The 114,888-nt window shown below is 65.4% G+C and carries 101 protein-coding genes, 2 tRNA genes and 2 pseudogenes (2 of these 105 cut by a window edge); 64 read left to right on the top strand and 41 right to left on the bottom strand.

Features of this window, described 5'->3' with window-relative positions; all coding sequences use genetic code 11:
- From ACFPTO_RS11290 to ACFPTO_RS11280, 3 genes are all read left to right on the top strand, one after another.
- A protein-coding gene (locus ACFPTO_RS11290; RefSeq protein WP_377711442.1) for an MBL fold metallo-hydrolase crosses the window boundary here: on the top strand, positions 1–45 show its 3' portion. 600 nt of this gene lie to the left of the window's left edge; only the last 45 of its 645 coding nucleotides appear in the window; the start codon falls outside the window, past its left edge; the stop codon is at positions 43–45.
- Positions 42–686 carry a 3'-5' exonuclease family protein gene (locus ACFPTO_RS11285; RefSeq protein WP_377711441.1) on the top strand — a complete coding sequence of 215 codons (645 nt, stop codon included), beginning with the start codon at positions 42–44 and terminating at the stop codon, positions 684–686. The genes ACFPTO_RS11290 and ACFPTO_RS11285 overlap by 4 nt, the downstream gene beginning before the upstream one ends.
- 90 nt (positions 687–776) lie before the next feature.
- Complete coding sequence (locus tag ACFPTO_RS11280; RefSeq protein WP_293040590.1) at positions 777–1,235, top strand: Lrp/AsnC family transcriptional regulator; 459 nt, start codon at positions 777–779, stop codon at positions 1,233–1,235.
- 60 nt (positions 1,236–1,295) lie between these two features.
- Here the strand turns inward: ACFPTO_RS11280 and ACFPTO_RS11275 are convergent, their stop codons facing one another.
- From ACFPTO_RS11275 to ACFPTO_RS11265, 3 genes are all read right to left on the bottom strand, one after another.
- The gene (locus ACFPTO_RS11275) at positions 1,296–2,492 is read right to left on the bottom strand and encodes a cation diffusion facilitator family transporter (RefSeq protein WP_377711440.1); all 1,197 of its coding nucleotides are present in this window, start codon (positions 2,490–2,492) and stop codon (positions 1,296–1,298) included.
- A 301-nt stretch (positions 2,493–2,793) separates the two neighbouring features.
- On the bottom strand, positions 2,794–3,099 hold the full coding sequence (locus ACFPTO_RS11270) for an H-NS histone family protein (RefSeq protein ID WP_377711439.1): 306 nt from the start codon (positions 3,097–3,099) through the stop codon (positions 2,794–2,796).
- 479 nt (positions 3,100–3,578) lie between these two features.
- Complete coding sequence (locus ACFPTO_RS11265; RefSeq protein WP_377711438.1) at positions 3,579–4,247, bottom strand: HugZ family pyridoxamine 5'-phosphate oxidase; 669 nt, start codon at positions 4,245–4,247, stop codon at positions 3,579–3,581.
- Between the two features lie 182 nt (positions 4,248–4,429).
- Between ACFPTO_RS11265 and ACFPTO_RS11260 the strand changes: the two genes are divergently transcribed.
- On the top strand, positions 4,430–5,650 hold the full coding sequence (locus ACFPTO_RS11260; protein WP_377711437.1) for an MFS transporter: 1,221 nt from the start codon (positions 4,430–4,432) through the stop codon (positions 5,648–5,650).
- Positions 5,651–5,749: 99 nt separating this feature from the next.
- Here ACFPTO_RS11260 and ACFPTO_RS11255 read toward each other — a convergent pair whose 3' ends face one another.
- On the bottom strand, positions 5,750–6,895 hold the full coding sequence (locus ACFPTO_RS11255; RefSeq protein WP_377711436.1) for a branched-chain amino acid ABC transporter substrate-binding protein: 1,146 nt from the start codon (positions 6,893–6,895) through the stop codon (positions 5,750–5,752).
- A 690-nt stretch (positions 6,896–7,585) separates the two neighbouring features.
- Between ACFPTO_RS11255 and ACFPTO_RS11250 the strand changes: the two genes are divergently transcribed.
- Together ACFPTO_RS11250 and ACFPTO_RS11245 are read left to right on the top strand one after the other, a co-directional pair.
- Positions 7,586–8,299, top strand: coding sequence for a dienelactone hydrolase family protein (locus tag ACFPTO_RS11250; protein WP_377711435.1), 714 nt, complete (start codon positions 7,586–7,588; stop codon positions 8,297–8,299).
- Positions 8,300–8,450: 151 nt separating this feature from the next.
- Positions 8,451–9,992, top strand: a complete 1,542-nt coding sequence (locus tag ACFPTO_RS11245; protein WP_377711434.1) for an amidase — start codon at positions 8,451–8,453, stop codon at positions 9,990–9,992.
- Positions 9,993–10,045: 53 nt separating this feature from the next.
- Here the strand turns inward: ACFPTO_RS11245 and ACFPTO_RS11240 are convergent, their stop codons facing one another.
- A complete protein-coding gene (locus ACFPTO_RS11240) occupies positions 10,046–10,360 on the bottom strand; it encodes a high-potential iron-sulfur protein (protein WP_377711433.1) in 315 nt (104 codons plus the stop codon).
- Between the two features lie 887 nt (positions 10,361–11,247).
- On the opposite strand from ACFPTO_RS11240, the pseudogene ACFPTO_RS25175 reads away from it, so the two are divergent.
- Together ACFPTO_RS25175 and ACFPTO_RS11230 are read left to right on the top strand one after the other, a co-directional pair.
- Positions 11,248–11,358 (top strand): annotated as a pseudogene (locus tag ACFPTO_RS25175) (ESPR domain-containing protein); the annotation flags it as partial.
- Positions 11,359–11,613: 255 nt separating this feature from the next.
- A pseudogene (locus ACFPTO_RS11230) lies at positions 11,614–13,854 on the top strand (YadA family autotransporter adhesin); the annotation flags it as partial.
- A gap of 86 nt (positions 13,855–13,940) precedes the next feature.
- Here the strand turns inward: ACFPTO_RS11230 and ACFPTO_RS11225 are convergent.
- Positions 13,941–15,047 carry an NAD(P)/FAD-dependent oxidoreductase gene (locus ACFPTO_RS11225; RefSeq protein ID WP_377711432.1) on the bottom strand — a complete coding sequence of 369 codons (1,107 nt, stop codon included), beginning with the start codon at positions 15,045–15,047 and terminating at the stop codon, positions 13,941–13,943.
- A gap of 486 nt (positions 15,048–15,533) precedes the next feature.
- On the opposite strand from ACFPTO_RS11225, the gene ACFPTO_RS11220 reads away from it, so the two are divergent.
- The 14 genes from ACFPTO_RS11220 to ACFPTO_RS11155 all read left to right on the top strand — a co-directional run bounded on the left by ACFPTO_RS11220 (position 15,534) and on the right by ACFPTO_RS11155 (position 30,984).
- On the top strand, positions 15,534–16,028 hold the full coding sequence (locus tag ACFPTO_RS11220; RefSeq protein WP_377711722.1) for a hypothetical protein: 495 nt from the start codon (positions 15,534–15,536) through the stop codon (positions 16,026–16,028).
- Between the two features lie 31 nt (positions 16,029–16,059).
- Positions 16,060–16,857 (top strand): endonuclease/exonuclease/phosphatase family protein, encoded by a 798-nt coding sequence (locus tag ACFPTO_RS11215; protein WP_377711431.1) that lies wholly within the window; start codon positions 16,060–16,062, stop codon positions 16,855–16,857.
- A 147-nt stretch (positions 16,858–17,004) separates the two neighbouring features.
- The gene (locus tag ACFPTO_RS11210) at positions 17,005–17,649 is read left to right on the top strand and encodes a LysE family translocator (protein WP_377711430.1); all 645 of its coding nucleotides are present in this window, start codon (positions 17,005–17,007) and stop codon (positions 17,647–17,649) included.
- A gap of 671 nt (positions 17,650–18,320) precedes the next feature.
- Positions 18,321–19,091 (top strand): ferredoxin--NADP reductase, encoded by a 771-nt coding sequence (locus ACFPTO_RS11205; protein ID WP_377711429.1) that lies wholly within the window; start codon positions 18,321–18,323, stop codon positions 19,089–19,091.
- 487 nt (positions 19,092–19,578) lie between these two features.
- Positions 19,579–20,484 (top strand): sensor histidine kinase, encoded by a 906-nt coding sequence (locus tag ACFPTO_RS11200; protein ID WP_377711428.1) that lies wholly within the window; start codon positions 19,579–19,581, stop codon positions 20,482–20,484.
- A complete protein-coding gene (rqpR, locus tag ACFPTO_RS11195) occupies positions 20,481–21,137 on the top strand; it encodes a response regulator transcription factor RqpR (RefSeq protein WP_377711427.1) in 657 nt (218 codons plus the stop codon). Before ACFPTO_RS11200 ends, rqpR begins: the two co-directional genes overlap by 4 nt.
- A 312-nt stretch (positions 21,138–21,449) precedes the next feature.
- Positions 21,450–22,859, top strand: coding sequence for an amino acid permease (locus ACFPTO_RS11190; protein ID WP_377711426.1), 1,410 nt, complete (start codon positions 21,450–21,452; stop codon positions 22,857–22,859).
- A 541-nt stretch (positions 22,860–23,400) separates the two neighbouring features.
- Positions 23,401–23,898 carry a (2Fe-2S)-binding protein gene (locus ACFPTO_RS11185; RefSeq protein ID WP_293040632.1) on the top strand — a complete coding sequence of 166 codons (498 nt, stop codon included), beginning with the start codon at positions 23,401–23,403 and terminating at the stop codon, positions 23,896–23,898.
- A gap of 13 nt (positions 23,899–23,911) precedes the next feature.
- Positions 23,912–26,320 carry a xanthine dehydrogenase family protein molybdopterin-binding subunit gene (locus tag ACFPTO_RS11180; protein WP_377711425.1) on the top strand — a complete coding sequence of 803 codons (2,409 nt, stop codon included), beginning with the start codon at positions 23,912–23,914 and terminating at the stop codon, positions 26,318–26,320.
- Positions 26,321–26,333: 13 nt separating this feature from the next.
- Positions 26,334–27,131, top strand: coding sequence for an FAD binding domain-containing protein (locus ACFPTO_RS11175; RefSeq protein WP_377711424.1), 798 nt, complete (start codon positions 26,334–26,336; stop codon positions 27,129–27,131).
- 113 nt (positions 27,132–27,244) lie between these two features.
- Positions 27,245–28,132 carry an AAA family ATPase gene (locus tag ACFPTO_RS11170; RefSeq protein ID WP_377711423.1) on the top strand — a complete coding sequence of 296 codons (888 nt, stop codon included), beginning with the start codon at positions 27,245–27,247 and terminating at the stop codon, positions 28,130–28,132.
- 4 nt (positions 28,133–28,136) lie between these two features.
- Positions 28,137–29,408: a vWA domain-containing protein gene (locus ACFPTO_RS11165; RefSeq protein WP_377711422.1), complete on the top strand. Its 1,272-nt coding sequence runs from the start codon at positions 28,137–28,139 to the stop codon at positions 29,406–29,408.
- A complete protein-coding gene (locus ACFPTO_RS11160) occupies positions 29,399–29,989 on the top strand; it encodes a CoxG family protein (RefSeq protein ID WP_377711421.1) in 591 nt (196 codons plus the stop codon). Before ACFPTO_RS11165 ends, ACFPTO_RS11160 begins: the two co-directional genes overlap by 10 nt.
- Positions 29,962–30,984, top strand: coding sequence for an XdhC family protein (locus tag ACFPTO_RS11155; RefSeq protein ID WP_377711420.1), 1,023 nt, complete (start codon positions 29,962–29,964; stop codon positions 30,982–30,984). Before ACFPTO_RS11160 ends, ACFPTO_RS11155 begins: the two co-directional genes overlap by 28 nt.
- 118 nt (positions 30,985–31,102) lie before the next feature.
- Here the strand turns inward: ACFPTO_RS11155 and ACFPTO_RS11150 are convergent, their stop codons facing one another.
- Positions 31,103–32,155, bottom strand: coding sequence for a serine/threonine protein kinase (locus ACFPTO_RS11150; RefSeq protein WP_377711419.1), 1,053 nt, complete (start codon positions 32,153–32,155; stop codon positions 31,103–31,105).
- A 141-nt stretch (positions 32,156–32,296) separates the two neighbouring features.
- Entirely contained in the window at positions 32,297–32,509 is a 213-nt protein-coding gene (locus ACFPTO_RS11145) for a hypothetical protein (protein ID WP_377711418.1), read from the bottom strand.
- Between the two features lie 530 nt (positions 32,510–33,039).
- Between ACFPTO_RS11145 and ACFPTO_RS11140 the strand changes: the two genes are divergently transcribed.
- From ACFPTO_RS11140 to ACFPTO_RS11120, 5 genes are all read left to right on the top strand, one after another.
- Positions 33,040–36,222, top strand: a complete 3,183-nt coding sequence (locus tag ACFPTO_RS11140; protein ID WP_377711417.1) for an efflux RND transporter permease subunit — start codon at positions 33,040–33,042, stop codon at positions 36,220–36,222.
- A 33-nt stretch (positions 36,223–36,255) separates the two neighbouring features.
- A complete protein-coding gene (locus ACFPTO_RS11135) occupies positions 36,256–37,467 on the top strand; it encodes an efflux RND transporter periplasmic adaptor subunit (RefSeq protein WP_377711416.1) in 1,212 nt (403 codons plus the stop codon).
- On the top strand, positions 37,464–39,005 hold the full coding sequence (locus ACFPTO_RS11130; RefSeq protein WP_377711415.1) for an efflux transporter outer membrane subunit: 1,542 nt from the start codon (positions 37,464–37,466) through the stop codon (positions 39,003–39,005). The genes ACFPTO_RS11135 and ACFPTO_RS11130 overlap by 4 nt, the downstream gene beginning before the upstream one ends.
- Positions 39,006–39,087: 82 nt before the next feature.
- Entirely contained in the window at positions 39,088–40,338 is a 1,251-nt protein-coding gene (locus tag ACFPTO_RS11125) for an MFS transporter (RefSeq protein ID WP_377711414.1), read from the top strand.
- Positions 40,339–40,647: 309 nt separating this feature from the next.
- Positions 40,648–40,833: a hypothetical protein gene (locus tag ACFPTO_RS11120; RefSeq protein ID WP_377711413.1), complete on the top strand. Its 186-nt coding sequence runs from the start codon at positions 40,648–40,650 to the stop codon at positions 40,831–40,833.
- Positions 40,834–40,890: 57 nt separating this feature from the next.
- On the opposite strand, the gene ACFPTO_RS11115 is transcribed toward ACFPTO_RS11120, so the two are convergent.
- Positions 40,891–41,937: a fatty acid desaturase family protein gene (locus tag ACFPTO_RS11115; protein WP_377711412.1), complete on the bottom strand. Its 1,047-nt coding sequence runs from the start codon at positions 41,935–41,937 to the stop codon at positions 40,891–40,893.
- A gap of 171 nt (positions 41,938–42,108) precedes the next feature.
- Positions 42,109–43,152: an L-glyceraldehyde 3-phosphate reductase gene (gene mgrA / locus ACFPTO_RS11110; protein ID WP_377711411.1), complete on the bottom strand. Its 1,044-nt coding sequence runs from the start codon at positions 43,150–43,152 to the stop codon at positions 42,109–42,111.
- 211 nt (positions 43,153–43,363) lie between these two features.
- Here mgrA and ACFPTO_RS11105 point away from each other — a divergent pair, with 211 nt between their 5' ends.
- Positions 43,364–43,570 carry a DUF3185 family protein gene (locus ACFPTO_RS11105; RefSeq protein ID WP_377711721.1) on the top strand — a complete coding sequence of 69 codons (207 nt, stop codon included), beginning with the start codon at positions 43,364–43,366 and terminating at the stop codon, positions 43,568–43,570.
- Positions 43,571–43,687: 117 nt separating this feature from the next.
- On the opposite strand, the gene ACFPTO_RS11100 is transcribed toward ACFPTO_RS11105, so the two are convergent.
- Entirely contained in the window at positions 43,688–44,449 is a 762-nt protein-coding gene (locus tag ACFPTO_RS11100) for a phytanoyl-CoA dioxygenase family protein (RefSeq protein ID WP_377711410.1), read from the bottom strand.
- A gap of 496 nt (positions 44,450–44,945) precedes the next feature.
- Between ACFPTO_RS11100 and ACFPTO_RS11095 the strand changes: the two genes are divergently transcribed.
- The gene (locus ACFPTO_RS11095; protein WP_377711409.1) at positions 44,946–45,350 is read left to right on the top strand and encodes a hypothetical protein; all 405 of its coding nucleotides are present in this window, start codon (positions 44,946–44,948) and stop codon (positions 45,348–45,350) included.
- A 138-nt stretch (positions 45,351–45,488) separates the two neighbouring features.
- Here ACFPTO_RS11095 and metK read toward each other — a convergent pair whose 3' ends face one another.
- A complete protein-coding gene (gene metK, locus ACFPTO_RS11090; protein WP_293035629.1) occupies positions 45,489–46,676 on the bottom strand; it encodes a methionine adenosyltransferase in 1,188 nt (395 codons plus the stop codon).
- A gap of 343 nt (positions 46,677–47,019) precedes the next feature.
- Here metK and ACFPTO_RS11085 point away from each other — a divergent pair, with 343 nt between their 5' ends.
- The 9 genes from ACFPTO_RS11085 (at position 47,020) to hslU (ending at position 56,759) form a co-directional block, all read left to right on the top strand.
- Positions 47,020–47,904, top strand: a complete 885-nt coding sequence (locus tag ACFPTO_RS11085) for a lipid A biosynthesis lauroyl acyltransferase (protein WP_377711408.1) — start codon at positions 47,020–47,022, stop codon at positions 47,902–47,904.
- An 84-nt stretch (positions 47,905–47,988) separates the two neighbouring features.
- Positions 47,989–48,855: a diaminopimelate epimerase gene (gene dapF / locus ACFPTO_RS11080; protein WP_377711407.1), complete on the top strand. Its 867-nt coding sequence runs from the start codon at positions 47,989–47,991 to the stop codon at positions 48,853–48,855.
- Positions 48,856–49,030: 175 nt separating this feature from the next.
- Positions 49,031–49,714 carry a DUF484 family protein gene (locus tag ACFPTO_RS11075; protein ID WP_377711406.1) on the top strand — a complete coding sequence of 228 codons (684 nt, stop codon included), beginning with the start codon at positions 49,031–49,033 and terminating at the stop codon, positions 49,712–49,714.
- A gap of 52 nt (positions 49,715–49,766) precedes the next feature.
- The gene (xerC, locus tag ACFPTO_RS11070) at positions 49,767–50,705 is read left to right on the top strand and encodes a tyrosine recombinase XerC (RefSeq protein ID WP_377711405.1); all 939 of its coding nucleotides are present in this window, start codon (positions 49,767–49,769) and stop codon (positions 50,703–50,705) included.
- A gap of 80 nt (positions 50,706–50,785) precedes the next feature.
- Positions 50,786–51,988 (top strand): class I SAM-dependent rRNA methyltransferase, encoded by a 1,203-nt coding sequence (locus tag ACFPTO_RS11065; protein WP_377711404.1) that lies wholly within the window; start codon positions 50,786–50,788, stop codon positions 51,986–51,988.
- A gap of 287 nt (positions 51,989–52,275) precedes the next feature.
- The gene (locus tag ACFPTO_RS11060; protein ID WP_377711403.1) at positions 52,276–53,358 is read left to right on the top strand and encodes a CobW family GTP-binding protein; all 1,083 of its coding nucleotides are present in this window, start codon (positions 52,276–52,278) and stop codon (positions 53,356–53,358) included.
- 718 nt (positions 53,359–54,076) lie between these two features.
- Complete coding sequence (dksA, locus tag ACFPTO_RS11055) at positions 54,077–54,496, top strand: RNA polymerase-binding protein DksA (RefSeq protein WP_085228454.1); 420 nt, start codon at positions 54,077–54,079, stop codon at positions 54,494–54,496.
- Between the two features lie 339 nt (positions 54,497–54,835).
- Positions 54,836–55,372: an ATP-dependent protease subunit HslV gene (hslV, locus tag ACFPTO_RS11050; RefSeq protein WP_293034912.1), complete on the top strand. Its 537-nt coding sequence runs from the start codon at positions 54,836–54,838 to the stop codon at positions 55,370–55,372.
- Positions 55,373–55,409: 37 nt separating this feature from the next.
- On the top strand, positions 55,410–56,759 hold the full coding sequence (gene hslU / locus ACFPTO_RS11045) for an ATP-dependent protease ATPase subunit HslU (RefSeq protein WP_377711402.1): 1,350 nt from the start codon (positions 55,410–55,412) through the stop codon (positions 56,757–56,759).
- A gap of 114 nt (positions 56,760–56,873) precedes the next feature.
- On the opposite strand, the gene ACFPTO_RS11040 is transcribed toward hslU, so the two are convergent.
- Both ACFPTO_RS11040 and ACFPTO_RS11035 read right to left on the bottom strand, forming a co-directional pair.
- Positions 56,874–57,416, bottom strand: coding sequence for a response regulator transcription factor (locus ACFPTO_RS11040; protein WP_377711401.1), 543 nt, complete (start codon positions 57,414–57,416; stop codon positions 56,874–56,876).
- Positions 57,413–58,846: an ATP-binding protein gene (locus tag ACFPTO_RS11035; protein ID WP_377711400.1), complete on the bottom strand. Its 1,434-nt coding sequence runs from the start codon at positions 58,844–58,846 to the stop codon at positions 57,413–57,415. The genes ACFPTO_RS11040 and ACFPTO_RS11035 overlap by 4 nt, the downstream gene beginning before the upstream one ends.
- Positions 58,847–58,963: 117 nt before the next feature.
- Between ACFPTO_RS11035 and ACFPTO_RS11030 the strand changes: the two genes are divergently transcribed.
- On the top strand, positions 58,964–60,631 hold the full coding sequence (locus tag ACFPTO_RS11030; RefSeq protein ID WP_377711399.1) for a hypothetical protein: 1,668 nt from the start codon (positions 58,964–58,966) through the stop codon (positions 60,629–60,631).
- A 111-nt stretch (positions 60,632–60,742) separates the two neighbouring features.
- On the opposite strand, the gene ACFPTO_RS11025 is transcribed toward ACFPTO_RS11030, so the two are convergent.
- On the bottom strand, positions 60,743–60,988 hold the full coding sequence (locus ACFPTO_RS11025; RefSeq protein WP_377711398.1) for a cysteine-rich CWC family protein: 246 nt from the start codon (positions 60,986–60,988) through the stop codon (positions 60,743–60,745).
- Between the two features lie 278 nt (positions 60,989–61,266).
- Here ACFPTO_RS11025 and argB point away from each other — a divergent pair, with 278 nt between their 5' ends.
- The 8 genes from argB (at position 61,267) to ACFPTO_RS10985 (ending at position 68,942) form a co-directional block, all read left to right on the top strand.
- Positions 61,267–62,166: an acetylglutamate kinase gene (gene argB / locus ACFPTO_RS11020; protein WP_293034901.1), complete on the top strand. Its 900-nt coding sequence runs from the start codon at positions 61,267–61,269 to the stop codon at positions 62,164–62,166.
- A 43-nt stretch (positions 62,167–62,209) separates the two neighbouring features.
- Entirely contained in the window at positions 62,210–62,968 is a 759-nt protein-coding gene (locus ACFPTO_RS11015) for a pyrimidine 5'-nucleotidase (protein WP_377711397.1), read from the top strand.
- Positions 62,969–63,019: 51 nt separating this feature from the next.
- On the top strand, positions 63,020–63,709 hold the full coding sequence (gene slmA, locus ACFPTO_RS11010) for a nucleoid occlusion factor SlmA (protein WP_377711396.1): 690 nt from the start codon (positions 63,020–63,022) through the stop codon (positions 63,707–63,709).
- Between the two features lie 114 nt (positions 63,710–63,823).
- Positions 63,824–64,405 carry an HdeD family acid-resistance protein gene (locus tag ACFPTO_RS11005; RefSeq protein ID WP_377711395.1) on the top strand — a complete coding sequence of 194 codons (582 nt, stop codon included), beginning with the start codon at positions 63,824–63,826 and terminating at the stop codon, positions 64,403–64,405.
- A gap of 273 nt (positions 64,406–64,678) precedes the next feature.
- Positions 64,679–65,824 carry a homoserine O-succinyltransferase MetX gene (metX, locus tag ACFPTO_RS11000; RefSeq protein WP_377711394.1) on the top strand — a complete coding sequence of 382 codons (1,146 nt, stop codon included), beginning with the start codon at positions 64,679–64,681 and terminating at the stop codon, positions 65,822–65,824.
- Positions 65,821–66,429, top strand: a complete 609-nt coding sequence (gene metW / locus ACFPTO_RS10995; RefSeq protein ID WP_377711393.1) for a methionine biosynthesis protein MetW — start codon at positions 65,821–65,823, stop codon at positions 66,427–66,429. The genes metX and metW overlap by 4 nt, the downstream gene beginning before the upstream one ends.
- A 69-nt stretch (positions 66,430–66,498) precedes the next feature.
- Positions 66,499–67,905 (top strand): AmpG family muropeptide MFS transporter, encoded by a 1,407-nt coding sequence (locus ACFPTO_RS10990; RefSeq protein ID WP_377711392.1) that lies wholly within the window; start codon positions 66,499–66,501, stop codon positions 67,903–67,905.
- Positions 67,902–68,942: a M48 family metallopeptidase gene (locus ACFPTO_RS10985; RefSeq protein WP_377711391.1), complete on the top strand. Its 1,041-nt coding sequence runs from the start codon at positions 67,902–67,904 to the stop codon at positions 68,940–68,942. The genes ACFPTO_RS10990 and ACFPTO_RS10985 overlap by 4 nt, the downstream gene beginning before the upstream one ends.
- 62 nt (positions 68,943–69,004) lie before the next feature.
- Here the strand turns inward: ACFPTO_RS10985 and ACFPTO_RS10980 are convergent, their stop codons facing one another.
- From ACFPTO_RS10980 to gatC, 5 genes are all read right to left on the bottom strand, one after another.
- The gene (locus ACFPTO_RS10980) at positions 69,005–69,784 is read right to left on the bottom strand and encodes an exodeoxyribonuclease III (protein WP_377711390.1); all 780 of its coding nucleotides are present in this window, start codon (positions 69,782–69,784) and stop codon (positions 69,005–69,007) included.
- 66 nt (positions 69,785–69,850) lie between these two features.
- The gene (locus ACFPTO_RS10975; RefSeq protein WP_377711389.1) at positions 69,851–70,687 is read right to left on the bottom strand and encodes a PPK2 family polyphosphate kinase; all 837 of its coding nucleotides are present in this window, start codon (positions 70,685–70,687) and stop codon (positions 69,851–69,853) included.
- Positions 70,688–70,819: 132 nt separating this feature from the next.
- The gene (gatB, locus tag ACFPTO_RS10970; RefSeq protein WP_377711388.1) at positions 70,820–72,295 is read right to left on the bottom strand and encodes an Asp-tRNA(Asn)/Glu-tRNA(Gln) amidotransferase subunit GatB; all 1,476 of its coding nucleotides are present in this window, start codon (positions 72,293–72,295) and stop codon (positions 70,820–70,822) included.
- Positions 72,296–72,297: 2 nt separating this feature from the next.
- Positions 72,298–73,788, bottom strand: a complete 1,491-nt coding sequence (gene gatA / locus ACFPTO_RS10965) for an Asp-tRNA(Asn)/Glu-tRNA(Gln) amidotransferase subunit GatA (protein ID WP_377711387.1) — start codon at positions 73,786–73,788, stop codon at positions 72,298–72,300.
- Between the two features lie 152 nt (positions 73,789–73,940).
- Positions 73,941–74,240 carry an Asp-tRNA(Asn)/Glu-tRNA(Gln) amidotransferase subunit GatC gene (gatC, locus tag ACFPTO_RS10960; protein WP_293037765.1) on the bottom strand — a complete coding sequence of 100 codons (300 nt, stop codon included), beginning with the start codon at positions 74,238–74,240 and terminating at the stop codon, positions 73,941–73,943.
- A gap of 578 nt (positions 74,241–74,818) precedes the next feature.
- Between gatC and ACFPTO_RS10955 the strand changes: the two genes are divergently transcribed.
- The 5 genes from ACFPTO_RS10955 (at position 74,819) to rodA (ending at position 81,101) form a co-directional block, all read left to right on the top strand.
- Entirely contained in the window at positions 74,819–75,862 is a 1,044-nt protein-coding gene (locus ACFPTO_RS10955; protein ID WP_124152902.1) for a rod shape-determining protein, read from the top strand.
- Between the two features lie 160 nt (positions 75,863–76,022).
- Positions 76,023–77,099: a rod shape-determining protein MreC gene (mreC, locus tag ACFPTO_RS10950; protein WP_377711386.1), complete on the top strand. Its 1,077-nt coding sequence runs from the start codon at positions 76,023–76,025 to the stop codon at positions 77,097–77,099.
- Complete coding sequence (gene mreD / locus ACFPTO_RS10945) at positions 77,099–77,611, top strand: rod shape-determining protein MreD (protein WP_377711385.1); 513 nt, start codon at positions 77,099–77,101, stop codon at positions 77,609–77,611. Before mreC ends, mreD begins: the two co-directional genes overlap by 1 nt.
- A 27-nt stretch (positions 77,612–77,638) precedes the next feature.
- Positions 77,639–79,924 carry a penicillin-binding protein 2 gene (mrdA, locus tag ACFPTO_RS10940; RefSeq protein ID WP_377711384.1) on the top strand — a complete coding sequence of 762 codons (2,286 nt, stop codon included), beginning with the start codon at positions 77,639–77,641 and terminating at the stop codon, positions 79,922–79,924.
- 16 nt (positions 79,925–79,940) lie between these two features.
- Positions 79,941–81,101 (top strand): rod shape-determining protein RodA, encoded by a 1,161-nt coding sequence (gene rodA, locus ACFPTO_RS10935; RefSeq protein ID WP_377711720.1) that lies wholly within the window; start codon positions 79,941–79,943, stop codon positions 81,099–81,101.
- An 85-nt stretch (positions 81,102–81,186) separates the two neighbouring features.
- On the opposite strand, the gene ACFPTO_RS10930 is transcribed toward rodA, so the two are convergent.
- From ACFPTO_RS10930 to def, 14 genes are all read right to left on the bottom strand, one after another.
- The gene (locus tag ACFPTO_RS10930; protein ID WP_377711383.1) at positions 81,187–81,978 is read right to left on the bottom strand and encodes a tetratricopeptide repeat protein; all 792 of its coding nucleotides are present in this window, start codon (positions 81,976–81,978) and stop codon (positions 81,187–81,189) included.
- Positions 81,975–82,757: an HpcH/HpaI aldolase family protein gene (locus ACFPTO_RS10925; protein ID WP_377711382.1), complete on the bottom strand. Its 783-nt coding sequence runs from the start codon at positions 82,755–82,757 to the stop codon at positions 81,975–81,977. Before ACFPTO_RS10925 ends, ACFPTO_RS10930 begins: the two co-directional genes overlap by 4 nt.
- Positions 82,758–83,070: 313 nt before the next feature.
- Positions 83,071–83,514 (bottom strand): 6-carboxytetrahydropterin synthase QueD, encoded by a 444-nt coding sequence (gene queD / locus ACFPTO_RS10920; protein ID WP_377711719.1) that lies wholly within the window; start codon positions 83,512–83,514, stop codon positions 83,071–83,073.
- Positions 83,515–83,523: 9 nt separating this feature from the next.
- On the bottom strand, positions 83,524–84,156 hold the full coding sequence (queE, locus tag ACFPTO_RS10915; RefSeq protein WP_377711381.1) for a 7-carboxy-7-deazaguanine synthase: 633 nt from the start codon (positions 84,154–84,156) through the stop codon (positions 83,524–83,526).
- Positions 84,157–84,233: 77 nt separating this feature from the next.
- Complete coding sequence (queC, locus tag ACFPTO_RS10910; RefSeq protein ID WP_377711380.1) at positions 84,234–84,968, bottom strand: 7-cyano-7-deazaguanine synthase QueC; 735 nt, start codon at positions 84,966–84,968, stop codon at positions 84,234–84,236.
- A 245-nt stretch (positions 84,969–85,213) separates the two neighbouring features.
- Positions 85,214–85,289, bottom strand: a tRNA-Phe gene (locus tag ACFPTO_RS10905).
- 70 nt (positions 85,290–85,359) lie between these two features.
- Positions 85,360–86,046 carry a response regulator transcription factor EsaR gene (esaR, locus tag ACFPTO_RS10900; protein WP_377711379.1) on the bottom strand — a complete coding sequence of 229 codons (687 nt, stop codon included), beginning with the start codon at positions 86,044–86,046 and terminating at the stop codon, positions 85,360–85,362.
- Positions 86,047–88,473, bottom strand: coding sequence for a sensor histidine kinase (locus ACFPTO_RS10895; RefSeq protein WP_377711378.1), 2,427 nt, complete (start codon positions 88,471–88,473; stop codon positions 86,047–86,049).
- Entirely contained in the window at positions 88,463–89,053 is a 591-nt protein-coding gene (locus ACFPTO_RS10890; RefSeq protein WP_377711377.1) for a DUF4390 domain-containing protein, read from the bottom strand. Before ACFPTO_RS10890 ends, ACFPTO_RS10895 begins: the two co-directional genes overlap by 11 nt.
- Positions 89,050–90,585 carry a 16S rRNA (cytosine(967)-C(5))-methyltransferase RsmB gene (gene rsmB, locus ACFPTO_RS10885; RefSeq protein WP_377711376.1) on the bottom strand — a complete coding sequence of 512 codons (1,536 nt, stop codon included), beginning with the start codon at positions 90,583–90,585 and terminating at the stop codon, positions 89,050–89,052. The genes ACFPTO_RS10890 and rsmB overlap by 4 nt, the downstream gene beginning before the upstream one ends.
- A gap of 190 nt (positions 90,586–90,775) precedes the next feature.
- Positions 90,776–91,627, bottom strand: coding sequence for a zinc metalloprotease HtpX (gene htpX, locus ACFPTO_RS10880; RefSeq protein ID WP_377711375.1), 852 nt, complete (start codon positions 91,625–91,627; stop codon positions 90,776–90,778).
- A 114-nt stretch (positions 91,628–91,741) separates the two neighbouring features.
- Positions 91,742–92,386 carry a LysE family translocator gene (locus ACFPTO_RS10875; protein ID WP_377711374.1) on the bottom strand — a complete coding sequence of 215 codons (645 nt, stop codon included), beginning with the start codon at positions 92,384–92,386 and terminating at the stop codon, positions 91,742–91,744.
- Positions 92,387–92,490: 104 nt separating this feature from the next.
- Complete coding sequence (fmt, locus tag ACFPTO_RS10870; RefSeq protein ID WP_377711373.1) at positions 92,491–93,516, bottom strand: methionyl-tRNA formyltransferase; 1,026 nt, start codon at positions 93,514–93,516, stop codon at positions 92,491–92,493.
- A gap of 87 nt (positions 93,517–93,603) precedes the next feature.
- Entirely contained in the window at positions 93,604–94,107 is a 504-nt protein-coding gene (def, locus tag ACFPTO_RS10865) for a peptide deformylase (RefSeq protein ID WP_377711372.1), read from the bottom strand.
- Positions 94,108–94,364: 257 nt separating this feature from the next.
- Between def and dprA the strand changes: the two genes are divergently transcribed.
- The 3 genes from dprA to ACFPTO_RS10850 all read left to right on the top strand — a co-directional run bounded on the left by dprA (position 94,365) and on the right by ACFPTO_RS10850 (position 99,026).
- The gene (dprA, locus tag ACFPTO_RS10860) at positions 94,365–95,597 is read left to right on the top strand and encodes a DNA-processing protein DprA (RefSeq protein ID WP_377711371.1); all 1,233 of its coding nucleotides are present in this window, start codon (positions 94,365–94,367) and stop codon (positions 95,595–95,597) included.
- Positions 95,598–95,673: 76 nt separating this feature from the next.
- Positions 95,674–96,051, top strand: a complete 378-nt coding sequence (locus ACFPTO_RS10855) for a thioredoxin domain-containing protein (protein WP_377711370.1) — start codon at positions 95,674–95,676, stop codon at positions 96,049–96,051.
- Between the two features lie 320 nt (positions 96,052–96,371).
- Positions 96,372–99,026 carry a DNA topoisomerase III gene (locus ACFPTO_RS10850; RefSeq protein ID WP_377711369.1) on the top strand — a complete coding sequence of 885 codons (2,655 nt, stop codon included), beginning with the start codon at positions 96,372–96,374 and terminating at the stop codon, positions 99,024–99,026.
- Between the two features lie 122 nt (positions 99,027–99,148).
- Here ACFPTO_RS10850 and ACFPTO_RS10845 read toward each other — a convergent pair whose 3' ends face one another.
- Together ACFPTO_RS10845 and ACFPTO_RS10840 are read right to left on the bottom strand one after the other, a co-directional pair.
- Positions 99,149–100,246 (bottom strand): LysR family transcriptional regulator, encoded by a 1,098-nt coding sequence (locus tag ACFPTO_RS10845; protein ID WP_377711368.1) that lies wholly within the window; start codon positions 100,244–100,246, stop codon positions 99,149–99,151.
- A gap of 314 nt (positions 100,247–100,560) precedes the next feature.
- On the bottom strand, positions 100,561–102,417 hold the full coding sequence (locus ACFPTO_RS10840; RefSeq protein WP_377711367.1) for a phosphoenolpyruvate carboxykinase (GTP): 1,857 nt from the start codon (positions 102,415–102,417) through the stop codon (positions 100,561–100,563).
- Positions 102,418–102,863: 446 nt separating this feature from the next.
- Between ACFPTO_RS10840 and ACFPTO_RS10835 the strand changes: the two genes are divergently transcribed.
- Positions 102,864–103,877 (top strand): D-2-hydroxyacid dehydrogenase family protein, encoded by a 1,014-nt coding sequence (locus ACFPTO_RS10835; protein ID WP_377711366.1) that lies wholly within the window; start codon positions 102,864–102,866, stop codon positions 103,875–103,877.
- Between the two features lie 99 nt (positions 103,878–103,976).
- Here the strand turns inward: ACFPTO_RS10835 and ACFPTO_RS10830 are convergent, their stop codons facing one another.
- On the bottom strand, positions 103,977–104,843 hold the full coding sequence (locus ACFPTO_RS10830; RefSeq protein ID WP_377711365.1) for a patatin-like phospholipase family protein: 867 nt from the start codon (positions 104,841–104,843) through the stop codon (positions 103,977–103,979).
- A gap of 348 nt (positions 104,844–105,191) precedes the next feature.
- On the opposite strand from ACFPTO_RS10830, the gene ACFPTO_RS10825 reads away from it, so the two are divergent.
- From ACFPTO_RS10825 to ACFPTO_RS10805, 5 genes are all read left to right on the top strand, one after another.
- Positions 105,192–105,267, top strand: a tRNA-Lys gene (locus ACFPTO_RS10825).
- 98 nt (positions 105,268–105,365) lie between these two features.
- Positions 105,366–105,644 (top strand): hypothetical protein, encoded by a 279-nt coding sequence (locus tag ACFPTO_RS10820; RefSeq protein WP_377711364.1) that lies wholly within the window; start codon positions 105,366–105,368, stop codon positions 105,642–105,644.
- 372 nt (positions 105,645–106,016) lie between these two features.
- Positions 106,017–106,982, top strand: a complete 966-nt coding sequence (locus ACFPTO_RS10815; RefSeq protein ID WP_377711718.1) for a glycosyltransferase family 2 protein — start codon at positions 106,017–106,019, stop codon at positions 106,980–106,982.
- Between the two features lie 11 nt (positions 106,983–106,993).
- Positions 106,994–107,371 carry a GtrA family protein gene (locus tag ACFPTO_RS10810; RefSeq protein ID WP_377711363.1) on the top strand — a complete coding sequence of 126 codons (378 nt, stop codon included), beginning with the start codon at positions 106,994–106,996 and terminating at the stop codon, positions 107,369–107,371.
- Between the two features lie 40 nt (positions 107,372–107,411).
- Positions 107,412–108,941 (top strand): glycosyltransferase family 39 protein, encoded by a 1,530-nt coding sequence (locus tag ACFPTO_RS10805; RefSeq protein ID WP_377711362.1) that lies wholly within the window; start codon positions 107,412–107,414, stop codon positions 108,939–108,941.
- Positions 108,942–109,326: 385 nt separating this feature from the next.
- Here the strand turns inward: ACFPTO_RS10805 and ACFPTO_RS10800 are convergent, their stop codons facing one another.
- From ACFPTO_RS10800 to ACFPTO_RS10785, 4 genes are all read right to left on the bottom strand, one after another.
- A complete protein-coding gene (locus ACFPTO_RS10800; protein ID WP_377711361.1) occupies positions 109,327–109,992 on the bottom strand; it encodes a DUF799 domain-containing protein in 666 nt (221 codons plus the stop codon).
- A 10-nt stretch (positions 109,993–110,002) separates the two neighbouring features.
- Entirely contained in the window at positions 110,003–110,368 is a 366-nt protein-coding gene (locus ACFPTO_RS10795; RefSeq protein ID WP_377711360.1) for a DUF4810 domain-containing protein, read from the bottom strand.
- Between the two features lie 71 nt (positions 110,369–110,439).
- Entirely contained in the window at positions 110,440–111,114 is a 675-nt protein-coding gene (locus ACFPTO_RS10790; RefSeq protein WP_377711359.1) for a CsgG/HfaB family protein, read from the bottom strand.
- A gap of 120 nt (positions 111,115–111,234) precedes the next feature.
- Positions 111,235–111,531 (bottom strand): hypothetical protein, encoded by a 297-nt coding sequence (locus ACFPTO_RS10785; RefSeq protein ID WP_377711358.1) that lies wholly within the window; start codon positions 111,529–111,531, stop codon positions 111,235–111,237.
- 645 nt (positions 111,532–112,176) lie between these two features.
- Between ACFPTO_RS10785 and ACFPTO_RS10780 the strand changes: the two genes are divergently transcribed.
- From ACFPTO_RS10780 to glpK, 3 genes are all read left to right on the top strand, one after another.
- On the top strand, positions 112,177–112,968 hold the full coding sequence (locus ACFPTO_RS10780) for a DeoR/GlpR family DNA-binding transcription regulator (RefSeq protein ID WP_377711357.1): 792 nt from the start codon (positions 112,177–112,179) through the stop codon (positions 112,966–112,968).
- A 209-nt stretch (positions 112,969–113,177) separates the two neighbouring features.
- Positions 113,178–114,725: a glycerol-3-phosphate dehydrogenase gene (gene glpD, locus ACFPTO_RS10775; protein ID WP_377711356.1), complete on the top strand. Its 1,548-nt coding sequence runs from the start codon at positions 113,178–113,180 to the stop codon at positions 114,723–114,725.
- 100 nt (positions 114,726–114,825) lie between these two features.
- Positions 114,826–114,888, top strand: partial view of a glycerol kinase GlpK gene (gene glpK, locus ACFPTO_RS10770; protein WP_377711355.1) — the start only. Its footprint extends 1,440 nt past the window's final position; 63 of the gene's 1,503 nt are visible here — the first part of the coding sequence; the start codon lies at positions 114,826–114,828; its stop codon lies off the right edge, out of view.

Here is a 114,888-nt window from a genome sequence, read left to right as displayed (position 1 = left end):
GAGCGCCGCTCCAACCCCTACGTAGCAGACGGCGTACCCGGATGATGAATAACGTCGCCATCGAAGAGATTTACGTCAGCACCGACGTCGAGGCCGACGGCCCGATCCCCGGCCCGCATTCGATGCTGAGTTTCGCGTCGGCGGCCTATACCGCCGACAAGCGTCTGATCGCCACCTTCTCCGCCAATCTCGCCACGCTCGAAGGCGCGGCGGCGCATCCGGTGCAGGCCGCCTGGTGGCAAACGCAGCCCGAGGCGTGGGCTGCCTGCCGCAAGGATCTGCAGGATCCGGCGGCGGCGCTGGTCGCTTACGTGGAGTGGGTCGAGGCGTTGCCGGGCAAGCCCGTGTTCGTCGCGATGCCCGCGGGTTTCGATTTCACGTTCATGTTCTGGTACATGATGCGTTTCGCGGGGCGCTGCCCGTTTTCGTGGTCGGCGCTCGACATCAAGACGCTCGCGTTCGCCATGACCGGGCTGCCCTATCGCAAGTGCATCAAGCCGCGCTTGCCGAAGCACTGGTTCGACGAGCATCCGCACACGCACGTCGCGCTCGACGACGCCATCGAGCAAGGCGCGCTTTTCTGCAACATGCTCGCCGAGCTGCGCGCGCGGGAGGCCGCGCGCGAGGCCATCGACCGTGAAAGGGACGCCTCAGGGCAAAACGCCGCGCGGAACCCGGCAAATTAGGCAATCCGCCTCATCAATGGCTGCGTGCATTGCGTTTCGTTTTCCTGGCCTCTAACATTCAGGAATACACCGACACCAACGGAGGCGCAGTTGACACTCGATTCGTTCTCTCAAAAGATCCTGCGCCTGCTGCAACTCGATGCGCGCCGGTCGGTGCAGGAAATCTCCGATCAGGTGGGGTTGTCCAGCACGCCGTGCTGGCGCCGCATCAAGGACATGGAACAATCGGGCGTGATCCAGCGTTACACGGCGCTGCTCGATCGGGAAAAGCTCGGGCTGCACGTCTGCGCGCTCGCGCATATCCATCTGACGCGTCACACCGAAGGCGGCGTCGAGCAGTTCGAGCGCGAGATCGCCACCTGCCCCGAAGTCACCGAGTGCTACAGCACGACCGGGGAATCCGACTACATCCTCAAGATCGTCGCGCCGGACATCAAGTCGTACGACACGTTCCTGCACGAGCGCATCTTCCGCATCCCCGCTGTCGCACAGGTGCGCACGAGCGTCGTGCTGCGCGAAATCAAGTTCGATACGCAATTGCCGCTCTGAAGCGGCGCACCCCGCCCCGCCCGACGGCGCCGCTGCGCCGCTGCGTTCAACCCGCTGCGTTCAACCCGCCGCGGGCGGCGCGCTGGCGTGGTCGCGCGGCACCGGCTCCGCACCGGCCGCATGCTCGACGACATGCACGACGTCGAGCCGGCTCACGCCGATGCGCTTCTTGATCGCTTCGAGATCGACGCCGGCAACGCGCGCGATGTCGTCCCCGGCAGCCAGCGCAACCTGCACGGTCAGCCCGCCGCTCAGATAGTGCAGCGTCACCGATTCGACATGTACGCCACGCTCGGCGAACACGTCGCGCAAGGTTTCGATCAGCGCCTCGCGCGGCGGCAGGTTCGCCACCGAACGCACGTGCATGTCGTCCTCGGGGTCGACGTGAATGAGCGCATCGAGCACGCGCGAATCGGTGAGCACGCGCTTGCGCGCAGTCTCCGCGATGTAGTGGCCTTCGGAGACCGAAATGTACGGATCGACGAGGATGTGCGCGTCCACCAGCGCGAGGTCGCCGGTCTTGCGCGTGCGCATTTCGTGGACGTCGAGCACGCCCGGCGTCGAGAGCAGCAGCGCGCGCAGGTTGGCCGTGGCCGTTTCGTCGAGTGCGCGGTCGGAGAGGTCCTGTAGCGCGTCCCAGCCGAACACCCAGCCCATGCGCGCCACCATGAAGCCGACGATCGCCGCCGCAATCGGGTCGAGCAGCCGCACGCCCGCGAGGCTGCCGACAATGCCAATCGCCACGACGAGCGAGGACGCCGCGTCCGAGCGCGCATGCCAGGCGTTGGCGATCAGCATTTGCGAGCGCACGCGCTGCGCCTCGCGCAGCATGTAGCGAAAGAGCCCTTCCTTCGAGGCGAGCACGAGAACGGCGACCACGAGCGCGCTGATATGCACGGGCGGAATGTCGCCGAGATTCGCGATACGCGTGCCCGCGCGCCACAGCATGCCCATGCCGACGGCGATCAGCAACGCGCCGAGAAAGAGCGAAGCGACGGTTTCGTAGCGGCTATGGCCGTAGTTGTGATCGGCATCCGGTTTCGCGCCGCTGTGCCGGTTCGCGAGCAGCACGACGAAATCGGAGACAAGATCGGCAAGCGAGTGAATACCGTCGGCGACGAGTGCCTGCGAATGCGCAATCACACCCACCGTGATTTGCAGCACGACGAGTACCGAATTGACGGCGACGCTCACGAGCGTGGTTATACGCGCGACCCGGTGTTTATCTGATAACGACGCGACAGCTGGAGTGGGCATACGAGGAGAAAAGGGCGAATGCAGGAATATCCACGATTGTAATCGCGGCGCCCTCATTAATTCGAGACTACTGCGAAAATTCCTTTTAAATCATATATCTACAGAAACGCGAAGCATTCGCATCGAGGCCGCCCGACAGCCGGATCGCAGACAGCAAAAAAGCCGCGCGTCATGACGACTTGCGCGGCTTTCGACCAGGCTGGCCCTTGGGATTAGCCTTCTTCAAGACTAGCCCCTGGTACTGCCCCTTAAGACTGAACCTCGGGACTGACCAGGACCCGCCCGATGACTGACGCCGGTATTACTTCTCGATCAGAAACTTTTCACGGTCTTGACCAGCAATCCAGCGGGGCGGCTTGCCGCGGCCGGACCACGTGGCACCGCTTTCGGGATCGCGATATTTGGGGGCTACGCTGGCCCGCGAGCGGCTCGCCTTGGCGTTCTTGCCGCCGGCGCGGCCACCGCCGAGCTCGGCAAGCGTAATGCCGTAATCGGCCATTTTCTGCTTGATTTCATCAAGAACTTCGGCGTATTCACGTGCCTTCGCCTCTTCAATCTGCTTCTCCAGCTTTTCACGCTGGGCGAGTAGTTCCTTGTAGGAAGACATAGTTACCTTTGTGGTTTTGGCATTTACGGCCACCGGTCTTGTGCCGGTATGCCGAATGACGGTTCTGTGCCCCGGAAAGTGGAGGCGAGATTAGCACAAAATTGAATATCCGTAAAAGTGTAAGGAATAAAAATTATTATAAGCCCGGAGTCAGAATAGCCCGGCCGCAACGTGGCATCCGACGCTACTCGCCCGTTTCTCGCCCGTTTCTCGTCCGCTTCTCGCCCGTTTCTCGTCCGCGGCTTACCCGTTTTTCATCTTTTTCTTATCCGGTACAAATCAACACTTGTGCTTAATGGAGCGTTTGACGGATTATTCCCACCCCACTTAATTATCAATTTATGGAAATGTTCTGGTTCGGAAACGTCGAACATTTCATTTCATGCGAACTTTTGCGAATACCGTCGCTGCATCATCCGATGCAGGATGATGAAATTCAATTTTCGCGTGTCAGCGCTTGCACAACGTCAAAAAATAATTCAGATCCGATGGCGCTCGATGCAATCCGCCAACCCCGCGTACAAGGACGGGAGGTCCAGTTGCGGAGCGTCAAAGATAAAGCGGGTGCGCACGCCGTCGATCCGCAGATCGGCGCCGTAGCGGTCGACGCCCACCAGTTCGAGCCCCGGCCGCCGCGCAGCATGCGCTTCGAAGAATGCGACCAGCGTCGTCTCGTCCTGTGCTGACAGCGGATCGAGCGTGTCGAGATCCGCGCCGTCCAGCCAGCCCATCGCGCCGAACCCGGCGATATAGCGCAAGCGCTCGACGTGCAGCACCCAGAACGCGAAATCGCCGAGATCGAGATAGCGCTGCGCGTCGGGGTGATAGCGCAGGTAGCGGCGCGCGACGTCTGCCTCGTCATCGGCATCGACCGGCGCGAAGACACCGAGCAACGTCTCGCGCGGCGCGTTGAGCACGTCGCCGTCCGGCACATGCGCGACGAGAAAGCCCGCGCGCGGATCGCCCTGCAGATTGCGGGTGTGCTCGGCAAGCCGGCTTACGAGAATCACCGGCCGGTGCAACGCATCCGGCGCGAACGGCAAGACGCTCGGATACGGAAAACCATGCGGCTCGCGCGCATGCGTCGCGAGCGTACCGACCGGAACCTGATGCAGCAAATGGAGCGGAGCTTGAGCGGGTACCTTCATGGGTGGGTCCTCTGTCCTGGCGTTTTGGCCGTGCAATGACGGCGGCGCTGCACCGGCGGCATACCGGGCGCGTAATCATATTAGTGCAGCACACTTGTCGCAGTGCGGCAAGGCGCCGCGACCTTCGTTAGAATCGGCACTTGCTTTCAGACACCTTCCTTCTTTCTTCTCCGGAACTTCCTGTGTCCGATCGAACCGCAGAATCCGCCGTCGGCGGGCCCTCGCCCGCTGCCGCGCACCGCGCCCTGCCCGAGGCGACGCGTCAGCGCGCGCGGCTTGCCACGATGGCGCTCTTCTTCATCGCCGGAATGATGTATGCGTCCTGGGGCGTGCACGTTCCGACCGTGCGCGACCGCTTTCATTTAAGTCCCGCACTGCTGTCGTGCGCGCTGTTCGCCGTCGCAGGCGGCTCGATCGTCGCGATGACGACGATCGGCGGCTGGATCGCGCGCGTCGGCACGCGCCGCGCGTGTCTCGCGGGCGGCCTCACGATGTCCGTGTGCGGCGCGCTGATCCTCGTCGTACCCGCGTTCTGGATGCTGCTCGTCGTGCTGGCGATGTTCGGCGTCGGCATGGCGACGCTCGACGTCGCGATGAACGCCGAAGCGAGCGCCGTGGAAGAGTCGCTCGGCCGTCCGATCATGTCGGCGCTGCACGGCATGTTCAGCCTCGGCGGCATGGCGGGCGCGGCGATCGGCGGCGCGCTGCTCGCGCACGGGATGGCGCCCGCGGTCCATCTCGCGCTCGCCTCCGCGCTCGCGACGCTCGTGCTGCTCGCGTCGTGCCCGGTCGTGCTGCCGCACGTGCCGCATCCCACCCACGGCGAGCACGCGCGCACCGGCAACCGCTGGCGCACGCCCGCGCTCTGGGCGCTCGGCGGCATCGCGCTGATCGCCCTGATCGCCGAAGGCGCGATGTACGACTGGGCGACGGTCTATATGCGCGACGTGGTCGTCGCGACGCCCGCGCTTGCAAGCGCCGCATATGCCGCGTTCTCGGGCGGCATGGCCGCCGCACGTTTCGCGGGCGACGCCGTGCGCAAGCGCTTCGGCGCACCGCAGCTCGTCATGGCGAGCGCGTCGCTCGCGTGCGCTGGAATGGTCGGCGTACTCGTGCTGCCGTATGCGTTCACCGCGCTCACGGGCTTCACGCTGATGGGCCTCGGTCTCGCCAACATGATGCCGGTTCTGTTCGCCGCCGCCGCCCGCGTGAAGGGCATTCACGCCGCCGAAGGGCTCGCGCATGTCGCGGGCATTGCGTATTTCGGCCTGCTGTTCGGGCCGGTCGTGATCGGCGCCATCGCCCAGGTGACCAATCTCACGACCGGGCTGGCCGTCGTGGCGCTGTGTGCCGCGCTCATCGCGTGGGCCGCGCCGAAGGTGCTCGTGCGGCTCGGGATCTGAAGCCCCGTAAAACCCCGCATCACGGGCGAAAAAAAACACGCGGACTTTCGTCCGCGTGTTTTTTCGTACTGCTCTCATGCCGCTTGCGCGGCAGTCGAATTACATCTTGACGACGTCGAGCAGCGTCTTCTTGCCAGACTTGTAGTTGTACAGCGAGATCACGCCGTGCTTGAGGTCGCCCTTCGAGTCGAAGGTCGTCTCGCCGATCACGCCCTTGTAGTCGGTCGTCGGCATCGCAGCGAGGATCTTCGCCGGTTCGGTCGAATTCGCGCGCTTCATCGCGTCGACGATGATGTACACGGCGTCATACGTGAACGGTGCGTAGATCTGGATCGGCTGGCCGAAGCGCTTCTCGAACTTCGCTTCGAACTCCTTGCCTTGCGGCATCTTTTCGAGCGCCATGCCCGCTTCCGAGCACACGATGTTGTCGGTTGCGTCGCCGGCCAGATCGGACAGCTTGTCGGTACAGACGCCGTCACCCGCGAGCACCTTCGCGCGCAGGCCCAGTTGCTTCGCCTGCTTGGCGAACGGGCCGCCGGTGGCGTCCATGCCGCCGTACATGATCGCGTCGGGGTTTTCGCCCTTGATCTTCGTGAGAATCGCGCGGAAGTCCACGGCCTTGTCGTTCGTCGCGTCATGCGACAGCACCTTCATGCCGAGCGACTTGGCGGTCTTCTCGAACTCGTTTGCGAGGCCCTGGCCGTAAGCGGTCGAGTCGTCGACGATCGCGACGCTCTTCAGGTTCAGGGTCTTGGCAGCGTAGTTGGCGAGCGCCGGGCCTTGCTGCGCATCGGTCGCGACGACGCGGTAGGTCGTCTTGAAGCCTTGCTGCGTGTAAGCCGGGTTGGTTGCCGACGGCGAGATCTGCACGATGCCCGCATCGCTATAGATCTTCGAAGCCGGGATCGACGTGCCCGAGTTCAGGTGGCCCACCACGGCGACGACCTTGTCGTCGACGAGCTTCTGCGCAACTTGCGTGGCCGTGCGCGGGTCGGCTGCGTCGTCCTGCGCATCGAGTTGCAGCGTAACCTTCTGGCCGCCGATCACGAGGCCCTTCGCGTTGATTTCTTCGACCGCGAGACGCGCGCCGTCTTCGTTGTCCTTGCCGAGGTGAGCGATGCCGCCCGTCAGCGGGGCGACGTGGCCAATCTTGACCACTACGTCTGCGCTAGCTGCCGTGGAAATCGCAGCGAACAGCATGGCTGCGGCGGTGATCGGCAACAGCTTTTGAAGCTTGATAGTCATATAAGTCTCCAGTTTCGAACCCAAAAGCAACGTAATCGTCCCGTGCTCCCCTGCACCGAACGTGTCGCTCCCCGTGCGGACGACCGCGCAGGATGCATCGTCGATGCACCTGGCGAGCATGCCGGCGAGCCCGTTCATTGCGGACCGCCCGGTCATACTTGCGCGCAAGTGTAGGCGATCAAATTAAATGGGGGGATTTTTTTCAGATATTGGTATGAGTACCAATAGGCTTTCTACCCCCATCTTTCCGGCCCCTTAAAGATACGCTTTTACGCCTTAAATGCAGGGGCTTTCAATAGAGGCCGCCGCCGATTAGAAAGCTTTCCGGAAGCTTCGGGTGCCTGAATTCGAGATATCAGGCTGATCGTGCGGCGGCGCGTCGCGAAGAACGGCATTTTTGTCGAGCGAAGTTACGAGGCTTGTTACCGGGCTTGTTACCTGGCTAGTCCGGGTTTGTCGTTCGTTCAATTAAACATTCTATTAATTATGGAAACACGCGGAGGCGCGCGCGTGCATTGACTGTACGGCGCGACGCTGTGGCGAAAGCCCGTTCGAAATTGAATAATCGGAATCGTCTGGATCCTCGCGTCAGAACGTAGAACGCGCTTCAAGCGCGGCAAGCCATCGCCGGGGTGTGGCAAACTGTCCCGCATTTCGCGGACATGCAACCCGAACAGCAAGGAGAGCAACGTGAGCGTATCGACTCGATGGATCGACATTCCGGCCGGTAACGACAGCTTCTGCGGTTATCTCGCACTGCCGAAAGGCGGCAAGGGCCCGGGCATCGTCATCGTGCAGGAAATCTTCGGCGTCAACGGCCATATTCGCGACGTCGTCGAGCAGTACGCGCTCGACGGCTACGTCGCCATCGCGCCGGATATCTTCTGGCGTACGCAGCCGCGCGTCGAACTGGAATATGTGGGCGCCGACCGCGACAAGGGCATCGAATTGCTGCAAAAGACCAATGCGGCACTCGCCGCGCAGGACATCGGCGCGACGGCCAAGGTGCTGCGCCAGATGCGCGAGTGCACCGGGAAGGTCGCGGCCATCGGCTACTGCTTCGGCGGCCGCCTCGCCTATCTGGCGGCGGCGAACGGCACGCTCGATGCGGCGGTCGCCTACTACGGCGGCGGCATCCAGAACGCACTCGACGTCGCCGACAAGGTGACCGTGCCGATCCAGTTCCACTACGCCGAACTCGACCACGCCATTCCGCCCGACGCGGTGGGCCAGGTGAAGGAGCGCTTCGCGGGCCGCGACAACGCCGAATTTCACCTGTACCCGAACGCCGAGCACGGCTTCAACTGCTCGGCGCGCGCGTCGTACAACCAGCACGCTTCGGCGCTCGCGCATGGCCGCACGCTGACGTTCCTCGCCGGGCATCTGCACGCCCACGGCGGCTGACCGGCTTCGCTGGCGCTGGGCGACGGCTTCGGCTTCGGTTTCGCCGTCACGCTCACCGACACAATCACCGACGCAATTACAGTTAGCCAGGCGCTCACGCATCGCCCGATCGCCAGTAACGCCAGTAACGCCAGTCACAGGAGGCCGCATCTTGCAGTCCGACTATCTGGAATATGACGCCATCGGCCTCGCCGAACTCGTCAAGCGCGGCGAGGTGAGCGCGCGCGAACTGCTCGATACGGCGATCGCGCACGCGGAAGCGGCCAATCCCGCGATCAATGCGATCGTGCTCAAGGACTACGATGCGGCCCGCCGCCGTGCAGCGCGGATCGAGGCGGGCGCCAACGGCACCGATGCCCTCGCCGACGGTCCGCTCGCCGGCGTGCCGTTCCTCGTGAAGGATCTCGGCGCGGCGGTGGCGGGACTGCGCATGACGTTCGGCAGCCGTCATTACCGCCACTACGTGCCCGCCGAGGACGCCCCGGTCGTCACACGCTTTCGCGCGGCGGGCCTCAATATCTTCGGCAAGACGAGCGCCTCGGAACTGGGCCAGATGCCGTACACGGAGCCCGAACTCTTCGGCGCATGCCGCAATCCGTGGAGCCTCGATCACACACCCGGCGGTTCGAGCGGCGGCGCGGGAGCAGCGGTCGCCGCGGGCATTGTCCCGCTCGCGCACGCATCGGACGGCGGCGGCTCGATCCGCATTCCCGCATCGTGCTGCGGCCTGTTCGGTCTCAAACCGTCGCGCTCGCGCCAGCCTGCTTCGAACCTCGCTCCGCCGCCGGGTGCGCTGGGCGTCGATCTGGCCGTCTCGCGCAGCGTGCGCGACAGCGCGCTGACGCTCGACCTCATCGCGGGCGACCCTGCGCTCGCACCCGGCGCGCCGGGCACGTTCCTCGCGGCGGTTCGCGAGCCGTTCGACCACGCCGAGCGACGCAACTTCGCGCTCAACGTCGCGCTCATCACCGACCCGATGTTCGCCTTTTCGCTCACGCCCGAGGTGCTCGCCGCCGTCGACGATGCGGCCGCGCTCGTCGCCTCGCTCGGCCATCGGGTGGAGCCGGTTGCGCTGCCGGTCGATTTCGCCGCCGCGCGCGACGCGTTTCTGATGCTGTGGTCGATCGTGGCGGAGCAGTCCGTGCTCAAGGCCGACGACATCACCGGCACGACGCCGCGCCGCCAGGACTTCGAAGTGGCGACATGGGCGATGGCGCATATCGGCCGCAAGTTCGGCGAGCGCAATCTGTCCAGCGCACTCGACGTGCAGCAGCGCATCACGGCGCAACTGGCCGATCTCATGACGCGCTACGACGTGATCCTCTGCGCGACGCTCGCGGCGGCGCCGGTCAAGATCGGCGAACTCAAGCCGTCACCGACCGAGCGCCTGCAGATGCGCGCGGTCACGGCCATGCCGATGGAAGCGTTGATGCGAAAGTTGCTGATGGAGGCGTCGAACAAGGCGTTCGCCTGGGCGGGCTGTACGGAGTTGTTCAACCTGACGGGCCAGCCGTCGATGTCGGTGCCGCTGATGTGGAATGCACGCGGACTGCCGATAGGCGTGCAGTTCGCCGCGCGCGACGGCGACGATGCATTGCTGCTGCGCCTTGCGGCGCAGCTCGAGGCGGCGCGGCCATGGTTTGGCCGGCGTCCGCCTTTACTGCAGGCGCGTGGACCGATGCCCCGCGTCTGATTGACGCATCCGCGCAAAATTTGCGGGAGAGGTCGACCTACAACAAACGGCGCTTAAGCCTTCTTGTTGTAGCCGTTGCACCAGCCCTTACCCGAAACCTGCTTGCCGCCGAACATCGGGCACGGTGCGAATGCGTCGGTGGCCTTGCCTTGAAACAGCGCGCAGTTATGGCAGTTCTCGCCAGCGACGTACTTGGCGAACTTCGCCTTGTCGACCTTGGTCGCGTCGTTCTTGTAGCCAAGCGTCACGGCCATGGCGTCGGATTCGCTAACCTTCGTTGCGTCGGCAGCGAAAGCTTGCTTCGACAGCGCGACGGTCGTTGCAACACCAATGCTCGTGATCAGGAAGCTGCGGCGGGACGATTTCATGAAAGATTCACTCCAATATCCAATATGTGGGGCAATACGCGGTTCTATGACAGCGCGGCGCAAGCATAACAACGAAGTTTCGTATCGGATATAGAGGCGCTCTCCCGAGACAAGCAAATTGCGTGGACCTGGACCTGGACCCGGACCGACAGGCACGCAGTTCCGTCCTGACTGTCATACCAATCTCAGATCTTCCAGACAACTTCGTGCTTTGCCATTCGACAAAGCCGTTCCTGATGGCCGTAAGGGCCATATCGCAGCAATTTTCAGATAAATCCCAACCAATTCACCGCGGATCGCGGCTTTTCCGCTTGCACAAAAAACGCGCAAACGATTACACTCCGAAAGCTTTTTGAAAGGCGAGTGGCTGCCCAGAGGATGGCCAGGGCGCGCCGATGCGAAACGGCCACGCTGAAAGAGGATGGCGGCCTTTCCCCGACAGAGGCGAACTCACGAACGGGTGATGGATACGGCGCAATAACAAGACGACGGTGTCATGAATGACACCGCAAAGCGCACACGCCGAAGTTCAAACGTATCGCCAGTGACTGGCGAACACTCGCACCGCGTACGGCAATGACTCCGGGGTTAGCAAGGGAGTCGTAGCGGCGGCGCACGGACCGATCACGTATCGGCGGTATCGGAGGCATCAGGTAACGCAGACAGGCATCACGACACCATTAATCAGTACTTCGAATGACTTATTCAGCTAGCGACCGCGCAAGCGCCACGCCGGAACGGCACTTGAGCGAATACGGGGCGGCTATTCGGGAACAAGAGTTTTAAATGCGGTTAACAAAAAATCTCGGATTCCATAGCTTTCCCCAAAATTTTAATTCGTTTATCGATTTTCCCTCATACCACCAACACGATCTCGCAATACAGAAATGAACAGGATTTACCACTCGATATTTAGTGAAGCATTGGGTTCCTGGATTGCTGTCCCGGAAAATGCTCGCGCCCGCGGCAAGAAAGCTGCCTCTTCCGTCATCGTTCCGATCATTCTCGGCTTGTGTTGTTCAGGCGGAGCACTGGCTGGCGCCCTGGACGGCGGCAGTATTCCTTCTGGTCTAACGTGCGACACCCCGTTGGCCTATGGACCGGGTGCAATCGCAGGAAATGGGGCAGGCGCAGCCATATGCGGGAATAACGCAGACCCCATCGCCATCGGATCAAATGCGGCGGCGGCGGCCAATTACGACACGGCAGTTGGCACCGGCGCAATTGCAGGCGCGCCTGGAATGAACGATCAAGCGAATACTGCCGTTGGCACGCGAGCGAATGCGACGGGTGGAAGTCTCGCCCTGGGCGCGCGAGCAACTGCATCTGGAGCTGGCAGCGTGGTGCTCGGAAACGGTTCATCCGATGACGGGGCAGCCAATGTCGTCTCGGTCGGATCGAGTACGAACCAACGCAAAATCGTCAATGTTGCCGCCGGTACGCAAGCTACCGATGCCGTCAATGTGGAGCAATTGAATTCGTTGTCGACGTCGACTTTGGACAGTCTCACGTCGGCCAACAGCTCGATCGGTGTGCTGTCCTCCAGCCTGAGTTCGACCGATAGTTCGCTCGCGGCGCTTTCGACGTCGACCCTGGACAGCCTCTCGACGGCCACCAGCTCGATCGGTGTGCTGTCCTCCAGCCTGAGTTCGACCGATAGTTCGCTCGCTGCGCTTTCGACGTCGACCCTGGACGGCCTCACGACGGCCAACAGCTCGATCGGTTTGCTGTCCTCCAGTTTGAGTTCGACCGATAGTTCGCTCGCTGCGCTTTCGACGTCGACCGTGGACGGCCTTTCGACGACCAACAGCTCGATCGGCTTGCTGTCTTCCAGCTTGAGCTCGACCGACAGCTCCCTCACGTCGCTGTCGACCTCGACCGCGACCGGCATGGTTTCGCTGTCCACGGGCCTCAGCACGACCACCGACCTGATCCTGTCGCTGTCCTCGTCGACCACGAAGGCCATCGAAGATGCGCAGACGCGCTATCACAGCGTGAACGACAACGGCACGCAGCAGGGCAACCACGACGGCAGCGGTGCAACGGGCATCAACTCTCTCGCAGTAGGCGTCAACGCCAAATCGGCAGGCACGAGCAGCGTCGCGGTCGGCGACGGCTCGAACGCCGAGTCGGATGGCGCGGTTGCCATCGGCCAGAACGCATCGGCGTCGGGCGGCCAGGCCGTGTCGCTCGGCGCCGGTAACACGGCAAGCGGCAACGGCGCAGTCGCGATCGGCGACCCGAACGTCGCGACAGGCACCGGCGCGGTAGCGATGGGCGCGGACAACACGGCGACGGGCACCGGCGCACTGGCGATCGGCAACGCGAACCAGGCGACCCAGGACGACGCGATCGCGCTCGGCAACCAGGCCGTCGCCAGCGCCATCGGCGCACAGGCCTACGGCGCAAGCGCCAGTGCCACGGCGACCGACGCGCTCGCCTTCGGCACGAACGCGCAGGCCAACGTCGCGAACTCGATTGCGATGGGTGCAAACTCGACCACGGGCAATGCAGTCGCAGTGCCGGTCATCACGGTCGGCGGCGCCTCGTATGCGGTCTCCGGCGCCGCGCCGGTGGGCGTCTTCAGCGTCGGCGCGGCAGGGCTGGAACGTCAGATCACGAACGTCGCAGCCGGCCGTGTCTCGGCCACCAGCACGGACGCGATCAACGGCAGCCAGCTCAACGCGACGAACCAGGCCCTCAACAGCCTGTCGACATCGCTTGCGTCGAACATGTCGTCGCTGTCGACCAGTCTGAGCGATACGAAGGACAACGTCGCCTCACTGTCGACCGGCCTGAACTCGACGAACAGCAACCTCGACACGCTGTCGACGACAAGCTCGGCAGGCCTCAGCTCGCTGTCCACTGGCCTGAGCGCGACGAACGACAACGTGGCGTCGCTGTCGACGGGCGTGGCGAACATGAACAACACGCTGAACTCGCTGTCGACGACCATCAACAACACGACGGTCGTCAACGCCAACGGCATCGCGTCCGACATGAACGGCACCACCAACGACAAGCCGGCCGTCACGGCCGGTTCGAACTCGGTGGCGCTCGGCGCAAACTCCAACGACGGCGGCCGCTCGAACGTGGTGTCCGTCGGCAGCGCAGATCAGCAGCGTCAGATCGTCAATGTCGCGGACGGCACGGAGGCGACGGACGCAGTCAACGTACGCCAGCTCACGACAGCAACCGAAACGGTGAACCGGTATACCGACCAGCGGCTGGATTCCATGCAGCAAGGCGTGAATCACCTCGCGCGTACCGCCTACTCCGGCATTGCAATCGCCGGTGCGCTCGCGGGGATGCCACAGGTCGATCCGGGCAAGGTCGTGTCGGCCAGTGTCGGCTTCGGAAACTACGGCGGCTATACGGCGGTTGCAATCGGCGGCAGCGTGCGGATTGCCCAAAACACCGTCGTCAAACTGGGCGCTGGCACGGTGAACGGCTCGCGCCTGATGATCAACGGCGGCCTCGGGCATTCGTGGTAAGCACCGCGCGGTAAATACCGCGCACTAAACCCGGCGCACTCAACATGGCGCACGCAACCCCGCGAGTTCAACCTCGCGGGGTCCGCTCAGCGTGCGTCGGCCAGTTCGCACACGCGCTGGGCAATCGCCAGCGACGCCGTGAGCCCCGGCGACTCGATCCCGAACAGGTTCACGAGCCCGCGCACGCCGTGCGCGGCGGCGCCCTGGATCATGAAATCGGCGGCGGCTTCGCCCGGGCCCGATAGCTTTGGCCGGATGCCGGCATAGGCCGGCTGCAGCGCGCCGTCCGGCAACGCGGGCCAGTAGTGACGGATTTGCGCGTAGAACGTGTTGGCGCGTTGCGGATTGACGTCGTAGTCGATGGCATCGATCCACTCGACGTCCGGACCAAAGCGCGCCTGGCCACCCATGTCGAGCGTGAGGTGAACGCCCAGCCCGGCCTCGTTCGGCATCGGATAGATGAGGCGCGAAAACGGCACGCGCCCCGATACGCCGAAGTAGTTGCCGCGCGCGAGATAGAGCGGCGGGATGTGGCGCGCGTCGAGGCCGCGAATGCGCCGCGCCAGGGCGGTCGCCTGCAGGCCCGCGCTGTTGATGACGCAGGCCGCGCGCACTTCGGTCGGCGACTCGCCGCCGACCCGGACGACGAAGCCGTTCGGCGCCGCATCGATCGACTCGACCGGCGACTGGAGCGCGATCACCGCGCCGTCGCGTTCGGCGTCGCCCTGTAACGCGAGCATGAGCTGATGGCTGTCGACGATACCGGTCTGCGGCGAATAGACGGCCGCGATGCATTCGAGCGCCGGTTCGAGTGCGAGCGCCTCGCTGCCGCTGATGCGCGTGAGGTCGAACACGCCGTTTTCCTTGCCGCGCGCCAGAATCGCTTCAAGCTGCGGGATCTGGTTGGGCGCCGTGGCGACGAGCAGCTTGCCGCAGCGGGCGTGCTCGACGTGGTGCGCCGCACAGTACTCGTAGAGCATCTCGCGGCCACGCACGCAGAGCGTGGCCTTCAGCGAGCCGCGCGGGTAGTAGAGCCCGGCGTGAATGACCTCGCTGTTGCGCGAGCTGATGCCGGTGCCGATGGCGCCGGCCGCTTCAAGCACAATCACCTCGCGCCCGCGCGCCGCGAGCGCGCGCGCCACGGCCAGCCCGACGACGCCTGCGCCGATCACTACACAGTCGATCTGATCCATGTCTCCACATCCGTCCCTGCGGCACTGGCCGGGACTTCGGCCTGACGTCCGCGATCTGCTGAGTCCGGGTGACGGCGCGAGTCGCGCCGCCGCTATGCAGAAAATTGTACGCCGTGCCGCGGTGCAGCATCCGCCAGGCCGTACGGCTGTCCGGCGAGCAATGCGCGGCAACGCACAGACGCGCGTTTTAGGCGCGTTATTCGTTGCGGCGGGTGCGGAAGCGACTTTGTTGCATATCACGCAACAACGAGCAACATCGCGCCCCGAATTTATCCAATGATGATGCATTCGTTGCTACGGCAACATCAATGTGCGTAAATGCCGCGGTTGAACCTCCGACATACATCCCCATCTCATATTGAACTGCGACGGTCCGGCATTTGCGAACCGGGTATAGGATCGAATGTCATGACCATCCAGCCACGCAGCCAGGGTCACGCCGTCGCCGCCCGGACGGCGCGCGTGCATGGAGTCAACGATATGACGTTGTGGAAACACTGCCTCACCGCCACGCTGTTCGCCACGGCCGCCTTGAGCGCGCATGCGCAGGATGCGGCGCAGCCCGTCGTCAAATGGACGCTGCAGGTGTTGCAGGACGGTCAGCAGGTCGACGCGTTCGAGGGCACGACCACGGTCGGACAGGCGCGCACGGATACCCACCATCATGTCGTCACCCACAACGTCGGCTGCAAGGACCACCCGGACGCCAGCATCGACCTCCAGCGCACGCTGACCGTCTCTCCGCTGCAGGCGAATGCGAGCGAGACGATCCTCGCAATCGATGCCCAGGAAACGCTCGAATCCGCCAACCCGTCGCAAACGCCCGAAGGCTGCGCGCTGCCGCCGCAGCCGCGCCGGGTTGCCGCCAGCCATCCGGGGCTGCGCGTGCCCGCGGGCGAAGCGGTGAACTGGCAGATCGTCGACCAGAATCCAGCGCTTGCGTACCGGATCAGCGCAAGCCTCGCGCCGCCGCCGCTCTGAGCCCCGCGGCGCATCACAGAACTACCCTCGTATGCGAAATCCCGAAGAACCGCTGATAGACAACGCAAACAACCTCGACTTCGTCGCGGTGAGCTGGAACCTGCACAAGGGCCGCTCGCCGCTCGGCTTCGAAGCCTGGCATGCCATGCGGCGCTGGGTGCAGTCCACCCACGCCGATGCCTGGTTCCTCCAGGAAGCCATGGCACGGCGCCTGCCGCAGCCGGTGCTCGCTTCCAAGTTCGGCGCGCCGCTCGGCGATCCGCTCGAAGACGTCTGGCATTGCCAGGCCACCGAGATCGCCCACTCGCTCGAACTCCAGATCGCGCTGGGCACCAACGTGTTCAAGCCGTCCTGGCGGCACGGCAACGCCATTCTTTCGCCGCATCCGCTCGACCTCGGCGGACGTTGGGACATCTCCGCGCACCGGTTCGAGCGGCGCGGGCTGCTCGTGGCGCGGGCGAGCGTCGGCTCGCGCTCGGTCACGCTGCTGTGCGCTCACCTTGCGCTCACGCGCAGCGCGCGCCTGCGGCAAATGAACTGGATCGCGCACTGGATCGCGAAGGAGGCGCCGCAGGGACCGCTCGTGCTCGCGGGCGACTTCAACGACTGGCGCAACGACTCCGTGCCGATCTTCGCCGAACACGGCATGCACGAAGTGGCGACGCTGCTCGGCGAACCCGCGCGCACGTTTCCGGCGTTTTCACCGACGCTCGCGCTCGACAAGATGTTCGTGCGCGGCCTGCAGCCCGTCGAGCTGATCCGGCCCGCGCAGGAAACCGCGTGGCTTTCCGATCACCTGCCGTATATGGCGCGGCTGCGCCTGGAGTGACGGCATCCACGACGCCAGCCGGTGCCGCTGGCGTCGCTTAACGCTGGCGTCTCACCCACATCTCGCCCCGCATTTCGTCCCGCAGTTTGCCCGCCTCGCGCTAACATGGCGCGTTGCGCGCCGCGCGTCCTGCTGCCCATCCGAGTCATGCACTACATCACCACGCTGCTCCAGATCGCCGCGGTCTATTCGCTCGCGCTGATCAGCCCCGGCCCGAACTTCTTCATGGTCACGCAACTTTCGCTTGCCGGACGGCGCGGACTCGGCGTCGCATCGGCATTCGGTGTGGGCGTCGGCTCGACGCTCTGGGCCGCGCTCGCGATGCTCGGCCTGGCCACCGTGCTTCAACGTATCGACTGGGTCTACAACGGCGTGCGCGTGGCAGGCGCGCTGTATCTCGTCTGGTTCGGCTTCAAGCTGTTGCGCTCCGGCGTGCGGCGCGGCGCCGCACCCGAAGTCAAAGCCGTCACCGAGCCGCTGCCGCCCGCCGGACGCCGCGAGTACTTCCGCACCTGGCGCGCCGGGTTCTTCACCTGCCTCACGAACCCGAAGTCGTGCGTGTTCTGGACGAGCGTGTTCGCCGCGATGTTTCCCTCGCACCCGCCGCTGTGGTTCTACGGCGTGGCGCTTGCGACCGTGGCGGCGATGTCGTTCGGCTGGCATTGCAGCATCGCGTTCCTGTTCGCCGACGATCGCACGCAGCGCGGCTACCGCCGCGTGCGCCGCCCGATCGATGCGTTCTGCGGCGCGGCGCTCGTCGGCCTCGGCCTGAAGCTCGCGGCCGACCGCTAGACGCCCCGCGCAAGCCGGGTGAGCGGTGCTCCGTTCCGCCCTCCGGCGCTCCGGCTGCGGTCCAACTTCGACCCAACTGAGCCTCGACTTCAACCCAACTTCGACCCAATTTCGGCCCAACTGCGACCGGAAGCCGCACCGTACCTGTTCTGTCGGAAGGGGCAATATGCTGCGGTCCGACAGGGCTTCCGGTATCATCTTGCCGAACATTCGCTTGCGTGCGCTCTTTGCGAGACACCCCACCCGGGCCATCCCGACCGGGCGCCGCAGGTGGCGCCCCGGCTGGCGGCACACAGTCCGCTCCCGCGGGACCCGGCCCAAAACCGGCCGATGCGCCGCCACCATGTCCATGCCTGCCTTGCCCGTTACGTTCGCGTGCGGGCGCCGGCATCCCGCCGCGCACAACGTGGATCAGCCGTCGGAGTGACCACCGGCGTTGTGACATGAAGCGCGGGCCATTCCTCCCTCCAGCGCATCGCCGTCGAGACGATGCGGTCACGGTAAAATGGCCGTTTGCGCTTCGTTCGCAACAGGGTTGACCGGCGAGCGCCGGCATCGTCGCGCCGCGCCGCCGTAAGCGATCGGCAGCCCGCGGGTTGGCCAGAATTGGCCAGGAATGAGCCAAGACCTGGCCGGGGTCTGACGGCCCTTGTTTCGCATCTTCAGGAACCATGAGCAAAATCACCACCGAAACCGTTCTGAGCGTCCACCACTGGACCGATACGCTTTTCAGCTTCACCTGCACGCGCGACCCCGCCCTGCGTTTCGAGAACGGCCAGTTCACCATGGTCGGCCTCGAAGTGGACGGCAAGCCGCTGATGCGCGCCTACTCGATGGCGAGCGCCAACTACGAAGAACATCTGGAATTCCTGAGCATCAAGGTGCAGGACGGCCCGCTCACGTCGCGTCTCCAGCATCTGAAGGTCGGCGACAAGGTGCTGATCGGCAAAAAGCCCACCGGCACGCTGATGGCCGATAACCTGCTGCCGGGCAAGGTGCTGTGGCTGCTCTCGACGGGCACGGGCCTCGCGCCGTTCATGTCGGTCATCAAGGACCCGGACGTCTATGACCGCTACGACAAGGTCGTCCTCACGCACACCTGCCGTTTCGTCGACGAACTCGCGTACAAGGAGTTCATCAGCGAAGAACTGCGCAACCACGAGTATCTCGGCGACATCGTCCGCGAAAAGCTGATCTACTTCCCGACCGTCACGCGCGAAACCTTCGCCAACCGTGGCCGCATCACCGACCTCATCGAGTCGAAGAAGCTGTTTGAAGACCTCGATCTGCCGTCGTTTACCCCCGAACGCGACCGCATCATGCTCTGCGGCAGCCCGCACATGCTGCGCGACACGCGCGAACTGCTCGAGGGGCTCGGCTTCAAGGAAGGCAGCAACAACGAACCGGGCCACTACGTGATCGAGAAGGCATTCGTCGGCTAAGCCGCGCGCCTTATCGACCCGCTGCTCAGCAGCAACGAAAACCGGAGCCTGGCGCTCCGGTTTTTTTTCGTCGGCGCTTCGGCAGCGCTTCTTCCACGGTTCTTCCACATTTCGCCCACGCGCTTTCAACGACCTTCCCCCCCCTCCTTCAGCGGCGCTCCTACAACAGCGTCCCAGTGACGCAGTTACAAATGTCACAAAATGTCGTTAGCTTCCATGTCAGCATTTTTCTGACACGAGAATCTTGACAAAACCTCACTTAATTTCTCAACTATTGGCCGCTAAAGCACATCCAGATTGCTGCCTTCTTTTTTTTTGCGATACCATCGCGGCGCAGAATCGGCATTCCGGGACGCCCAAAAGGGTTAAACCAGACCGTTACAGGATGTAAATATCGTTACGCTGCGCCGTACCGTTATCCGGCACCGGGACTTTGACTACCCTGGCTGCAGACGGTGTGACGTGCCGGTTTCGGAACAGGGGATAAATGGACACGTCGAAGATCGTTGCGGTCGCTACGTGCGCTCAGGGCGAGGAGGCGCCGCGCCGCGCTGCTGCGCGCGCACGAGGAGCGCATGGCGCCGACGCGCCCAGCCGGGTCGCCCGTGTGCGGCGCCCGAACGTCAACACGGTCACCATGGCAACCATGGCCGCCGCCGCAACCATCGCCCCCATCGCGACGGCTCAAGCGGCCCGCATCGACGCCGACGAAACCGCGCGCCGGCGTCTCGCCCGCGAGCTGCACGATAGCGTCGGCGCGGAACTCGCCGCCACGCACTTCGCCCTTGCCAACGTCAACGCCTCGCTGCCCGCCGACGCGCCGCCGCAGTTTGCCGAAGCGCTCGCGCTCGTCGCGCGCTCGTTGAACGCGGCGGCCGAGGCGGTGCGCCATGTGCTCGACGGACTCAGCGCGCCACAGCTCGACGCGGGCCTCGTTGCGGCGCTCGACGAATGGACGCGCGGCTTCGGCGCGCGAACCGGCCTTGCCGTAATTTTCGTCTGCGAGGCCGATGAACGCGTCGTGCGCCTCTGCCCCGACGCCACGCTCGCCGTCTTCCGCGTGGCGCAGGAAGCGCTCGCCAACGTCGCGCGCCATGCCTGCGCGGCGCGCGCCGATGTGCGGCTCGAATGCTCGGCGCGCCATCTCACGCTCACCATCGCCGACGACGGCATCGGCCTGCCGCGCGGCGCAAGCCGCACGGATGCGCACCGCAACCGCTACGGCGTCGCCGGCATGCGCGAGCGTTGCGCCGCCTTCGGCGGCACGCTGCGCGCCGGCACGCGCGGCGCGCACGCCGGAACGGTCGTGCGCGCGCGCTTCGCCTGGGACGCGCTCTTTGCCGCCTCGGCCTCCCCTCTCGCCACGCCCGCCGTGAAAGGCGCTCATTCATGACCCATCGCATCCTGCTCGTCGATGACCACGCCATCGTCCGTCAGGGCGTGCGCCAGTTGCTCCTGGACCGCGGCGTCGCGAGCGAAGTCATCGAAGCCCAGACGGGCGCCGAAGCGCTCGCGGCCATGGGCAAGCATATGTGCGACGTGGTGCTGCTCGACATCTCGCTGCCCGACATGAACGGCGTCGAGGTGCTCAGGCGCGCCAAGCGCAAGGCGCCGCGCCTGCCGGTGCTGATGTTCTCGATGTATCGCGAGGATCAATACGCGGTGCGCGCGCTGAAGGCGGGCGCGGCGGGTTACCTCTCGAAAACCGTGGATGCCGCGCAGATGATCACGGCCATCCAGCAGGTCGCGGCCGGGCGTAAATACGTGAGCCCGGCGATGGCGGAAGCGCTCGCCGACTACGTGCTCGTCGAAGAAGAGCAACTGCCGCACGAAAAGCTGTCGGACCGCGAATACCAGACGCTGTGCATGCTCGCCACGGGCCAGCGCCTCACCGATATCGCGCGCGTGCTCTCGCTCTCGGTAAAGACGGTGAGCGTCTACCGCACACGTCTGCTCGAAAAGATGAAGCTCAACAACAACGCCGAGCTGACGTTCTACGTGATGAGCAACCGGCTCGTCGATCTCGCGCCTGCCCCGGGCAACTAGGGCAACCAGGCCTCGGGCGGGACGCAAGGGCATTCGCGGCGGGTACGACACCAGGAGGCGGGCTTCTCACCATAACCCCGCAATCGGGAAATGGATCGCGCCGATCCCCGCCGCACAGGCAAGGATCGCGCGCCGTCACGCCCGTTTGCGGCAAAAAAGCACGCACCCGGATCGACTTCCCAGTCGGTTCTGGCCAGGGCGGTGGGCGATATCCGTTAAAATCCAAGGTTTTCCCGATTTATACGGCGCGCGGCCACTGAGCATTCCGAACGAGCCCTGTTCCCCGCGCACGAACCTGGAGTTCCCCGCCAAATGTCCCTCTTTCGCAAGAAGAACGTCGAGCACATGTTGAAGGCGAGCGCCGAAAGCGCCGGCCTCAAGAAAGCACTCGGCGCTCTGGACCTCACGTTTCTCGGCATCGGCGCAATCATCGGCACCGGCATTTTCGTGCTGACCGGCACCGGCGCCGTGCAAGCCGGCCCGGCGCTGATGATCGCGTTCCTCATTGCCGCCGTGGCCTGCTGCTTCGCCGCGCTCGCCTATGCCGAATTCGCCTCGACCATTCCCGTCGCGGGCTCGATCTACACTTACTCGTATGCCACGCTCGGCGAGCTGGCCGCGTGGGTGATCGGCTGGGACCTGATGCTCGAATACGGGCTCGCCACCTCAGCGGTGTCGGTGGGCTGGTCGGGTTATCTGCAGTCGCTGCTCGCGGGCTTCGGCATCAGCCTGCCCGCCGCACTCTCGGCCGCGCCGGGCGCGTTGCCGGGCGTCACCACGTATTTCAACCTGCCCGCGTTCCTCGTGATGATGGCGATCACGGCGCTCCTCTCCTTCGGCGTGCGCGAATCCACCCGCATCAACAACATCATGGTTGCCATCAAGGTGACGGTCGTGCTGCTCGTGATCGCGGTCGGCGCGTTCCACGTCACGCCTGCCAACTGGCATCCGTTCATGCCCAACGGCTGGAACGGCGTGTTCGGCGCGGCAGCCGTGATGTTCTTCGCGTTCATCGGCTTCGATTCGGTGTCGTCCGCTGCGGAAGAAGTGAAAAATCCGAAGCGCGACCTGCCGATCGGCATCATCGCTTCGCTCGCGGTGTGCGGGGTGCTCTACGTCGCCGTCGCGGCCGTGGTCACCGGCATCGTGCCGTCCGCGCAGTTCGCGAACATCGCCCACCCGGTTTCGTTCGCTCTCCAGATGGCGGGCGAAAAGTGGGTCGCAGGCTTCATCGACCTCGGCGCCGTGCTCGGCATGCTGACCGTGATCCTCGTGATGAGCTACGGCCAGACCCGCATCATCTTCGCGATGTCGCGTGACGGCCTGCTGCCTGCCGCGCTCTCGCGCCTGCATCCGCGCTTCGCGACGCCGTTCCTCACGACCTGGCTCGTCGGCCTGTTCTTCGGCCTGATCGGCGCGCTCGTGCCGCTCAACGTGCTCGCCGAACTGATCAACATCGGCACGCTCGCAGCGTTCTCGATGGTGTCGATCGCCGTGCTCATCCTGCGCAAGACGCACCCGCATCTGCCGCGCGCGTTCCGCTGCCCCGGCGTGCCGGTCGTGCCGATCCTCGCGGTCGCCTCATGCCTGTTCCTGATGGCGAACCTTCAACCGATCACCTGGATCGCGTTCGTCATCTGGCTCGTGATCGGCATGTTCATTTATTTCGGCTACTCGCGCCGCCATTCGCGCCTCGCGCACGCACCGCACGACGTGCACTAGAAAGCCGCGCTTCCAGGCCCGCCTCAGCGCCCGCTTCCAGGCCCGCCTCAGCGCCCGCTTCCAGGCCCACTTCAGCGCACACGAAACAACGCGCTAAAGGCACCGTACGAGCGGGCGCACGAAGCCCGCACAAACCGCGCTACGCCGCACAAACGGCCCGTCCCACCAGTTGGGACGGGCCGTTTTTTATCTGCTCCGACCGTAAAAACCCCGTGCAGCGCAAACGGGCGATTTGTGCTTTACTGTCCTGGCAACACCCCTTGGCATCACTGAAAAGCTAAGCACCAGCCGGACCCTCGCCCCCCACTCCATCCAGGCTGCGCGCCTCGCGCGGCAGCCGTGCGTTTCGCGCGCGACGGATGGCAGTCCAGCAGACGGCAATTCGGGGCATCTTCGTGTATGCGGGCCCAGGCCGGTCTCTTTCCCATAACGTTGCATGGGACCAGTGCAAGACGTAACGCCGGAACAAGCGCCGGAACAAGCGCCGGAACATGAGCATGCTCCGGCCGGCACGCGTGCCCTGGTCGACAGGAGACAGTCTATGGCGATCAGTATCCGCCTCACGGTCAACGGCGAGCCCGTGACCGCCGAAGTCGAACCCCACACGCTTCTGGTCCAGTTCCTGCGCGAACAGCTACGCCTCACGGGCACGCATGTTGGCTGCGACACCGCGCAGTGCGGCGCCTGCACCGTCCATCTGAACGGCCGCGCGATCAAGTCGTGCAACCGGCTCGCCGTGCAGTGCGACGGCATGGACGTCACCACGATCGAAGGGCTGGCGAAGAACGGCGAACTGCATCCGATGCAGGCCGCGTTCCGCGAATGCCACGGCCTGCAGTGCGGCTTCTGCACGCCCGGCATGGTCATGAGCGCGACCGCACTGGCGGCGGCTCACCCGGATCTCACCGAAGCCGACGTGCGCGCGAACCTCGAAGGCAACCTGTGCCGCTGCACGGGTTATCACAACATCGTGAAGGCCGTGGTCGCGGGCGCTGCAGGCATGCGCGCAGGCGCGCCGGCCGCCGCGACGGCAGCTTGACCGGGAGGCCGCCATGAACGCACCCGAACCCAAGCGCATGATCGGCGCGCCGGTAAAGCGCAAGGAAGACTATCGCTTCCTCACCGGCGCCGGCCAGTACACCGACGACGTCGTCCTACCGGCCCAGACCTGGGCCGTGTTCGTACGCTCGCCGTACGCGCACGCGCGCATCAAAAGCATCGATACCGCCGCGGCGAAAGCCGCGCCCGGCGTCGTCGCCGTCTTCACGGGCGCCGACATTGCCGCCGAAAACGTGGGCGGCCTGCCGTGCGGCTGGCTGATCCACAGCATCGACGGCACGCCGATGCACGAGCCGCCGCATCCCGTGATCGCACACAAGAAGGCGTGCCACGTGGGCGACCAGGTGGCGCTCGTCATCGCCGAATCGCTGAAAGAAGCGAAAGACGCCGCCGAGCGCGTCGAAGTCGATTACGAGGCGTTGCCCGCCGTCGCCGATACGGCGCACGCCGCCGACGCAGGCCAGCCGCTCGTTCACGACGATGTGCAGAACAACACCTGCTACACGTGGGGCCACGGCGACAAGGCCGCGACCGACGCCGCCTTCGCCCAGGCCGCGCACGTCACGACGCTCGACATCGTGAACAACCGGCTCGTGCCGAACGCGATCGAGCCGCGCGCCGTGAACGCGAGCTACTCGTTGCACGACGACAGCTACACGGTCTATGTCGCGAACCAGAACCCGCATGTCGAGCGTCTGCTGATGGCCGCGTTCGTGCTTTCGCTGCCTGAAACGAAGCTGCGCATCGTAGCTCCTGACGTGGGCGGCGGCTTCGGCTCGAAGATCTTCCTTTACGCGGAAGACGTAGCGCTCACGTGGGCCTCGAAGAAGATTCGCCGCCCGGTGAAGTGGACGGCCGAGCGCAGCGAGTCGTTCGTCTCGGACGCCCATGGCCGCGACCACGTGACGAAAGCCGAACTCGCGATGGACAAGGACGGCACCTTCCTCGCGATGCGCGTGCACACGATTGCGAACATGGGTGCGTATCTCTCGACGTTCGCGTCCGCCGTGCCGACGATCCTCTACGCCACGCTGCTCGCAGGCCAGTACAAGACGCCCGCGATCTACGCCGAGGTGAAGGCCGTATTCACGAACACGGTGCCCGTCGATGCCTATCGCGGCGCGGGCCGCCCCGAAGCGACCTACGTCATCGAGCGTCTCGTGGAAACCGCGGCGCGCGAGATGAATATCGACCCGGCCGAAATCCGCCGTCGCAACTTCATCACGTCGTTCCCGTACGCGACGCCGGTGGGCCTCACCTACGACATCGGCGACTACGAGGCGTGCCTGTCGCGCGCACTCGAACTCGCCGACGTAAAGGGCTTTGCTGCGCGCCGCGACGCCTCGAAGGCGCGCGGCATGCTGCGCGGCCTCGGGCACTCGTGCTACATCGAGGCGTGCGGCCTCGCGCCGTCGAACATCGCGGGCGCGCTCGGCGCGCGCGCGGGGCTCTTCGAAGCGGGCGAAGTGCGCGTGAACCCGACCGGCTCGGTCACGGTATTCACGGGCTCGCACAGTCATGGCCAGGGCCACGAGACGACCTTCGCGCAGGTCGTGTCCGACCGCCTCGGCGTGCCGATCGAGCAGATCGAAATCGTGCACGGCGACACGGGCCGCGTGCCGTTCGGCATGGGCACGTACGGCTCGCGCTCGATTGCCGTGGGCGGCACGGCGATCATGAAGGCGCTCGACAAGATCGAGTCGAAGGCGAAGAAGATCGCGGCGCATCTGCTCGAAGCAGGCGTGGAGGACATCGAGTTCGCCAACGGCGTGTTCCGCGTCGCGGGCACCGACCGCACCAAAGCCTTCGCCGAAATCGCGCTCGCGGCCTACGTCCCGCACAACTATCCGCTCGAAACGCTCGAACCGGGCCTCGACGAAAGCGCGTTCTACGATCCGACCAACTTCACCTACCCGGCGGGCGCATACGTGTGCGAAGTCGAAGTCGATCCCGATACGGGCGAGACACGCGTCGAGCGCTTCACCGCCGTCGACGACTTCGGCAACGTCATCAATCCGATGATCGTCGAGGGCCAGGTGCACGGCGGGATCGGCCAGGGCATCGGCCAGGCGTTGCTCGAACGCTGTGTCTACGACGCCGAAAGCGGCCAGTTGCTCTCCGGCTCGTACATGGATTACGCGATGCCGCGCGCCTCGGACCTGCCGAGCTTCGACGTCGAGACCGCGAAGGGCACGCCCTGCACGCACAATCCGCTCGGCGTGAAGGGCTGCGGCGAGGCAGGCGCCATCGGCTCGCCGCCCGCGGTCATCAACGCGATCCTCGACGCGCTCGCGCCGCTCGGTGTGAAAGACCTGCAGATGCCGGCTTCGCCGCATCGCGTGTGGTCCGCGATTCAGGCGGCCGGGACCTCCAGCCCGTCCAACCCGTCGTCACATCCTTGAGCGGAGGCGAACCATGTATTCATTCGATTACCAGCGCGCCACCGACACGCAAAGCGCCGTGAAAACGCTCGCGAACGCGCCGGACGCGAAATTTCTCGCGGGCGGCCAGAGCCTGCTCGCAGCGATGAAGCTGCGGCTCGCACAGCCTTCGACGCTCGTGGACGTCACGCGCATTCCCGACCTCCAGACAGTCATGGTGGACAGCAAAATCGTGAAGTTGGGCGCCGCCGTGTGCCATGCGGACGTCGCCGAAAACGCGCAGATCCAGAACGTGCTGCCGGCGCTCGCACAGCTCGCCGCGCAGATCGGCGACCGCCAGGTGCGTGCGCTCGGCACGCTTGGCGGCTCGCTCGCCAACAACGATCCGGCTGCCGACTATCCCGCTGCCGTGCTCGCGCTGAACGCGACGGTCGTCACCGACCGCCGAACCATCGCGGCCGACGCGTTCTTCCTCGGCATGTACGAGACCGCGCTCGCACCCGACGAGCTGATCGTGGCGGTCGAGTTTCCGGTGCCCGAGCGCGCGGCGTACGAAAAGTTCGCGAACCCGGCGTCGCGCTTTGCGCTGACCGGCGTCTTCGTCGCGAAGTTCGCGGACGGCGTGCGCGTGGCGGTGACGGGCGCGGCGGCTTCGGTGTTCCGCTCGGCGCCGCTGGAGCAGGCGCTCACGGCGAGCTTCACGCCCGCCGCCGCGCGTGCGGTGACGATTGCCGCCGACGACCTCAACACCGATCTGCACGCCAGCGCCGCGTATCGCGCGCACCTGATTCCGGTGCTCGCGGCGCGTGCGGTCACGCGGGCGAACGGTTAGGTCCGACGCCGGGTGGTTTCTCGCGCAACCGTTTTTCGGGCGCGCGAGCGACCGCCCGGTGCATTTGCATTCACATTCGCTTTTGTGTTCGCGTTTGCGTATTCAGGCACGCCATGCAACCGGCCTCGATCGACGACACCCTCGCACAACTTCAATCGCGCGGCTATTTCGCGAGCCGCGAACTCGCGACCGCGCTCTTTCTCGCGCTGCGCATGCAGCGGCCGCTCTTTCTCGAAGGCGAGCCCGGCGTCGGCAAGACCGAACTCGCGAAAGCCGCCGCCGCGATGCTCGGCACCGCGCTCCTGCGGCTGCAATGCTACGAGGGGCTCGATACTGCGAGCGCACTCTACGAATGGGATTACCCGCGCCAGATCATGGCGCTGCGCCTTGCCGAAGCAGCCGGAGAGAAGCCAGGCGGCGACACGCTCTATCGCGACGAATTCTTGCTCAAGCGCCCCTTGCTGCAGGCGTTGCAGCCCGATCCGCAGAATCCGGCCGCACGCCGCGTGCTCCTGATCGACGAAATCGACCGCGCCGACGAACCGTTCGAAGCGTTCCTGCTGGAGCTTCTTTCGGATTTCCAGGTATCCATACCCGAGTACGGCACGGTGCGCGCCGACGAACCGCCGCTCGTTGTGATCACATCGAACCGCACGCGCGAAGTGCACGATGCGCTCAAGCGCCGCTGTCTCTATCAGTGGCTCGGCTACCCCGGCCGCGAACGCGAACTTGCAATCGTCGCGGCGCGCGCGCCCGAAAGCTCGGCGGCGTTGCAGCGCCGCGCCGTCGCCTTCGTGCACCAGCTTCGCACGATGGATCTCTTCAAGGCGCCGGGCATCGCCGAAACCATCGACTGGTGCCGAGCGCTCGCCGCGCTCGCAGTGACCGAACTCGATCCGCAATCGGTGCAGGACACGCTCGGCGTGCTGCTCAAGTATCAGGACGATCTTGCGCAGCTCGACACGCAGCGGATCGCCGACACGCTCGCGCTCGCGGAGTGAGCCGATGAACGCCGCGCCGCCGTCCGTCGCCGCAACAACGGAAACACACGAAGCGCCGCCGATGCTCGCGCGCAATGTCGTGCATTTCATCCGCGTGCTGCGCGGCGCGGGTTTGCCGATGTCGCCCGCGCAGGCCGTCGACGCGCTCGACGCGCTGTGCCTCGTCGATCTCGCCCGCCGCGACGACGTTGGCGCGGCGCTGGCCGCGCTGCTCACGTCGGCGCCCGACGAACGCGACATCTTCTACGCCGCATTCGACCTCTTCTGGCGCGATCCCGACTGGGAAGGCAAGCTGCGCGCGCTGCTGCTGCCGAAGGTGCAAGGCGGCTTGCCGCCGCCGCGCCGCAACAACCGGCTCGCCGATGCGCTCGCCGCACGCGCGGATGTGCAGCGCGGCACGCAACCGCCTGCGCCGCGCGAAGAGTACGAGTTTCGCGCACATGCAACGTTCAGCGCGGAAGAGCGCCTTCGCCACCGCGACTTCGACACGCTCAGCGCCGACGAATGGCGCACGCTGCGCCACCTGATCCGCGCGCGGCGCCTGCCGCTCGCGACCGAGCGCACGCGCAGACTCAAGGCCGCATCGCACGGCACCCACGCCGACCTGCGCGCGAGCGCACGCCACGCGGTGCACGCAGGCGGCGACTGGACCGTGTGGAAATATCGCGCGCCCGTCGAGCGCAAGCCGCCCGTCGTGCTGCTGCTCGACATCTCCGGATCCATGAGCAGCTACTCGCGCGCGGTGCTCTATTACTGCCACGCGCTGCTGCAATCGCGTGAGCGGTTACAGGTCTTTCTCTTCGGCACGCGCCTCACGCACGCAACGCGCGCACTGCGTGAGCGCGATCCCGATATCGCGCTCGCACAGCTTTGCACGCAGGTCGCGGACTGGTCGGGCGGCACACGCATCGGCGCGACGCTCGGCGAATTCAACCGCCGCTGGGCACGCCGCATGCTGAGCGGTCGTGCAACCATGCTGCTCGTCACCGATGGACTCGATCAGGAAGCCACGGCCACGCTCGCAGCTGAAATGGCGCGCCTGCACCGCTTTGCGCACCGCGTCGTGTGGCTCAATCCGCTGCTGCGCTACCGCGACTTCACACCGAAGGCGCGCGGCGTGCAAGCCATGCTGCCGCATGTGGACGCCCACTTTCCCGTCCATAACCTCGAAAGTCTCGAGGCGTTCGGGCACAGCCTGAGCGTGACGCCGCTTGTCGCGCGCGCAAGCCGCGCACCACTGCGCACATCACTACAAGAGGGAGCACGATGGAGCTAACCGAAAGCCGCTCGCTGCCGGTGCCGCAACAGCAGGCCTGGGAAGCGCTCAATGACGCAACCGTCCTGAAAGCCTGCATTCCCGGCTGCGAGAGCATCGAAGCCGACGGCGAGCATGCATGGGCTGTTGCGCTCACCGCAGCGGTCGGCCCGGTGAAAGCGCGCTTTCGGGGCCGCCTCGCACTCACCGACATCGACGCGCCCAGCCGCTACACGATCCAGTTCGAAGGCCAGGGCGGCGTGGCGGGCTTCGGCAAGGGCAACGCGCGAGTGCGGCTCGAACCCGCGCTGGACGACACCACGACGCTCAGCTACACGGCGAGCGCGCAAATCGGCGGCAAGCTCGCGCAGATCGGCTCGCGGCTGATCGACGGCGCGGCACGCAAGATCGCGGAAGAGTTTTTCAGGCGCTTTAACGCGCAACTGGGCGTCCTGGACAGCGCGGACGAAGACGCAGAAGTCGACGCCAACGCCGACGCTGGAACGGCACCAGCCCAGACCAGCGACGTCACCGGCGAAGACTCCGGCAGCGACGTCCAGACAAGGAAACGATCATGGACAGCGTGGATATCGAGGTCCTGAAATCCAGCGTGCGCTGGCTCGACGAAGGCCACCGCATCCTGCTGGTGACGGTGGTGAAGACGTGGGGCTCGTCGCCGCGTCCTGAAGGCGCCATGCTCGTCGTGCGCGACGATGGCCTGGTCGCGGGCTCCGTGTCGGGCGGCTGCATCGAGGACGATCTGATCGACCGCGTGCGCCGCGACGGCATCGGCATCGACAAGCCCGAGACCGTGAAGTACGGCATCACGGCTGAAGAGGCGCATCGCTTCGGCCTGCCGTGCGGCGGCACGATCCAGCTCGTGCTCGAACCGCTCGCGAAGGCCGGCGGAATTCGCGCGCTGCTCGAGGCCGTGGAGCGCGGAGAACTCGTTGCGCGCACACTCGACATGGCGAGCGGCGAGGCCACGCTCGGACCCGCGAGCGCCACCGACGGCGTCTTTTTCGACGGCGCGCGTCTGCTCACGATCCACGGACCGCGCTATCGCATGCTCGTGATCGGCGCCGGACAGCTTTCGCGCTATCTGTGCCAGATTGCGGTGGGGCTCGATTATCAGGTGACGGTGTGCGATCCGCGCGAGGAATACACCGATACATGGGACGTGCCCGGCACGACGCTCGTGCGCACCATGCCCGACGACACCGTACTCGACATGAAACTCGACGAACGGTGCGCGGTGATCGCGCTCACGCACGATCCGAAGCTCGACGATCTCGCGCTGATGGAAGCGCTCAAAACCCACGCGTTTTACGTGGGCGCGCTCGGCTCGCGGCGCAATAACGCGGCGCGGCGCGAGCGGCTCAAGGAGTTCGATCTGAACGAGACGGAACTCGCACGGCTGCACGGACCGGTCGGGATTTACATCGGCAGCCGCACGCCGCCCGAAATCGCGGTGTCGATCCTCGCCGAAGTGACCGCCGCGAAAAACGGCGTCTCGCTACCGACCCTGCTTCAGGTCGAAGGCGCCAAAGCCGCACGCGAAATCGCGGCGGGCGCGGGTTCGGATTGCCACGTGTAACACGCTTGATCCGCTCGATGCGCTCGATGCGCTCGATGCGCTCGACGCGCCGCGTGTGCGGCGCTCGCAATATCGCGCCTCAAACGTGCAACAAACGCGCACGCTGCAAGTGCGCAACTCACACGGGCCAGAGCGGCCCTTCCTGCATCGCGCCGATCTGCTCGCGCAGTTCGAGGATGCGGTCTTCCCAGTAGCGCTGCGTGTTGAACCACGGAAACGCAGCCGGAAACGCGGGATCGTTCCAGCGCCGCGCGAGCCACGCGCAGTAGTGAATGAGGCGCAGCGTGCGCAGCGCTTCGATCAGATGCAGTTCGCGCGGCTCGAACTCGCAGAAATCCTCATAGCCCGCGAGCAGATCGCCGAGCGCACGCACCGCATCCGCCCGGTCGCCCGGCAACAGCAGCCAAAGATCCTGGATGGCGGGAGCCATGCGGCTGTCGTCGAAATCGACGTAATGCGGCCCCGCGTCGGTCCACAGCAGGTTGCTCGAGTGGCAGTCGCCGTGGGTGCGCAGCGTACGCACGTCGCCCGCGCGCTCAAACGCGGCTTCGACACCTTCCAGTGCGAGATCCACTACCGTTTCCCACGCGTCGCGCACGTCGGCGGGCACAAAATCGTGCTCGATCAGATACTCGCGCGGCTCGTAGCCGAACGTCTGGATGTCGAGCGTGGGACGCGCGCGATACGGCTCCATCGCGCCCACGGCATGAATGCGGCCGATGAAGCGGCCGATCCATTCGAGCGTGTCGCTGCGGTCGAGATCGGGCGCGCGCCCGCCGCGCCGCTCGAACACGGCAAAGCGGAAACCGTCGAAGCTGTGCAGCGTGCGGTGCTCGAACGCGAGCGCGGGCACGGCGGGAATCTCGCGCTCGGCGAGTTCGGCGACGAACGCATGCTCTTCGAGGATCGCTTCGTCGGACCAGCGTTCGGGCCGGTAGAACTTCGCGACGAGCGGCGCGCCGTCCTCGACACCCACCTGATAGACGCGGTTTTCGTAGCTGTTGAGCGCGAGCATGCGGCCATCGGTGCGGCGGCCGGCGGGAATCAGCACGCTGTCGAGCGCGTCGAGCACGCACTCGGGCGTGAGGCGCGCGTAGGGCGCCTCGGACGAGGCGTCGTCCGGGAAGTCGGACGGCGGGAACGGGGTGCCCTGAGGGATGTCGTGAGTCATACCCGCAATTGTGCCTCTTGCGGGCTGCGGGGGCGAGTTAAGGGGCAAATTCGGCGGCGGGCGCAGCGCGCCGCCCCGGCCAGGCGCCGGATGCGCGAACGCGGCGTGTGGCGCTCCGTGCGCGCCGCGCCGCCGCGTAACTCAATGGACGAGCGAGCCGACCGGACGAACCTGCTCACCCGTATCGATCAGATCTTCCAGAAAAAAGGGCTCGGTATTGAGCTGTTTCGATGCGCCAGGCTCGCCGTCGTACCACGTCACCATGGCCATGTCGCCGAGAATGCGCATCACGATGCCACGCGCGCCTTGCGGCACGGCGATATGCACGGAGCGAACGATAGAACCGACTTGCATAGGATTTCCCCGTTATCGATGCCGGCTTCCTTGTGTGAAGCGCCGGTCAGTGAGCTGATCGAAGCCGCGCGCACCAACGGTTGTGCGTGCATCCATACCTGCTTGATACGTTGCTTGAAACCTGCTTGCAACCTTCTTCCCGGCGAACCCGCCTTATTCGCGCACCATGCGCGAAAAATGCCCACCGGTTTCTGCATTGTTGCGTGTTTGGGCCTGTACGCAAAGTGAAATATTAGGGGGGTGAACCGGCCTCCCGGCCTGGGTTTGCGTCCGAGCAGTCAATAAAAGCAACCGCGCCCGACGCTTACGGAAAGCTGACGGTAATGGACTGTAATCTTTACGACGCCGCCGCATGTGCCTGCGCACCCGGAAAAAGTACGCTGACATCCGGCGACTGGCGCTATAGTCGTCACGCACCCGTACGCGCGGGCTCGCTGCCTCGCGCGGTGACCGATGCAGAAAATGCCCGCCGCCAGCGGCCAGACCAGCCGGGAGCGCGGCACACCACCAGCGAAGGAACCGGCCGTTCCATGTGGATTGTCCGACTGGCGCTCCGGCGCCCGTACACGTTCATCGTGCTCGCGTTGCTGCTGCTGATCGTCGGACCGCTGACGATCCTGCGCACGCCTACGGACATCTTCCCGAATATCGACATCCCCGTGCTCTCGGTGATCTGGACGTACACCGGGCTGCCCGCCGACGAGATGGAAAAGCGCATCGTGCTCAATTACGAGCGCGGGCTTTCGGTGGCCGTCAACGACATCGAACACACGGAGTCCACCTCGCTCAACGGCATTGCGGTCGTGAAGATCTTCTTCCAGCCGCATGCGAACGTGCAGGAAGCGCTCGCGGAAGTCACGTCGCTCTCGCAGGCGCAACTGCGCTCGCTGCCGCCCGGCATCTCGCCGCCGTTCATCCTGCGCTACAACGCCTCGACGGTGCCGATCCTGCGCCTGTCGCTCTCGTCGGCGCAGCTCACCGAGCAGGAGCTGTACGACTACGGCAACAACTTCCTCAAGACGCAGCTCGCGACCGTGCCCGGCGCCTCCGCGCCGCTGCCCTACGGCGGCAAGCAGCGGCAGATCATGGTCGACATCGACCAGCGCGCGCTGCAGCAGCACAACCTGTCGCCGATGGACGTCGTCGATGCCATCAGCGCGCAAAATCTGATCCTGCCCTCGGGCACCGCGAAGATCGGCTCCACCGAATACTCGGTGCTGCTGAACGCGAGTCCCAACTCGCTCGCGGGCCTCAATGACATTCCGGTAAGAACCACGGCGAGCGGCACGATCTATATCCGCGACGTCGCGCACGTGCGCGACGGCTTCCAGCCGCAGACCAACATCGTGCGCGTGGACGGCCAGCGCGCGTCGCTGCTCACGATCAACAAGAGCGGCAACACGTCGACGCTCGAAATCGTCGACCGCATCAAGCAGATGATGCCGGCGCTGCTCAATCTCGTGCCGTCGACGCTGCACATCGATCCCGTCGCCGACCAGTCGCTGTTCGTGCGCGCATCGGTCGAGGGCGTGCTGCGCGAGGCGCTCATCGCGGCTGCGCTCACGGCGCTCATGATCCTGCTCTTTCTCGGCAACTGGCGCGCGACGCTCATCATCGCGGTGTCGATTCCGCTGTCGATGCTCACGTCGATCATCGCGCTCGCGGCGCTCGGCGAAACCATCAACATCATGACGCTCGGCGGGCTCGCGCTCGCGGTCGGCATTCTCGTTGACGACGCAACGGTCGCGATCGAAAACATCAGCCAGCAGCTCGAACAGGGCAAGACGCTCGAACAGGCGATTCTCGACGGCGCGCACCAGATCGCGATCCCGACGCTCGTCTCCACGCTTTCCATCTGCATCGTGTTCGTGCCGATGTTCCTGCTCACGGGCGTCGCGCATTTCCTGTTCATTCCGCTCGCCGAAGCCGTGGTGTTCGCGATGCTCGCCTCGTACTTCTTCTCGCGCACGCTCGTGCCGACGCTCGCGAAGTACCTGATGCGCCATCATCACAAGCCCGCCGATCTGCACCACATGCGCGGCGCGACGCGCAATCCGTTCATGCGCGTGCATTTCGCGTTCGAACGCGGCTTCGAGAATCTGCGCGTGCGCTACCGCGACTTTCTCGCGACGCGCGTCAAGCATCCGGTGGGATTCATCGTTTTGTTTCTCGCGTGTTGCGGCGCTTCGCTGCTGCTGATGCCGTTTCTGGGCCGCGACTTCTTTCCGCGCGTCGATGCGGGCACGATCGCGCTGCACGTGCGCGCAAAAACCGGCATGCGCGTCGAAGAAACCGCCGTGATCACCGACCGCATCGACAAGCGCATCCGCACGCTGATTCCCGCGGGCGAACTGCATTCGATCATCGACAATATCGGCCTGCCGGTTTCGGGCATCAATCTTTCGTACAGCAACACGGGCACGATCGGCACCTCGGACGCCGACGTGCTGATTTCGCTGAACCCCGGCCATCATTCGACCGCGGCTTACGTGCGCCTCTTGCGCCGCACGCTCAACGACGAATTCCCCGGCGTGCAGTTCGCGTTCCTGCCCGCCGACATCGTGAGCCAGACGCTGAATTTCGGCATGCCCGCGCCTGTCGACGTGCAGATCGTCGGCCGCGACGTCGCGGGCAATCGCGCGTTCGCGGCGAATCTACTCGCGCGGCTGCGCGGCGTGCCCGGTTTCGCGGACGCGCGCATCCAGCAGCCCGGCGACCTGCCGCGCATCTTCATCGACGTCGATCGCACGCGCGCGCAGCAGGCGGGCTACACGCAGCGCGACGTGGCGAGCAATCTGCTCATCACGCTCTCGGGTAGCCAGCAGACAACGCCGACGTTCTGGCTCAATCCGCTGAACGGCGTGAGCTACAGCGTCATCACCGAAGCGCCGCAATACACGATCGATTCGCTGCAATCGCTCGCGAACATCCCGCTCACGGCGAACGGGCGCAGCAACATCCTCGGCTCGCTCGCGAGCATGCAGCGCATCTCGGGCAACGCGGTCGTCACGCACTACAACGCGCAGACCACCATCGACATCTTCGGCACGGCCGATGGCCGCGACCTCGGCGCGGTCTCGGACGACGTCAACAGGATCATCCGCGAGGCAAAGGCGCAATTGCCCGCGGGCTCGACCATCGTCGTGCGCGGCCAGGTGCAGACGATGAACGATTCGTTCGCGGGCTTGTTCGGCGGGCTCGTGTTCGCCATCGTGCTCGTGTATTTGCTGATCGTCGTGAATTTCCAGTCGTGGCTCGATCCGTTCATCATCATCACGGCGCTGCCGGGCGCGCTCGCGGGCATCGTCTGGATCCTGTTCCTCACGCACACCACGCTCTCCATTCCCTCGCTCACGGGGGCAATCATGTGTATCGGCATCGCGACGGCAAACTCCATTCTCGTCGTCAGCTTCGCGCGCGAGCAGTTGCTCGAACACGGCGACGCCGCGCGCGCCGCAGTGGATGCGGGCTTCACGCGCTTTCGCCCGGTGCTGATGACCGCGCTCGCAATGGTGATCGGCATGGTGCCGATGGCCATCGGCCTCGGCGAAGGCGGCGAACAGAATGCGCCGCTCGGCCGTGCGGTGATCGGCGGGCTCGCCGTCGGCACGCTCGCGACACTGATCTTCGTGCCGGTGGTGTTCTCGCTCGTGTATCGCAAGCTCGGCGAACACCGCCAGCGCGCCATCGAAGACGTGGTGCCGAAATCATGACGACGCGTTTCTCTCTCCCGACGCGGAGGCGCCATGCCGCAGCAGCACGCTGACGCCCGTCCACCGCATAAGCCGCGCAAGCCGCACAAGCGTCACGGCTGGCTCATCGTGATCGCGGCGCTCGTCGTGATCGGGCTCGCCGCGCAGGGCATCTGGTCGCGCTACAACGCGCAGGCGGCGCTCGAACGCGACGCGAAAGCCGCGAGCACGCTCTCCGTGCAGGTGGTGAGCCCGCAGCGCTCGACGCGCACGCTCGATCTCGTGCTGCCCGGCAACGTGCAGGCCTTTCTCGACACGCCCATCTTCGCGCGCACGAACGGCTATCTGCGCAAGTGGTACGCGGATATCGGCGCGCATGTGAAGGCCGGTCAATTGCTCGCCGAAATCGACGCGCCCGAAGTCGATGACCAGTTGCGCGCCGCGCGCGCCGACCTCGCGAACGCCCAGGCGAACTTTGCGCTCGCGAAAACCACTGCTGCGCGCTGGACCGGGATGCTGCAAAACCGTTCGGTGTCGAAGCAGGACGCCGACGAGAAAGTCGCCGACATGCTCGCGAAGCAAGGCACGCTCGACGCGGCGCGCTACAACGTCTCGCGGCTCACGCAACTGCAGTCGTACCAGAAGGTGCTCGCGCCGTTCGACGGCATCGTGACCGCGCGTAACGTCGATGTCGGCGCGCTGATCGACGCGGGCAGTTCGGGCGGTCAGCAAAAGGAGATGTTCCATCTCGCGCAGGCCGACCGGCTGCGCGTGTACGTGAACGTGCCGCAGGCTTACGTGCAGCAGATCCGTGCGAGAGATGCCGCGTACCTCACGCTCAACGAAACGCAGGGCAAGCGCTATCCGGGCGTGATCGCGCGCGCCGCCGGTGCGGTCGACCCGACGCAGCGCACGATGCTCGTGGAAGTCGACGTCGACAACCGCAACGGCGAACTGTTGCCGGGCGCCTACGCGCAGGTGCACTTCGCGCTTGGCGCCAACGCGGCGCCGCTCACGCTGCCCGGCAACGCGTTCCTGTTCCGCCCGGACGGCGTGAAAGTCGCGACGGTCGATCAGAACAACCGCGTGAAGCTCGTGAAGGTGACGCTCGGCACCGACTTTGGCACGCGCGTCGCGATTGCTTCGGGACTCGACGGCCACGAGCGCGTGATCGTCAACCCGCAGGATTCGATCGTCGACGCCACGCCGGTGCGGATCGTCGCGCCGCACGTGTCGGCGCCCAACAACGCCGGTTCACACCCATGACGCGCGCACGCCTTGCCTTCCTGCTGGGCGCGGCCGCCGCGCTTGCGGGCTGCACGGTCGGCCCCGACTACGTGCGGCCGACGCTGCCGGTCGCCGCGAACTTCAAGGAGTCCGCCGGAACCGGCTGGAAGTCGGCGCAACCCGCCGACACCGCGCCGCGCGGCGCATGGTGGGACATCTACGGCGACGCGCAACTGAACGCGCTCGAAACGCAGGTGGCGAGCGCGAACCAGAACGTCGCCGCGGCACAGGCGCGCTTTCGCGCGGCGCGCGCGAACGTCGCCCAGCAGCGTTCGAGCCTGTTCCCGCTCGTGACGGCGAACGGCGACTACAACCGCACGCGCACGTCGCAGAACATCGAGTTCAAGTCGACGGCTGGCCGTGCGATCAACGACTACCTCGTGGGCATCGACGCCTCGTGGGAACCCGACGTGTGGGGCCGCGTGGCGCGCAGCGTCGAGAGCGCGAAGGCGGGCGCGCAGGCGAGCGCCGCCGACGCGCAGTCGATCCTGCTCTCGATGCAGGCCGAACTCGCGACCGACTACTTCGAACTGCGCGGCATCGACCGCGAGCGCCAGTTGCTCGACGACACGATCAAGGCGTACCAGGAATCGCTGGCTCTCACGCAGCATCGCTACAACGGCGGCATCGCCACGGATGCCGATGTCGGCCAGGCGCAGACGCAGCTCGAAACCACCAGGGCGCAGGCCATCGACCTCGGCGTGGAGCGCGCGCAACTCGAGCACGCCATCGCGATTCTCACGGGGCAATCGCCTTCGACGTTCGCGCTGCCCGTGCTGCCCGTGCTGCCCGGTGCGCCGCTCGCGGCGCAGCCCGTGGTCGCGCCGCCCGGGGTGCCCTCGGCGCTGCTCGAACGCCGCCCCGATATCGCCTCCGCCGAGCGGCTCGTCGCCGCCGCGAACGCGCAGGTCGGCGTGGCGACGGCGGCGTTCTTCCCGAACCTCATCCTCGCGGTGACGGGCGGCCTCGAAGCGACGAACTACAGCCAGTGGCTCGTTGCGCCCGCAAGGTTCTGGTCGCTCGGGCCGCAGCTCGCGGGCACGCTGCTCGATTTCGGCGGACGCGCGGCCGTGCGCGACGAGGCGCGCGCGCAGTACGACGAAAGCGTCGCGCAGTACCGGCAAACGGTGCTCGACGCGTTCGGCCAGGTCGAGGACAACCTCGCGACGCTGCGCGTGCTCGAAGAAGAGGCGCTCGCGCAGGATCGTGCGGTGGCGGCGGCGCAGCGCACGCTCGCAATTGTGGAGAACCGCTACCGCAGCGGCGCGATCACCTATCTCGATGTCGTGGTCGCGCAAACCACGGCGCTCACGAACGAGCGCCAGGCGGTGGTGATCGCACGCCGCCGCATGGCCGCGAGCGTCGCGCTCGTGAAGGCGCTGGGCGGCGGCTGGAGCACGGCGGAACTGCCCGGCGACGATCAGCTCGTGCATCCCGGCCGGGTAGTTGGTGGCGCGGCTGGTGCGGTGAACACTCCGGCAATTGCGCCCGGCGCGAGCGCCGGACACGGAGGATGAGCCGCTTTCCTTGCGGACTCGGCGACCCGATTCGCACAACCGAGGTATCGTTGCGGCTCTGTCATCCGCAGGAGAAGGTGTCGTGACCGTTTCATCGGGCGCCGATAGCAACACCGCGGCGTCTTCGCCGTCGAGCCAGACCTGGCTCGAACGCGGCTCGCGCGCCTACTGGCACGCGTGTCTTGCGCTGCTGTTCGCGGGCTACGCGACATTTTCGCTGCTCTACTGCGTGCAGCCGATCCTACCTGCGTTTTCGCAGGCGTTCGGCGTGAGCCCCGCGCAGAGCAGCCTCTCGCTCTCGCTGACGACCGCCGCGCTCGCAATCGCGATCTTCGTCGCGGGCTTCGTCTCCGAAGGCTGGAGCCGCCGCACGATGATGACCGCGTCGCTCAGCGTCTCGTCGCTGCTCACGCTCGCCACCGCGTTCGTTCCGCACTGGCACCAGTTGCTGGTGCTGCGCACGCTCCAGGGGCTCGCGCTCGGCGGCGTGCCCGCCGTCGCCATGGCCTGGCTCGCCGAGGAAATGCACCCGGACGGCCTCGGCCTCGCGATGGGGCTCTATGTCGGCGGCACAGCCATCGGCGGCATGTCGGGGCGCGTCATCGCGGGCGTGCTCGCCGATCTGTTCGGCTGGCGCGTGGCGGTGGGCGTCATCGGCGTGCACGGTATCGGCTCGATGCTGGCCTTTCGTGCACTCCTGCCGCCCTCGCGCCGTTTCGTGCCGAAAAAGGGACTTGGCTTCGCCCATCACCGCGCCGCGCTCCTGAGTCACTTCGCACGGCCCGGCCTCGCCGCGCTGTTCGCGATGGGCTTCGTGCTGATGGGCAGCTTCGTCACGCTCTACAACTACATCGGCTACCGGCTCATCGCACCGCCGTACAACATGAGTCAATCGGCCATCAGCGTGATCTTCATCGTCTATCTGACCGGCGTGATCGCCTCGCCGTGGTCGGGCCGCATGGCCGACACCTTCGGCCGCGGACGCGTCCTCATCGCCGGTCTCGCGACGATGCTCGCGGGCGTCGTGCTCACGCTGTTCCCGTCGCTCGGCATGATCGCCGCGGGCATCTGCTGCCTGACGATCGGCTTCTTCACGGGCCACTCCGTCGCCAGCGGCTGGGTTGGCCGGCTCGCGCGCGAAGCCAAGGGTCAGGCCGCGGCACTCTACCTGCTCGCGTATTACCTCGGGTCGAGCATCATGGGCTCCCTTGGCGGGCACTTCTGGGTGGTCGGCGGCTGGGGCGGCGTCGCGGCGCTCGTCGGCGCGCTGCTGATCGCCGGGCTCGCGCTCGCCGCCACGCTGCGTGCGAAAGAGCGCGCCGGGGCGGCCTGACGCGCGCGCTTTTGCCCGCTTTTGCCCGCCTCTACCCGCCTGTACGCGCTCGCGCCGCCAAGCGTCGGCAATCTGTAATAACCGGGATCTGCGCGCGCATGCCGCGCCGCACTTGCCGCACCGCCGCAAAGCAGCGCCGGGCATGCCCCTGCCGCACGGCGGGCGCGCACGTACGGCGCGCAAAGCGCACGCCGCGTTTTCGGCCCTCACCTATACTCGGAAAAGGCCGGAAGCCGTCGCGCCATGACAAGTACAACAACCAGCACAACAGCCGTCCGTTTCCGCCGCCGACACGATAAGGAGACGAGCATGGAAGGTTATTTCACGGTTAGCGATTTCGTGATGATCATCCCGATGGCCCTCGCCGGCGCGCTTTGTCTGGGTGCGTTTCCGTGCGCGACCGAATTCCGGCACAACACGTTGCGCGTGGTCGGCGCGCTAATCGGCGCGATGCTCGCCGTGGCGCTCGTCGAAACCCTGCCGACGCTGATGTAGCCAGGCTGCTGGAAACCGCGCCGCCGTAGCGCGAGGCGGCGGCGCGAAAGCCTCGCTTCAATGCACCCGGTTGCCGGGCTGCAATCCTCTTAGCTGCGCAAGCGCCGCGCGAAAATACGCGGGGCGCGGGCGTTGCGCGTCTTCTCCCTTTGCTTGCCCGCGCATGGCTTCCTCGCGTGCGAGCGCTGGCAAGGCAGTCCACGGCAGCGTCGGATGCAGATGATGCTGCCGGTGCAGGTGATGATTCATCAGCATCACGCCGATGGCGCGCGGCACGCGCAGGTCGCGCGAGCGGCCAGGTTCATCGAGCGCGACGCCGTAGTGAGGCAGGTTGTCGGCCATCGACAGCCACAGGCCGCGCAGCAGTATCGCGGCCAGCAGAACCGGCCAGGCCGGTCCGTAAAGCGAAAACGAAAGGGCATAGAGCACGCACGAAGCGAGCCAGTCGCGGCGCGCACGGCGGCGGTTTTGCGCATCGCCCGCGTGATTCGCGAAGAGCCGCTGCACCTGCGCGCCTTCGGGGCCGAGCGCGCCGACGCCGCGCGCAATCAGCACGCGTGCCATGCGTACGGGCAAAAAGGCGATGAGCGGCAGCAGCAGTTCGGCGACGTAGAGCCCGCCCAGGAGCCGCGCGTAGTACGCGAGGCGCCTGCGCCAGCGCGGCCCGGTTGCGTCGTCGACATCGGGCCGGTCGAACGGCTCGCGCGTGAAGCGGTGATGCATCAGGTGTCCGAAGCGCACGGCGTCGAACGGCATGGCAAGGCCGACCGCGAGCAGCCGCGCGAGCCGCCCGTTGGCGCGCCGGCTGGAGAGCAACTGGCCGTGGATGCCCTCGTGGATCAAGCCCCAGTGGATCGGCGTGGCGAGCACGACGGGCACGAGTGTCGCCAACAGCGCGAGCGTCGGCCCGCCCGCCGCGCGCACCACGAGCGGCAGCCCGATAAGCTGCCAGGCCAGCGCTACACCGGCGAGCGCGAGCATCGCGGCGTTCGCGCTCGCGTCGGGTGCAGGCAACGGGATTTTGTACTCGGACCGGGTGCCAGGACGGTCGGCGATTCGGTCGGCGACTGCGGGCTCAATCGTGGGCTCGACTGTAGACTCCATCGGCGCTCCTCGCGGCAAAGACAGCCGCGAAGTTAGCAGCGGCGTGTGACAGGGCAACGAAGAACAACGGACGCCGCGGCCCGCGGTCCGCCGACGAGAAGAGACGAAAAAAACGTCTCGCTTTGTTGCGAGGCGTTCCGGCACGGCCGCGCCGCGATGCGAATCAGACGATCAGATGTGCTGATCCGTGGATGGCTTTTCCCACAGGTTGACGCCGCCTTCGGTGGCATAGCGGTCGATTTCGGCGAGTTCTTCCGCCGAGAATTCGAGGTTCTTCAGCGCGGCGACGTTTTCGCGCACCTGTTGCGCGCGGCTCGCGCCGATCAGCGCCGAAGTCACGCGCCCGCCGCGCAGCGTCCATGCAATCGCCATCTGCGCGAGGCTCTGGCCGCGGCGCTTCGCGATCTCATCGAGCTTGCGCACGTGCTCGATGTTCTCCGCGCTCAGGTGCCCGGCGAGAAGCGAGCCGCCGCCCGGACGGTTCACACGCGCGTCTTCGGGCACGCCGTTCAGATACTTGCCGGTCAAGAGGCCTTGAGCGAGCGGCGTGAACGCGATGCTGCCCACGCCCAGATCGTCGAGCGTATCGAGCAGGCCGCGCTCGATCCAGCGGTTGAGCATGTTGTACGACGGCTGATGGATCAGCAGCGGCACCTTGTATCCGGCGAGCAGCCTTGCCATTTCGAGCGTCTTCTCGGGCGAATACGACGAGATGCCGACATAGAGCGCCTTGCCCTGCTGCACGGCGCTCGCGAGCGCGCCCGCGGTCTCTTCGAGCGGCGTTTCCACGTCGAAGCGGTGTGAATAGAAGATGTCGACATAGTCGAGCCCCATGCGCTGCAGGCTCTGGTCGAGGCTCGCGAGCACGTATTTGCGCGAGCCGCCGCCCTGGCCGTAGGGACCGGGCCACATGTCCCAGCCGGCCTTCGACGAAATCAGCAGTTCGTCGCGGTACGGGCGGAAGTCGTCCTTGAAGATGCGGCCGAAGTTGGTTTCGGCGCTGCCGTACGGCGGCCCGTAGTTGTTGGCCAGATCGAAGTGCGTGATGCCGAGGTCGAAAGCGGTGCGCAGAATCTCGCGCTGCGTCGAGATCGGCGTGGTGTCGCCGAAGTTGTGCCACAGGCCGAGCGACAGCGCGGGCAGCTTGAGCCCCGACTTGCCGCAAAAGCGAAATTGCATCTCCGAATAGCGTTCAGAAGCGGCTTCGTAGGCCATGGAATCGTCCTCGATGAAAGCGGGAAAAAGCGAAAAAGCGGGGGAAAGCGGAAAAAGCGGGCGGCGGCGCGCAGCAGAGGCTGACATGGTAGCGAATCCGCCTGCTTTGCGCAGAGGCCCATTCTTCGGGATTGCGTCGGCGGCGGCGCAATGGACGCGAGCATCGCCGCTCGCCTACACTGCAACGTTCGTCTTACCCGAGAGGATTTCCATGGTCAAAGCGATTTCGTTTGCCCTGATTGCCTGCGGCATAGTGCTGCTGTATTTCGCCGGCGAGTCGTTCCATTCGTTTTCGAATGATATGTCGCGGCTTTTCACGGGCGCGCCGACCAATCGCACGATCCTGCTGATCGTGGGCGGCGTGGCGGCAACCATCGCCGGGCTCACGGGGCTCGCGGCTTCAGGGCGGCGGCGCTGACGACGCCGGGGCGCACAAGGCACCGATCAACACGCCGCACCGCACCGGACAGCGCACCGAGCAACGCACCGGACAACGCACCAGCGCACGCCGCAAGCGCCCTGCCCGCCGCGTCGCTCAGAGCCGCACTTCCGGCATACCCGCCGAGCGCGTGCCCGGCAGCGGCACGTTGCTCGCGCCGTGATACGTGAACACGAGCGAGAACTTCACCTGATCGCTCTGGTTCTGCCCCGCCGAATGCAGCGTGTTGCAGTGAAAGAACACGGCGTCGCCGGTTTGCAGCGGCGGCGACACCGCTCGCTCGATCCACGCGCGGTTCTCGGGCACATCGGCGCGGAAGAATTTAGCGGCGTCGAACCGGTCCGACGTGAACGCCTGCTCGTGCGAACCCGGCACGAACCACAGCCCGCCGTTCTCGACCGTCTCGGGCCCGAGCGCGAGCCAGACGGAAACGAGGTCGTCGCGTTCGAACGACCAGTAGCGCACGTCGCGATGCCAGCCGGTCAGGCTGCCGTACGCCGGATGCTTCGTCATCATGCAGTTGTGATGCGCGCGCGACAGTACCGGCATCTCGCCGAAATACAGTTCCATCCAGCCGACGATGTCGGGCGAAATCGCCCATTCGCGAAAGCGCATATGGCGTGCGTACGCATCGAGCAGACGCCGCACCGTATGCCCGCCGGGCGCGTCCTTCGACGGCGGCGCGCCGGGATAGCGCAAATCGGCTTCGAATTCGAGCGGCGCGGCAGCTTCGCGCAGTTGCGTTTGCCCGACGCGCTTGAGTTCTTCACAACGCTCGGGCGAGACGAGCCTCGGCACCACGACGAAGCCGTGATCGCGCAGCGCCTGCACCTGTTCTTTCTTCGATTGAAGTGACATGGGACGCCCGTTGTTCGATGTCTCTGGCATCCGGCGCGCATGTGCGTGCCGACCGTTCGATTGTAGAGCGACTGGGGTAAAGCAATTGCGGTCATGCCGAAGCGAGCGCCAAACGCCGCACGCGCGCGCCGCACGACGTTGGGGCGCGCGCACCGGCATGGCGTCGAAGGGCGTCATCGCCTGTGCCAGACACGCGCCGATGCGGGGGTTTAACCGACTTCAGCGCGACACGAATCACGTGTAGCCTCGCGTGCATGTTGGTTCAGTCAGCAGCCCCTTTCTCGCACGCACGGGCGGCCAGCCACCGCTGCATGGCCCGCCGCATGACGCAGGTTCGCGCAGGTTTTGCGCAAGTATGTTGCGTCGCTTCGATCTTCGCTCCGCGCATAAGCCGTGGGGCGCGCCCTGTTTTTAGATTTCTCCGGCGCAGGCACGTTTGCTGCTGCGGATGAAGCGCCATTCAAGGCGCATCTCGACTCCGATTTCACTCAACACCATGCACACCGTTTTCGATACCCGTCGCTTCACCGCCAGCCTCACCCGCGGCCTCACCAGCAGCATTACGCGCGCCGCGCTGAAGGCGGCGCGTCCCGCACGCCGTCATGTGACGCGCGCGCTGCGGCATCACGCAGCACGCACGCGCGCACTCGCGGGGCACGTGCGCGAGGCGAGGCCCGTCGACGGCATGCGCGCCTGGTTCCACTCGTTCTTCTCGGTGCTGCGCATGCGATCGGGCGCACGGCATTTCTCGCTGCGCACGCTGCTCTATCGGCCGAAAACGCCGCTGCGCGCATTCAGCGCCGTCGGCACGACGGCGGCCGGCCCGGCGCCGCATAACGCGCGCCGTCCGCGCCGCACGTCGGCAAGCAGCATGGGATGGTTTGCGTTCGCGATGCGATAAATTGCCCCACCCGGCGCAGAAACGAAAAAACCCCGCAAGGCATTACGCCGAGCGGGGTTTTTTATCGGTTTTTCAGTCACAGGCCGGCGTTGCACCGGCCATACGACCCGGGCCAAACCGCGGCCCGATTGCGTCCTGTTACGCGAGCGCGCCCACCGGCTCCGTGCCGGCGGCTTCGGCCAGCGCGAGCGCCTTGTCGGTCGTTTCCCACGAGAATTCCGGCTCTTCGCGGCCGAAGTGGCCGTAAGCGGCGGTCTTTTCGTAGATCGGGCGCAGCAGGTCGAGCATCTGGATGATGCCCTTCGGACGCAGGTCGAAATGCTCGCGCACGAGCTGCGTGATCGTCGCGTCCGAAACCTTGCCCGTGCCGAACGTGTTGACCATCACCGACGTGGGCTGCGCGACGCCAATCGCGTACGACACCTGGATCAGGCAGCGCGACGCGAGGCCCGCGGCCACGATGTTCTTCGCGACATAACGGCCGGCGTAGGCCGCCGAGCGGTCCACCTTCGACGGATCCTTGCCCGAGAACGCGCCGCCGCCGTGCGGCGCTGCGCCGCCGTACGTATCGACGATGATCTTGCGGCCCGTGAGACCGCAGTCGCCTTGCGGGCCGCCGATCACGAACCGGCCGGTCGGGTTCACGAGGTACTTGATCTCGCCCTTGATGAGCTCGGCCGGGAGCACCGGCTTGATGACTTCCTCGATCACGGCTTCGCGCAGCGTGGCGAGGTCGATGTCCGGCGAATGCTGCGTGGAGAGCACGACGGTGTCGATCGCGTGCGGCTTGCCGTCGACGTAGCGGATCGTCACCTGCGACTTCGCGTCCGGGCGCAGCCAGGGCAGGCGGCCGTCACGGCGCAGGTTCGACTGGCGCTCGACGAGACGGTGCGAGAGGTGGATCGGCAGCGGCATCAGCTCGGTCGTTTCGTCGCACGCGTAACCGAACATCAGGCCCTGGTCGCCCGCGCCCTGATCGAGGTTGTTGTCGTGCGCGCGGTCCACGCCCTGGGCGATGTCCGGCGACTGCTTGTCGTACGCGACGAGCACCGCGCAGCCGCGGTAGTCGATGCCGTAATCGGTGTTGTCGTAGCCGATGCGCTTGATCGTGTCGCGCGCGACCTGGATGTAATCGACGTTCGCGGTCGTGGTGATTTCACCGGCGAGGACGACGAGACCCGTGTTGCACAGCGTTTCTGCTGCAACGCGGGAGTATTTGTCCTGGGCGAGGATGGCGTCGAGGATCGCGTCCGAGATCTGGTCAGCGACCTTGTCCGGATGGCCTTCCGAAACCGATTCGGAAGTGAAGAAATAGTCGTTTGCCACGCTCTGAACTCCTTTCTTTAAGCTGGTGACGGTTGATTTCACGTAGCCAGCTTCGGGAGCCTTGAAGCGGCGACGCTTTAGCGGATTACCTGCCCGGGGCGCACCTGACGATCGATCGATCGACGAAAATCCGGCACGAACCGTCTTCGCCCCGCAAGTTGTCTATTAACTCGGCGAAGCCCGTATTATAGCGTCTTCCCTAATTTGTCACAGAGCCCCTTCGCGTGTCGTCTACCGCATCCACCCCGGCATCCACCCCGGCATCCACCCCGGCGTCCGCCCCCGCATTCCCGCCAGCCGTCCTTTCCGTTCCCGCGTTCGCGGCCATCCGGGGAGCCGTCGCATGCTAGGCAAGCTCGGCTCCCGCTTCGCGATCGGCCTGCTCAAGCTGTTCGCGATCCTGCCCTACGGGTTCGTCGCCCGTCTCGGCGACGGCCTCGGCTGGCTGCTCTACAAGATCCCGAGCCGGCGCAAGCGCGTCGTCCATACCAATCTGAGGCTGTGCTTTCCCGAGTGGAGCGAGGAAAAGCGCGAGGAAGTCGCGGGAATGCACTTTCGCCACGCGATCCGCAGCTATATGGAGCGCAGCGTGCAGTGGTTCGCCTCGGCGAAGAAGCTCGAAAAACTCTTCGTGCTCGACAGCGAAGTCGATCTCACCGATCCCAACCTGCCGCCCACGCTGTTCCTCGGCCTGCACTTCGTCGGCATCGAGGCCGGCTCGATGTTCCTCAACTATTCGCTGCACCGGCCGTGCGGCTCGCTGTATCAGCCGTTCTCGAACCCCGAATTCGAAGCGGCGGCGAAATGGGGCCGCAGCCGCTTCGGCGCGGAAATGGTGAGCCGCGCGGACAGCGCGCGCGTCGTGCTGCGCTGGCTGCGCGACAGAAAACCCGTGATGCTCGGCGCGGACATGGACTACGGCGTGCGCAATTCGACGTTCGTGCCGTTCTTCGGCGTGCCCACGTGCACGCTGACCGCCGTGGGGCGCCTCGCGCAGGTGGGGCGCGCCCAGGTGGTGCCGTTCATCGGCGAGGTGCTGCCGAACTACAAGGGCTATCGCCTGAAGATCTTCAAGCCGTGGGACAACTACCCGACCGGCGACGACGACCTCGACGCGCGCCGCATGAACGCCTTTCTCGAAGAGCAGATTCCCCACATTCCCGAGCAGTATTACTGGGTCCACAAGCGCTTCAAGACCCGCCCGCCCGGCGAGCCGGGCGTGTACTGAGCGGGCCGCGCCCGCCTCGCAGGGGACATGCGGGGTGCATGCGGGTTGCGTGGCGAACGCACGGGCCTCACTTACAATAGCGGCATGAAACTCAAATTCACCAAAATGCACGGCGCGGGCAACGACTTCGTCGTGCTCGATGGCTACAGCCAGCCGCTCGCGCTCACGCCCGAGCACGTGCGCGCGCTCGCCGACCGCCATTTCGGCGTCGGCGCCGACCAGTTGCTGCTGGTCGAGAAGCCGACCATCGAAGGTGTCGATTTCCGCTATCGCATCTTCAACTGCGACGGCGGCGAAGTGGAGCATTGCGGCAACGGCGCGCGCTGCTTCGTGAAGTTCGTGCGCGAGCGCAAGCTCACTGATGCGAGCCGCGTGCGCGTGCAGGTGCAAAACGGCACGATCACGCTCGCGATGCAGGAAAACGGCGAAGTCGTCGTCGACATGGGCAGCCCGGTGTTCGAACCCGCGCGCGTGCCGTTCGACGCCAGCGGCCTGGAAGGACAGCGCGAAGGCAACGACACGCTCTGGCCGCTCGACGTCGATGGCAAGACCCGCTGGATTTCGGCTGTTTCGATGGGCAACCCGCACGCGGTGCAGGTGGTCGACGACATCGAAGCCTGGCCGGTGCGCGTCGAAGGCCCGGTGATCGAGGCGCACGCGCGCTTTCCGAAGAAGGTCAACGCGGGCTTCATGCAGATCGTCTCGCGCAACGAGGTTCGTCTGCGCGTCTACGAGCGCGGCGCGGGCGAAACGCTCGCGTGCGGCACGGGCGCCTGCGCAGCCGTGGCCGCGGGCATCCGGCGCGGACTGCTCGACTCGCCGGTCAAGGTACACACGCACGGCGGCATGCTCACGATTGCCTGGGACGGCGCGCGCGACGAATCCGCTGCGCTCATGATGGCGGGTCCCGCCACGACCGTTTTCGAGGGTGAAATCGAACTGGCCGACTGAGTGCATGCCCTGAGTGCATGCCCTGAGCGAATGCCCTGAGCGGTTCGCCGCGCGGCACCGTAAGCCACCCGCGCCATCGGTGCCGCAGCGTCAGATTCGCAGCTTGACCTCACCGCCTATAACGCTTCATCGATTGCGCGCCCGGCGCGCCTCACGTCAACCACGCACCGACAACATGAACGATCGAGAAGTCGCCGACTACCTGCTCGCCAACCCCGAGTTCTTCGTCGAGCATGCCGAACTGCTCACGACGATCAAGCTCGGCAATCCTCACGGCAAGGCCGCCGTGTCGCTCCAGGAGCGGCAGATGGAAATGCTGCGCGAGAAGAACAAGCATCTCGAGCGCCGTCTTTCCGAATTGCTGCGCTACGGCCACGAAAACGACAGCATCGCGTCGAAGTTCGGCCGCTGGACGACGCGCGTGATCGCCGAGCGCGATCCGTACGCCCTGCCGCGCGCCATCTCGGAGAACCTGCGCGACGTGTTCGAGGTGCCGCAGGCCGCGCTGCGCGTCTGGGACGTGGCCGAAGCCTACGGCCAGTCCGATTTCGCGCGCCAGACCGGCGAAGAAGTGCGGCTCTTCGCGAACAGCCTCACGGTGCCGTACTGCGGCGCGAATTCGGGTTTCGAAGCCGCACAGTGGCTCGACACGACCGACGGCGAAACGCAATCGGTCGCACTGGTGGCGCTGCGCGCGCCCGGCGCCAGCGGCCATGCCGAAACCGAAGGCAACGCGTTCGGCCTGCTGGTGATGGGCTCGCCGGATCCGCGCCGCTTTCACGAGGGCATGGCCACCGATTTCCTCACGCAGATCGGCGCACTCGCGAGCGCGGCGCTCACACGCCTGCTGCCGCACTGAGCGCACTGAATACACCAGACGCACGCACCGCACGCCTGAAACGCCGCCCATCGTGACCTCGACCGATCCGATCGCCGACTACCTCGCCAGCCTCGAACACGAGCGGCGGCTGTCGGCGCACACGCTGCGCGGCTACACGCACGAACTCGACGAGCTGAAGAAGCTCGCGGGCGCGCGCCCGCTCGAAAAGATCACACCGGCCGACGTGCGCGGCGCCGTTGCGCGCGCACACGCGGGCGGGCTCTCCGCGCGCTCGATCGCGCACCGGCTGTCGGCGTGGCGCGCGTTTTATCGCTGGCTGGCGGGACGAATCGAACTCGACGCTAACCCCGTGGCCGCCGTGCGCGCGCCCAAAGGCGCAAAGACGCTGCCGAAGGCGCTCTCCGTCGACGACGCGCAGCGTCTGATGGAGGCCCGCGGCCCGGCCGCGGCCGGCGGCGACGACGCCGAAGCGCTGCGCGATCACGCGATACTCGAACTGTTCTACTCGTCCGGGCTGCGGCTCGCCGAACTCGTGGGCCTCGACGTGCGCTACGCGAAGCGCGACGGCTACGAATCGGCAGGCTGGCTCAAGCGCGATGCCGCCGAAGTCGAAGTCCACGGCAAGGGCAACCGGCATCGCGTCGTGCCGGTCGGGCGCAAGGCGCTCGACGCCATCGACGCCTGGCTCGCCGTGCGCGACACGCTCGTCAAGCACGACGACGCCCCGCTCTTTCTCTCCGTGCGCGGCAACCGCATGTCGCCCGGCGTCGTGCGCGAACGCGTGAAGCGCGCGGCGCTCGCAGCCGGCATTCCGGCCAACGTCCACCCGCACGTGCTGCGGCACTCGTTCGCGACCCACCTCCTGCAATCGAGCGGCGACCTGCGCGCGGTGCAGGAACTGCTCGGCCACGCGAGCATCGCGGCCACCCAGGTCTATACGTCGCTCGATTTCCAGCATCTCGCGCGGGTCTACGACACCGCGCATCCGCGCGCGAAAAAGCGCGGCTGACACGCTACGGCGCATCGGCGCGGCGGCCTGGCGACCCGAGCCAGCCGCCGCGCGCGCCAGCTTTCTGTATTGAACACATCATGAATATCGTCACGCTCAAACCGTCGAAAGAAAAATCCCTGCTGCGCCGCCATCCGTGGGTCTACGCGAATGCGATCGACCGCGTCGAAGGCAAGCCCGCCGCGGGCGCAACCGTGATCGTGCGCGCGCACGACGGGCGCTTTCTCGCACGCGCCGCCTACAGCCCGCACTCGCAGATCCGCGTGCGCGTCTGGAGCTTCGACGAGAACGAACCCATCGATCACGCGTTCTTCAAGCGCCGCGTGCAGCGCGCCGTCGCGCACCGCCAGGCGATGGTGACCGGCACCGGCGCCGTGCGCCTGATCTTCGGCGAGGCGGACGGCCTGCCGGGCCTGATCGTCGATCACTACGTCGAAGACGGCGCAAACGGACGCGGCCAGCTCGTCTGCCAGTTCATGGCGGCTGGCGTCGAGGCGTGGAAGGAAGCCATCGTCGCCGCACTCACGGGCGCGACGGGCTGCCCGAACGTCTACGAGCGCTCGGACGTGTCGATCCGCGAAAAAGAAGGGCTGGAGCAGATCACCGGGCTGCTCGCGGGCGACGAGCCGCCCGCAACCATCGTGACGAGCGAGAACGGCGTGCGCTATCACGTCGACGTGCGTAACGGCCACAAGACCGGGTTCTACGTCGATCAGCGCGACAACCGCGCGCTCGTGCAGACTTTCGCGCGCGAGCGCGAGGTGCTCAACTGCTTCTGCTACACCGGCGGCTTCTCGCTCGCGGCGATGAAGGGGGGCGCAAAACGCGTGGTATCGATCGACTCGTCGGGCGATGCGCTTGCGACCGCGCAGAAGAACGTCGAGGCGAACGGCTTCGACGCGGCCCGCGCCGCCTGGCTCGACGCCGACGCCTTCAAGACGCTGCGCCGCCTGCACGACGAGGGCGAGCGTTTCGATCTCGTCGTGCTCGATCCGCCGAAGTTCGCCGCTTCACGCGAGCACGTCGACCGCGCGGCGCGCGCGTACAAGGACATCAACCTCACCGGGTTCAAGCTGCTGCGTCCGGGCGGCCTGCTCTTCACGTATTCGTGCTCGGGCGCGATCGACGCCGATCTGTTCCAGAAGATCGTCGCGGGCGCTGCCGCCGACGCGAAAGTCGACGCGCGCATCCTCAAGCGCCTCGGCGCGGGCGTCGATCATCCGCTGCTCACGGCGTTCCCGGAAGGCGAGTATCTCAAGGGCCTGCTGTTGCAGATCGCCTGAACGGCCCCATCTGCCCGGCTAGTGCGCGGACCGGAACGTCCGCGCTCGCGCCCCTTATCGGCGTAACCGGCATTGACGTAACCGGCGGCACACGCTCGGGCACGCCGCCCGGCGCAGGCTTCGGCCGCGCGATACAGCGGCGGCGCGGACAGGTTTCCGCAGTTATGTTCCAATACGCAGTTATGTTGTAACACCGGACAGCGGCACCCTTTTCCACGCGCGCCCAGGCGCGCCGGACGGCCGGCGCTCCGATTCACGCACAGCACAGAACAGGACAGGCACCCAGCATGGCAACCATGATTCCCGTAACCATCCTGACCGGTTTTCTCGGCAGCGGCAAAACGACGCTGCTCAAGCGCATCCTCAACGAACAGCACGGCATGAAGATTGCCGTGATCGAAAACGAGTTCGGCGAAGAGAACATCGACAACGAAATCCTCGTGCAGGACAGCGGCGAGCAGATCATCCAGATGAGCAACGGCTGCATCTGCTGCACGATCCGCGGCGACCTCGCGCGCGTGCTCGGCGACCTCGCGCAGCAAAAACGCGACGGCAAGCTCGATTTCGACCGCGTCGTGATCGAAACCACGGGCCTCGCGAATCCGGGCCCGGTCGCGCAGACGTTCTTCATGGATAACGACATCGCCGACCAGTTCCTGCTCGACGCGATCATCACGCTCGTCGACGCGAAGCACGGCAACCATCAGCTCGACGAGCACGAAGTGGTGCAGCGCCAGGTCGGTTTCGGCGACCGCCTGTTCATCACGAAGGCCGATCTCGTCGACGAAGCGGAGCTTGCCGACCTGCGCTATCGCCTGATGCACATGAATCCGAAGGCGCAGATCCGCCAGGTGAATTTCGGCGAAGCCGACATCAAGGAAGTGTTCGACCTGCGCGGCTTCAACCTCAACGCGAAGCTCGAGATCGACCCGGATTTCCTCGAGGAAGACGATCACGCGCACGATCATGACCATGATCACGATCACTGCGATCACGATCATGGCCACTGTAACCACGAAGGTCATGAAGGCCACGATCACGGCCACCACCACCATCACCACGCGCACCACGACGACAAGATCAAATCGTTCGTGTACCGAAGCGACCGCGCGTTCGATGCGAACCGTCTCGAAGACTTCCTTGGCGGCATCCTGCAGATCTACGGCGAGCGCCTGCTGCGCTACAAGGGCGTGCTGTACATGAAGGGCGTGGATCGCAAGGTGGTGTTCCAGGGCGTCCATCAGATGATGGGCAGCGACCTTGCCCAAAAATGGCTGCCGAGCGAAAAGAAGAGCAGCAAGATGGTGTTCATCGGCATCGAACTGCCGCAAGACCTCATCACCGACGGCCTCGACGCCTGCCTCGTCTGAACTGCGTTTGAGCTGAGCGTTGTTCGGCCCCGGCGTGCGTCCTGCGCGCCGGGAAAGGCCCGCACCGTCCCCTCTTTGCGTGGCCCTCCCCTCCAAATAACGTACCCGACCATCGCTTTTTCACGTTTGGCGCGTTATATTTTCCTGATAACGTGCCGAATACGAATGCGCCCGGAAGCAGGGATTTCCCCCTCACAGCACGCACTTGCGATTCAGTTACAATACGGCCCGACTTTGTGGCCCCGCTGCGCGACCCTACTGGAAAGAATGCGGGAAAGAATGCGGGAAAGAATGCGGGAAAGCAGACGGGAGACCACGCGGGCAGGTAAGCGGACAGGCAAATAAAGGCCGCCATGCGCGCTGCATGCGCCACGCGAGGCGGCCTCGTAAAACCGGCCGTGCCGACAGTGCGGTAAGTACAACAAGTATGAGTAGAATGGCGGCCCCCGGCGCATGTGCGCCGGACGGTACAGCCCCACCGGCGGCACGCGGCGTGGCAGCGCGTAGCCGGTACGGAAAATGCCTCAGGAGTATCTGAAGAGCGGTTTCCAGAGGAGTTCGGCCCCGCAGCGGCGCTTCGGCGTCCACGAGAGCGCATCGTTCGCGCGAGACAACGCGTCAGCCAGAAGAATGGCGCGTGGTACAAAGCCATTGCGGGCAACACAAAAGTGCGGGCACAAGCGCAAGTTTTGCCTCACTCATTGAAGAAGCAAGCCAGATGACCACGAAACGACTCTTGACCGAAGCCGAAATCCTGAAGATGAGCGATAAGGATTACATGAATGAGGATCAGCTCGCTTTCTTCAAAAACCGGCTCGAACAGCTGCAGGCGGAAATCCTCCGCAATGCGGGCCAAACCACCGAGAACCTGCGCGAAACCGTAATCGTGCCGGATCCGGCCGACCGCGCAACGATCGAAGAAGAGCATGCACTCGAACTGCGCACGCGCGATCGCGAGCGCAAGCTGCTGAAGAAAGTGCAGCAGTCGCTCGCGCGCATCGAGTCGGGCGAGTACGGCTGGTGCGAGGAAACGGGCGAGCCGATCGGGATCCCGCGTCTGCTCGCGCGGCCCACGGCCACGCTGTCGCTCGAGGCGCAGGAGCGCCGCGAACTGCGCCAGAAGCTGTTCGGCGATTGATCAATTAGCGGGTGCGCCGCAGCGGGTGCGCGCCACACAATCCGCCTTCCCCCAAGAAGCGCACGGAGTCCCGTGCGCTTTTTGTTTTTGCGGCCTGCTCGCGCGTATCCTGACTTCGCGTGCGGCGCGTTTTCCCCCGCGCGCGCTCTTGAACTGCCCACCGCCGCCCTAAACTTGTATCGGAACGTGCTTCGCGGCGCGCCTGAAAGCGCGCGCGGCGCACCCCGGAATTCAGCGGCGGCGGCCCGGCTAGCGGCCGCATCCCCCAAACAGTCATCGGCACTAACGTTGCATAAACGTGGCACATACGTGGCACAAACGGTCAAAAGAGGAACCCACATGGAGCAATTTCACGGCACGACGATCGTCTCCGTGCGGCGCGGCGACAAGGTCGCGCTCGGCGGCGACGGCCAGGTCACGCTCGGCAACATCGTCATGAAGGGTGGCGCGAAGAAGGTTCGGCGCATCTACGGCGGCAAGGTCATGGTCGGCTTCGCGGGCGGCACCGCCGACGCGTTCTCGCTCCTCGACCGCTTCGAAGCCAAGCTCGAAAAGCATCAGGGCAACCTCACGCGCGCCGCCGTCGAACTCGCGAAAGACTGGCGCACCGACCGCATGCTGCGCCGCCTCGAAGCGATGCTGATCGCCGCCGACGGGCAAACCACCCTCGTCATCACCGGCAACGGCGACGTGCTCGACCCCGAAGGCGGGATCTGCGCGATCGGCTCGGGCGGTGCCTATGCGCAGGCCGCGGCGCGCGCGCTCGTCGAGAACACCGAGCTGAGCCCGCGTGAGATCGTCGAAAAGTCGCTCGAAATCGCGGGCGACATGTGTATCTACACGAACCACAACCGCGTGATCGAAACCATCGAGTAACCGGACTCGCAGACCGAACAGACGAGAAGGAATCAGGATGAGCACCATGACCCCCGCCGAGATCGTCTCGGAACTCGACAAGCACATCATCGGCCAGGCGCGCGCGAAGAAGGCCGTCGCCGTCGCGCTGCGCAACCGCTGGCGCCGCCAGCAGGTCGCCGATCCGCTGCGTCAGGAAATCACGCCGAAGAACATCCTCATGATCGGGCCGACCGGCGTCGGCAAGACCGAGATTGCACGCCGCCTCGCGAAACTCGCCGACGCGCCGTTCATCAAGATCGAAGCGACCAAGTTCACGGAAGTAGGCTACGTGGGCCGCGACGTGGACAGCATCGTGCGCGACCTGATCGAGATTTCGGTCAAGCAGACGCGCGAATCGGAAATGCGCAAGGTGCGCAGCAAGGCCACCGATCAGGCCGAAGACCGCATCCTCGACATCCTGCTGCCGAGCGCGCGTCCGGTCGGCTTCGGCTCGGCGGTGGACACGACGAGCCACGGCGAAGGCGACAACGCCACGCGGCAGACGTTTCGCAAGCGCCTGCGCGAAGGCCAGCTCGACGACAAGGAAATCGAACTCGACGTCGAACAGCCGCAAGTCGGCATGGACATCATGGGCCCGCCCGGAATGGAGGACATGACCGACCAGATCCGCTCGATGTTCGCGAACCTCGGCGGCGGCAAGAAGACGCGCCGCAAGCTCAAGGTGAAGGAAGCGCTGAAGGTCCTCACGGACGAAGAAGCGGGCAAGATGCTCAACGACGAAGAAGTCAAGACGAAGGCCGTGCAGAACGTCGAGCAGAACGGCATCGTGTTCCTCGACGAAATCGACAAGATCGCGTCGCGCAACGCCGAAGGCGGCGGCGGCGAAGTTTCTCGCCAGGGCGTGCAGCGCGATCTGCTGCCGCTCGTTGAAGGCACAACCATCAACACGAAGTACGGGATGGTGAAGACCGATCACATCCTGTTCATCGCGAGCGGCGCGTTCCATCTTGCGAAGCCGAGCGATCTGATTCCGGAACTGCAGGGCCGCTTCCCGATCCGCGTGGAACTCGATTCGCTGTCCGTGAAGGACTTCGAAGCAATTCTCGTCGCGACCGATGCGAGCCTCGTCAAGCAATATCAGGCGCTGCTCGCCACCGAAGACGTGCAGCTCGATTTCGCCGACGACGGCATTCGCCGTCTCGCGGAGATCGCGTTCTCCGTCAACGAGAAAACCGAGAACATCGGTGCACGGCGCCTTTACACCGTCATCGAAAAGCTGCTCGAAGAGGTGTCGTTCGCAGCGGGCAATCACTCGGGAACGACCGTGGCCATCGACGCCGCGTACGTCGACCGCGCGCTCGGCGAAGTCGCGCAGGACGAGGATCTGTCGCGCTACGTGCTGTAAGCGCTGCGCCGCACAGGCAACACGCAAAGGGGCCCCGCGGGGCCCCTTCTTGTTTGCCTTGCTGTTTGCCTTGTGATTTGCCGCCCTCGCGCCGCAGCGCGAAGACGCGTGCGCTTACTGGCGTACCGGACGCTTCGCGAGCTTGCGCTGCAGCGTGCGGCGATGCATGTTGAGCGCGCGCGCCGTCGCCGAAATGTTGCCGCCGTGCTCGGCCAGCACGCGCTGGATGTGTTCCCATTCGAGGCGCGCGACCGAGAGCGGCGCCGGGTTTTCGATGGCCGCGTCGGCCTGCGATGCGCTCGCGTCGTTTTGCAGCGCCGAGAGAATCATCTCGACGTTCGCGGGCTTCGCGAGGTAGTTGTCGGCGCCGTCCTTCACGGCCTGCACCGCCGTCGCGATGCTCGCGTAGCCGGTCAGCACGAGCATGCGTGCGTCGGGCTGAAGCTCGCGCAGCGGCGCGACGAGCGCGAGACCCGAGTCGCTGCCCAGATGCAGGTCGACCGTGATCTGCGCAAACCGCTGCTGGTTTGCCAGGCGGAGCGCTTCTTCCGCGTTGTGCGCCTGCTGCACCTGGTAACCGCGCCGCGTCAGGCCGCGCGTGAGGATATCGGAGAAAACCTCGTCATCGTCGATCACCAGAAAATTCATCTCGCTCATGCCTGCTTCTCCGTGTTGTTAGGCGGCGCCGAACCGGGCCGGCCCGCACCTGAATCTGAACCCGCGGCAGCCGCGCCTTCCGCACGCGCGCCGTGCGCCGTTACGGACGCGCCGGTACTCACCGGTACGCGCAATTCCGCGCGCGTGCCGCGCGTCTTGTACTCGCGACCTGCACTCCCGCCGGCATTTCCGCCGCCGGCCGACTGGCCGAAACCTTCGTCCGCGGCAAGCGTCGCGACGTCCGACAGGTCGATCGACCCGCCGAGCCGCTCCGCCGACGAAAACGCCAGATAGAGCCCGACCCCGTGGCCGCCTTGCGTGCTTTCCACGGGTACCGCGCCGAGCGTATTGCGCAGCGACGCCGGAATGCCCGGCCCCGCGTCGCGGACTTCAAAATCGATGTAACCCGAGCGCGTGGAAGGATACGCGCACAACGTCACGTAATCGCGGCTTGCGCGCGCGGCGTTGTCGAGCAGGATGGTCAGGATCTGGCCGACCGCCACGCAGTCGTCGAGATACAGACCCTTCGGCGCCTCGCCGAGCTGCTCGAATTTGACGTGCGGATGACGCAGCCGCCACTGCTCGACGAACGGGCCGAGCCACTCGCTCACCGCCTGACGGCTGTCCTCGGCCGACGCGCGGCTGCGCAGGCGCGCCAGCGCCGACGTGCACAGCGTGATCTGGCGGTCGAGCAGATCGAGGTCGGCGGTGTAGGGGCCGAGCGCCTTGTCGGTGCGCGCCACGTCGCGCAGTTCCTCAGTGAGCATCGCGATGGTCGACAGCGGCGTGCCGATTTCGTGCGCGACGGTCGCCGCCTGCACGCCCAGCGCCACGGCGCGCTCGTCGCGCAACAGGCTCTGCTGCGCGTCGGCCAGCGCGTTTTCGCGCTCGCGCAGCGCACGCGACATGCGCGCGACGAACCACACGATCAGCCCGACGCTCACCATGAAGTTCACCCACATGCCCGCGCGGTAGTAATCGAACAGGTTCGCGGGGTTGTCCATGTTGAGCGGCACGTTGTCGAAGCCGAGCAGCACGTAACAGGCCACCGCGAACATGGCGAGCCAGGCCGTGAGATACCACGGCAGCACGGCTGCCGCGATCGCAAGCGATGGCAGGTAGAGCGAAACGAACGGATTGGTCGTGCCGCCCGAGAGAAAGAGCAGCGCGGACAGCGCGCCGAGGTCGACCCAGATCTGGCCGAACAGTTCGAGATTGGACTCGGGACGATCCTGCGCGACGCGCATCCAGGTGATGCCGTTGAACGCGACCTCCATCGAAATCACGAACAGCATGGCCGGCAGCGGCAAATGAACGCCAAAGAAGAGCTGCACGACGGCGATCGTGCAGAGCTGGCCGATGATAGCGAGGCTACGCAGCCAGAAGAGATGGCCCAGATTGACGCGAGCACTAAGGGTGATGCGATGCATGGCGTGAGTTTACATGTTCGGACGAATCCGATTAATTATCTTGAAAAAATTTGATCCAATAGGGCTTGTCAAACTAAGCCATCTTGGCAGTCCTTCTGTATTACGGCTGGAGAAACGATGCCCAACGATCCCCGCGGCCCATTTCAGTCCATACAGCCCGTCTTGCAGCCGATCTGGCAACTCTTTCTCGATTACCTCGACTGCGCTTCTCACCCAGCTTCGCACCCGGCGTCGGACGCCAGCGCCCGCGCACTGCTCGACCGGACTGCCGACGCGCTGCGCGCGCTCGACGACGAATCCCTGCTTCAAGCCGTCAATATGGCGCGCGAGGCCGGCAGACTCGACGAAGTCATCCGCATCGCGACCGCCGCCGCCCGGCTCGCCCCCGGGCGCGCCGGCCCGAGCTTCGCTGCCGGGCTCGCGCTGCAGTTCGCCGATCGACATGCCGAAGCGGCGGAGATTTACCGTCGCGCATTGGCCGTCGCCCCCGCATTTCCCAATCTTCGCAATAATCTCGCAGCAGCATTGATTCACGTCAATGGCAAAAGTGAGGAAATCGCCCGGCTTCTTGAAGATTGCGTCGCCGACAATCCCGGCGACAGGCTCGCCTGGATCAACCTCGGGCGGCTACGGCCGGACGATACGGGCGTTGCGCGCGCAATCGACGCCAACCGGCGCGCGCTCGCCATCGCGCCACACGATCCGCTCGCGCTCAACAATTACGCACTGGCGCAAAAGGAAGCCCAGAACTGGGACGAGGCCGAGCGCGCGGCCCGCGCCGCCTGCCACTACGCGCCGGACGACCCCGTATCGCGCTTCAATCTGTCCCTGATTGACCTCGCCCGTGGACGTTACGTCGAGGGCTGGCCCGGGCACGAGCGGCGCTGGCAAGGCGCAGCGGAACTGAAGCGCGGACGGCCGGTGTTCACGAAGCCGCAATGGCAGGGCGAGCCGATTGCGGGCCGCACGCTGCTGTTGTGGGGCGAGCAGGGCATGGGCGACCTGCTGCAGTTCTGCCGCTACGTGCCGCTTCTCGCCGAGCGCGTGCATCGCGAAGGCGGCCGCCTGCTCTGGAATTCGTTTCCGCAGATGGGTGCACTGCTCGAGCGCAGCCTCGGCGGCCACTGCGATGGCTACAGCGCGGGCGGCGGTATCGAAAGCCTTCCGCCGCATGACTGCGAAGTGTCGCTGATGAGCCTGCCATTTCACTTCGGCACGTGCGAAGACACGATCCCTGCCCCGCTGCGCTACCTCGCCTCCGACCCGGCGGCGGCGGCGCGCTGGCGCAAGTGGCTCGCAGGCGAACGGCGCCTGAAAGTTGGCCTTGTGTGGACAGGCAGCGCCGGACATCAGCGCAATCCGTACCGGCACATCGGGCTTGCGCGCCTGGCGGCGCACTTTGCCGGGCTGACCCACGACGTCGCGTTCTACTCGCTGCAGCCGGGCGCAGCCGACGATGTCGCCGCGGCGCGCGCTACGGGCTTCGATATCGCCGATTTCAGCGCCCAGTGGCAAACCTTCGACGACACCGCCGCATTCGTCGATGCGCTCGATCTCGTGATTTCGGTGTGCACGTCGAGCGCCCACCTCGCCGGGGCGCTCGGCCAGCGCACCTGGGTGCTGCTCGACGTGAATCCGCATTGGGTCTGGCAGCTCGAACGGCGCGACAGCCCGTGGTACGCGCACACGACGCTGTACCGGCAAAAGGCGTTCAGGCAGTGGGAGCCGGTGCTCGACGAAGTCGCCGCCGATCTCTGGGCGCTTGCGCGGGCGCGGGCCGATTGAGTCCTGGCCTGAGCGTTGACCTACGCGCTAACCGGCGCGCTGCCCCGATCGCAAGCCGTGCGCACGCGCATGCGCGTGCGGGACATGCGGGGCATGCAGGAATTCCGCCAGTCAAGTCGCGCGAGGGCCGCTGCCGGCGAGATTACCCGGCCCGGCGGCGGAGGCCGCCGCCGCGTCGGCGAGGCACTCGGGACACAGGCAGCGTCCGCGCGGATCGAGCTGGTTCGCGGCAAGCGCAGGAAGCGAGCGGCACCAGCAATCGAAAGGTTCGGTGTTCCGGCCGCAGTCGAAGGCCCGGCCGCAGCGCGGGCAGCGCGCGCATTTGAGACTGGCGGCGGAAGTGACGGGGGCGGTCATGGCGGCGCGCTCATCGTGAAGCCGGTGTCGGCAGTACGGAAATGATGCCACAGCGCCACGCCTGGATTCGAGCGGCGGCGCGAACACGCCAGCACGCGCTTTCGTCGTCTGTTTGGGCAGCACGCGGTACAACGCCGGAACGCCGTCCTGGCGCGCGTTACGGCGTGTTGCGCCGTGTTGCGCGCAGGCCCGCGCACCGTCTTGAAAACGCTGTTGCAGCGCGCCAGTCCTGTACAATCCGGCCTGTTTCAACCGTCTTTTTGCCCACTCCCGCCGCCATGTCCGAGCCTATCGACCTCTCGCAGATCGCGCCCACCCTGAAAGCCGAAATTCTGGCTGAAGCGCTGCCCTACATCCGCCAGTATCACGGCAAGACCATCGTGATCAAATACGGCGGCAACGCCATGACCGAAGAACGTCTGAAGCAGGGCTTCGCCCGCGACGTGATCCTGCTGAAGCTCGTGGGCATCAATCCGGTCATCGTGCACGGCGGCGGCCCGCAGATCGACCAGGCGCTCAAGAAGATCGGCAAGCAAGGCACCTTCATCCAGGGCATGCGCGTCACGGACGAGGAAACGATGGAAGTCGTCGAGTGGGTGCTCGGCGGCGAGGTGCAGCAGGACATCGTCACGCTCATCAACCACTTCGGCGGCCACGCCGTGGGCCTGACCGGCAAGGACGGCGGCCTGATCCGCGCGCGCAAGCTGATGATGCCGGACCGCGACCAGCCCGGCCAGTACGTCGATATCGGCCAGGTGGGCGAAGTCGAGTCGATCAATCCGGCGGTCGTGCGGGCGCTCCAGGACGATGCATTCATTCCGGTCATCTCGCCGATCGGTTTCGGCGAAGACGGCTACTCGTACAACATCAACGCCGATCTCGTGGCGGGCAAGCTCGCGGTCGTGCTCAACGCCGAAAAGCTCGTGATGATGACCAATATCCCGGGCGTGATGGACAAGGCGGGCAATCTGCTCACGGATTTGTCGGCGCGCGAGATCGATGCGCTGTTCGAAGACGGCACGATCTCGGGCGGCATGCTGCCGAAGATCGCGTCGGCGCTCGACGCGGCCAAGAGCGGCGTGCGCTCCGTGCACATCATCGACGGGCGGATCGAGCATTCGGTGCTGCTCGAAATCCTGACCGAGCAGCCGTTCGGCACGATGATCCGCTCGCATTGAAGCTTGCGGCGGCGCGCGTTCGCGCCGCTTCCGGAGGGTCGCCATGACCATCGCACGAGCGCGCCAACGCCGGCCGCAGCGCGCTGCGCGCACGCCGGTCTGGCTCTTCGACCTCGACAACACGCTGCACGGCGCGTCGCACGCGATCTTCCCGGCCATCAACCAGGCGATGACGCAATACATCGTCGATGCGCTCGGCGTGAGCCACGACGTCGCGAACCAGCTGCGCACGAGCTACACGCACCGCTACGGTGCGGCGCTGCTCGGTCTCACGCGCCACCATCCCGTCGATCCGCACGACTTCCTCAAGGTCGTCCACACGTTCCCCGACCTGCGCGCGATGCTCGTCGCCGAACGCGGACTCGCGCGCATCCTCGCCGCGCTGCCGGGCCGCAAGATCGTGCTGACCAACGCGCCCGAAGCCTATGCGCGCGCGGTGCTCGCGGAACTCGGCATCGCGCGGCTCTTCGAGCGCGTCATCGCCATCGAGCACATGCGCACGCGCCGCGGCTGGCGCGCGAAGCCCGACCGGGCCATGTTGCGCGCGATGCTGCGCCGCGCCGGGGCATCGCTCGCCGATGCGATCCTGATCGAGGACACGCGCGGCCATCTGAAGCGCTACCGGCAGCTCGGCATCCAGACGGTATGGATCACCGGACACCTGCCCGAGCGAGCGCCGGCGATGCGCGCGGGCGGTCGCTCAGGCAGCAGCGGCAGACCGCACTATGTCGATCATCGCGTTCGTTCGTTAAAATCGCTACACGCTGGCCTGCGGTCGGGACGACTGCGGCAGACGGAGTGAGGACGTGACCGCTCGGAAAGGACTTCGGCGGCAAGATCAGGGGCGACATTCATGCAGCCGACAGACACGCGTGACGCAGTCGTAACATCAGCGCCCTCGGGCGTAGTGCACCGCACCGGCCGCCCGAAGCCGGGCGAGCGCCGTATTCACATTCTGCAGACGCTCGCGTCGATGCTCGAAACGCCGCGCGGCGAAAAGATCACGACAGCGGCGCTGGCCGCGCGGCTCGGTGTTTCCGAGGCCGCGCTCTACCGCCATTTCGCGAGCAAGGCCCAGATGTACGAAGGGCTCATCGATTTCATCGAGCAGACGCTGTTCGCGCTCATCAACCAGATCGTCGCGAAGGAGCCGAGCGGCGTGCTGCAGGCGCGCGCCATCGCGCTCATGCTCATCAACTTCGCCACCAAGAACGCCGGGATGACGCGCGTGCTGACCTGCGAAGCGCTCGTGGGCGAGCACGAGCGGCTGGCCGAGCGCGTGAACCAGATGCTCGACCGGATCGAGGCGTCGCTGCGCCAGTGCCTGCGCGTGGGCGTCGCCGAAGGCAGCGAGAGTGGCGAGGGCGGCGAGGGCGGGCACAACCCCGGCGCAACGGCTCTACCGAAGGGGTACGATCCGGCTATGCGCGCCAATCTGGTCGTGCGCTACGTGATCGGCTGCTGGCACCGCTACGCGCAAAGCGGCTTCACGCGCTCGCCGGTCGAGCACGCCGACGAACAGCTTCGCGTGATCCTGCAGTAACGCGCACGCGTTGGCGCGACGGCGTGCGGTCGGCCAGCGGCACGGCTGGGGCCGTGCATTGGTCAGGCCGCGGCGCACATCGGCACTGTGCTCCACCACAAGGAGAACAAACGCATGAACCATTCGTTGCCGAGCGCTCCGCTCCCATTCCTTTCCGGTCTATCCGCCCACTGGGGCTGGCTCCTCGCCCGCGGCATCTCGGCCATCCTTTTCGGCGTGATCGCGCTTGCCTGGCCGAGGTGGACCGTCCTCGCGCTCGCGCTCGTCTGGGGCGCCTACGCCATCGTCGACGGCGCCTTCGCGCTGATCTACGGTGCGCGCGGCGGCGGAACACGACGCTGGAGTTATATCTTCGTGGGCCTGATCGGCGTGATCGCCGGTTTCGTCGCGTTCTTCTGGCCCAACGAGACGGCCATCATCCTCGTCATGATCATCGGCTTCTGGGCGCTGGCCATCGGCGTCTTCGAGATCATCTACGCCTTCCAGTATCGCCGCGCCATCGCGCATCCCTGGGCGGTCGGGCTCTCGGGGCTGCTCTCGGCCGTCGTCGGCTTCTTCATCGTGATGTTCCCCGGCGCAGGCGCGCTTTCGCTGATCTGGCTGATCGCCGCCTATGCGTTCGTCTACGGCTTCCTGATGATCGTCGCCGCGCTCCAGCTGCGGCGCTGGCGCAATACGCATCCGGCAATGGCGTAACGCGTACCACCCACCGCGCGATCCATTCGCCGCCCCGGTTGATTCACCGCATTGCCGGGGCGCAATTTCCGCTATACTCTGCGCTTGTCTTCTGACATCGACGCGCCGATTTGCTGACTCGATTGCGGGCGCGCGAACCTGAAAGCCACTGTGAGATCCACGGCTCCCGGGTTCATTACAAATGCGGCTAAAGAGGTCGTCAGCCGAGCCAACCCACCGCATTTCGCGCCCGCCGACACCGTCTAGCCGCCCCGAAAAACCAAGGCGGAACGAATGGAATCGATCGGCATCGTCGCTCCACACACACTGCATTTCAACGAACCTCTGCGCCTGCAGAACGGCACGTCGCTCGCCGGGTACGACCTCGTCGTCGAAACCTACGGCACGCTCAACGCCGCACGCAGCAACGCCGTGCTCGTCTGTCACGCGCTCAACGCGTCGCATCACGTCGCGGGCGTCTACGAGGACGACCCGAAAAACGTCGGCTGGTGGGACAACATGGTCGGCCCCGGCAAGCCGCTCGACACCAACCGCTTCTTCGTGATCGGCGTGAACAACCTCGGCTCGTGCTTCGGCTCGACTGGCCCGATGAGCGTCGATCCGGCGACCGGCCAGCCCTACGGCGCGAAGTTTCCGGTCGTCACCGTCGAGGACTGGGTGGATGCCCAGGCGCGCGTGGCCGACCGCTTCGGCATCGACAAATTCGCCGCCGTGATGGGCGGCAGCCTCGGCGGCATGCAGGCGCTCGCCTGGAGCACGCGCTATCCGGAGCGGGTCGGCCACTGCATCGTGATCGCCTCGACGCCCAAACTCTCCGCCCAGAACATCGCGTTCAACGAGGTGGCGCGCTCGTCGATCCTCTCGGACCCCGAGTTCCACGGCGGCGACTACTACGCGCACGGCGTGAAGCCGAAGCGCGGCCTGCGCGTGGCGCGCATGATCGGCCACATCACCTATCTCTCCGACGACGACATGGCCGAGAAATTCGGCCGCGCGCTGCGCCGCGCGGAAGGCGCCGTCGACGAATACAACTTCAACTTCGACGTCGAATTCGAGGTGGAGTCGTATCTGCGCTACCAGGGCGACAAGTTCGCCGACTACTTCGACGCGAACACATACCTGCTCATCACGCGCGCGCTCGATTACTTCGATCCGGCCAAGGCGTTCGACGGCGATCTCACCCGCGCGCTCGCGCATACGAAGGCGAAGTATCTCGTGGCGAGCTTCACGACCGACTGGCGCTTCGCGCCCGCGCGCTCGCGCGAGCTCGTGAAGGCGCTGCTCGACCACAAGCGCCAGGTGACCTACGCGGAAATCGACGCGCCGCACGGCCACGACGCATTCCTGCTCGACGACGCGCGCTATCACAACGTCGTGCGCGCTTACTACGAACGTATTGCCAGCGAGGTGGGCGCATGAACCCGAGCGCTTTCGACAGTCTTTCCGCCCGTCCCGACTTCCGCACCATCGCACGCTGGATCGAGCCGCGCTCGACGGTGCTCGATCTCGGCTGCGGCGACGGCTCGCTGCTCGCCTTGCTCGGCGAAGAGCTGGAATGCACGGGCTACGGCATCGAGATCAACGATGCGGGCGTGCTCGCATCGGTCACGAACGGCATCAACGTGATCCAGCAGAACCTGGAAGACGGCCTGCGTCTTTTCGAGGACGCGAGTTTCGACTTCGCGATCCTCTCGCAGACGCTGCAGACCATCCACCAGACGGCCGCGATCCTGCGCGAGACCGCGCGCGTGGGCAAGGAATGCATCGTCTCGTTCCCGAACTTCGGCTACTGGCCGCACCGGCTTTCGGTGCTGCGCGGACGCATGCCGGTGTCGAAATCGCTGCCCTACCAGTGGCACAACACGCCGAACGTGCGTGTGCTCACTGTGAAGGATTTCGAAGCGCTCGCACCCGAAGCGGGTGTCGAAATTCTTGACCGCGCCGTACTGCACGGCGGCCAGACCGTTCGATGGGGCGTGAACTGGCGTGGTAGTCTTGCGGTCTATCGCGTAAGGAAAAAATAACGTCGCCGGCAGCGCGGCGTGTTTTTTCGACCCAGACCCACAAAAACCGCCGCCGCCGCTGACGACGACATGCCGAATCCAGCCCACGAGGCCCCCGCCCGCAACATTCACGTAGACGCGCACGAAGAACATCCCGGCTGGCGGGCGTATCTGAACACGCACATGCTGATCTGCGTGTTTCTCGGCTTCACCTCCGGGCTACCGCTTTTCACGCTCGTCTATCTCGTGCAGGCGTGGCTGCGCTCCGAAGGCGTCAACCTCAAGGAAATCGGCCTCTTCGCGCTGATCCAGTTCCCTTACACCTGGAAATTCGTCTGGGCGCCGCTGATGGACCGCTACGTGCCGCACCTGCCGGGCTGGCGTCCGGGCCGCAGGCGCGGCTGGATGCTCGTCACGCAAATTCTCGTGGCGCTCGCCATCGCGGCACTCGGCTTCGTCTCGCCGAAGGACGCCATCTGGACGGTGGCCGCGCTCACGGCGCTCGTCGCGTTCTTCGGCGCGAGCCAGGACATCGCCATCGACGCCTACCGGCGCGAGCTGCTGACCGACACGCAGCAGGGCCTCGGCAATGCGGTGCACGTGAACGCGTACAAGATCGCCGCGCTCGTGCCCGGCTCACTCGCGCTGATCCTCTCCGATCACCTGCCGTGGCAGACCGTGTTCGTCGTCACGGCCGCGTTCATGATTCCCGGCATGATCATGGCGCTCGTGGTGAGCGAGCCCGAGGTGCACGGCACGCCGCCGAAGAGCCTGCGCGCCGCGATCGTGCAGCCGTTCGCCGAATTCGTGCGCCGCGACGGCTGGAAGGGCGCGCTCTTCGTGCTCGCGTTCATCTTCCTCTACAAGCTCGGCGACACGATGGCCACCACGCTCTCGACGTCGTTCTTCCTCGACATCGGCTACTCGCGCACGGAAATCGGCGTGATCGCCAAGATGACGGCGTTCGGCGCGAGCCTCGCGGGCGGCATCGTCGGCGGCGTGGCGCTCGTGAAGATCGGCATCGGGCGCGGCCTGTGGATCTTCGGTTTCCTGCAGATGGTCTCGACGCTCGGCTTCGCGTGGCTCGCGCAACTCGGGCCCGGCTCGCCGTCGCTCGCGGCGATCTACGATGCTGTCGTCGCCACGAGCCATGCCGTATCGCAGGTCACGAGCGCATTGGGCTGGAACCTGCAGCTCTCGCTTGATCCGCGCGCCGTGGCGCTCGCGCTCGTCTACGGCTTCGAGACGTTCGCGACCGGTCTCACGCTCGCCGCGTTCACCGCCTATATCGCGAGCACCACCGATCCGCGCTACACGGCCACCCAGTTCGCGCTCTTCACGAGTCTCGCGGCCGTGCCGCGCACGCTGGCGTCCGCAGCGAGCGGTTATCTGGTCGCAAAGATCGGCTGGTTCGACTACTTCATCCTCTGCACGGCGCTCGCTGTACCGGGTATGCTCCTGCTGGTCCGTATCGCCCCGTGGAGAATCACGTCGTGACCCCGCAGCACATTGCCGTGCCCGCAACGCAACCGGCACCTCGCCGCCCGCGCCGGCACGGCGCACGCGCACTGGCACTCGCGGCGGCGCTGCTGGCGGCGTCCATGGCATTGCACGTGGGCGGCGCGCAGGCCGCGAACGCTGTCGCTGCGACCGGGCCCGCCGCATCCACGGTGCAAAACGCCTCCGATCTGGCCACCCGGGCGCCCGCCCCGAGCATGAGCACGGGCCGCCAGGTGCGCTTCGGCAATGGCGCCGTGTACCGCAACCTGATCCCCTCGCCGATGCTGGAGGCGCAGGCCGCCGCCGAATATGCCGAGATCGTGCGCGGCGCGGCCCACTCCGACCGGCTCTATCCCGACAGCGACCCGCACGTGGAGCGCGTGCGCTTCTTCGTGAACCGCCTTGCGCCCTTCGCGCAGAAATGGGGCGACCGCGTGAAAAGCTGGAAATGGGAGGTGGCGGTGATCCGGTCGCCGGATATCCGCATGTACTGCCTGCCGGGCGGCAAGATCGTCGTGTACGGCGGCCTGCTCGACCGCGTGAAGCTCAACGACAACGAATTCGGCATGCTGCTCGGCCACGAGATCGCGCATGCGGTGCGCGAGCACGTGCGCGAGCGCCTCGGTGAGCAACAAGCGGCGCAGATCGAATCCGGCAGCGTGCCGCAACTCTTCGGGCTCGCCGATCTGGGCGTGTTTCCGCTCGGCATCGGCTCGCAGCTCGTCGAAATGCACTACGGCCACGCCGACGAAACCGAAGCCGATGTGATCGGCGGCGACATTGCGTCGCGCGCGGGCTTCGATCCGCGTGCGGCGGTTACGCTCTGGGACAAGCTCGCCGCGGCGACGAAGAACGACCGCGATCAGGGCTTCATCTACGTGCATCCGTACACGAGCGCGCGCCGCGCCGACATCGTCAAGCGCCTGCCCGACATGATGCCGCTCTACGCGAAGGCGATCGGCGTATCGGTCGATGCGCTGCCCGACTACGCGGGCATTACCGTGCCGCAACGGCGCAAGATCGCAGCGCCCTGACGCGGACGCCGCCCCGCGTCACCCAATCTCACCCAACATCACCCGATGTCACGCACCGGCGGTCAGCGCCCGACCTTGTAGTCGTAGTCGATGGTGAGCGGCGCGTGGTCGCTGAACTTGATGTCCCTGAAAATCGACGTGCGCTTCGCGGTCGCCGCGATGCCGGACGTGGCGATCTCGTAGTCGATGCGCCACCCCACGTTCTTCGCGTACGCCTGGCCGCGGTTGCTCCACCAGGTGTACTGCTCGGGCCGCGAATCGAGCGTGCGGAACACGTCGACATAACCGACTTCGTCGAAGAGCTTCGTGAGCCACGCGCGCTCCTCGGGCAGGCAGCCCGAGTTCTTCTGGTTGCCCTTCCAGTTCTTGATGTCGATTTCCTTGTGGACGATGTTCACGTCGCCGCACACGATCACTTCGCGCTCGCGCGCGAGTTCGGCGAGATGCGGCATGAACGCGTCCATGAAGCGGTATTTCGCGGCCTGGCGCTCATCGCCGCTCGAACCCGAGGGCACATACACCGACACGATCGACAGCTTGCCGAAGCGCGCCTCGACGTAGCGTCCTTCGGGATCGAACTCGTCGCTGCCGAAGCCGATGATCACCTCGTCCGGTTCGTGGCGCGTGTAGAGGCCCGCGCCGCTGTAGCCCTTCTTCACCGCGTGCTGGAAATAGCCGGTGAAATCGTGCGGCGCGAGAAATTCGGGCGTCATGTCGTCCTGCGAGCATTTGATTTCCTGCACGCAGAGCACGTCGGCCCTCTGCTCTCCGAACCACTCGAAGAAGCCCTTCTTCGCCGCCGAACGAATGCCGTTGAGGTTCGCGGTGATCACACGCAACATGTCTTGTTTCCTTGTGGTTTGCGCCCGCTCTGTGCCGCTGCGCGAGGCGTGTTATCGCTTGTGGAGCTAGTCGACCTGGACGCCCTTCAGTTCTTCCTTGGCGGGCGGGAATTCGAGCTTGAGACCTTCGAGCACGCGCAGCAGCAGCTCGGCCACCATCACGTTGCGATGCGACTTCGAATTCGCCGGAATCACGTACCACGGCGCGTACTCCGTGGACGTGGCCGCGAGCGCATCGCGATAGGCTGCCTGATAGGCGCCCCAGCTCTTGCGCGCTTCGAGGTCGGAGAGGTCGAACTTCCAGTGCTTGGTCGGGTCGTCGATGCGCGCCTGAATGCGCCCCTTCTGCTCGTCTTTGGAGATGTGCAGCAGGCACTTGATGATGGTCGTGCCGGTTTCCGTGAGCATCGCCTCGAACTCGCGGATCTGGCGATAGCGGCGCTCCCACTCGGTCGCGTCGATCTGGCCCATCACGCGCGGTACGAGCACGTCTTCGTAGTGGCTGCGGTTGAAGATCGTCAGCTCGCCCGCCGCGGGCACTTGCCGGTGCACGCGCCAGAGAAAATCGTGCGCCGCCTCGATGGCGTTCGGCGCGCGAAACGGCACGATGCGCAGGCCGAGCGGATCGACCTCGTGAAAGACGCCGCGGATCGTGCCGTCCTTGCCGCTCGTATCCATGCCCTGCAACACGAGCAGCACGCGCTCATACCGTTGCGCGTGCAAGCGCTCCTGCTGCACGTCGATGCGCTCGCTGACCACGGACAGGCGGTCGCGGTCGCCTTCCTTGGTTCCCGTGCTGAACGGCTTGGCCGACGGATCGAGCGCGTCGAGGGAGAATTTCGCCGCCCGCTTGTCGCTGAAGTACGGCACGCGGTAGTCATCGAGACTCGGGGGCTTCGTCATGCGGGGTTCTCCTCTTGTTCCAAAGCGCTCACTCCGGTCCCAACGCGCATACTCCGGCGGCGCATCAAACGGCAGGGCGGCGTCGCGCGGCTTGCGCGACGCCGCCCTGCGGTGGCCATTGCCGGTCAGCGCTCAGGATAGCTTTTTCTTCAGCAGCTCGTTCACCTGCTGCGGATTCGCCTTACCCCTGGTTGCCTTCATCGCCTGGCCGATCAGCGCGTTGAACGCCTTCTCCTTGCCCGCGCGGAATTCCTCGACCGACTTCTGGTTCGCGGCGAGCACTTCGTCGATGATCGCTTCGAGCGCGCCGGTGTCCGAAATCTGCTTGAGGCCCTTTGCATCGATGATGCGATCGGCAGCGTCGGCGCCCTCGGCCTTCTCTTCCCACATCGCGAGGAACACTTCCTTCGCGATCTTGTTCGAGATCGTGCCGTCGGCAATGCGTTGCAGCAACAGCCCGAGTTGCGCAGCCGAAACCGGCGACGCGTCGATATCGAGGCCTTCGCGATTCAACTGCGACGACACTTCGCCCATCAGCCAGTTCGCGGCAACCTTCGCCTGGGCGGCGCCGGTCGTCGCGACCACGGCCTCGAAGTACACCGCCATCGACTTGGCCGCCGTGAGCACGCCCGCGTCGTACGGCGTGACGCTGTACTGCTCGACGAAGCGCGTCTGCATCGCCGCGGGCAGTTCGGGCATCGCGCCCTTCACGCGCTCGATCCACGCTGCATCGATCACGAGCGGCATCAGATCGGGATCGGGGAAGTAGCGGTAATCGTGCGCGTCTTCCTTGCTGCGCATTGAGCGCGTCTCGCGCTTGTCCGGGTCGTAGAGGCGCGTTTCCTGCACGACGGTGCCGCCGTCCTCGATCAGTTCGATCTGGCGGCGCACTTCGTACTGGATCGCTTCTTCGAGGAAGCGGAACGAGTTCAGATTCTTGATTTCGGCGCGCGTGCCGAATTCCTGCTGGCCGACCGGACGCACGGAGACGTTCGCATCGCAGCGGAACGAGCCTTCCTGCATGTTGCCGTCGCAGATGCCGAGCCACATGACGAGGCTATGCAGCGACTTCGCATAGGCCACGGCTTCGGCGGCGCTGCGCATTTCCGGCTCGGTGACGATTTCGAGCAGCGGCGTGCCCGCACGGTTCAGGTCGATGCCCGTCATGCCCGCGAAGTCTTCGTGCAGCGACTTGCCCGCGTCCTCTTCGAGGTGGGCGCGCGTGAGATTGACGGTTTTCTCGTAGGCTTCCTTGCCGGTCTTCTCGTTGGCCGGCACCTGGATCGTGACCTGCCCGCCCTGCACGACCGGAATCTCGTACTGGCTGATCTGATAGCCCTTCGGCAGATCCGGATAGAAGTAGTTCTTGCGCGCGAAGATGCTGCGCGGCGCGACCGTTGCGCCGATCGCGAGACCGAAGCGGATCGCGCGCTCGACGGCGCCGCGGTTCATCACCGGCAGCACGCCCGGCAGCGCGAGATCGACGGGGCAGGCCTGCGTGTTGGCATCGGCGCCGAACTGCGTCGAAGCACCCGAGAAAATCTTCGACGCCGTCGACAACTGCGCGTGCGTCTCAAGACCGATAACGACTTCCCATTGTGTTGCCATGTTCACACCCCTGCCGGAGCCTTGCGATGCCAGTCGGTCGCGCGCTGGAAAGCGTCGGCGACCTGCAGCATGCGGGCCTCGTTGAAATAGTTGCCGACGATCTGCAGACCGACCGGACGCTGCGCATTCGCTCCCGCGCCGAAGCCGCACGGCACGCTCATGCCGGGCAGGCCCGCAAGGCTCGTGGAGAGCGTGTAGATGTCCGCGAGGTACATCTGCAGCGGATCGTCGCCCTTCGCGCCGAGGTCCCACGCCACGCTCGGCGCGACCGGGCCCATGATGACGTCGCACTGCCTGAACGCTTCCTGGAAGTCCTGCGCGATGATGCGGCGGATCTTCTGCGCCTGCAGGTAGTACGCGTCGTAGTAGCCGTGCGAGAGCACGTAGGTGCCGACCAGAATGCGGCGCTTCACTTCCGGGCCGAAGCCCTCGGCCCGCGACTTCTTGTACATGTCGAGCAGATCGCGGTAGTCGGCCGCGCGATGGCCGTAGCGCACGCCGTCGAAACGCGAGAGGTTCGACGAGGCTTCGGCGGGGGCGATGACGTAGTAGACGGGGATCGACAGTTCGGTCTTCGGCAGCGACACCTCGACGAGCGTGGCGCCGAGCGATTCGTAGACCTTGAGCGCGGCGTCGATGGCCGCGCGGACGTCGTCGGCGAGACCCGCGCCGAAGTATTCCTTCGGCAGGCCGATGCGCAGGCCCGCGAGCGGCTTGTCGGCGGATGCGTCGGCGCTCCAGCGCGCGCCGAGATGGCGCGTGTAGTCCTCGTCGTCACGCTGCAGGCTCGTCGAGTCGCGCTCGTCGAAGCCCGCCATCGCGTTGAGCAGCAGGCCGCAGTCGGCGGCGCTGTGCGCGAACGGGCCGCCCTGGTCGAGCGACGAGGCAAACGCGATCATGCCGTAGCGCGACACGCGGCCGTAAGTCGGCTTGATGCCCGTGACGCCCGAGAACGACGCGGGCTGGCGGATCGAGCCGCCCGTGTCCGTGCCGGTCGCGGCGGGCGCGAGGCGCGCCGCCACGGCCGCGGCCGAGCCGCCCGACGAGCCGCCCGGCACTGCCCGCTCGTCCCATGGGTTCTTCACGGCGCCGAAGTGCGAGTTCTCGTTGGACGAGCCCATCGCGAATTCGTCCATGTTGGTCTTGCCGACGCACACCATGCCCGCGCGTTCGAGCCGCGCGACGACGGTGGCATCGAACGGGCTCACGTAGTTTTCGAGCATCTTCGAGCCGGCCGTCGAGCGCCAGCCGCGCGTGACGAACACGTCCTTGTGCGCGAGCGGCAGGCCGAGCAGCGCGCCGGTTTCGCCGGCGGCGAGGCGCGCGTCGGCGGCCTTCGCCTGGGCGAGCGTCAGCTCCGGATTGACGTCGACGAACGCGTTCAGCGCCTTATACCGGTCGATTCGCGCCAGATAATGCTGCGCCAGCTCGACTGCCGAGTATTCCCTGGCAGCCAGCGAGGCGCGCAGTTCGGTCAAGCTTTTTTCATGCATTGCGAGGTTCCTGGAAGAACGTGGCGGCGACGCTTCCTGCGTGCGCCGTCATACGGGGCTTCGTGCCCAGCCGGCAGGCCGCGCCCCGTGAGATCGGGGAGCCGTCGCGGCACTTTCATGCGCCCGCGACGGGAAAACCGTGTGCCCGAGGCTTATTCGATCACGCGCGGCACGAGATAGAGGCCGTCCTGTACCGCGGGCGCCGGGCGCTGAAACGCGTCGCGGTCGACGGTTTCGGTCACGGCATCCTCGCGCAGACGCAGCGCGACGTCCTCGATCTGCTCGATCGGATGCGCGAGCGGCGCGATGCCGGTGGTGTCGACGGCCTGCATCTGCTCGACGAGGCCGAAGAAGTTGTTCAGGCGTTCGAGCGTATTGCCGGCTTCGGCGTCGGCCAGTTCGAGACGCGCGAGATGCGCGATTCGCTTCACATCGTTGAGGGTCAGGGCCATGCGGTCACCGGAAAAAATGGGCTGTAGCTCCAGCCGTTGCGCCAGGTTCGAAAAAACAGTGCTGCAACAGCGATTTATCGCGCCGGATCCGGCTCTGGAGGAAAGCTTCGACGTCGTCAAAAACTACCTTTCGGATCCTGCAAAACACGCAAAATTATAAGGTATCATTACGCGTTCGACCCAAACCCGGATAGCCTTGCATCTGCCTTTCGTCTGTCTTTGGTCGCCGATCACAGCACTTCGGCAGCGCCTGTGCAACACTTCGCAGCCAAAGTACTGGCGAAGCGCTGACATACATGCGCAGGCACACAGCGCACGCAAACCGGTGCGCAAACGGCACGCGAAAGGTGCGCAGCAGGCGCGCAAAGGCACATAAAGGCACGAAGGGGCTACGGGGCATGCAAGGGGCAGGCTCGCGGCAGACTCAAGACGCCACCGGTTTGCCCCCGGTAATCATTCCCGCAGTGTCAGGTTCCTCGCGGCGCGCTTCGCGCCCGGCCTGGGGCTGTTATTTTTTCCGCTGCCGTCCTTGACCCGCCCGTCTGGAAGGTCGGCCACAAGCGAGACAGGATTTTTGAATGTTCGGTTTTCTGCGTAGCTATTTCTCAAACGACCTCGCGATCGACCTCGGCACCGCCAACACGCTGATCTACATGCGGGGCAAGGGCATCGTCCTCGACGAGCCGTCCGTCGTGTCGATCCGCCAGGAAGGCGGCCCGAACGGAAAGAAGACCATTCAGGCCGTCGGCAAGGAAGCCAAGCAGATGCTCGGCAAGGTACCGGGCAACATCGAGGCGATCCGCCCGATGAAGGACGGCGTGATCGCCGACTTCACCGTCACCGAGCAGATGATCAAGCAGTTCATCAAGTCGGCTCACGAATCGCGCATGTTCTCGCCGTCGCCGCGCATCATCATCTGCGTGCCGTGCGGCTCGACCCAGGTCGAGCGCCGCGCGATCAAGGAAGCCGCGCACGGCGCGGGCGCCTCGCAGGTCTACCTCATCGAAGAGCCGATGGCCGCCGCAATCGGCGCCGGCCTGCCGGTTTCGGAAGCCACGGGCTCGATGGTCGTCGACATCGGCGGCGGCACGACCGAAGTCGGCGTGATCTCGCTCGGCGGCATCGTCTACAAGGGCTCGGTGCGCGTGGGCGGCGACAAGTTCGACGAGGCCATCGTCAACTACATCCGCCGCAACTACGGCATGCTGATCGGCGAGCAAACCGCCGAAGCCATCAAAAAGGAAATCGGTTCCGCCTTCCCTGGCTCCGAAGTCAAGGAAATGGAAGTGAAGGGCCGCAATCTTTCGGAAGGCATCCCGCGCAGCTTCACGATCTCCAGCAACGAAATCCTCGAAGCGCTGACCGATCCGCTGAACCAGATCGTCTCGTCCGTGAAAATCGCGCTTGAGCAGACGCCGCCGGAACTCGGCGCCGACATCGCCGAGCGCGGCATGATGCTCACGGGCGGCGGCGCGCTGCTGCGCGACCTCGACCGCCTGCTCGCAGAAGAAACCGGCCTGCCCGTGCTCGTCGCCGAAGATCCGCTCACCTGCGTCGTGCGCGGGTCGGGCATGGCGCTCGAGCGCATGGACAAGCTCGGCAGCATCTTCTCGTACGAGTAAGCACACGTATCCCATGCGAGCGGCGCGGCACATTCCGCACATCCCGCAGATCCTGGAGAGGCAGCCAGTTCGCTGCCTGGTTGCTGCCTCGTCGCCCGCTAACAGGCGCCCCTCGTAGCGCCACCGGTTCATCCATCCGCACACGCCCCCGGCGCCGACCATGGAATACAGTCCGCCGCCTCTGTTCAAGCAAGGCCCTTCGGCACTTGCGCGGCTCATCCTCTTTGTCGCGCTGTCGCTGGCCCTGCTGGTCTCCGACGCCCGCTTCAAGACGCTCGAAGTCGTGCGCGGCGTGCTCGGGGCAGGCCTCTACCCGTTGCAACGCGCGGCGCTCGTGCCGCGCGATCTCATCATGGGCGCCGCCGATCTCGCGGTGACGGGCGCCACGCTGCGCACCGAGAACGCGCAACTCCACGCGCGCAATCTCCAGCTTTCGCAGGAAGCCAATGTCGCCACCGCGCTCAGCGCCGAAAACGCGCACCTGCGCGCGGTGCTGCAGTTGTCGCAGCGCATCGGCGCGCAGTCGACTCCCGCCGAAATCCAGTACGACACGCGCGACCCGTTCACGCAGAAGGTCGTGATCGGGCGCGGCTCGCAGCAGAACATCCAGACCGGCTCGCCCGTGGTGAACGAGGACGGCGTGGTCGGCCAGGTCACGCGTGTATTCGCGATGCAGTCCGAAGTCACGCTGCTCACGGACAAGGACCAGGCCGTCCCGGTCGAAATCGTGCGCACGGGCCTGCGCAGCGTGATTTACGGCACCGCGCAGGGTGCGCTGCTCGACCTGCGTTTCGTGCCGATCAGCGCCGACGTGCAGATCGGTGACGAACTCGTGACGAGCGGCCTCGACGGCGTATATCCGCAAGGACTGCCGGTCGCGAAGGTGCTGCGTGTGGACCGCCAGGCCGACACCGCGTTCGCGCGCGTGGTCTGCGTGCCGATCGCCACCGTGCGCGGCGCGCGCCAGGTGCTCGTGCTGCACTATGTTTCTCAGGATCCGCCGCGTCCCGCCGAGACCGAGCCCGTCGACCCGAAGGACGCGAAAAAGAAGGCCGAAGCGAAGAAAGCCGCCGACAGGAAGGCAGCGGAGAAGGCAGCAGACGGCAAGGCACAGCCCGCCGCCGCGGCAACGGCCGCGCCAGCCCCGGCAGCAACCCAGGCCGCACCGGCGGCCAAACCAACGGCCCGTTCCGCGCAGCACAGCGTGGCGCCCGCCGCCGCGCCGGAGCATCCGTGATGCCGCGTCCGCAATACATCCTGCAGCCGGTCAACCCGTACTTCATCGCGTTCAGCCTCGCCGCCGCGTTCCTGCTGAACCTGCTGCCGTGGGGCAAACTGCCGGGCGTGCCCGACTTCGTCGCGCTCGTGCTGCTGTTCTGGAACATCCACCAGCCGCGCAAGGTCGGCATGGGCCTCGCGTTCTGCCTCGGCCTCATGATGGACGTGCATAACGCCAGCCTGCTCGGCGAACACGCGCTCGCGTACACGCTGCTGTCGTACGGCGCGATCACGATTCACCGCCGCGTCCTGTGGATGTCGCTCGGCGTGCAGGTTTTCGCCGTGATGCCGATGCTGGTCGGCACGCAGGTCGTGCCGTTCGTGATCCGCCTCTTGATGGGCGCATCGTTTCCCGGCTGGGATTACCTCTTGAGCGGTTTCGTCGCCGCCGTGCTGTGGCCCGTTGCGAGCATCGTGCTCCTCCTGCCGCAGCGCCGCCCCGTCGATCCCGACGACACGCGGCCCATCTGAGCGGCGCACGCGGGCCGGACCCATCGCATGACCGAATTCAAGGACACCCAGAGACAGATTCTGAAGTTCCGCCTGCGCGTTGGCGCGGCGGGACTGTTCGTGTTCGTCTGCTTCGGGCTGATCGCGACCCGTTTCCTCTGGCTGCAGGTCTGGAACCACAGCAAATATTCGCTGCAGGCCGACGAAAACCGCATCTCCGTCGCGCCGATCGTGCCGAACCGCGGCATCATCACCGACCGCAACGGCGTCGTGCTCGCCAGGAACTACTCGGCCTACACGCTCGAAATCACGCCCTCGAAGCTGACCGACACGCTCGACAACACGATCGACCAGCTCTCGACGGTGATTCCGATCGACCCGCGCGACCGCCGCCGCTTCAAGAAGCTGCTTGAAGACTCGAAGAACTTCGAGAGCCTGCCGATCCGCACCCGCCTCACCGACGACGAAGTCGCGCGCTTCACCGCGCAGCGCTTCCGCTTCCCCGGCGTGGAAGTGCGCGCGCGCCTGTTCCGCCAGTACCCGCTCGGCCAGACGGCCGCGCACGTGATCGGCTATATCGGCCGCATCTCGCAGCGCGACCAGGAGCGCATCGACGACGCCAGCGACCAGAACAACAGCGATCCCGAGCACTACGATCCGCGCCGCGACGCGAACAACTACAAGGGCACCGACTACATCGGCAAGATCGGTGTCGAGCAGAGCTACGAAACCGAACTGCACGGACTGACCGGTTTCGAGGAAGTCGAAGTCACGGCGGGCGGGCGCCCCGTGCGCACGCTCTCGCGCACCCAGTCGACGCCGGGCAACAACCTGCGGCTGTCGATCGACATCGGCCTGCAGCAGATCGCCGAGCAGTCGTTCGCGGGCCGGCGCGGCGCGCTCGTGGCAATCGAGCCGGCGACCGGCGACATCCTCGCGTTCGTTTCCGCGCCGAGCTTCGATCCAAACGCGTTTGTCGACGGCATCGACCAGCAGACCTGGGACGAGCTCAACAACTCGCCCGATCACCCGCTGCTCAACCGGCCGCTGCACGGCACCTATCCGCCCGGCTCGACCTACAAGCCGTTCATGGCGCTCGCGGCGCTCACGCTGCACAAGCGCACGCCGGAATGGGGCTTCCAGGATCCGGGCTACTACATGTTCGGTGGCCACCGCTTCAACAACGACGTGCGATCCGGCCAGGGCTGGATCGACATGAACCGCGCGATCATGGTGTCGAACGACACCTACTTCTTCATGCTCGCGCACGATCTCGGCGTCGACAACATCGCCAACTTCATGAAGCCGCTCGGCTTTGGCCAGATCACGGGCATCGATATCGCGGGCGAGGCGCGCGGCATCCTGCCGTCGACCGAGTGGAAGCGCAAGGCCTACCGCAAGCCCGAGCAGCAGCGCTGGTACGAGGGCGAGACGGTCAGCCTCGGCATCGGCCAGGGCTACAACTCGTTCACGATCCTGCAGATCGCGCACGCGACCGCGACGCTCGCCGACAACGGCATCGTCATGAAGCCGCACCTCGTGAAGGAAATCGAGAATCCGATCACGCGCGAAGTGCACCTCACGGTGCCGCACGAAAGCGCTCGCCTGAACGTGTCGCAAGCGGACATCGACGTCGTGAAGCGCGGCATGGAAGGCGTGACGATGAACCCGTCGGGCACCGCGTACCAGATCTTCGCGAACGCGCCGTACACGTCAGCGGGCAAGACCGGCACGGCGCAGGTGTTCTCGCTGCAGGGCGCGAAATATCAGGCGCATGCCCTCGCCGAGCATCTGCGCGACCACGCGCTCTTCATCGCGTTCGCGCCGGCCGACAAGCCGAAGATCGCGGTTGCGCTGATCGTCGAGAACGGCGGCTGGGGCGCGCAGGCCGCAGGCCCGATCGCGCGCCGCGTGCTCGATTACTACCTCCTCGACCGCCAGAAGCCGGGCGTCCTGCAAGCCGCGGTGGCCGCAGCGGCGTCCGCCGCGCAGGATGCGTCCGAGCCCGTGATCGGCGCGCCGCAGGAAACCTCCGATACCCAGCCGGTGAAGGTCGCCGCCGGGTTCAAGCCGCTGCCGGTTCCCGGCGCGGCTTCGGCTGCGGCTGCCGCGTCGGCTGCTGCGTCGGCTGCTGCGGCAGCGGCGGCAGCGGCGGCAGCGCCCGCCAGCGCGGCTTCGGGTGCCGCTTTGGGGGCCGCATCCGCGCCGCGCCGGGGCGAGCCGCACCGCCGCCCGTCGCGCCCCGCGAGCGCGCCGGACACGGCCGCCCTCGCGCCCTCGCGCAACGACGGCCAGCCGGCGCAGCCGTCCCCCGCAGCCGGCATCGACGAGTAAGGAATCCGCCATGCCCATGTTCCAGTTCGACAAGATCGACAAGCGCGCGGTGTTCGACACGATCCGCAAGATGTTCATCGGCTTCGACCGGCCGCTGGCGCTCACCGTGTTCCTGCTGCTGTGCGTGGGCATCGTGACGCTGTACAGCGCGAGCCTCGACGTACCGGGCCGCGTCGAGGACCAGCTGCGCAACATCATGCTGACCTTCGTCGTGATGTGGGTGCTCGCGAACGTGCCGCCCACGACGCTGATGCGCTTCGCCGTGCCCATGTACACATTCGGCATCGCGCTGCTGATAGCGGTGGCGATGTTCGGCCTCACGCGCAAGGGCGCGAAGCGCTGGATCAACGTGGGCGTCGTGATCCAGCCATCGGAAATCCTCAAGATCGCCACGCCGCTCATGCTCGCCTGGTATTACCAGCGCCGCGAAGGCGTGACGCGCTGGTACGACTTTCTCGTCGGCTTCATCATCCTGCTCGTGCCGGTCGGCCTGATCGCCAAGCAGCCCGACCTCGGCACCGCCGTGCTCGTGTTCGCGGCCGGCTTCTTCGTGATCTACTTCGCGGGGCTGTCGTTCAAGCTGATCGTGCCGGTGCTGATCGCGTGCGTGATCGCCGTCGCATCGATTGCCGTCTTTCAGGACAAGATCTGCCAGCCGCAGGTGAACTGGCCGCTCCTGCACGACTATCAGAAGCACCGCATCTGCACGCTGCTCGACCCGACATCCGATCCGCTCGGCAAGGGCTTCCACACCATTCAGGCCGTGATCGCGATCGGCTCGGGCGGGCCGCTCGGCAAGGGCTGGCTGAAGGGCACGCAGTCGCACCTCGAGTTCATCCCCGAAAAGCACACCGACTTCATTTTCGCGGTGTTCTCCGAGGAATTCGGCATGGCGGGCGGACTCGTGCTGCTCACGCTCTATATGTGCCTGATCGCGCGCGGGCTCTATATCGCCGCGAATGGCGCCACGCTGTTCGGGCGATTATTGGCCGGATCGCTGACGATGGCCTTCTTCACCTACGCGTTCGTGAACATCGGGATGGTGAGCGGCATCCTGCCCGTGGTGGGCGTGCCGCTGCCGTTCATGAGCTACGGCGGAACCGCGCTCACGACGCTCGGCATCGCGATCGGACTGATCATGAGCGTCGGCCGCCAGAAGCGGCTCATGCAGAGCTAGCTTGGGCGAAACACGGCGCGCCGGGTGTTCGCGGCGGCGCGCCGCGCTTTTGCTCTGCTTTGCCGGTGCGTTGCCGGTGTTTTGACTACTGCGGCGTCGCGCCAGGCGCAGACTTCATCAACTGCGAACTCAACTGCCGGTACTTGAGCAACGCTACCCGGTCGCCCTGCGCCGCCGCCGCCGCGTAGTACGCGCGCGCGACGTTGAGGTTTTTCGGCACGCCGTCGCCGCCGTGCTCGTAGAACGAGCCGGTCACGTATTGCGCCGTCATGTCGCCGCCTTCAGCCGCCTTCTTGTACCAGTAGAACGCCTGCTTGTTGTTGCGCGTCGTGCCGCGTCCGTCGAGGTACTGGTTCGCCAGCGCAAGCTCGGCCTGCACGTGGCCCTGCTTCGCCGCCTTCAGGAACCATGGGTGCGCCTGCGCCGGATCGCGTTCGACGAAGTCGCCGTCGTCGTACATCTTCCCGTAGACGTACTGGGCATGCGACATGTTCGCGTCGGCGGCCTTGCGCAGCCACCGGCGGCCCTCGCCGACGTCCGTCGCGCCGCCTTCGCCGTTCAGCAGCATCATCGCGTAGTCGAATTCCGCGAGACGGTTGCCGCGCTCAGCCGCCGCGCGAAACTCGGTCAGCGCGGCGCTCAGGTTGCCCGCGTTGTAATCGGCGACGGCATTGGCCGTCTGCGGATCCGACTGCGCACCCGCGCCCGTCGCACCGGCCGCGCCGATGGCGGGTCCGGCCGCGGGTCCGACTGAGGGTCCGGCTGCAAAGCACGCCGCCGCAACAGCCGCGGCAAAAAGCCCGGCTGCCGCGCGCGCCGCCGTCCTCGCAGCCTTCCCCGCCGTCGTTCCCGCAGTCGCCCCTATATTGCGCCTCATGATCTCGCCTCCTGGAGCGCCTGCCGCGTCGCGCGCACAAGCCAGATCACATCGGCGGCAAGCGCAATGAAGCTGAAGCCCATGTCGCGGTACTGCTTCGCCTGCGCCGCATCCATCGCGAAGATGCCCGAGGCCACGCCCGCGTTCCGCGCCGCAGTGACGATGCGCAGCATCGCCGCGTTGACATCGGGATGCTTCGAGTCGCCCAGATGGCCAAGGCTCGCGGCCAGATCGGCGGGACCGGCGAACAGGCAATCGACGCCCAGCGTCGCCGCGATCTTCTCCACCTCACCCAGCGCCTGCGCCGATTCGATCTGGACGATGCACGCGATCTGCGCATTCGCGCCGTGCAGGTAGTCGCGCCGCATGCCGTACGCAGCCGCGCGCACGACGCCCGCCACGCCGCGCCGTCCATCGGGCGTGCGGTCGTCCGGATACTGCGTGAGGCTCACGGCATGCGCGGCTTCCTCGGCGGTGCCGATGTTGGGAAACATCACGGTGCGCGCACCCGCGTCGAGCACGCGTTTGACGAGCCACGGCTCGCTGGTGGGCAGGCGCACGACCGGCTCGGTCGGCAGATGGGCGGCGGCAATCGCGCGCAGCTGGGCGACCGTATCCGCGCTGTCGTTGGGCGCGTGCTCCATGTCGATCAGCAGCCAGTCGAATCCGGCGTGCGCGAGCGCCTCGGCGGCGGTTTCGCTGCCCATCGACAGCCACAGGCCGTAGAGCGGCCCGGCCTCTCTCAAACGTTCTTTCAGGGGATTGGTGAAGGTGCTCATCGCCGTGCTCCCGGCGAGGCCGCGAGCCGCGCGCATCGTGTCCGGGCGTGTGGCCCGGCGGCGCCGCAACCGGCATGTCTCGCTATGTTTATGTTGTCCGTCCGCGCGGAAGGTGCGCGGCCTTGCTGCAATGATGATACAGCGACAATAAACACCGCCATCGGGCGGAAAACCCGGTGCGGCGAGGCATCGACAGACACGGGGAAGGGCGTGCGCGCGCCGGTGACGGCGCGCGCGGGAGCATGCTGCCTGGAAGCGGGCTGCGCGTGCGCGCGGCTTGGTGGTGGACCTGGCAGTGGACCTGGCGGCGGACTTAGTCGCGGACGACTTCAGCCCAGCAGTTCGGCGTCTCGTAGAGACGCACTTTATGGAGCTGGAGGTTCACGCCGTAGTGGGCGTCGTAGACGTTCGCGAGGATCTCGAACGCAAGCGCCGCGAGATTCTCGACGGTCGGAATGCGGTCGACCACGACGGTCTTGTGGCCCGGCAGCGTGTCGAGGAACCCGCGCACCTGCGTGTCGCCTTCATAGACGAGAAACGCGTGATCCCAGCGGTCGACGAGATGCTGGTTCGCGAGCGCCTTCACGTCCGCGAAATCCATCACCATGCCGCGGTCGGGCGCGCCTTCGGCCTCGACCGTGTCGCCCTGCAGCGTGACTTCGAGCACATAGCGATGGCCGTGCAGGTTGCGGCACTGGCTGCGGTGGTCGGGGATGCGGTGGCCCGCATCGAATTCGAGTTTTCGGGTGATCGTCAGCACGGCGCGTCAGGGAATGTTCAGGTACTTGTGAGTCTGCATCGAGAGGCGCCACTGCGGATGGCGCTTGCACCAGTCGATGGCCAGTTTCGTGTTCAGGTCGCGCGACGGGCCGTCCATCGGCTGCACGAGAAAATACTCGAAGTCGAGCTTTGCATAGTCGGCGAGGCGCTGGTTGTCCTGCGGCACCACGACCTTCAGCTCGTTGCCCTTCGTGACGACGAGCGGCGCATCGGCCTTCGGGCTCACGCACACCCAGTCGATCGAATCGAGCACCGGCAGCGAACCGTTCGTTTCGATGGCCATTTCGAAGCCCGCGGCATGCAGCGCGTCGACGAACGGCTGGTCGATCTGCAGCATCGGCTCACCTCCCGTGCACACGACGAAGCGGTTGCCTTCGCCCTCGGGCCACAGCGACGCGATTTTCGCAGCCAGTTCTTCGGCGAGCGGGTACTTGCCGCCGTTCTCGCCATCGGTGCCGACGAAGTCCGTATCGCAGAACCGGCACACGGCAGTGGCCCGGTCCTCTTCACGGCCCGACCACAGGTTGCAGCCGGCGAACCGGCAAAACACGGCCGGGCGCCCGGCATTCGCGCCTTCGCCCTGCAATGTGTAGAAAATTTCCTTTACCGCGTAAGTCATGCTGCTGCCTGATCCTGGATCGGGTTGAGTCGGCTGCCCGAGTCTGCTTCCGAGTCTGCCTGCATACGCCGGGGGCCTCAAAGCGGCGCTTCGGTAACCTTCTCGCCCGCGAGATACGCTTCGTAACCGCGCTTGCGCAGCTTGCAGGCCGGGCATTCGCCGCAGCCGAAGCCCCATGCGTTCAGTTCGGCGCGCTCGCCGAGATAGCACGTATGTGTCTCGACGCGCACCAGCTCCACGAGTTCCTTGCCGCCCAGTTGCTCGGCAAGACGCCAGGTGTCGGCCTTGTCGAGCCACATCAGCGGCGTTTCGAGCACGAAGCGGCTGTCCATGCCGAGGTTCAGTGCGACCTGCAGCGCCTTCATGGTGTCGTCGCGGCAGTCGGGATAGCCCGAAAAATCGGTTTCGCACATGCCGCCGACCAGCACCTTGAGCCCGCGCCGATAGGCAATCGCCGCGGCGATCGTCATGAACATCAGGTTGCGGCCCGGCACGAACGTGTTCGGCAGGCCGCTCGCGGCAGTTTCGATCTCGATCTCGCGCGTCATGGCGGTGTCGCTGATCGAACCGAGCACCGAGAGGTCGACCATGTGATCTTCGCCCAGACGTCCGGCCCACGCGGGGAACGCACGCGCAATCGCCGAGCGAAAGCCCTCGCGGCACGCCAGTTCCACGCGATGGCGCTGGCCGTAATCGAAGCCGAGCGTCTCGACAGTGTCGTAGCGGTCGAGCGCCCAGGCGAGGCACGTGGCCGAGTCCTGGCCGCCGGAAAACAGCACGAGTGCGCCGGTCTTGGCGTCTGTTCGAGTCACCGTGAAACTCCGTGTGTGAGGTTCCCGCACAGCGTCGCGAACGCCGCCGCCGTGCCGCAGGTAGCCCGGGGCCGTACCGGTTCATGCGGTGCCGGCTCATGCAGCTAATGCAGTATAGGCCCAGGCCCTTCGCGGGAGGATCGGCGCCCGGCGCATACGGCTGGCTGGCTGCCGCATCGGCGCGACAGAACAGCAGAACAACGAAAAAGCCCCAGGAATCGTGCGATCTCCTGGGGCTGCAATTCTGGTGGCCTGGGACGGAATCGAACCATCGACACGCGGATTTTCAATCCGCTGCTCTACCAACTGAGCTACCGGGCCAACGAAGAACGCAGATTATAGCGAGGCTCGCAGCCCAACGCAAGCCCTTCTCAAAACTGGCCGATGAAGTTCATTCGCCTTTGCTCTTGCCGAGATCCACGCCGAGCTGCTTGAGCTTGCGATACAGGTGCGTGCGCTCGAGCCCGGTTTTTTCCGCCACGCGCGTCATGCTGCCGTTCTCGCGCGCGAGGTGGTATTCGAAGTAGGCGCGCTCGAAGGCGTCGCGCGCGTCGCGCAGCGGGATGTCGAACGAAATCGACGCCATCTGCGCGGCAGGCGCCACGCCCTGCACGCCATCGGCCACGAGCATCGGCAGCGCCGCCGCCGAGGCCACCGCCGCCGTGCCGCCCGCCGCGGGCTTGCCGCCCGCCTGCGCGAGCACGGGCGCCGCCGTGCCGCGCGCGAGTCCCTGCTCGACGGCCTTCAGCAGTTTTTGCAGCGCGATCGGCTTCTCGAGGAAATTCAGCGCGCCGATCTTCGTCGCCTCGACGGCGGTGTCGATCGTCGCGTGCCCGGACATCATGATGACCGGCATCGTCAGGAGCATCTGCGCCGCCCACTCCTTGAGCAGCGTGACGCCATCGGTGTCCGGCATCCAGATATCGAGCAGGACCAGGTCAGGCACCTGGCGCAGGCGGAATTCGCGCGCCTCCTGCGCGTTCTCCGCCAGCTCCACGACGTGTCCCTCGTCGCTCAGGATCTCCGAGAGCAGTTCCCGGATCCCCATTTCATCGTCTACCACCAGGATGGTTGCCATTTACGCTGCCCTTGTCTGCACTGTTGCTTTTGTTCCCTGCCCGGCTGCGGCACGCGAGCGCCGCTCGCCGGATTCCGGCGTCGCGGCGTCGTCTGCCAGCTGGAGAAAGAGAATCGAGATCTGCGCGCCTTCGATCACATCGCCCGTCTTCATGCGGTTGCGGATGTCGATGCGCGCGCCGTGCTCATCGACGATCTTCTTGACCATCGCAAGCCCGAGTCCGGTCCCCTTGGCTTTGGTCGTCACATAGGGTTCGAACGCGCGTGTGAGGATGCGCGCCGGGAATCCCGGTCCGTTGTCCGATATCGTGAGGCGCACGGCGACGCGCGAGCGGCCGTCCGCGTCCGGATCCCCGTATTCTACGGCCCGCGTTTCGAGCGTCACATGCGGGTTCGGCGTGTCGGCGACCGCGTCCTGCGCATTCTGCAACAGGTTGTGGATCACCTGGCGCAATTGCGTCGCGTCGCCGCGGATCACCGGCAGCGCCGACAACTCCACCTTCAGCGCGCTCTTGCCCTCCTCCACGCCGTAGAGCGTCAGCACTTCGCTCACCAGATCGTTGAGCTGAAGGCTCGACAGCACCGCCGGCGGCGTGCGCGCATAGTCGCGGAAATCGTCGACCATCTGCTTCATCGCCGCGACCTGGTTCACGATCGTCGTCGCGCCGCGCTTGAGCACGTCGGCATCGGTCGGCGAGAGCTTGTCGGAGAGCTTCATCTGCAGGCGTTCCGCCGACAGCTGGATCGGCGTGAGCGGGTTCTTGATCTCGTGCGCGAGACGCCGCGCGACTTCGCCCCACGCGACCGAGCGCTGCGCCGAGATCACGTCCGAGATGTCGTCGAACACGACCACATAGCCCGCCGTCTGCGGGTTGCCCGCCTCGGCGCCCGTCCCCGTTCCCGTGCCCGCAACGAGGCGCGCGCCGCGCACGAGCAGCGTGAGCGGATCGGTTTCGCCGGGAATCGGCACGGAGAACTGCTGCTGCCAGTGGCCGCGCGCCTGTTCGCCGTCGCTGCTCGCGGCTTCCTGATCGGCGAACGCCTTGCGCGCCATGGCGCCGAATTCGGCCAGCACGCCGATGTGTTCGAGCTGCACGCCCAGTTGCGTCTCGAACGGCTGGCGGAAGATGCGCTCCGCGCCCGGATTCGCCGTGGTCAGCCGGAACTGGCGGTCGAACACGAACACGCCCGCCGTGAGGTTCGCGAGAATGCTTTCGAGGTACGCCTTCGAATGTTCGAGCGCGACGCGGTTCTTCTCGACGGCCGCGCGCGCTTCCGATAGCTGGCGCGTCATCGCGTTGAACGACTGCGTGAGGAAGCCCAGTTCGTCGCGCGACTTGATTTCGCGCTTCGGCGTGTAGTCGCCCTCGGTCACTTCCTTCGTGCCCTGGGCGAGCAGGAACAGCGGCCGCGCAAGCTGGTTGCCGAGCGCGAGCGCGAGCATCATCGCGACGAACGTGGCGAGAAAGAGCGCGAGCGTCAGCGTGCCGATGTACATCTTGCGCAAGCCCGTGCGCCCGAGCGCCTTCTCCTGGTACTCGCGATACGCGCGCTGCACGGCGTCGGCGTTGCGCGCGAGCGCGGCGGGCACCGGCTGTTCGAGTTGCAGGAAGCGTTCGGTGGGCTGCAGGTCCGTGGTGTTCGCGTCGGGAATGCGCGTCACGACGCGCAGCCGCAGCGGGCCCTTCGAACCGTGATCTTGCGGATCGCCGTCCACTTCGCCTTCGATCGCCGCGTAGCCGCCCTCGCGCGCCCGCTCGATCATGAACTGCGTGGGCAGGCCGGCGGGCACCAGCGACGACAGGTTGCTCGACGCCTGCGCGACGACCCGCAGGTCCGGCGCCGCGCCCGACATGCTGCGCACCACCGGCGTGACGATCGTCGCATCCTGCACGCCGAACTGGTCGCGCGTGCGCAAAAGCGTGAGCGTCGTGCCCGTGGAGTCGGCGCTCGCGATCTGCTCGGCCATGAGACGCGCCTTGGTCTGCAGATCGGAGAGCGACGCATCGAGCATGCCGCGCCCGAGGTTCAGGCCCGCGGTGAGCGCGGTTTCGACGTTCACGTCGAACCACGATTCAATGGAGCGCGACACGAACTGATACGAAACGATGTAGATGATGCCGCCCGGCACGACGCCGACGAGCGCGAAGAAGAACGCGAGCTTCGCGAGCAGCCGTGTGCCGAATTTGCCGCGCCTCAGGCGCACGACGATCACAATCACGAGCGCCGTCACCACCGACATGAAAATCAGCGCGACGACGAAGTTGGCCGCGTAGAGCCAGCCGTAATAGCGATCGAAGAATTCGGTGTTCGCGCTCGCGGCGGCGAGCAGCACGAGCAGCAGCGTCGCGGTGAACGCGACGGTGGATACGAGCAGCCTGAGGACAATGCTGCTGACGCTGGTGGCGCGGCGCACTTTACCTAGCACGTTCGGTCACCGTGAAGTTAAAGCGCTTCCAGTCGGAGGCGAGATTCCAGTCGCGGTTGTTGACCGCGTCGATCTGGAACGGCTTGGGCATGAGCGCCACGTCGAGCTGCATGCGCACCGAAGCCGTGTAGGTTTCGTCCGCGCTCACGTCGCTGCGGTCGAACACATGCCACGAGGTCACATGCTTGACGACGGCGAGCGCCTCGGCGAGCGTCGGAAAGCCGAGCTGCAGGCCGCCGGTCGAGACGCGGTATTCGCGCGTGAGCGGCTGGAACGACAGCCGGATGCTCTGCGACACGCTCACGGGCCTCTCGTCGAACCAGTACCAGCGCGCGCGAGAGAGTTCGAAATCGGTCGTGAAGTAGAGCGGAATGCCTTTGTTGACCGCGTCTTCCAGACTGCTGTTCAGGTCGAAGTTGAAACGGGCGTCGAGGTTCCAGCCGTTGCCGTCAGCCTGCAGCGACGCGCGCTGCACCGAAATCGAATCGGCGCGCGCCGGCGTCGCGGCGATAAAGCCGGCGGCCAGCACGAACCAGATCAGAGCCGCGAGCCGCAGCGGGAAGAAGCGTTTAATGATCACCGTTTCTGAAAGCGCGCGTAGAAGAATCCGTCGTGATCGGCGGTGCGGCGGGGAACGTCGGCGTTATCCGCATCGTTTCCGGCCGCGTCAGGCTGCGCCTTGTTGGCTGCACCGTTGTCAACCTCACCGTCAGCCTCCCCGGACGGCGCATGCCCGGCCGTCGGCAACAGTTGCCCCGGCGCGTCCAATCGTACCGCATCCGGGTAGCTGCTTTCAAACCAGCGCGCCGCGGCTTCGCCTTCCTCGGGGAAGATCGAGCAGGTCACGTAGAGCAATTCGCCGCCCGGCTTCAGGAGCGGCCACAGCGCCGCGACGATGCGCCGCTGCTCCCTGGCGAGCGCCGCGATGTCGCCCTGGCGACGCAACCAGCGGATATCGGGGTGACGCCGGACGATGCCCGACGCCGAACACGGCACGTCGGCCAGAATGCGGTCGAAGGGCTGGCCGTCGTACCAGGCGGCGGTCTCGCCCGCATCGCCGATCACGACCTGCGCACGCCGCAGCGGGTGCGCGGGATCGTCCTGGGCGAAACCGAGCCGCTCGAAATTTTCCCCGATGCGCGCAGCGCGCGCGGCGTCGCTTTCGAGCGCGATCAGATCGATGTCGGCCAGTTCGAGCAGATGGCCGCTCTTGCCGCCCGGCGCCGCGCAGGCGTCGAGCACACGCATGCCGTCGCGCACGCCCATGCGTTGCGCCGCGACTTGCGCGCCCGCGTCCTGCACCGAAACGTCGCCCGCCATGAAGCCCGGAATGCGATCGACCGGCAGCGGCGCGGCAAGGCGCACGGCATGGTCGCCGATCTGCACGGCGTCGATGTTCGCCGCCTGAAGGCGCACGAGGTAATCGGTGACGGTCGTGCGGCGCGCGTTCACGCGCAGCGTGAGCGGGCCGTGCGTGTTGCCTGCGGCGAGAATGGCCTGCCATTCGCCCGGCCACGCAGCGCGCGTCGCATCGATCCACCATTGCGGATAGTTCCAGTGCGCGACCTCGTCGGCGCGCGCCGCAGCCAGCAATGCCTCGCGTTCGCGCAGAAAACCGCGCAGCACGGCGTTGACGAGCCCCTTCGCGAAAGCCATTTCGCGGTGCGCGCCCACCGTGCGAACCGCCTGGTCGACGACCGTAAACGGCGCGTAGGCCGCCTTCGCTGCGTCGTCGACGAGCAGCGCCAGCGCGCACGCCATCAGGTTCGCGACCGGCTGCGGCGGCGCCTTGCTCACACGCTGCCGCAAGAGCCAGTCTACAAGGCCCAGACGCCGCATCGTCCGGTAGGCGATGTCCTGCACGGCCCCGCGCGCGAGCGTCGCCGAATCGGCGGGCAAGGCGGCGAACACGCTCGTGAGTGCCGCGGGCAGCGCCGCGCCCGCGCGCACCGCGCCGACGGCCTGCGCGGCCTGATCGAGCGCGAAGCCGAGCGAATCAGGTGCCAGATGCACGGCCTGACGGCCGGTCGCGGCACGAGGCTTGTGTGCCTGAGCGCCAGGACGTGGGTTGCGGGACGGGGCGGCGGACCGCCGGGACGAGCTGGATGTCATGGAAAAACCGGAAGCAGGCCGCGAAAGACGCGCGGCACAAACGACGCATTGTAGCGTGGCGTGAGCGCTACGCCCGTGGATGCGGCCCGGCACGGGCCGCCCGCGCCTGAACGCGCGCTGCACGCCTGCGGCGTGCGAAAGGCAAAAAAAACACCTCCGGAGAGGCGTTTTTCGGAGCAGCGGATTTCTGTCAGGTCTTGCCTGCCGCCATGTCCATCAATCTGCGGATGCGCTCCTCGGTGGGCGGGTGCGTCGAAAACAGGTTCGCGACAGCGCCGCCCGAGAGCGGATTCATGATCATCATCTGCGCGGTTGCGGGATGCTCCTCCGCCGCCGCGAACGGGACGCCCTGCGCGTAGCGATGGATCTTGTCGAGCGCGGACGCGAGCGCCTGCGGATCGCCCGAAATTTGCGCGCCGCCGCGGTCGGCCTCGAATTCGCGCGCACGCGAAATCGCCATCTGGATCAGCGCGCCCGCGATAGGCGCGAGGAGCGCCACGGCGATGCTCGCGACCGGATTCGCCGGGCGGCCGTTTTCGTCGCGGCCGCCGAAGAACATCGCAAAGTTCGCAAGCGCCGAAATCGCACCGGCCATCGTGGCGGAAATCGTTGAAATGAGGATGTCGCGATGCTTCACGTGCGCGAGTTCGTGCGCCATCACGCCGCGCATCTCGCGCTCGGAGAGCACGCGCAGGATGCCGGTGGTCGCCGCGACCGCCGCATGCTCCGGATTGCGACCTGTGGCAAATGCGTTCGGCGCGTTTTCGTTGATCAGGTAGACGCGCGGCATCGGCAGCCCGGCGCGCGTGGAAAGATCCCGAACCATGCGGTAGAACTGCGGCGCCGTGGTCTCGTCCACTTCCTGCGCGTTGTACATGCGCAGGACCATCTTGTCCGAGAACCAGTACGAGAAGAAGTTCATGCCGAGCGCCACGACGAACGCGAACATCATCCCTCGTTGACCGCCGACCATCCCACCGATCGCGATAAAGAGGGCCGTAATCGCAGCCATCAACATCGCGGTTTTGACCCAGTTGAACATTGCTGTGCTCCTTCACCCAAAACGGGAATCAAATCGTTTAACGCGCGCCGCACGCCGGCAGCGAACGCATTGTATGCGATTTGTAATTTATGGGTGGATGCGAAAAATTCAACGTTACCGGGAAGCGGTGGCGAGCTTCACGCCAAGTCCGACGAACGCCGAGCCGACCGTGCGGTCCAGCCACCGCTTCACGCCCGGCTTGCCGGAGAAGCGCCGCGTGACGCTGCCCGCGATCCAGGCGACAAAGCTGTTCCAGACCGTGCTCATCAACACGAACACGACGCCGAGCGCGAGAAACGCGAGCGCCTTGTGCGAACTGGTGGCGGTCACGAACTGGGGGAAGAACGAAACGAAGAACAGCACCACCTTGGGGTTGAGGACGTTGGTCCAGAAGCCCTGCAGAAAGAGCTGGCGCAGCGGACGCGGCGCGCTCGCGCGCGGCGCGGCATCGGCTTCGACAGACGCGGGCGCGGCCTTCGTGAAAATCAGCCGCACACCGAGATAGACGAGATACACCGCGCCGACGAACTTGACGACGGTGAACGCGGTAGCCGACGCGGCAAGCAGCGCGGTCAGGCCGAACGCGCATGCGAGCGAATGCACGCAGCACCCGGCGGAAATGCCGAGCGCCGAGACGAGCCCGGCGCTGCGCCCTTGCGCGACGCTGCGGCCGACGATGTAAGCGGTATCCGGGCCAGGCGTCACGTTGAGCAAAAAGACGGCGACGCAGAAAAAGCCAAAGTGGGTAATGCCGAACATGGCGTCCTCAGGAAATACGAATCAGGCTGGACCGATTCTAACGCGCATCGGATCATGCGCGGCACCTGGCCGAATGGACGACTGGCGCGCCAGTGCTTCGTCGCTCAGACTGCAGGCGTGTTGGGTGTATCGGACGTATCGGACGTATGCGGCAGTTGAAAGCGCTGTCCCGCGACGAGCGGCATACCCGCCAGAAATTCGCGCGCGGGAAGGCGCTTGCCGCCAGGTTTCTGCAGTTGCGTCACGCGCAACGCGCCTTCGCCGCACGCCACGACCACGCCAGCGGGCGTGACGTCGAGGATCTGGCCCGGCGCGGCGCCGGCGGGAACCCGGGCGCCATCGGCCGGTTCGGCGGCCCATAGCTTCACCTGCGCACCGTCCAGCGTCGCGGCGCCGCCGGGAAACGGGTCAAACGCACGGATCTGGCGCACGAGCGCGTCGGCCGGACGCCGCCAGTCGAGCGCGGCTTCTTGCTTGCCGATCTTTGCGGCGTAGTTCGCGCCCTCTGCCGGCTGCGGCGTAGCCGGCAGATTGCCGCTGCGCTCCAGCCCCACGAGCGCCTCGACGATCAGCTTCGCGCCCTGTTGCGCAAGCCGGTCGTGCAGTGTTGCGGTCGTGTCGGTGGGGGTGATCGGCGTGCGCGCCTCAGAGATCATCGCGCCGGTGTCGAGGCCCGCGTCCATCTGCATGAGCGTGATGCCGGTTTCGGCGTCGCCCGCTTCGATCGCGCGGTGGATCGGCGCGGCGCCGCGCCAGCGCGGCAAGAGCGAGGCGTGGATGTTGATGCAGCCGTGCGGCGCAATATCCAGCACTTCCTGCGGCAGGATCAGCCCGTACGCGGCGACCACCATGACGTCGTGCGGCGTCGCGTGCAGCAGGTCCAGTGCGGCGGCAGCCTCTTCCGGATACTTGCCCGCGCGCCGCAGCGAAGTGGGCTGTGCAACCGCGAGGCCGTGATCCTGCGCGTAGCGCTTGACCGGGCTCGCCTGCAGCTTCATCCCGCGCCCGGCCGGGCGGTCGGGCTGGGTCAACACGAGCGGCACGGCGAAGCCCGCTTCGTGGATCGCTGCGAGCGCCGCGGCGGCGAATTCCGGCGTGCCGGCGAAGATGACGCGAAGGGAGTGACTCATGTGCGCTCGAAGTCGGGCTGAGGGAGGAAGAAGGAGGAAAGAACGGCGGCGCGGCGAGAATGCCTCACACGCGCCTCACATCGCAACTCACATCGCGCGGTCGAGCTTCTTCATCTTGTTCCGGATGCGCGTCTGCTTGAGCGGCGAGAGGTACTCGACGAACACGCGGCCCATCAGATGATCCATCTCGTGCTGGATGCACACGGCGAGCAGATCTTCGCAGTCCACTTCGTAGGTTTCGCCCTTCTCGTTTTGCGCACGCACGCGCACGCTCTCCGCGCGCTCGACGTCGTCGTAGATGCCCGGCACCGAGAGGCAGCCCTCTTCGTGGACCACCAGCTCCTTGCTCGACCAGATGATTTCCGGGTTGATGAATACGCGCAGTTCATTGTGCGTTTCGGAGACATCGATCACCACGACACGCTCGTGCACATCCACCTGCGTCGCCGCGAGACCGACGCCGGGTGCGGCGTACATCGTCTCCGCCATATCGGCGACGAGCTTGCGGATGCGGTCGTCGAAGACCTCGACCCGCCTGGCAATCTTGTGCAGACGCTTGTCCGGGTAATGAAGGATGTTCAGTAGAGCCATGGTTTTACGGAGTTTCCATGAGGGGCCGGGTTCTTGCGGCATCGCGCGGACTGGCCGTTCGGCCAGCTTGCCCGCGCGTTGCAGGACGCAGAGGATATACGGACAAAACGGCCGGATTCAACGGCCGCTGCCCACGCCACAGTCCGCAGGCCGCCGCACAGGTGCGCGACGCATCGAGGGACGCGCCGCGCTGGATTTCGGATAGTGAAAATTTTATCACGCCAGGTTGCAACCCACCTGGCACCGGGGTTTTCTCCATGCTCGCACCCTTGCCGATCTGCGACGAGGAACGGTCCGCCTGGCTGCGCCTCGCCACTGCGCGCGGCCTGAAACCCGCCGCGCTGCGCACGCTGCTCGCCGCCTTCGGGCTGCCGCAGAACGTGCTGGCCCAGCCGTTCGCGACGCTTGCCGCCGCAGCCGGCAGCGAAGCCGCACGCGCCGCAGTCGCTGCGCCCACGCCCGGCTTTGCGAACCGGCTCGAAACGCTGAACACCTGGTGCGCAATGCCGGGTAACGCGCTGGTTACGCTCGCCGATCCTGCGTATCCGCCGAGGCTCCTCGCGATGCCGGACCCGCCGCCGCTGCTCTACGTACAAGGCCGGCTCAGCCTGCTGCACGCGCGCGGCATCGCCGTCGTCGGCAGCCGCAGCGCGACGCCGCAGGCGCTCGAAGACGCCGCACGGTTTGCACGCGCATTCGCAGCCGCGGGCGCCACGGTCGTCTCCGGGCTCGCGCTCGGCGTGGACGGCGCCGCGCATCGGGGCGCGCTCGACGAACGCGGCGGAACAGCCGCCGTTGTCGGCACGGGAGCCGATCTCGTCTACCCGCGCGCGCATCGCACGCTCGCCGCGCAGATCGCACAGCGTGGCGCGATCCTCTCCGAGTGGCCGCTTGGCACGCCCGCGCGCTCGGCGAATTTTCCGCAGCGCAATCGCCTGATTGCGGCCCTCGTGGAAGGCGTCGTGATCGTGGAAGCCGCCATGCGCTCCGGCTCGCTGATCACGGCACGGCTCGCCAATGAAATGGGACGCGATGTCTTCGCGCTGCCCGGTTCGATTCACGCACCGCTTGCGCGCGGCTGCCATCGGTTGATCAAGGAAGGCGCGCAACTCGTCGAGTCGCCCGAGGAAGTGCTCGAAGCGCTCGGCATTCAGCCGCCCGCAGCGCGTGCGGCACCCGCCGCGCCCGCAGTATCCGCAACGCGCAGCGTTGGCGAAAACATCGCGCAACCGGCGCGCGCGGCCACGCACGAACTCCCCCGGCAAAACAGCCACGCACGATTGCCTGGCAACCCCGATCCCGAGGCGCTGCACGTGCTCGACGCGCTCGGCCACGCGCCCGCCACGCTTGAAATCCTCGCGGCGCGTACCGAACTGAGCGAAGCGACGTTGCAAGCCGCGTTGCTACGGCTCGAACTTTCCGGTCAATTGAATTCGCTGCCCGGCGGATGGTTCGTCAGGGCGGCACTTCGCCAGGGCCTGTTCACGTGAACAAACCCTGGCTACGGCGTGTTACATTCGCGCCAAATGTACCGCCTCTATATATAAGAGAACGCAAGGAACGACCATGCCAGCGCTTGACCTCGACACCGATGCCGACCGGATCGCCAGCCGCGTCGCCGACCGCGATACGCTGTTCGTCGCGTGCCTGTGCGCCGATTGGTGCGGCACCTGTCGCGATTATCGGGCGACGTTCGATCGCATCGCCAACGCGCACCCGGACATCTGTTTCGCCTGGATCGACATCGAAACGCACGCCGACCGCTTTGACGACCTCGATGTGGAGAACTTCCCGACGATCCTGATCGAAGATGCCTCTGCAACGCGCTTTTTCGGCACCGTGCTGCCCCATGGCGCCGTGGTCGAGCGCATGCTCGCCGATCTCACGGCGCTGCCGGGCGTGACAGACGCACCGAAGCTGCGTCCCGCGCTTGCCGAGGCATGAAGCCCGGGCAGGAGCCGCAGCAGGAGCAGGAGCCGCAGCCCGCCCGTTCGCACAATGACCTGATTCCGATCAGTCCCCCGCTTGCCCGCTGGCTCGTCGCGCCATTATGATTGGGCGCCTTGTGTGGCAACTGCGGTGTCAACAGCAGTTGCAACTGCGGTAGCAACAGCAGCGGCGATGGCGGCCAACGAGAAGATGCGAAAATCGCCGCCGCCGAACCTTGTGCTATAAAGCGGTCGTTACAGGACCGGCCCGAGAACCGACCCGCTTCGGCGTCGGCCACAGGCGCACTAACCCGGATTCACCCACTTATAAAAGTCATGTCCAAAGCTCTGATCATCGCCGAGAAGCCGTCCGTCGCGAACGACATCGCACGCGCTTTGGGCGGGTTTACGAAGCATGACGAGTATTACGAGAACGACGATTTCGTCTTGTCCTCGGCGGTCGGCCATTTGCTCGAAATCGCCGCGCCCGAAGAATATGAAGTCAAGCGAGGCAAGTGGAGCTTCGCGCATCTGCCCGTCATCCCGCCGCATTTCGACCTCAACCCGATCGCAAAAAGCGAAACGCGCCTGAAGGTGCTCACGAAGCTGATGAAGCGCAAGGACGTCGACCGCCTCATCAACGCATGCGACGCGGGGCGCGAGGGCGAGCTGATTTTCCGCCTGATCGCGCAGCACGCGAAGGCGAAGCAGCCGGTCCAGCGCCTCTGGCTCCAGTCGATGACGCCCGCCGCCATTCGCGACGGCTTCACGCACCTGCGCAGCGACTCCGATATGCAGCCGCTCGCCGATGCCGCACGCTGCCGCTCGGAAGCCGACTGGCTCGTCGGCATCAACGGCACGCGGGCCATGACCGCCTTCAACAGCAAGGGCGGCGGCTTCTTCCTGACCACCGTCGGTCGCGTTCAAACGCCAACGCTGTCGATCGTCGTCGAACGTGAAGAGAAAATCCGCCGTTTCGTGCCGCGCGACTACTGGGAAGTGCGTGCCGAATTCGTCTGCGCCGCCGGTTTCTACGAAGGCCGCTGGTTCGACCCGAAATTCAAACGCGATGAATTCGACCCGGAAAAGCGCGACTCGCGCCTCTGGAGCCTGCCGGCCGCCGAAACGATCGTCGCCGCCTGCCACGGCCGCGAAGGCACCGTCACCGAGGAATCGAAGCCTTCCACGCAGCTCTCGCCCGCGCTCTTCGACCTGACGAGCCTGCAGCGCGAGGCCAACAGCCGCTTCGGCTTTTCGGCCAAGAACACGCTCGGCCTCGCACAGGCGCTGTACGAAAAGCACAAGGTGCTCACCTACCCGCGTACCGATGCGCGCGCGCTGCCCGAGGACTACCTCGATACCGTCAAGCAGACGCTCGACATGCTCAAGGAGAGCAACAACTACCTGCCGCATGCGAAACAGGTGCTCGACAAGGGCTGGGTGAAGCCGAACAAGCGCATCTTCGACAATTCGAAGATCAGCGACCACTTCGCCATCATCCCGACGCTGCAGGCACCGAAATCGCTGTCCGAGCCGGAGCAGAAGCTCTACGACCTCGTCGTGAAGCGCTTCCTCGCCGTGTTCTTCCCGGCTGCCGAATATCGCGTCACGACGCGCATCACCGAAGTCGCGGGGCATCACTTCAAGACCGAAGGCAAGGTGCTGGTCGAGGCAGGCTGGCTCCAGGTGTATGGCCGCGACACGGGCGGCGACGATGCCAACCTCGTGCAGGTGCAGAAGAACGAGAAGGTCAAGACCGACAAGGTCGCCGCGCATCAACTGGTCACGAAGCCGCCCGCACGCTACAACGAAGCGACGCTGCTCTCGGCCATGGAAGGCGCGGGCAAGCTCGTCGAGGACGACGAACTGCGCGAGGCGATGGCCGCGAAAGGCCTGGGTACGCCGGCCACGCGCGCGGCGATCATCGAAGGTCTGCTCGGCGAAAAATATCTCGTGCGCGAAGGGCGCGACCTGATCCCGACCGCGAAGGCCTTCCAGCTCATGACGCTTTTGCGCGGCCTTGACGTCAAGGAACTGACGGCGCCGGAACTCACGGGCGAATGGGAATACAAGCTCTCGCAAATGGAGCGCGGCAAGCTGCAGCGCGACGCGTTCATGCAGGAAATCGCCCGCATGACGCAGACCATCGTGAAGCGCGCGAAGGAGTACGACTCCGATACGATTCCGGGCGACTACGCGACGCTCGAAACACCGTGTCCGAATTGCGGCGCCCAGGTGAAGGAAAACTATCGGCGTTTCGCCTGCACGAAGTGCGAGTTCTCGATTTCCAAGATTCCGGGTGGCCGTCAGTTCGAGATCCCCGAGGTCGAGGAACTGCTGCAGAACAAGACGATCGGCCCGCTTTCCGGTTTCCGCAGCAAGATGGGCCGCCCGTTCTCGGCGATCCTCAAGCTTTCTTTCGACGACGAAACGAAGAACTACAAGCTCGAATTCGACTTCGGCCAGGATCAGGGCGGCGAAGACGGCGAAGCGCCCGATTTCTCGGCGCAGGAAGCCGTGGGCGCATGCCCGAAATGCGGCGGGCGCGTGTTCGAGCACGGCATGAGCTACGTCTGCGAGCATTCGGTCGCCAGCCCGAAGACCTGCGACTTCCGCTCGGGCAAGGTGATCCTCCAGCAGGAAATCACGCGCGAGCAGATGGCGAAGCTGCTCGCGGAGGGCCGCACGGATCTGCTCACGAACTTCAAGTCGTCGCGTACGGGCCGCAACTTCAAGGCGTTCCTCGTGAAGCAGAGCGACGGTAAGATCGGCTTCGAGTTCGAGAAGAAGGAACCCAGCGCGAAGACGGCGGCAAAGGGCGCGGCGAAGAAATCGACAGCCGCCGCCGAGGCAGCACCCGAGACGCAGGCGGCCAACGACGAAGAGCGGGACGTCGCGAAGCCCGCGCGCAAGACCGCGGCAGCGAAGTCGACGACAACGGCACGCAAGACTGCCGCGCGCAAGACGGCCACCCGCAAGACGGGCTCCTGATCGCGCGGCGTGCGACGTCCGGCGGCAGCGCCGGGCGCGCCGCACCGCCAGCCCAAGACAAAAGGCGCAACCTCTCACGAGGCTGCGCCTTTTTTATCGCGCGATGAACGGAGATGTCGGCCTTATAACGACGAAAGCGCTGAAGTGCGCGTTCGCACCGACGAACGCACTGCCTTCGGCTCCCGCTCGCCGTCGAGCAGGTCTGGCAGCGGCTCCGAGCCGTCGAACGCGTCCGACGAAGCCGGATATTGCGCGCCGTGGCGCGCCGCCGACGCCGCCGCAGGCTGTGCCTGCCCGTCCGTCGCCGGCTGCTCGCTGGCCTGGCCGTTGGGCGTCTGGCTGAAATGCTCGACCAGGTGATCGATGAACGTGCGCACCTTGGCCGGCAGATGACGGCGGCTCGGGTAGGCGATGTTGATCTCGATCTGCGGCAGCCGATATTCGCTCAGCAGCCGCACGAAACGGCCGCGCGCCATGTCGCTGCCGATCAGATAGCTCGGCAGGACCGCGATGCCCATGCCGAGCAGCGCGAACTGGCGCAGCATCTCGGTGTTGTTGGCGATGATCACGTTGGCCGGGCGCACGCGGATTTCGCCCTCCGGCCCCGTAAAGACGCGTTCGTCGCCCCAGTATTCCGACGGCAACGACAGCGACGGGTGATCGATCAACTGCTCGGGGCGCGTGGGCGTACCGTGCTTTTCCAGATACGCGGGCGTCGCGCAGACGGTCATGCGGCCGGTCGTAAGGCGCCGCGTGACGATGCTCGCGCTGCGCATCTGCCGTGCGGCGACGATGCCGAGGTCGAAGCCCTCTTCGACGAGATCGACCTGGCGGTCGACGAGCGACACGTCGGGAACGACCTGCGGAAAGCGCTGCGTGTAGGTTTGCAGCACCGGCGCGAGATTGTGCAGTCCGAACACAACCGGCGCGACGATGCGCAACGTGCCGACGGGTTCGTGATTGCGGGCGACCACCATCTGCTCGACGTCTTCGAGTTCGTCGAGAATCTGGCGCGTGCGCTCGAGATAGACCTGACCCGATTCGGTCAGCGAGAGGCTGCGGGTCGTACGGTTAAGCAGCCGCGTGCCGAGCCGGCTTTCGAGGTCGGCGACGTGGCGCGTGACGACTGCGTTCGAGATATCCATCGCGGCGGCGGCCCGGGCAAAACTGCCAAGGTCGGCCACTTTGACGAACACGCGCATCGACTGCAAATGATCCATGAGACGACTCCTGCCCGATTACTGCTCGCTCCATCCAGCCGAGTGAGCTGCGAATTCTCCTACGACTCCTGAATTCGTGCAGAAGTTGCTCCAAAGTACGTACATTTCTTGTGGATTTCTTCGACTGTGACTAAAAATGTGTAACCAAATGGTTCATTGTTTCTTCACGCACAACAAATCCTGCACCGCGGCAAATTAGCTCCGCAAGCGGCGAACAGCTCCTGTATGGCCTGCAACACTGCCTCCCGGCATCCCTGCGCCCCAAATGAAAGGGCCGCCCGAAGGCGGCCCGGCGGTGAGTGAGCGCTCACAAATCAAGCGTCGAAGCGCGCCTCCAGCTTTTCCCGCGTGCGTTGCAGCGCTTCGGGCAAGCCGTGGGCGAGCTTCCTGAACAGCTCAGAGTGAAGATCCAGCTCGGCTCGCCAGGCATCGGCTTCGACCGAAATCACCTGTTCGAACTGGGCGGGCGTAAAGTCGAGGCCGCGCCAGTTGATGTCTTCATAGCGCGGCGAAACGCCGAACGCGTGCGTGCCGCCGCTCGCCTCGCCCTCGATACGGCGCACCATCCACTCCAGCACCCGCATGTTCTCGCCGAAACCCGGCCACGTGAACCTGCCGTCCGGCCCCTTGCGGAACCAGTTCACGCAGAAGATGCGCGGCAAGGTCGCGCCCAGGTGCGTGAGCTTCGCGCCGACCTTGAGCCAGTGGCCGAAGTAGTCCGCCATGTTGTAGCCGCAGAACGGCAGCATCGCGAACGGATCGCGCCGCACCACGCCCTGCTGGCCCGCAGCCGCGGCCGTCGTCTCCGAGCCCATCGTCGCCGCCATATAGACGCCTTCGGTCCAGTCGCGCGCCTCGGTCACGAGCGGCACCGTGGTCGAGCGCCGTCCGCCGAACACGAACGCGTCGATCGCCACGCCCTTCGGGTTCTCCCACTCGGCATCGATCGACGGACACTGCGACGCCGCCGCCGTGAAACGCGCATTCGGATGCGCGGCCTTGCGGCCCGTCTCCTTCCCGATGGCAGGCGTCCAGTCGTTGCCTTGCCAGTCGATGAGGTGCGCGGGCGGCGTGTCGGTCATGCCTTCCCACCAGACGTCGCCGTCGTCGGTCAACGCGACGTTCGTGAAGATCACGTTCTCCTTGAGCGTCGCCATGGCATTGAAGTTGGTCTTTTCGCTCGTGCCCGGCGCCACGCCGAAGTAGCCCGCTTCCGGGTTGATCGCGTAGAGCCGGCCATCGGGACCGGGCTTGATCCAGGCGATATCGTCGCCGATCGTCGTGATTTCCCAGCCGTTCAACGCGGGCGGCGGAATCAGCATCGCGAAGTTGGTCTTGCCGCACGCGGACGGAAACGCCGCCGCGACGTGGTACTTGCGGCCCTCGGGCGAACGCACGCCGAGGATCAGCATGTGCTCGGCGAGCCAGCCTTCGTCGCGGCCCATCGTCGACGCGATGCGCAGCGCGAAACACTTCTTGCCGAGCAGCGCATTGCCGCCGTAGCCCGAGCCATAGCTCCAGATCTCGCGCGTTTCGGGGAAATGGACGATGTACTTCGTGTCGTTGCACGGCCACGGCACGTCCTTCTGCCCTGCTGCGAGCGGCGCGCCGACCGAGTGCACGCACGGCACGAACGCGCCCTCTTCGCCCAGCACGTCGTACACGGCGCGGCCCATACGCGTCATGATCCGCATGTTCACGGCCACGTACGGGCTATCCGACAACTCCACGCCGATATGCGCGATGGGCGAGCCGAGCGGCCCCATCGAAAACGGCACCACGTACATCGTGCGGCCGCGCATCGAACCCTCGAACAGCCCATCGAGCGTCGCGTGCATTTCTGCCGGGGCAATCCAGTTGTTGGTCGGGCCGACATCTTCCTTGCGCGCCGTGCAGATGAAGGTGCGATCCTCGACACGCGCAACATCGGACGGACTCGAGCATGCGAGATACGAGTTGGGCCGTTTAGCCGGATTGAGCTTGCGCATCGTACCGGCATCGACCATCTGCTGGCACAGACGGTCATACTCCTCCTGCGAGCCGTCGCACCAGACGATGCGTTCGGGCTGCGTGTGTGCCGCGATCTTCTGAACCCATTCCACCAGTTTTCGGTGGCGGACCCAGGCAGGCACCTGCAGTGCTGCCTCGGCGCTGAAATCGGTGTGACTCATCGAGCTATCTCCGTTTTTAGGGCTGCAAAAATGGATTTGGCCCTTTCGACGCTGCAAGCGAGAGGCGCAACTGCGACGAACAAAACAGCGGCAATCGATGCACCGCCGATTCGCGCAGTCGGGCAGATCGTCAAGGCCTTTTTAACCTGGGGTTCGAAACCGTCTGTAAAGCGGCTTGCATCGAAACCCGACAAGCTGTTAAAAATTCAAAATTCGCGGCAACGCAAACACCGGACTGCATCGCACCACAACAGCAACTGTGGTGCCTGCAACGACCGGGGGTAAAAACCTCCGGGAATCGAAACCGGTTATTCGCAAGCCGTCCCCGCCGCGATGGCTTTCTATTTTTATATTCATACCAGCCTGCCGCGCGCTGCATAGTGGGATAACCACCAGATGAACACCCTGTCGCCCTCGAACGGTGCGACACACAAGAACCCCGTGCCATGAAAATTGCCATCCTTGACGACTACCAGGACGCTGTCCGCAAGCTCGACTGCTTTCAACTGCTCGCCGATCATGAGGTCAAGGTTTTCAACAATACCGTGCGCGGACTCGGCCAACTGGCCAGCCGCCTTTCCGAAGTCGACGCCCTCGTGCTGATTCGCGAGCGCACGCGCATTAGCTCGCAATTGCTCGACAAGCTTCCGCACCTGCGCATGATCAGCCAGACGGGTCGCGCCGGCACGCACATCGATCTCGCCGCGTGCACCGAGCGCGGCATTGCCGTGCTCGAAGGCACCGGATCTCCCGTTGCGCCCGCGGAACTCACCTGGGCGCTCATCATGGCCGCGCAGCGCCGGATTCCGCAGTACGTCGCGAACCTCAAGCAAGGCGCGTGGCAGCAGTCGGGCCTGAAAACGTCGGCGATGCCGCAGAACTTCGGGCTCGGCCAGGTGCTGCGCGGACAGACGCTCGGCATCTGGAGCTACGGCAAGATCGGCCGGATCGTGGCGGGCTACGGCAAGGCATTCGGCATGCGCGTGCTCGTATGGGGCCGCGAGCATTCGATCGAAGCCGCGCGCGCCGATGGCTTCGAGATCGCCGCGAGCCGCGAAGCGCTGTTCGAAGAGAGCGACATCCTTTCGCTGCATCTGCGCCTGCACGAAGACACGCGCGGCATCGTGAAACAGGAAGATCTGCTGCGCATGAAGCCGACGGCGCTGCTTGTCAACACGAGCCGCGCGGAACTGCTCGAAGAGAATGCGCTCCTCGGCGCGCTCTCGCACAACCGCCCCGGCATGGTGGCGATCGACGTGTTCGAGAGCGAGCCGATCCTGCAGGGCTACAGCCTGCTGCGCATGGAGAACGTGATCTGCACGCCGCATATCGGCTACGTGGAACGCGAAAGCTACGAGCTTTACTTCAGCGCGGCGTTCCGCAATATCCTCGCGTTCGATGCCGGCGATATGTCGAGCGTCGCCAATCCGCAAGCGCTGCAAGGCGGACGCCGCAAGTAAGCGGCGGGTGGACGGCGTATGTGCCGTCCACGTTTCAATCCATTGTTGGGCCGATTCGGTGCGAAAGCGCTAATGCGTGAATGTGCGTGATTGCGCCGCTTACGTGCGCGCCGCAACTCCGAGCACTTCGGGCAGACGTACGAGGAAACGTTCGCCGTCAAAGCGGCCGAGGTCGTAGGCGTGCTGCATCTGACGCGGGCTCGTATAGTCCCAGCTCGAAATCGGCACCTTGGCCGATGGTTGCACGTACACGCGCTGCTGCACGCCGTGCGACACGACGAACATCTGCGGACGCGGATAGAGACGCGTCACCATCACAAGCACAGTGCCGGGCGCGGCATCGAGCGCATCGACCGGCACGTTGTCGACCATCCCGCCATCGAGCACGGGCCGCCCATTGCGCCGCAGAACCGGCGTGAACGGCGGCGTGCATGACGATTGCAGTATCAGATCGGCGAGATCCTCGACGCTTTCGCACGCCTGAGCCGTGACGAACTCGGGGTGAAAGCCGAGCTTGCGGCCGAGCGTGGGGTGCAGCGTCTTGCGGACGTATTTCTCGATGTTGTAAGCGATGAGCCCTGCGGCGACCGCGCTGCGCGCGCCGAGCCAGCGAGGCATGTGCGACACGCCGATACGAATCTCCGGCGCGTTCTTGAGGTTGCTGAAATGCTCGCCGTAGATGTCGAGCAGCGCCTGGCGGTAGATGCGGTAATGCGGAAACACCGATTCGCCGCGCAGCAGGTTGCCCCAATAGGCATTGCGCGTGTTGTGGCGCAGCGCGTGTTCGTAGTAGCGCATGACCCAGTCGGCTTCGCGCGTGTAGAGCATGCACGCGGTGGCGGCGCCCGCCGAAATGCCCGCGATCACGCGCGGACGGATGTTCAGCTCGGGCTGTATGACATCCCAGAAACCGGCTTGCCACCAGCAGCGGTTGCCGCCCCCGGCGAAAACTACCTGATCGAACATGCGGACTGCCTCCTTCTGCCTTCTATCGCCTGGATGCACGATCTTAGACGAGCAGCGCGTGGGTCGAAGTGGTGTGGGCGGTTATCCGGCCGTTTTCGTTGTAGAGTTCCACTTCGTTAGGCGGCGGATTGGGGACCGTGGGCAGTTCCCGTGCGGTGACGGGTGGATACGAGCGCGGTTCTGCGGCTTCTTATCTGGAGGCTGGCTGTGGCGCAGGATTGCATCGACAGCGCCCGGCTGCAGCAGTGCCCAGTTCGCCCCTCACAGGCCCCACCGGAAGTTTTTTGAGGGATTTCGCGAAAAGAGCTTGGCAAGACGGCGAAACTACTGCATAATTCCGCTTCTGTTGGGGCGTTAGCTCAGTTGGTAGAGCAGCGGACTCTTAATCCGTAGGTCGAGTGTTCGAGCCACTCACGCCCCACCAAGTATTTAAAAGGGTTTGCAGCGATGCAAACCCTTTTTGCGTTCTACCGTTCCACAAAATCACGCCGCTTTCCATAAAAGTCTGGGGGGATACGAAGCATGTCGCTTCGTCGCTCGCTGAGAGTTCCTTTACCTGCCCGTATTGCGGCGCATACGCGAACAATCCAGTCAGCCGGCCCCTTCAACATCCACCATTCCACCGTTCCACAATTAAAAGCCGGTGAAACTGGCATCCGGACCGATTCAACCACATCCCATCATCTGGGTTTTGATGGCGCGCTCCGCGGCATTACCGTGCAGGCCATTGCAAGGCCAACCCATGTTGCTCGTGATAAACTCGGCGACCGTGACGCGACGGTGCCGGCACGCTGGAATTAGCGGCGCTCCTCGTCCACGCGGGGATTGCCACGTCGTCGATATCAGACGGAGGCTGAGTGAACCGCTATCGCAGCGAGCCGCAGAAATTTCACGTTGCGGTAATTGGCGTGTTATCGAAATTTAATTCGGTTTACCGCTGATTGCCACTCCATGGGAGATTGCGCCCGATTTAGCCGTATTGGTAATTTCGGCTTTTTGCGTGGCTCCGTTATTGATGTGGGCCGGGGTTGCCCACGAGCGACAACAATATCCAGAAGAAGGCCTAAGGTGCTTTCACAAAACTATTCCGAAGCGCTTGACCACACTTCGTCGTATGCGCGTGAGCGTCACGCGCCGTCGGTTTCCTCCGGTACAGCGGACAGAGGCAGCGCAATAGATGCGGAGCGCCATGCGCATGCACGTCCTTTGCTCTCGCTCGTGGTTCCGTTCTACAACGAGTCCGCAGTCATCGAGGCGTTTTTCAACGCGATCGTGCCGGTGCTGTGCGGCATTCCCGATATCGACTACGAAATTGTCTGCGTCAACGACGGCAGCACCGATGCGACACTCGACAAGCTGCTCGCCGCTTGCCAGGCCGACTTTCGCGTCCGCGTGATCGACCTGTCGCGCAACTTCGGCAAGGAAGCCGCGCTGACGGCGGGCATCGACGAGGCCGAAGGCGCTGCGGTGATTCCGTTCGACGCCGATCTCCAGGATCCGCCCGAAGTCATTCCTAAACTGGTCGCACAATGGCGGTGCGGGTACGACGTCGTCCTCGCAAAGCGCGCGGAACGACGCACCGACACCTACGCGAAACGCGGAACCGCAGCGCTTTTTTACCGCGTGCACAACGCGATCTCGGACATCACGATTCCCGACAACGCCGGCGACTTCCGGCTGATGTCCCGGCAGGTGGTGGAGTCGCTGAAGCAGTTGCCCGAGAACCGGCGGTTCATGAAGGGCCTGTTCGCGTGGGTCGGTTTTCGCACGGCGGAAGTCGAGTACGTCCGGTCGCCGCGCATCGGCGGCAAGACCAAATTCTCCGGCTGGAAACTGTGGAACCTCGCGCTGGAAGGCCTGACGAGCTTCAGCACGCTGCCGCTGCGCGTCTGGACCTACATCGGCGGACTGACCGCGGGCTTTGCCATCTGCTATGCGGCCTATCTGATCATCCGGACCTGGGTGCGAGGCGTCGATGTCCCCGGCTACGCATCCCTCATCACCGCCGTGCTGTTTCTGGGCGGCGTGCAGCTGATCGGCATCGGAGTGATCGGCGAGTACGTCGGCCGCATCTATATGGAATCGAAGCGTCGGCCGGTCTATATCGTGCGCGACACCTACCGGCTGGGACGGCGGTAATGCGGCACGCGATGTTGCGGTTTGCCGGCTACGCGTGCGTCGGCGCGATGGGAACGATCGCCCAGTACCTGGTGCTCGCCGCGCTGGTGTCGACGCACGTGCTGGGCGCGGTTGCCGCATCGTGCATCGGCGCGGTTGTCGGCGCGATCGTCAATTACTACCTGAACTATCGCTTCACTTTCCGCAGCACGAGTCCGCACCGGAAAACGGCGCCGCGTTTTTTCACCGTCGCCGCTGCGAGCATCGGTCTGAACGGTGCGCTGATGTTCGCGCTCACGCATTGGGCGCATCTGTCATGGCTACTCGCGCAGTGCGTGACGACCGCCTGTGTGATGGTGCTGACCTACACGGCCAGTTCCGTCTGGACCTTCCGCGCGCAGCAGGCCTGATGACGGCCATTGCCGCTTCGATTGACCAAAGCGATTTTTCATGATGCAAATCCCAGTCCAGTTCGAGACGTCCACTGATTCCCCCCCGGACCTCGCCGAGAAGCACGGCATCGCACGCCTCCTTGCACTGCTGCCGATTCACGCGGTGGTGTGGACGATTGCCGCGTGGCTGTCTCGCGGCAATCTCGACACGCCGGGCGACATGGTCGAGAACTACGCATGGGGTATCGAATGGCAGGGGGGCTACGCGAAGCATCCGCCACTCTTTGCGTGGATCACCGCTGCGTGGTTCCGCGTGTTTCCGCACACCGATATCGCGTATTTCGCGCTGTCCGCGCTCAATGCGATGGTCGGGCTACTCGGCATCGTCGCGTTGGCGGGCCGTTTTCTGCCGCGCCGGCTGGCAGTGGTCGCCGGGCTCGCAATGGCGGTTTCTCCGCTCTATTCGACTCTCGCGATCAAGTTCAATGCGAACGCGGTCTTGCTCTCGGTCTGGCCGTGGACGGCGTACTTTTTCGTACGCTTGATACAGACGGGGGAACGGCGTTCGGCGCTTGCGCTGGGCGCTCTGGCGGCTGCCGCCGTACTCGGCAAGTATTTCTCGGCGGTGCTGCTCATTGCGCTTCTCGTTGCGTCGCTCGCACGGCCGGCGTGGCGCGCGCGTCTGCTGAGTGCGCGGTCGCTGCTGGTCGTCGTCGCGGGCATCGTCGTGCTGCTGCCTCATCTGGACTGGCTGGTCGAGCATCACTTCCAGACGTTCGTCTACGCGGAACACCGCACGGGCGGCACGTTGCCGGCCGCGGTCGGACGCTTCGGCATCTATACGCTCGCGCAGATCGGCTATCTGCTGCCGAGCTTCGTCGTCGTCGTGCTGCTCGTGGGTGAACGCCGGCTGCACGCGGCAAGACGGATGGCGCTGAGCTACGTGAAGCCGACGCTGTGCCCCGACCTGTGGTGGCTTGCGTTCGCTCCGCTGATGGTCGTCGGCGTGATCGCGGTAGCAGGCAGAACGGAGATGGCGTCGGTGTGGGGGATGGCCGAGTGGTTCGCGCTCGTGCCGTTGTGGCTCGCGGTGCTCCAGCGCGACGGTGTGCCCGTGCGAGCCGGGCGCGCTGTGCGGGTGCTCGTCGTCTACTGGCTGATCGTGCTGATCGCCGCGGCGGCGACCGGCTATGCCGGCGCGCGGCGCAATGGCGACGAAGCCGCCGAACCCCGTGCGGAGCTTGCGGCGCTTGCCACCACGCTGTGGAAGCAGCGTACCGGTGAAGATTCCATTCCGGTCGTTTCCGGAGGATCGCACGAGGCGGAATCGATCGCGTTCTACAGCGGCAATCGCACTCACTACTGGGACATGGACGTGCCGCAGACGACGCCCTGGCTGCGAAGCGACGACGTCCGCCGCGAGGGCATGCTCATCGTCTGCGAGACCGAGGATTCACGCTGCATTGCGCGCGCGACAGCGTGGAGCACTGTGCAGCCGCTTCCCCTCAATGTCCACAAGGAAGCGTGGGGAAAAACGTTGAAGGCCTGGCAATATGAGCTGTTCGTGGTGCCGCCCGCTGCCGTCTGAGCGTGACAGCGCGCCCGGAACATTCGTTCCGGGCCATTCCAGGTGTGTTGCCTGCGCGGAACCTTAAACTGAAAGGCGTCGCTCACCCGGGCGCAACCCGCACAACTGCGACGCTATGCGCCTTCCGCTAATCGGATTGGCGCCAGAATAAATGTGTCAACCTACGGCAGGACCGGTCATATCCAATCGAGAAGCCCAGTCATTTCGACTGGGCCTTTTGCTTACTGAAATCCGCATAGCATTTGCGATCAGGCTGGATTAATCCTGATGCCACAACGCCCAAAGCCTGTGGCCATACATCGACCAAAGCGAACGGGTTTTCGGACTGTCGCCGCCATGTGAGGCCCCCAAACAACAGGAGCCTCACACATCCCTCAACCCAAAATCAATCCGTACCGTATTTCGGCGAGTGCGGCCCATACAGCAGCCCACTCGGCTGCCCGGCATGCAGCAAGCGGTAACTCGTCACCCCCGCAATATCGTGGCTCCGGTCCGTGAGCGAGTTGGCAATCTGCTTGATCGCCGCCGTCACCAGCATCCCGATCAAACCACCTCCGGAATTGTTATTCCCTTCGTTGCTGTTCGCGCTCGCCCGGCCCTGCCACAGCACGTCGCCCGTCTTGAGGTCCACCAGCTTCGCAGACGCCGTAACGATGGTGGCACTGTCGAGCACGCGGTACACCGTGCCGTACTGGCTGACATTCGAGTACAACGCGGCGTCAGCGCCAAAAATCTCGCGCAGTTTCGCGGGCGAGGTCGCCTGAATGTCATTTGGCGTCGTCAAGCCGTTCTCTTTGAACGTCTCGTCCATCACCGCCACCGGTACGACGTAATAGCCAGCCTCGGCGAGCGGCATCGTCATCTGCGAAAGCATGCCGTTCGTCGCGTTGACATCCGACGTTTCATTGGTCGGCGGCAGCACCAGGATCGAACGCGGCCGGCTGTTCTTGAAGGCGGTGTAGTCGGTGTACTTCACGGGTTGCGCGCAGGCAGCCAGCAAGGCCAGCGTCGATACGGCAATCCAGAGCTTGATTGAAATGAACTTTGACATGATGGCTCGCTCAGTGCTGTTTCGGTGTCTTCATCAGGAAATCCATGTAGGCCGAGGACTCCGGGAAAAGCTCCTTTTCGGCCTCGAACTGCTGCATTGCCTGCGTACCGTTGCCGACGCTCGCGTACAGCATGCCAAGCTGCGCATGAAATCCCGGCGGTGGTGTGTTGCCCTTACCGCGAATCTCCTGAAGCGCCTTTTCAAGCGCATCGATCTGCTGCTGCGGCGCCTTTTCTCCCTTGAGATAGTCGTAGACCGCAGGCTGGTAGCCGGTCCACTGGTAAAGCGGGCGCGGGCCGTTTGCGCATCCCGAGAGAAGTACGGCTGCCGCCGTAATCGGCAAGCAGAGTCCCCGTATCGTGCGTTTGTAGTTCATCGTGATAACCCCGAATGTATTTATATGCGTGTGCGATCGAATCGCGAACAGGCCGAAGTGTTTCGGCAAACCTACTGAGCTGCTTTCAGTGCGCCCGCATCGACCTGATCGACAAGGTGGTTAACCGCTTCCTGAATAGCGAGGTCGAGTACCTTGCCGTTCAGCGTCGAGTCGTAACTGGCCGTGCCGCCAAAGCCGATAACCTCGCGGTTCGACAGGCTGAACTCGCCCGCACCCTGGCTCGACGCGATGACTTCCGATGTCGTGATATCAACCACGTTCAGGCTCACTTTCGCGTAGGCAACCTGTTGCTTTCCGCGACCGAGAATGCCGAAAAGCTGCTGATCGCCCACGTCCTTGCGGCCGAACTCCGTCACGTCGCCGGTAATGACGTAATGCGCGCCCTTGATGGCCTGCGCCTTCTTCAGGAAACCGGCTTCCTGGCGAATTTCATCGAGGTTGTCGCGATCGAGAACATTGAAGCGTCCGCTTTGCTGAAGCGCCGTGATCAGGATGGTCTTGGCCTGGCCGCCGAGGCGATCAATGCCATCGGAGAAGATTCCGCGCATATAGGCCGACCGGTTGTCGAACTTGCCCACCGCGATCCCGACCGGTTTGCCGACCGCAGGCCGCTGCGCGCTGGCGATCGGCGGCACCGGCAGCGTGTGCGACGACTCGGTCGCACATCCGGCCAGGGCCACGACAATGGCAGCGAGCGCAACCCCGTATGGTTTCAGTAGAGTCATTTTTTCTCCTTATGGGCGAAACAGTATTAACTAATCTTTTGGCCGTTTATCGACGTCTCAAACGTCGTCTGACGCGAAGCAAACACGTTCATCGAAGCGTTTTCTTGATTGCGTCGTGGTTCATGCGCGTCGTGCAGTCGATTGCACGTCGAACGGCGAGTACGTATGCATCGATACGTCCGCGCGCGACGGCTTCGTGATGTTTATCTGGTGCAGGCCGCTGGCCGTGCTGATGACGTTCGGCGCATGCGCGCCGGATGGCTGGATCCGGGCCGACGCCGCGCCCGCGAACACGAGCGCGGACGATGCGCCGGTGTCTTCCTGATTGGCCCTGCCGTGAGCCATGGCCGTCCCGGCGGCGGCTACGAACATCCCCCGCAGCTTGCTGGACGCAAGCCGGTAACTCCCGTTATTCATTTTCTTGTACACCTGTGATGCCGGAAGAAACTCTGCTTGATGCAAAGGTATTTCCAGTTCTTTTTCACATTGACGTCATGTCCTGGTGAAACGGCCGAACGTCACATCCGTTCAAGCCGTGCGCGCCGCGAGCGAGGCTAACAAAATGCATGGAGGACAGCAATCGTTTCGAGGCTCACTTGTGGCGAATTTGACGATCCCCGATTTAATTTCCATTTGCAGTGCATAGGGGAAACGGCATCATCCCCGCCGAATATGCGAGATGAATCATGCGCGCAGAGTTAATGCGGTTGTATTCGTCATCCTTCAGCGCCCTGCGGCGATCGAAGCATACAGTCCTCAAACACCGACGAACCGAATCTGCATCTGAAGTTTCGTGATGTTTTTCACCTCCGTTCATTGAATTTATATTTGCATTCCTGATTTATTTTCCAATTGATGCGCCATGGACAATGTGCATCGGTTTTTACGTCGACCGCGTGCGGCGAAAGGCAGCGATCTGCCATGTCCGATCGTCGCCGGCACGACCTTTTTCGCGTTTCCCCACCCTGCCACGTTCGCCCGGCCCCCAAAGCTCACACAAAATGTTCGTTCGAACTTCAGTAGAATAGTGTCCGCTTCTCCACGAGCCTCCCAGCCAGAACCATGACCCGAGACCCCCGCCTGACCCTCAATGCGCGCCAGCAGGAACTGCTTGAATGGGTGCAGCGCGACGGCTTCGTCACCGTCGAGGATCTCGCGTCGCACTTCAACGTCACGCCGCAGACGATCCGCCGCGACGTGAACATGCTGGCCGACCTGAATCTGCTGCGCCGCTATCACGGCGGCGCGAGCCTGCCGACGAGTTCGGAAAACGTCTCGTACACTGCGCGCCAGTCGATGTTCCATGACGAAAAGCGGCGCATCGCGGCGCTCGCCGCCACGCACATCCCGGACCAGGCGTCGCTCTTCATCAACCTCGGCACGACCACCGAGGAAGTTGCGCGCGCACTCCACCGCCATCGCGGTCTGCACGTGATCACCAATAATCTGAACGTCGCGAGCATGATGAGCGGCTACCAGGAGTGCGAGGTGATGATCACGGGCGGCGTCGTGCGGCCATGGGACAAGGGGATCGTCGGCGAGCTCACGATCGATTTCATTCGTCAGTTCAAAGTCGATTACGCGATCATCGGCACGTCGTCGATCGAGACGGACGGCACGCTGCGCGACTTCGATACGCGCGAAGTCCGCGTCGCGCAGGCGATCATCCAGCACGCGCGCACGGTCTATCTGGTCGCGGATCATTCGAAGTTCGGCCGGCCGGCGCTCGCCCACCAGGGGCATCTGAACCAGGTCCACGCGCTCTTCACCGACAAGGCGCCGCCCGCCGAGATGCACGAAACCATCATGGCGGCCGCCACCCAGGTCTACGTCGCCGACCAGCCGGCGCGGTAATCCACCCGGCGCGGGCACCTTCCCGGCCCGTCCGCCCTCGCCGCGGCGGCAGTAGCAGCAGCGGCGGCACTATCCCACCCCCTCTTCACCGGCCTGCGCGCCGGGCACGTCTGTTCCGTCGAGAAACGAGCTTTACTTTTTCGATTTCGCTCGCTAAAGTTCGAATTCGAAAATTTAAGGTTCGTTTTAACCATTTCCAGGAACTGCGGGTGACTCGACAGAACCGGTACGATCTGCTCGTCGTCGGCGGCGGCATTAACGGCGCGGGCATTGCGCGCGACGCGGCTGGGCGCGGGCTGTCCGTGCTCCTTTGCGAGCAGGACGACCTCGCGTCGCACACATCGTCGGCCAGCACCAAGCTGATTCACGGCGGGCTGCGCTATCTCGAGTACCGCGAGTTCGGGCTCGTGCGCAAGGCGCTGCTGGAGCGCGAAACGCTGCTGCGCGCGGCGCCACACATCATGCGGCCGCTGCGTTTCGTCATGCCGCACATGCCGAATCTGCGCCCGGCGTGGCTGATCCGCATCGGCCTGTTCCTCTACGACCATCTCGCGAAACGCGAACTGCTGCCGGGCTCGCGCGCAATCGACATGCGCCGCCACCCGGCGGGCGCGCCGCTCGCCGACTCGATCCGGCACGGTTTTGTCTACTCAGACGGCTGGGTCGACGACGCGCGTCTCGTCGTGCTGAACGCGCTCGATGCGAAGGAACGCGGCGCCACGATCCTCACGCACACGAAACTCGTGTCCGCGCAGCGCGCCAACGGTGAATGGCACGCGCAGCTGCAGCGCGCGGACGGTTCGACCGTCACCGTATGCGCCCGCGCGATTGCGAACGCTGCGGGCCCGTGGGTCGGCAGCGTGCTGCATGGCGCGCTCGGCGCCGATGCGAATCACAGCGTGCGTCTCGTGAAGGGCAGCCACATCGTCACGAAGCGCCTGTTCGAACACGATCACGCGTACATTTTCCAGAATCCGGACAAGCGGATCATCTTCGCGATTCCGTACGAGCACGATTACACGTTGATCGGCACGACCGACGTCGCATACCGCGCCGATCCCGCTCATGTCGCAATCGACAGCGACGAAACGCGCTACCTGTGCGATTCGATCAACCGCTATTTCAAGCACAAGATAACGCCCGCCGACGTGTGCTGGACCTACTCCGGCGTGCGCCCGCTGCTCGAAGAGGAAGGCGCCGACAATCCGTCCGCCGTCACGCGCGACTATCGTCTGGAGATGGATAACACCGACGCCGCGCCGCTCCTGTCCGTATTCGGCGGCAAGATCACGACGTTTCGCAAGCTCGCGGAGGAAGCGTCCGACCTGCTGTGCCGCGCGCTGGGTTCGTCCGCCGGAGCGTGGACAGCCGGCAAGCCGCTGCCGGGCGGGGACATCGCCAACGCGAATTTCGAGTCGTTCGCCAATGCACTCGCGGCGCGCCATCAATGGTTGCCTGCGTCGCTCGCGCGACGCTATGCGCATGCATACGGCACGCGTGCGGAACGCATGATCGGCGATGCGCAATCGCTTGACGGACTGGGCGCGGAAATCGTCCCCGGAATCCACGAAAGAGAGCTGCGCTACCTGCGCGACGCCGAATGGGCGACGTGCGCGGAAGATGTCCTCTGGCGCCGCTCGAAGCTCGGCCTGCATGTCACGCCGGGCTCGCTTGACGCAGTCACAGCCGGTCTCGACCGATGGTTCGCCACAGCACCGGCGGCACCAGCCACACCGGCCGCCCCGGTCGAACATTGAGCGATTTGCGGCCTGATTTGCAGCCCGAGTTGCAGCAAAAAGCGCGTCTTTCACCGCGCCAGTCACAACGACCAATAACCAATAGATGGAGATAAGCGACATGCCGGACCAGTACATCCTCGCGCTTGACCAGGGAACCACCAGCTCCCGGGCGATGCTGTTC

This window comes from Paraburkholderia denitrificans, assembly GCF_042655705.1.
Lineage (GTDB): Bacteria > Pseudomonadota > Gammaproteobacteria > Burkholderiales > Burkholderiaceae > Paraburkholderia > Paraburkholderia denitrificans.
This window is presented reverse-complemented; position numbering and strand designations above follow the sequence as displayed.

Coding starts and splice junctions, on each gene's coding strand:
- ACFPTO_RS11285 (WP_377711441.1), top strand. CDS start 42: ATGATGAATAACGTCGCCATCGAAGAGATTTACGTCAGCACCGACGTC.
- ACFPTO_RS11275 (WP_377711440.1), bottom strand. CDS start 2,492: ATGCCCACTCCAGCTGTCGCGTCGTTATCAGATAAACACCGGGTCGCG.
- ACFPTO_RS11270 (WP_377711439.1), bottom strand. CDS start 3,099: ATGTCTTCCTACAAGGAACTACTCGCCCAGCGTGAAAAGCTGGAGAAG.
- ACFPTO_RS11265 (WP_377711438.1), bottom strand. CDS start 4,247: ATGAAGGTACCCGCTCAAGCTCCGCTCCATTTGCTGCATCAGGTTCCG.
- ACFPTO_RS11255 (WP_377711436.1), bottom strand. CDS start 6,895: ATGACTATCAAGCTTCAAAAGCTGTTGCCGATCACCGCCGCAGCCATG.
- ACFPTO_RS11240 (WP_377711433.1), bottom strand. CDS start 10,360: ATGAAATCGTCCCGCCGCAGCTTCCTGATCACGAGCATTGGTGTTGCA.
- ACFPTO_RS11225 (WP_377711432.1), bottom strand. CDS start 15,047: ATGGATCAGATCGACTGTGTAGTGATCGGCGCAGGCGTCGTCGGGCTG.
- ACFPTO_RS11215 (WP_377711431.1), top strand. CDS start 16,060: ATGCGAAATCCCGAAGAACCGCTGATAGACAACGCAAACAACCTCGAC.
- ACFPTO_RS11210 (WP_377711430.1), top strand. CDS start 17,005: ATGCACTACATCACCACGCTGCTCCAGATCGCCGCGGTCTATTCGCTC.
- ACFPTO_RS11205 (WP_377711429.1), top strand. CDS start 18,321: ATGAGCAAAATCACCACCGAAACCGTTCTGAGCGTCCACCACTGGACC.
- ACFPTO_RS11200 (WP_377711428.1), top strand. CDS start 19,579: ATGGACACGTCGAAGATCGTTGCGGTCGCTACGTGCGCTCAGGGCGAG.
- rqpR (WP_377711427.1), top strand. CDS start 20,481: ATGACCCATCGCATCCTGCTCGTCGATGACCACGCCATCGTCCGTCAG.
- ACFPTO_RS11190 (WP_377711426.1), top strand. CDS start 21,450: ATGTCCCTCTTTCGCAAGAAGAACGTCGAGCACATGTTGAAGGCGAGC.
- ACFPTO_RS11185 (WP_293040632.1), top strand. CDS start 23,401: ATGGCGATCAGTATCCGCCTCACGGTCAACGGCGAGCCCGTGACCGCC.
- ACFPTO_RS11180 (WP_377711425.1), top strand. CDS start 23,912: ATGAACGCACCCGAACCCAAGCGCATGATCGGCGCGCCGGTAAAGCGC.
- ACFPTO_RS11175 (WP_377711424.1), top strand. CDS start 26,334: ATGTATTCATTCGATTACCAGCGCGCCACCGACACGCAAAGCGCCGTG.
- ACFPTO_RS11170 (WP_377711423.1), top strand. CDS start 27,245: ATGCAACCGGCCTCGATCGACGACACCCTCGCACAACTTCAATCGCGC.
- ACFPTO_RS11165 (WP_377711422.1), top strand. CDS start 28,137: ATGAACGCCGCGCCGCCGTCCGTCGCCGCAACAACGGAAACACACGAA.
- ACFPTO_RS11160 (WP_377711421.1), top strand. CDS start 29,399: ATGGAGCTAACCGAAAGCCGCTCGCTGCCGGTGCCGCAACAGCAGGCC.
- ACFPTO_RS11155 (WP_377711420.1), top strand. CDS start 29,962: ATGGACAGCGTGGATATCGAGGTCCTGAAATCCAGCGTGCGCTGGCTC.
- ACFPTO_RS11150 (WP_377711419.1), bottom strand. CDS start 32,155: ATGACTCACGACATCCCTCAGGGCACCCCGTTCCCGCCGTCCGACTTC.
- ACFPTO_RS11145 (WP_377711418.1), bottom strand. CDS start 32,509: ATGCAAGTCGGTTCTATCGTTCGCTCCGTGCATATCGCCGTGCCGCAA.
- ACFPTO_RS11140 (WP_377711417.1), top strand. CDS start 33,040: ATGTGGATTGTCCGACTGGCGCTCCGGCGCCCGTACACGTTCATCGTG.
- ACFPTO_RS11135 (WP_377711416.1), top strand. CDS start 36,256: ATGCCGCAGCAGCACGCTGACGCCCGTCCACCGCATAAGCCGCGCAAG.
- ACFPTO_RS11130 (WP_377711415.1), top strand. CDS start 37,464: ATGACGCGCGCACGCCTTGCCTTCCTGCTGGGCGCGGCCGCCGCGCTT.
- ACFPTO_RS11120 (WP_377711413.1), top strand. CDS start 40,648: ATGGAAGGTTATTTCACGGTTAGCGATTTCGTGATGATCATCCCGATG.
- ACFPTO_RS11115 (WP_377711412.1), bottom strand. CDS start 41,937: ATGGAGTCTACAGTCGAGCCCACGATTGAGCCCGCAGTCGCCGACCGA.
- mgrA (WP_377711411.1), bottom strand. CDS start 43,152: ATGGCCTACGAAGCCGCTTCTGAACGCTATTCGGAGATGCAATTTCGC.
- ACFPTO_RS11105 (WP_377711721.1), top strand. CDS start 43,364: ATGGTCAAAGCGATTTCGTTTGCCCTGATTGCCTGCGGCATAGTGCTG.
- ACFPTO_RS11100 (WP_377711410.1), bottom strand. CDS start 44,449: ATGTCACTTCAATCGAAGAAAGAACAGGTGCAGGCGCTGCGCGATCAC.
- ACFPTO_RS11095 (WP_377711409.1), top strand. CDS start 44,946: ATGCACACCGTTTTCGATACCCGTCGCTTCACCGCCAGCCTCACCCGC.
- ACFPTO_RS11085 (WP_377711408.1), top strand. CDS start 47,020: ATGCTAGGCAAGCTCGGCTCCCGCTTCGCGATCGGCCTGCTCAAGCTG.
- dapF (WP_377711407.1), top strand. CDS start 47,989: ATGAAACTCAAATTCACCAAAATGCACGGCGCGGGCAACGACTTCGTC.
- ACFPTO_RS11075 (WP_377711406.1), top strand. CDS start 49,031: ATGAACGATCGAGAAGTCGCCGACTACCTGCTCGCCAACCCCGAGTTC.
- ACFPTO_RS11065 (WP_377711404.1), top strand. CDS start 50,786: ATGAATATCGTCACGCTCAAACCGTCGAAAGAAAAATCCCTGCTGCGC.
- ACFPTO_RS11060 (WP_377711403.1), top strand. CDS start 52,276: ATGGCAACCATGATTCCCGTAACCATCCTGACCGGTTTTCTCGGCAGC.
- dksA (WP_085228454.1), top strand. CDS start 54,077: ATGACCACGAAACGACTCTTGACCGAAGCCGAAATCCTGAAGATGAGC.
- hslV (WP_293034912.1), top strand. CDS start 54,836: ATGGAGCAATTTCACGGCACGACGATCGTCTCCGTGCGGCGCGGCGAC.
- hslU (WP_377711402.1), top strand. CDS start 55,410: ATGAGCACCATGACCCCCGCCGAGATCGTCTCGGAACTCGACAAGCAC.
- ACFPTO_RS11040 (WP_377711401.1), bottom strand. CDS start 57,416: ATGAGCGAGATGAATTTTCTGGTGATCGACGATGACGAGGTTTTCTCC.
- ACFPTO_RS11035 (WP_377711400.1), bottom strand. CDS start 58,846: ATGCATCGCATCACCCTTAGTGCTCGCGTCAATCTGGGCCATCTCTTC.
- ACFPTO_RS11030 (WP_377711399.1), top strand. CDS start 58,964: ATGCCCAACGATCCCCGCGGCCCATTTCAGTCCATACAGCCCGTCTTG.
- ACFPTO_RS11025 (WP_377711398.1), bottom strand. CDS start 60,988: ATGACCGCCCCCGTCACTTCCGCCGCCAGTCTCAAATGCGCGCGCTGC.
- argB (WP_293034901.1), top strand. CDS start 61,267: ATGTCCGAGCCTATCGACCTCTCGCAGATCGCGCCCACCCTGAAAGCC.
- ACFPTO_RS11015 (WP_377711397.1), top strand. CDS start 62,210: ATGACCATCGCACGAGCGCGCCAACGCCGGCCGCAGCGCGCTGCGCGC.
- slmA (WP_377711396.1), top strand. CDS start 63,020: ATGCAGCCGACAGACACGCGTGACGCAGTCGTAACATCAGCGCCCTCG.
- ACFPTO_RS11005 (WP_377711395.1), top strand. CDS start 63,824: ATGAACCATTCGTTGCCGAGCGCTCCGCTCCCATTCCTTTCCGGTCTA.
- metX (WP_377711394.1), top strand. CDS start 64,679: ATGGAATCGATCGGCATCGTCGCTCCACACACACTGCATTTCAACGAA.
- metW (WP_377711393.1), top strand. CDS start 65,821: ATGAACCCGAGCGCTTTCGACAGTCTTTCCGCCCGTCCCGACTTCCGC.
- ACFPTO_RS10990 (WP_377711392.1), top strand. CDS start 66,499: ATGCCGAATCCAGCCCACGAGGCCCCCGCCCGCAACATTCACGTAGAC.
- ACFPTO_RS10980 (WP_377711390.1), bottom strand. CDS start 69,784: ATGTTGCGTGTGATCACCGCGAACCTCAACGGCATTCGTTCGGCGGCG.
- ACFPTO_RS10975 (WP_377711389.1), bottom strand. CDS start 70,687: ATGACGAAGCCCCCGAGTCTCGATGACTACCGCGTGCCGTACTTCAGC.
- gatB (WP_377711388.1), bottom strand. CDS start 72,295: ATGGCAACACAATGGGAAGTCGTTATCGGTCTTGAGACGCACGCGCAG.
- gatA (WP_377711387.1), bottom strand. CDS start 73,788: ATGCATGAAAAAAGCTTGACCGAACTGCGCGCCTCGCTGGCTGCCAGG.
- gatC (WP_293037765.1), bottom strand. CDS start 74,240: ATGGCCCTGACCCTCAACGATGTGAAGCGAATCGCGCATCTCGCGCGT.
- ACFPTO_RS10955 (WP_124152902.1), top strand. CDS start 74,819: ATGTTCGGTTTTCTGCGTAGCTATTTCTCAAACGACCTCGCGATCGAC.
- mreC (WP_377711386.1), top strand. CDS start 76,023: ATGGAATACAGTCCGCCGCCTCTGTTCAAGCAAGGCCCTTCGGCACTT.
- mreD (WP_377711385.1), top strand. CDS start 77,099: ATGCCGCGTCCGCAATACATCCTGCAGCCGGTCAACCCGTACTTCATC.
- mrdA (WP_377711384.1), top strand. CDS start 77,639: ATGACCGAATTCAAGGACACCCAGAGACAGATTCTGAAGTTCCGCCTG.
- rodA (WP_377711720.1), top strand. CDS start 79,941: ATGTTCCAGTTCGACAAGATCGACAAGCGCGCGGTGTTCGACACGATC.
- ACFPTO_RS10930 (WP_377711383.1), bottom strand. CDS start 81,978: ATGAGGCGCAATATAGGGGCGACTGCGGGAACGACGGCGGGGAAGGCT.
- ACFPTO_RS10925 (WP_377711382.1), bottom strand. CDS start 82,757: ATGAGCACCTTCACCAATCCCCTGAAAGAACGTTTGAGAGAGGCCGGG.
- queE (WP_377711381.1), bottom strand. CDS start 84,156: ATGACTTACGCGGTAAAGGAAATTTTCTACACATTGCAGGGCGAAGGC.
- esaR (WP_377711379.1), bottom strand. CDS start 86,046: ATGGCAACCATCCTGGTGGTAGACGATGAAATGGGGATCCGGGAACTG.
- rsmB (WP_377711376.1), bottom strand. CDS start 90,585: ATGACATCCAGCTCGTCCCGGCGGTCCGCCGCCCCGTCCCGCAACCCA.
- htpX (WP_377711375.1), bottom strand. CDS start 91,627: ATGTTCAACTGGGTCAAAACCGCGATGTTGATGGCTGCGATTACGGCC.
- ACFPTO_RS10875 (WP_377711374.1), bottom strand. CDS start 92,386: ATGTTCGGCATTACCCACTTTGGCTTTTTCTGCGTCGCCGTCTTTTTG.
- fmt (WP_377711373.1), bottom strand. CDS start 93,516: ATGAGTCACTCCCTTCGCGTCATCTTCGCCGGCACGCCGGAATTCGCC.
- def (WP_377711372.1), bottom strand. CDS start 94,107: ATGGCTCTACTGAACATCCTTCATTACCCGGACAAGCGTCTGCACAAG.
- dprA (WP_377711371.1), top strand. CDS start 94,365: ATGCTCGCACCCTTGCCGATCTGCGACGAGGAACGGTCCGCCTGGCTG.
- ACFPTO_RS10855 (WP_377711370.1), top strand. CDS start 95,674: ATGCCAGCGCTTGACCTCGACACCGATGCCGACCGGATCGCCAGCCGC.
- ACFPTO_RS10850 (WP_377711369.1), top strand. CDS start 96,372: ATGTCCAAAGCTCTGATCATCGCCGAGAAGCCGTCCGTCGCGAACGAC.
- ACFPTO_RS10845 (WP_377711368.1), bottom strand. CDS start 100,246: ATGGATCATTTGCAGTCGATGCGCGTGTTCGTCAAAGTGGCCGACCTT.
- ACFPTO_RS10840 (WP_377711367.1), bottom strand. CDS start 102,417: ATGAGTCACACCGATTTCAGCGCCGAGGCAGCACTGCAGGTGCCTGCC.
- ACFPTO_RS10835 (WP_377711366.1), top strand. CDS start 102,864: ATGAAAATTGCCATCCTTGACGACTACCAGGACGCTGTCCGCAAGCTC.
- ACFPTO_RS10830 (WP_377711365.1), bottom strand. CDS start 104,843: ATGTTCGATCAGGTAGTTTTCGCCGGGGGCGGCAACCGCTGCTGGTGG.
- ACFPTO_RS10820 (WP_377711364.1), top strand. CDS start 105,366: ATGTCGCTTCGTCGCTCGCTGAGAGTTCCTTTACCTGCCCGTATTGCG.
- ACFPTO_RS10810 (WP_377711363.1), top strand. CDS start 106,994: ATGTTGCGGTTTGCCGGCTACGCGTGCGTCGGCGCGATGGGAACGATC.
- ACFPTO_RS10805 (WP_377711362.1), top strand. CDS start 107,412: ATGATGCAAATCCCAGTCCAGTTCGAGACGTCCACTGATTCCCCCCCG.
- ACFPTO_RS10800 (WP_377711361.1), bottom strand. CDS start 109,992: ATGTCAAAGTTCATTTCAATCAAGCTCTGGATTGCCGTATCGACGCTG.
- ACFPTO_RS10795 (WP_377711360.1), bottom strand. CDS start 110,368: ATGAACTACAAACGCACGATACGGGGACTCTGCTTGCCGATTACGGCG.
- ACFPTO_RS10790 (WP_377711359.1), bottom strand. CDS start 111,114: ATGACTCTACTGAAACCATACGGGGTTGCGCTCGCTGCCATTGTCGTG.
- ACFPTO_RS10785 (WP_377711358.1), bottom strand. CDS start 111,531: ATGAATAACGGGAGTTACCGGCTTGCGTCCAGCAAGCTGCGGGGGATG.
- ACFPTO_RS10780 (WP_377711357.1), top strand. CDS start 112,177: ATGACCCGAGACCCCCGCCTGACCCTCAATGCGCGCCAGCAGGAACTG.